Annotated in this window: 80 protein-coding genes and 2 pseudogenes (1 of these 82 only partly in view); 58 read left to right on the top strand and 24 right to left on the bottom strand. The window is 41.0% G+C overall.

Translation table 11 applies throughout. The features are described from left to right. Positions 1–55, top strand: partial view of a TonB-dependent receptor plug domain-containing protein gene (locus AB6T38_RS12325; RefSeq protein ID WP_372547604.1) — the 3' end only. Its footprint begins 1,820 nt before the window's first position; only the last 55 of its 1,875 coding nucleotides appear in the window; its start codon lies beyond the left edge, outside the window; the stop codon is at positions 53–55. Positions 56–67: 12 nt separating this feature from the next. Then, a pseudogene (locus AB6T38_RS12330) lies at positions 68–1,183 on the top strand (TonB-dependent receptor domain-containing protein); the annotation flags it as partial. A 530-nt stretch (positions 1,184–1,713) separates the two neighbouring features. Here the strand turns inward: AB6T38_RS12330 and AB6T38_RS12335 are convergent. The 5 genes and pseudogenes from AB6T38_RS12335 to AB6T38_RS12355 all read right to left on the bottom strand — a co-directional run bounded on the left by AB6T38_RS12335 (position 1,714) and on the right by AB6T38_RS12355 (position 8,611). Further along, entirely contained in the window at positions 1,714–3,522 is a 1,809-nt protein-coding gene (locus AB6T38_RS12335) for a DUF885 family protein (protein ID WP_372547605.1), read from the bottom strand. A gap of 99 nt (positions 3,523–3,621) precedes the next feature. Continuing rightward, positions 3,622–4,467 (bottom strand): hypothetical protein, encoded by an 846-nt coding sequence (locus AB6T38_RS12340; RefSeq protein ID WP_372547606.1) that lies wholly within the window; start codon positions 4,465–4,467, stop codon positions 3,622–3,624. Positions 4,468–4,515: 48 nt separating this feature from the next. Then, a complete protein-coding gene (locus tag AB6T38_RS12345; RefSeq protein ID WP_372547607.1) occupies positions 4,516–6,279 on the bottom strand; it encodes a transporter in 1,764 nt (587 codons plus the stop codon). A gap of 11 nt (positions 6,280–6,290) precedes the next feature. After that, positions 6,291–7,430, bottom strand: coding sequence for a Gfo/Idh/MocA family protein (locus AB6T38_RS12350; RefSeq protein ID WP_372547608.1), 1,140 nt, complete (start codon positions 7,428–7,430; stop codon positions 6,291–6,293). Positions 7,431–7,479: 49 nt separating this feature from the next. Continuing rightward, positions 7,480–8,611: pseudogene (locus AB6T38_RS12355) on the bottom strand (enolase C-terminal domain-like protein). A gap of 113 nt (positions 8,612–8,724) precedes the next feature. Between AB6T38_RS12355 and AB6T38_RS12360 the strand changes: the two are divergent. From AB6T38_RS12360 to AB6T38_RS12380, 5 genes are all read left to right on the top strand, one after another. Continuing rightward, positions 8,725–9,729 carry a LacI family DNA-binding transcriptional regulator gene (locus AB6T38_RS12360; protein WP_372547609.1) on the top strand — a complete coding sequence of 335 codons (1,005 nt, stop codon included), beginning with the start codon at positions 8,725–8,727 and terminating at the stop codon, positions 9,727–9,729. Between the two features lie 242 nt (positions 9,730–9,971). Next, complete coding sequence (locus AB6T38_RS12365) at positions 9,972–10,850, top strand: aminotransferase class IV (protein ID WP_372547610.1); 879 nt, start codon at positions 9,972–9,974, stop codon at positions 10,848–10,850. A gap of 65 nt (positions 10,851–10,915) precedes the next feature. Then, positions 10,916–12,004 carry a hypothetical protein gene (locus tag AB6T38_RS12370; protein WP_372547611.1) on the top strand — a complete coding sequence of 363 codons (1,089 nt, stop codon included), beginning with the start codon at positions 10,916–10,918 and terminating at the stop codon, positions 12,002–12,004. 218 nt (positions 12,005–12,222) lie between these two features. Then, the gene (locus AB6T38_RS12375; RefSeq protein ID WP_372547612.1) at positions 12,223–13,713 is read left to right on the top strand and encodes a SulP family inorganic anion transporter; all 1,491 of its coding nucleotides are present in this window, start codon (positions 12,223–12,225) and stop codon (positions 13,711–13,713) included. 10 nt (positions 13,714–13,723) lie between these two features. Further along, a complete protein-coding gene (locus tag AB6T38_RS12380) occupies positions 13,724–14,575 on the top strand; it encodes a universal stress protein (protein WP_372547671.1) in 852 nt (283 codons plus the stop codon). Positions 14,576–14,739: 164 nt separating this feature from the next. On the opposite strand, the gene AB6T38_RS12385 is transcribed toward AB6T38_RS12380, so the two are convergent. Next, positions 14,740–15,108, bottom strand: coding sequence for an aldehyde dehydrogenase family protein (locus tag AB6T38_RS12385; protein ID WP_372547613.1), 369 nt, complete (start codon positions 15,106–15,108; stop codon positions 14,740–14,742). Positions 15,109–15,240: 132 nt separating this feature from the next. Further along, positions 15,241–15,801 carry a hypothetical protein gene (locus AB6T38_RS12390; protein WP_372547614.1) on the bottom strand — a complete coding sequence of 187 codons (561 nt, stop codon included), beginning with the start codon at positions 15,799–15,801 and terminating at the stop codon, positions 15,241–15,243. 457 nt (positions 15,802–16,258) lie between these two features. Here AB6T38_RS12390 and AB6T38_RS12395 point away from each other — a divergent pair, with 457 nt between their 5' ends. From AB6T38_RS12395 to AB6T38_RS12410, 4 genes are all read left to right on the top strand, one after another. After that, positions 16,259–18,397, top strand: coding sequence for a S8 family peptidase (locus AB6T38_RS12395; protein WP_372547615.1), 2,139 nt, complete (start codon positions 16,259–16,261; stop codon positions 18,395–18,397). A 175-nt stretch (positions 18,398–18,572) separates the two neighbouring features. Continuing rightward, positions 18,573–23,135, top strand: a complete 4,563-nt coding sequence (locus tag AB6T38_RS12400; protein WP_372547616.1) for a two-component regulator propeller domain-containing protein — start codon at positions 18,573–18,575, stop codon at positions 23,133–23,135. Then, on the top strand, positions 23,125–24,894 hold the full coding sequence (locus tag AB6T38_RS12405) for an EAL domain-containing protein (protein WP_372547617.1): 1,770 nt from the start codon (positions 23,125–23,127) through the stop codon (positions 24,892–24,894). The genes AB6T38_RS12400 and AB6T38_RS12405 overlap by 11 nt, the downstream gene beginning before the upstream one ends. 11 nt (positions 24,895–24,905) lie before the next feature. Then, a complete protein-coding gene (locus AB6T38_RS12410) occupies positions 24,906–27,929 on the top strand; it encodes a sigma 54-interacting transcriptional regulator (RefSeq protein WP_372547618.1) in 3,024 nt (1,007 codons plus the stop codon). 4 nt (positions 27,930–27,933) lie between these two features. Here AB6T38_RS12410 and AB6T38_RS12415 read toward each other — a convergent pair whose 3' ends face one another. Beyond that, the gene (locus AB6T38_RS12415; RefSeq protein ID WP_372547619.1) at positions 27,934–30,003 is read right to left on the bottom strand and encodes a response regulator; all 2,070 of its coding nucleotides are present in this window, start codon (positions 30,001–30,003) and stop codon (positions 27,934–27,936) included. Between the two features lie 650 nt (positions 30,004–30,653). Between AB6T38_RS12415 and AB6T38_RS12420 the strand changes: the two genes are divergently transcribed. The 5 genes from AB6T38_RS12420 to AB6T38_RS12440 all read left to right on the top strand — a co-directional run bounded on the left by AB6T38_RS12420 (position 30,654) and on the right by AB6T38_RS12440 (position 39,258). Then, entirely contained in the window at positions 30,654–31,550 is an 897-nt protein-coding gene (locus tag AB6T38_RS12420) for a VacJ family lipoprotein (protein WP_372547620.1), read from the top strand. A 2-nt stretch (positions 31,551–31,552) separates the two neighbouring features. Beyond that, entirely contained in the window at positions 31,553–33,994 is a 2,442-nt protein-coding gene (locus tag AB6T38_RS12425; RefSeq protein WP_372547621.1) for an RND family transporter, read from the top strand. A 978-nt stretch (positions 33,995–34,972) separates the two neighbouring features. Beyond that, positions 34,973–36,694, top strand: a complete 1,722-nt coding sequence (locus AB6T38_RS12430) for a cytosine permease (protein WP_372547622.1) — start codon at positions 34,973–34,975, stop codon at positions 36,692–36,694. A 14-nt stretch (positions 36,695–36,708) separates the two neighbouring features. After that, positions 36,709–38,223: a mannitol dehydrogenase family protein gene (locus tag AB6T38_RS12435; RefSeq protein ID WP_372547623.1), complete on the top strand. Its 1,515-nt coding sequence runs from the start codon at positions 36,709–36,711 to the stop codon at positions 38,221–38,223. A gap of 87 nt (positions 38,224–38,310) precedes the next feature. After that, the gene (locus tag AB6T38_RS12440; RefSeq protein WP_372547624.1) at positions 38,311–39,258 is read left to right on the top strand and encodes a carbohydrate kinase; all 948 of its coding nucleotides are present in this window, start codon (positions 38,311–38,313) and stop codon (positions 39,256–39,258) included. Positions 39,259–39,347: 89 nt separating this feature from the next. Here AB6T38_RS12440 and AB6T38_RS12445 read toward each other — a convergent pair whose 3' ends face one another. Further along, a complete protein-coding gene (locus AB6T38_RS12445) occupies positions 39,348–40,277 on the bottom strand; it encodes a histone deacetylase family protein (protein ID WP_372547625.1) in 930 nt (309 codons plus the stop codon). Between the two features lie 69 nt (positions 40,278–40,346). Between AB6T38_RS12445 and AB6T38_RS12450 the strand changes: the two genes are divergently transcribed. Further along, positions 40,347–43,022, top strand: a complete 2,676-nt coding sequence (locus tag AB6T38_RS12450; RefSeq protein ID WP_372547626.1) for a GNAT family N-acetyltransferase — start codon at positions 40,347–40,349, stop codon at positions 43,020–43,022. A gap of 863 nt (positions 43,023–43,885) precedes the next feature. Beyond that, a complete protein-coding gene (locus AB6T38_RS12455) occupies positions 43,886–45,517 on the top strand; it encodes a putative bifunctional diguanylate cyclase/phosphodiesterase (protein WP_372547627.1) in 1,632 nt (543 codons plus the stop codon). A gap of 229 nt (positions 45,518–45,746) precedes the next feature. On the opposite strand, the gene AB6T38_RS12460 is transcribed toward AB6T38_RS12455, so the two are convergent. Beyond that, positions 45,747–47,651, bottom strand: coding sequence for a propionyl-CoA synthetase (locus AB6T38_RS12460; RefSeq protein WP_372547628.1), 1,905 nt, complete (start codon positions 47,649–47,651; stop codon positions 45,747–45,749). A 456-nt stretch (positions 47,652–48,107) separates the two neighbouring features. On the opposite strand from AB6T38_RS12460, the gene AB6T38_RS12465 reads away from it, so the two are divergent. The 4 genes from AB6T38_RS12465 (at position 48,108) to AB6T38_RS12480 (ending at position 51,877) form a co-directional block, all read left to right on the top strand. After that, positions 48,108–48,704, top strand: coding sequence for a YigZ family protein (locus AB6T38_RS12465; RefSeq protein WP_372547629.1), 597 nt, complete (start codon positions 48,108–48,110; stop codon positions 48,702–48,704). Between the two features lie 304 nt (positions 48,705–49,008). Next, positions 49,009–50,172 carry an NAD(P) transhydrogenase subunit alpha gene (locus tag AB6T38_RS12470; protein WP_372547630.1) on the top strand — a complete coding sequence of 388 codons (1,164 nt, stop codon included), beginning with the start codon at positions 49,009–49,011 and terminating at the stop codon, positions 50,170–50,172. Further along, a complete protein-coding gene (locus AB6T38_RS12475; protein WP_348491624.1) occupies positions 50,172–50,453 on the top strand; it encodes an NAD(P) transhydrogenase subunit alpha in 282 nt (93 codons plus the stop codon). Before AB6T38_RS12470 ends, AB6T38_RS12475 begins: the two co-directional genes overlap by 1 nt. Positions 50,454–50,482: 29 nt before the next feature. After that, positions 50,483–51,877 carry an NAD(P)(+) transhydrogenase (Re/Si-specific) subunit beta gene (locus tag AB6T38_RS12480; RefSeq protein ID WP_372547631.1) on the top strand — a complete coding sequence of 465 codons (1,395 nt, stop codon included), beginning with the start codon at positions 50,483–50,485 and terminating at the stop codon, positions 51,875–51,877. Positions 51,878–52,101: 224 nt separating this feature from the next. On the opposite strand, the gene AB6T38_RS12485 is transcribed toward AB6T38_RS12480, so the two are convergent. From AB6T38_RS12485 to AB6T38_RS12505, 5 genes are all read right to left on the bottom strand, one after another. Next, complete coding sequence (locus AB6T38_RS12485; RefSeq protein WP_372547632.1) at positions 52,102–53,559, bottom strand: NADPH cytochrome P450 oxidoreductase family protein; 1,458 nt, start codon at positions 53,557–53,559, stop codon at positions 52,102–52,104. A 21-nt stretch (positions 53,560–53,580) separates the two neighbouring features. Continuing rightward, the gene (locus AB6T38_RS12490) at positions 53,581–54,414 is read right to left on the bottom strand and encodes a DUF4198 domain-containing protein (RefSeq protein ID WP_372547633.1); all 834 of its coding nucleotides are present in this window, start codon (positions 54,412–54,414) and stop codon (positions 53,581–53,583) included. 21 nt (positions 54,415–54,435) lie between these two features. Beyond that, entirely contained in the window at positions 54,436–54,966 is a 531-nt protein-coding gene (locus tag AB6T38_RS12495) for a DUF2271 domain-containing protein (protein ID WP_372547634.1), read from the bottom strand. A gap of 12 nt (positions 54,967–54,978) precedes the next feature. Beyond that, entirely contained in the window at positions 54,979–55,578 is a 600-nt protein-coding gene (locus tag AB6T38_RS12500; RefSeq protein WP_372547635.1) for a PepSY-associated TM helix domain-containing protein, read from the bottom strand. A 416-nt stretch (positions 55,579–55,994) separates the two neighbouring features. Further along, positions 55,995–56,999, bottom strand: coding sequence for a purine phosphorylase (locus tag AB6T38_RS12505; protein WP_372547636.1), 1,005 nt, complete (start codon positions 56,997–56,999; stop codon positions 55,995–55,997). Between the two features lie 307 nt (positions 57,000–57,306). Between AB6T38_RS12505 and AB6T38_RS12510 the strand changes: the two genes are divergently transcribed. The 5 genes from AB6T38_RS12510 (at position 57,307) to AB6T38_RS12530 (ending at position 62,593) form a co-directional block, all read left to right on the top strand. Continuing rightward, entirely contained in the window at positions 57,307–58,032 is a 726-nt protein-coding gene (locus AB6T38_RS12510; protein ID WP_372547637.1) for a hypothetical protein, read from the top strand. Between the two features lie 445 nt (positions 58,033–58,477). After that, a complete protein-coding gene (locus AB6T38_RS12515; RefSeq protein WP_372547638.1) occupies positions 58,478–59,311 on the top strand; it encodes a nitrate- and nitrite sensing domain-containing protein in 834 nt (277 codons plus the stop codon). Between the two features lie 106 nt (positions 59,312–59,417). After that, a complete protein-coding gene (locus AB6T38_RS12520) occupies positions 59,418–59,744 on the top strand; it encodes a DUF2845 domain-containing protein (RefSeq protein ID WP_372547639.1) in 327 nt (108 codons plus the stop codon). A 425-nt stretch (positions 59,745–60,169) separates the two neighbouring features. After that, the gene (locus tag AB6T38_RS12525; protein WP_372547640.1) at positions 60,170–61,969 is read left to right on the top strand and encodes an MHYT domain-containing protein; all 1,800 of its coding nucleotides are present in this window, start codon (positions 60,170–60,172) and stop codon (positions 61,967–61,969) included. A gap of 78 nt (positions 61,970–62,047) precedes the next feature. Next, on the top strand, positions 62,048–62,593 hold the full coding sequence (locus AB6T38_RS12530) for an ATP-binding protein (protein ID WP_372547641.1): 546 nt from the start codon (positions 62,048–62,050) through the stop codon (positions 62,591–62,593). 37 nt (positions 62,594–62,630) lie between these two features. Here the strand turns inward: AB6T38_RS12530 and AB6T38_RS12535 are convergent, their stop codons facing one another. Next, a complete protein-coding gene (locus AB6T38_RS12535) occupies positions 62,631–64,421 on the bottom strand; it encodes a hypothetical protein (RefSeq protein ID WP_372547642.1) in 1,791 nt (596 codons plus the stop codon). A 797-nt stretch (positions 64,422–65,218) separates the two neighbouring features. Between AB6T38_RS12535 and AB6T38_RS12540 the strand changes: the two genes are divergently transcribed. Both AB6T38_RS12540 and AB6T38_RS12545 read left to right on the top strand, forming a co-directional pair. Continuing rightward, entirely contained in the window at positions 65,219–66,259 is a 1,041-nt protein-coding gene (locus tag AB6T38_RS12540; protein WP_372547643.1) for an efflux RND transporter periplasmic adaptor subunit, read from the top strand. Further along, positions 66,259–69,363 (top strand): efflux RND transporter permease subunit, encoded by a 3,105-nt coding sequence (locus tag AB6T38_RS12545; RefSeq protein ID WP_372547644.1) that lies wholly within the window; start codon positions 66,259–66,261, stop codon positions 69,361–69,363. The genes AB6T38_RS12540 and AB6T38_RS12545 overlap by 1 nt, the downstream gene beginning before the upstream one ends. 81 nt (positions 69,364–69,444) lie before the next feature. On the opposite strand, the gene AB6T38_RS12550 is transcribed toward AB6T38_RS12545, so the two are convergent. Then, on the bottom strand, positions 69,445–70,284 hold the full coding sequence (locus tag AB6T38_RS12550) for a DUF2797 domain-containing protein (RefSeq protein WP_372547645.1): 840 nt from the start codon (positions 70,282–70,284) through the stop codon (positions 69,445–69,447). Positions 70,285–70,530: 246 nt separating this feature from the next. On the opposite strand from AB6T38_RS12550, the gene AB6T38_RS12555 reads away from it, so the two are divergent. From AB6T38_RS12555 to AB6T38_RS12565, 3 genes are all read left to right on the top strand, one after another. Then, the gene (locus AB6T38_RS12555) at positions 70,531–71,004 is read left to right on the top strand and encodes a histidine phosphatase family protein (RefSeq protein WP_372547646.1); all 474 of its coding nucleotides are present in this window, start codon (positions 70,531–70,533) and stop codon (positions 71,002–71,004) included. A gap of 125 nt (positions 71,005–71,129) precedes the next feature. Then, entirely contained in the window at positions 71,130–73,037 is a 1,908-nt protein-coding gene (locus AB6T38_RS12560; RefSeq protein ID WP_372547647.1) for a diguanylate cyclase, read from the top strand. Positions 73,038–73,163: 126 nt separating this feature from the next. After that, positions 73,164–75,539 carry a DNA polymerase II gene (locus AB6T38_RS12565; RefSeq protein WP_372547648.1) on the top strand — a complete coding sequence of 792 codons (2,376 nt, stop codon included), beginning with the start codon at positions 73,164–73,166 and terminating at the stop codon, positions 75,537–75,539. Here AB6T38_RS12565 and AB6T38_RS12570 read toward each other — a convergent pair whose 3' ends face one another. After that, entirely contained in the window at positions 75,540–75,767 is a 228-nt protein-coding gene (locus AB6T38_RS12570; RefSeq protein ID WP_372547649.1) for a DUF2892 domain-containing protein, read from the bottom strand. A gap of 224 nt (positions 75,768–75,991) precedes the next feature. Between AB6T38_RS12570 and AB6T38_RS12575 the strand changes: the two genes are divergently transcribed. Continuing rightward, entirely contained in the window at positions 75,992–76,360 is a 369-nt protein-coding gene (locus AB6T38_RS12575; protein ID WP_372547650.1) for a response regulator, read from the top strand. Between the two features lie 63 nt (positions 76,361–76,423). Beyond that, positions 76,424–77,551, top strand: a complete 1,128-nt coding sequence (locus AB6T38_RS12580; protein ID WP_372547651.1) for a MalY/PatB family protein — start codon at positions 76,424–76,426, stop codon at positions 77,549–77,551. A 26-nt stretch (positions 77,552–77,577) separates the two neighbouring features. On the opposite strand, the gene AB6T38_RS12585 is transcribed toward AB6T38_RS12580, so the two are convergent. Both AB6T38_RS12585 and AB6T38_RS12590 read right to left on the bottom strand, forming a co-directional pair. Further along, positions 77,578–78,774, bottom strand: a complete 1,197-nt coding sequence (locus AB6T38_RS12585; RefSeq protein WP_372547652.1) for an Nramp family divalent metal transporter — start codon at positions 78,772–78,774, stop codon at positions 77,578–77,580. A gap of 316 nt (positions 78,775–79,090) precedes the next feature. Beyond that, positions 79,091–81,343, bottom strand: coding sequence for a TonB-dependent receptor (locus AB6T38_RS12590; RefSeq protein WP_372547653.1), 2,253 nt, complete (start codon positions 81,341–81,343; stop codon positions 79,091–79,093). A gap of 154 nt (positions 81,344–81,497) precedes the next feature. Here AB6T38_RS12590 and AB6T38_RS12595 point away from each other — a divergent pair, with 154 nt between their 5' ends. Next, positions 81,498–82,160: a UPF0149 family protein gene (locus AB6T38_RS12595; protein ID WP_372547654.1), complete on the top strand. Its 663-nt coding sequence runs from the start codon at positions 81,498–81,500 to the stop codon at positions 82,158–82,160. Here the strand turns inward: AB6T38_RS12595 and AB6T38_RS12600 are convergent. From AB6T38_RS12600 to AB6T38_RS12610, 3 genes are all read right to left on the bottom strand, one after another. Further along, on the bottom strand, positions 82,157–82,786 hold the full coding sequence (locus AB6T38_RS12600) for a tetratricopeptide repeat protein (protein WP_372547655.1): 630 nt from the start codon (positions 82,784–82,786) through the stop codon (positions 82,157–82,159). The two genes, AB6T38_RS12595 and AB6T38_RS12600, sit on opposite strands and share 4 nt — an antisense overlap. A 172-nt stretch (positions 82,787–82,958) precedes the next feature. Further along, a complete protein-coding gene (locus AB6T38_RS12605) occupies positions 82,959–83,195 on the bottom strand; it encodes a TIGR02647 family protein (protein ID WP_372547656.1) in 237 nt (78 codons plus the stop codon). A gap of 37 nt (positions 83,196–83,232) precedes the next feature. Beyond that, a complete protein-coding gene (locus tag AB6T38_RS12610) occupies positions 83,233–83,742 on the bottom strand; it encodes a hypothetical protein (protein WP_372547657.1) in 510 nt (169 codons plus the stop codon). Between the two features lie 160 nt (positions 83,743–83,902). On the opposite strand from AB6T38_RS12610, the gene ubiD reads away from it, so the two are divergent. From ubiD to rplQ, 23 genes are all read left to right on the top strand, one after another. After that, positions 83,903–85,381 (top strand): 4-hydroxy-3-polyprenylbenzoate decarboxylase, encoded by a 1,479-nt coding sequence (gene ubiD / locus AB6T38_RS12615; protein WP_372547658.1) that lies wholly within the window; start codon positions 83,903–83,905, stop codon positions 85,379–85,381. A gap of 20 nt (positions 85,382–85,401) precedes the next feature. Then, on the top strand, positions 85,402–86,100 hold the full coding sequence (fre, locus tag AB6T38_RS12620) for an NAD(P)H-flavin reductase (protein ID WP_372547659.1): 699 nt from the start codon (positions 85,402–85,404) through the stop codon (positions 86,098–86,100). Positions 86,101–86,210: 110 nt separating this feature from the next. Then, complete coding sequence (gene rnr, locus AB6T38_RS12625; protein WP_372547660.1) at positions 86,211–88,616, top strand: ribonuclease R; 2,406 nt, start codon at positions 86,211–86,213, stop codon at positions 88,614–88,616. A gap of 2 nt (positions 88,617–88,618) precedes the next feature. Further along, a complete protein-coding gene (gene rlmB, locus AB6T38_RS12630; RefSeq protein WP_372547661.1) occupies positions 88,619–89,359 on the top strand; it encodes a 23S rRNA (guanosine(2251)-2'-O)-methyltransferase RlmB in 741 nt (246 codons plus the stop codon). Between the two features lie 306 nt (positions 89,360–89,665). Next, the gene (locus AB6T38_RS12635; protein ID WP_372547662.1) at positions 89,666–91,306 is read left to right on the top strand and encodes an AMP-binding protein; all 1,641 of its coding nucleotides are present in this window, start codon (positions 89,666–89,668) and stop codon (positions 91,304–91,306) included. Positions 91,307–91,586: 280 nt separating this feature from the next. Continuing rightward, positions 91,587–92,957 carry a DUF4397 domain-containing protein gene (locus tag AB6T38_RS12640; protein WP_372547663.1) on the top strand — a complete coding sequence of 457 codons (1,371 nt, stop codon included), beginning with the start codon at positions 91,587–91,589 and terminating at the stop codon, positions 92,955–92,957. A 307-nt stretch (positions 92,958–93,264) separates the two neighbouring features. Then, positions 93,265–93,633, top strand: coding sequence for a 50S ribosomal protein L14 (rplN, locus tag AB6T38_RS12645; protein ID WP_008846203.1), 369 nt, complete (start codon positions 93,265–93,267; stop codon positions 93,631–93,633). Positions 93,634–93,645: 12 nt separating this feature from the next. Further along, positions 93,646–93,960, top strand: a complete 315-nt coding sequence (gene rplX / locus AB6T38_RS12650) for a 50S ribosomal protein L24 (RefSeq protein WP_348491659.1) — start codon at positions 93,646–93,648, stop codon at positions 93,958–93,960. Between the two features lie 16 nt (positions 93,961–93,976). Then, positions 93,977–94,516, top strand: coding sequence for a 50S ribosomal protein L5 (rplE, locus tag AB6T38_RS12655; protein WP_216049649.1), 540 nt, complete (start codon positions 93,977–93,979; stop codon positions 94,514–94,516). 11 nt (positions 94,517–94,527) lie between these two features. Beyond that, positions 94,528–94,833, top strand: a complete 306-nt coding sequence (gene rpsN / locus AB6T38_RS12660; RefSeq protein ID WP_216049650.1) for a 30S ribosomal protein S14 — start codon at positions 94,528–94,530, stop codon at positions 94,831–94,833. 12 nt (positions 94,834–94,845) lie between these two features. Then, entirely contained in the window at positions 94,846–95,238 is a 393-nt protein-coding gene (rpsH, locus tag AB6T38_RS12665; protein WP_303474477.1) for a 30S ribosomal protein S8, read from the top strand. Positions 95,239–95,251: 13 nt separating this feature from the next. After that, entirely contained in the window at positions 95,252–95,785 is a 534-nt protein-coding gene (gene rplF / locus AB6T38_RS12670; protein ID WP_372547664.1) for a 50S ribosomal protein L6, read from the top strand. 12 nt (positions 95,786–95,797) lie between these two features. Continuing rightward, the gene (gene rplR, locus AB6T38_RS12675; RefSeq protein WP_303474475.1) at positions 95,798–96,151 is read left to right on the top strand and encodes a 50S ribosomal protein L18; all 354 of its coding nucleotides are present in this window, start codon (positions 95,798–95,800) and stop codon (positions 96,149–96,151) included. Positions 96,152–96,160: 9 nt separating this feature from the next. Then, positions 96,161–96,664 (top strand): 30S ribosomal protein S5, encoded by a 504-nt coding sequence (gene rpsE / locus AB6T38_RS12680; protein ID WP_216049654.1) that lies wholly within the window; start codon positions 96,161–96,163, stop codon positions 96,662–96,664. A gap of 6 nt (positions 96,665–96,670) precedes the next feature. Next, on the top strand, positions 96,671–96,853 hold the full coding sequence (gene rpmD, locus AB6T38_RS12685) for a 50S ribosomal protein L30 (protein WP_008846195.1): 183 nt from the start codon (positions 96,671–96,673) through the stop codon (positions 96,851–96,853). A gap of 3 nt (positions 96,854–96,856) precedes the next feature. Further along, positions 96,857–97,291, top strand: coding sequence for a 50S ribosomal protein L15 (gene rplO / locus AB6T38_RS12690; RefSeq protein WP_348491661.1), 435 nt, complete (start codon positions 96,857–96,859; stop codon positions 97,289–97,291). Positions 97,292–97,296: 5 nt separating this feature from the next. Continuing rightward, complete coding sequence (gene secY / locus AB6T38_RS12695) at positions 97,297–98,616, top strand: preprotein translocase subunit SecY (protein ID WP_348491662.1); 1,320 nt, start codon at positions 97,297–97,299, stop codon at positions 98,614–98,616. A 24-nt stretch (positions 98,617–98,640) separates the two neighbouring features. Then, positions 98,641–98,757 (top strand): 50S ribosomal protein L36, encoded by a 117-nt coding sequence (gene rpmJ / locus AB6T38_RS12700; protein ID WP_216049658.1) that lies wholly within the window; start codon positions 98,641–98,643, stop codon positions 98,755–98,757. 133 nt (positions 98,758–98,890) lie between these two features. Further along, entirely contained in the window at positions 98,891–99,247 is a 357-nt protein-coding gene (gene rpsM, locus AB6T38_RS12705) for a 30S ribosomal protein S13 (RefSeq protein WP_008846192.1), read from the top strand. A 12-nt stretch (positions 99,248–99,259) separates the two neighbouring features. Further along, entirely contained in the window at positions 99,260–99,652 is a 393-nt protein-coding gene (gene rpsK / locus AB6T38_RS12710) for a 30S ribosomal protein S11 (RefSeq protein WP_216049659.1), read from the top strand. Between the two features lie 24 nt (positions 99,653–99,676). Continuing rightward, positions 99,677–100,297 carry a 30S ribosomal protein S4 gene (gene rpsD, locus AB6T38_RS12715; RefSeq protein WP_303474472.1) on the top strand — a complete coding sequence of 207 codons (621 nt, stop codon included), beginning with the start codon at positions 99,677–99,679 and terminating at the stop codon, positions 100,295–100,297. 22 nt (positions 100,298–100,319) lie between these two features. Further along, positions 100,320–101,309 (top strand): DNA-directed RNA polymerase subunit alpha, encoded by a 990-nt coding sequence (rpoA, locus tag AB6T38_RS12720; protein ID WP_303474471.1) that lies wholly within the window; start codon positions 100,320–100,322, stop codon positions 101,307–101,309. 42 nt (positions 101,310–101,351) lie between these two features. Further along, positions 101,352–101,753 (top strand): 50S ribosomal protein L17, encoded by a 402-nt coding sequence (gene rplQ / locus AB6T38_RS12725; RefSeq protein WP_348491663.1) that lies wholly within the window; start codon positions 101,352–101,354, stop codon positions 101,751–101,753. Between the two features lie 87 nt (positions 101,754–101,840). Here the strand turns inward: rplQ and AB6T38_RS12730 are convergent, their stop codons facing one another. Next, positions 101,841–102,602, bottom strand: coding sequence for a hypothetical protein (locus AB6T38_RS12730; protein WP_372547665.1), 762 nt, complete (start codon positions 102,600–102,602; stop codon positions 101,841–101,843). Positions 102,603–102,967: the final 365 nt, after the last annotated feature.

Consider the following 102,967-nt stretch of genomic DNA (forward strand, 5'->3'; position numbering starts at 1 on the left):
TACTTCTAGCTCAGCTGCCTTCTTCGATATTGAAGAAAAGACAACTGCTTTATAAGCTCAGGGTAATTTCTCTTACGAAATGTTCCGTGGTAACTTCGGTTTACGCTATTTAAAAACTGATGTGACTTCAAGAGGTAACTCTGTAACTAACGATGTGGTTACTGCTGTAACTACAGAAAGCGATTACGACTTCGTGTTACCACGTATTAACGTAGTAGCTGATGTCCACGATGATGTTGTTGTTCGTATGGGGTGGGGTAAGGATATTAGACGTCCTGATTTCGATGACCTTTCAACATCTTACACTTTCTCTACCAGTCCAAACCCAGCTGTACAGTTAGGCAACCCAGGATTGGTTCCAGAAGAAGTAACTTCATTTGACCTATCTGCAGAATGGTATTTTGCTGAAGCAAGTATGGTTAGCCTTGGTATTTTCCATAAAAAACGTTCTGACTTGCACGTAACTCAACAAGAAGACCCGTATGAAGATCCAGAAACTGGTTTCCGTGATATTACCGATCCTTGTGAACAAGGTGGTATCTTCAACCCTATTGCTGATATCAATGTATTCGGTCCAATAGGTACAGGTGTTTGTGTACCTACGTCACAGAAAATTAATGATAGTGGTGAAACGACTCAGAAAGGTATTGAGTTTGCTGTTCAGTACGATTTAGCGAGCTTTGAAGACGACCTAGGTTGGGCTTCTGGCTTTGGTGTGATTTTCAACTACACTATTCAAGAGTTCTCAGGTGGTGAAGCTGAAGATTCTGCTACAAGTCGTGCAAATGCAGTGTTTGCTCTATCCACTGGTGTTGAAGATATTGATGTGTCAGCAGTTCAAGGACTACTTGACTTGTCTGAAAACTCTTATAACTTTACTTTGTACTATGAAAAGTATGGTTTGTCAGCTCGTATGCGTTACACATGGCGTGAAGGCTACCGTTCAACTGACTTCGGTAGTACGTCTAGCTTGCCTTGGGGTTTCCCAGTGGTTCAAGAAGACAGAGGTCAACTTAACGCTAGCGTAAATTACGATATTAATGAGCAATTCAACGTAGGTATTGAAGCCGTGAACTTAACGGAATCAGAAGTTGAACAATCTTGTATCAATGAAGGTGCGTTGCTTTGTTACCAAGGTTTAACAGACCGCAGAATTACCCTTGGAGCTAGCTACCGCTTCTAAGGTAAGTAAAATCTACTCTAGGTTGCCGTTAATAAACGGCAATCGTTAGATAAATATATGATGATAAAAGCAAGCCTGATGGCTTGCTTTTTTAGTTTCTAGCCTTAGCAATCCGGCTTAGGTTTTATATCCGCAAGTGCAGGGCCATTGCATTTATCCCATGCGCTCTACTCCATGATCTTTAAGGGGTTCACTCTAGGTTCGCTATTGTTTCGCGGAAGTGTTAGTAGGGAACAATTGCTGGATAGCTTCTTGCAAAGTTGGCAGCTATAGAGATAACTCTGGCTTTCCTATATTCGACGTACTTAAATTTTATGACTACCTTTTTAAAGAGCAGTATTACACTTTGCTAACCAGTGATAAATTGCTGTAAGGGGAATCTATCCAAATAAGTGAACGGCAGTAAATGAGACGGGGTCTTGATTCGATTGAAATTTACTGTGTGATTATGGAAATATCAACAACGGGGGGGAATCGTTGTTGATATTTACATTTTTAAGATGTTTGTAGCAGCTGCTTTCTTGTAAGGGTTATTTAGAGGATTTTACCGACTCTATCCAATTTTCGATATTCGCCTCTAATACCGATAGAGGTATTGAACCGCTGCCTAACAAAGTATCGTGAAAAGCCTTTATATTGAATTTATCACCTAACTCATTTTGGGCTCGTTCGCGCAGCTCCAGCATTTTTAACTGGCCAATTTTGTAAGCAAGAGCTTGGCCTGGCCAGGAAATGTAGCGATCGATTTCGTTGATAATATCAGCTTCACTTTTAGCGGCATTGGCTTTGAAATAATCGATGGCTTGTTGTCGTGTCCAACCTTTGTAATGTATGCCCGTATCTACCACTAAACGAATGGAGCGCCACATGTCATAGGTTAGTTGACCAAACCGAGAATAGGGGTCTTTATACAAACCTAAATCATAGCCTAGGCGTTCGCTGTAAAGGCCCCATCCTTCCACAAACACCGTGAAGTTTAGAAAGCGGCGGAATGCTGGCATTTCATCCATTTCCATTTGTAACGCCAGTTGCAGATGATGTCCTGGTACAGCTTCGTGTACGCTCAGTACTTCCATTTCATATTTGGGACGGGTTTCTGGTTGATATAAGTTCACATAATAATAACCTGCACGGGAACCATCTGCGGCGGGCGGGTTGTAATATGCAGTAGTCGAATCAGGGGCAACCGCATCAGGGATAGCTTTTAAGCCATAGGGCATGCGAGGAAGTTTACCAAATAATTTGACTATCTCTGGGTCGATACGTTTGCTGATTGCAAGGTAAGCCTCAAACAGATCCTCAGGCGTTTCATAATAAAATTGTGGATCTGTACGTAAAAAGTTAACAAACTCATCAAAAGTGCCGTCAAAACCGGTTTCTTCCATCACCTTGTCCATCTCAGCATGGTTACGGGCAACTTCATCTAAGCCTATCTGATGGATTTCATCTGGGGTGAGCTCTGTGGTGGTAAAATAACGTACTTTTTGTTCGTAAGAAGCCTTTCCGTTGGGGGTATCCCATAGGCCGTGGCTCGCACGGGTGGCTGGTAAATATTGTTCAACAAAAAATTCATAAAATGCCCCATAAGCAGGCACGATTTGATCAGTAATAATGCTCTTGGCTTGTTGTTGCAGTCGTGCTTTTTCATTTTCGGCTATGCTGTCATTGATATTGGCAAATGGCTTATAAAAAAGACTCTGTTCCGGCTGTTCTACAAGCTGCTTTTTAATTTGCGCAGGGATACGTAGCATAGTATCGCGGGAAGGCATTATGCCCTGGGAAATACCGGTTTCCATTAAGGTTTGATTTTGCTCTAGTAGCTTGGGGATTTTTTCCAGTCTTGTTAGCCAATTTTCATAGTCTTTGACCGAACTTAGCGACACGAAGTTGGCCATGTCGTCCAAGGTTTGCACCCCTTGATTTTGGTCTATCGGCATAAGATACGACTTATATTTGTGCTCTTCAATGGACATTTCCAGCTGCCATTTAAACAGCTGATAATTGGTTTTGTCCCCTGCCGACAGCTGATTCGGATCAATAGCGTTGATTTGTTTTAAGGTATCTTGGTAATGCAGGTTAGTCTGATGGAGAGCTTCTAGGCTCATATCTCGCCAGCGACTGTTAAGCTCATCATTCCCCAAACCCAGATAGCTGGCAAAGTCTGGGTATGTCTCCATGGTGTATTGCCAGTCATCTTCCATTAGCTGTTTAAATTGTTGGTCAACATTTGATGAGACTGGTGCTGGTGCAACGGATTGCACATTGATTTGGGTGTGGCCGGCGCAACCACCCATTAGTATTACAAGTAATCCTGTTTTTAATAATTGTTTTGTCGACATCCCTGCATTCCTTTTTGGTTGGTTTTTAACCATCCTAGAGGAATGACAGGGGATAATCAACTTGCTCGCTAAGTCATATACAATAGCGTTTTTATGAAATTACTGAAGTATGGCTTTAACTTCGGACTCCACCTTGTCATATGTTGATGACTCGATAAACCCAATGGAAAATGTTGATGGTGTGGATAGGAATTTATCTTTTTCATGTCGACCAAATCCTAGCACTGTCATATAAGGTCGGCTGACGTAATCATCCGGATGTGCATCATCTTGGTGGTGTAATAAATACAACACTCTAGAGGTACTCACATCGCCAAAAGCAAACCATTCTGGCGAGGGAAGATCACCAATAAAAGCTTCATTGATGGGATGTTGTAGCTCATCGACAGAGGCATACCAGAAATCAGTTTCGTCCATCTCTCCACCGGGTACGCCTTCATATTGCACCCAATATTTATAGCCTTCACTGACTTTTTTCATGCTAAAGTCACAACGGTCGGGGTAAAAATCCCACTGACCTTGCCATTGCCCATTTTCTGAAGTAAATGTGATACGAACATGTTTATCACTTTCGATCTCTACCACTGATGTGGCTGGATCTGTTCCTGCATTCATAGCATGAAAGTAATTACCATCCTGTTTATGGATGGCATTGGGAAAACCACGATACTCGCCTTTCCAGCCTGAACCTTTTTCATCATGGAAGCCAATCCAATCTACACCATCTTTATCAAGCATACTGGATAGGCCACCACCTTGTTTTTCTAGATAAAAAGTAGCATTTTCAATTTTGACTATATAGGCTTCTAGTCCACCTGCAGACTCATCCACACCATGGCTTAGGGTGACTGGCTTTTCTTCATGCTTTTCTTCAATAGCTGGTTTGCAAGCGGCGAGTAGCAGAAGACCACTGGCAATAAAAACAAATTTTAATTTTGAAAACATAGAGTTTGCTCGTGTAATAATTCGTTAAAATAGAAGCAATAGCACCGCTTATGCGGTGCTTACTACTTTTTTAGAGCTAGCGCTTCTTTTCAATAAAAAGCCGACAGTAAGAATGGTTAGTGCACAACAGACAAACACCAAACGTCCCCACATTGGATTCGGAATCAACATCATTGCAAAGACGCCAACTCCCATATACATCACCATGGAACCGAGCTTGCTCCGCTGTTGACGGTCAAATTCGTCTTGTTCAAAGTCAGCAATAAAGGGCATTTCAAGATCTTCAAAAAACAATTCTCTTTCACTGATATGTTGATCCTTTTTCTCTGAATAAAACAGGCTGGATAAACAGAAGAAGCTAGCAGTGATAAGTAGGTGTCCACCAATAGTGATCATCAAGTTTATATCGATGGATTCACGGCGAGTAAACTCTTGTTCCATGCCAAGCAAATCAGCCAGCACTTGTGGTGTGAATATATTTGCAGCAAACCATGATACGAACAAACCCACGACCACTGTTGCCCATGGGGCCCACTGAGGAGTCTTTTTGATAAACAAACCAAAAATAAGTGGGATCAGCAAGGGAACTTGGATCATAGTTGACACATTCATCATCAAATCGAACAAGCTAAGTTCTTTTAAGGATTTAAAGAATAAGGCCACGGCGATTACCAAAATACCACTGATAAAGCTGACAATTTGACTGATGGTAAGCATGTGCTTATCGCTGACATCTTTGTTTCTTTTGGTCAAAAAGGGCTGATATATACTGCGCACAAATATGCCCGAATTTTTATTCAAGGCAGAGTCCATGGAAGACATAGTGGCGGCAAACAAACCGGCCAACAAGAGTCCAACTGTGCCCACCGGCATAGCATTGCGGGTAAACACTAAATACACGGCATCAGCGGCTTTGTTACCTAATTCAGGATAAGCAGCAGCTGCATCAGGGTATAAGGTGGCAGACGCCCAAGGGGGTATAAACCAAATAATACTGCCTACGCCCATCAGTACCATGGCCAGCAGTGCCGCTTTACGGGCATTGTCAGAATCTTTCGCATTCAAAAAGCGAAATGAATCATGCATGTTCATGATGGTGATCATTTGTTTGGCGAGGAAAAATACAAAGGTGGCCACTAAAATTAGGCCGTAGTTCATATCTGGGCCCATCACAAAGTCTACCGGGAAGTTTTCTATCATCGCAGTGGGGCCGCCCACGTTAATCAGGGCAATAATGGCACAGGCAACAGAAATGACGGCAACCACGAGGGTTTGTACAAAGTCAGAGGCAACCACTCCCCATGCACCAGATAATACCGATACGAATAATACCGTTAGGCCGGTGGCGATAATGGTGGTGCTCACATCAGCGTCAAACACCACGCTGGTGAACACGCCTAGCGCATTGAGCCAAACGCCAGCATTGATAAAGCTAAAAGCAATCAATGCCCAAGAGAAAAACTGTTCGTTTTGATGGCCAAAACGTCGCTTAATTCCTTCGGTAGGGGTGTCAACGCGCATTTGACGAAAGCGCGCTGCAAAAAACGCCCAGCCGCAAAAATATGCAAAGGTATTAGCAAAAAATACTAAGCTGATGGAAAAGCCATCAGTGAAGGCTTTTCCAGCTCCACCAGTAAATGTCCAAGCAGAGAACTGCGCCATAAACGCAGTTGAACCTACCATCCACCAGAGCATACGACCGCCGCCGCGAAAATAATCACTGGTGGAGTTGGCCGCCATTTTTTTAAACGTAAAGCCAATGCCGATGACTAAGGTAAAATATCCGGCAATAACGATATATTCATATAACATGAGTAAGCCTTTTATTGCAGATGACTAACGTCAACCCAATTGTCATTTTTACGGATTAAATCGATTAGTTGCTGATATTGGCTACCTTCTTTGAATGTTTGGTAAGGGGCAACCTCTTCACCTTTAATGTCGCTTAACAACTCTCTGATGAGGTAACGCCAATTCTTCTCAGTGTCGCCTTCAGCATCAGGTACGTTATTAGCAATGTCTTCTGGTAACGCAAGTTCTTGCCACCCATTGGCTTTGTCATGGACGTACAAGGGACCGCTTGCATAGTGACCTTTAATATAGATAGCGCCTTCACTACCATAAATAACAACATGATCTTCGTTGAAGCGAGGGTGTAACCCACCGTGTTTAAATAATACGGATACTGGATTTTTAGCCATGTCACTTTCGATTTTCGCCAACACGGTATAAGTCCATTCCACATTGGATTCGCCCCACTTGAGCTCTGGGTCATTTAAATCGCTGGGGATGAAATCGCGACGTTTTTTGAAGTTATGCACACCTTCAACGATAGGCGCTTTACCTAAATCGTCCCGTACTTCGCCCATAATCGAAAGGATTTTTTCACCGACGATAGAGGTCACAATAGAAAGTTTATGGGTGAAGTTGTTGTTTAATCGACCGCCGCCATGTTCTTTGCGATGTGACCAACCAAAGGGAATATCTCGTTCTAAATTGAAGTGGGATATACATTCAACTTCCAAAGGCTCACCGATAGCGCCGGCTTCAACCAAGCGTTTGGCGTGGATCACATCAGGCATATAACGGAAGCTTGCCGCAAAGGCAGTTTTAACATTTTTGGCAACGGCTAAGTCGTATAGTTGTTTGGAGGTTTCACCACTTTCAGTTAACGGTTTATCACAGAATACGTGGCAGCCATATTCAATGGCAGCGGTAATGGCTTCAACGTGAGCGCCTCCTGGGGTGGCAATAGAGACCACATCGGGTTGACAATCTTGTAAGGCTTTTTGCCAATCTGTGCCCGCATATGGGATGTTCATGTCTTTGGCTACTTGCTCAACGACACTTTGTGTTCTACCTACGATCCCTACAACTTCGGCACCCATATCTCGAAATGCTTCTGCATGCCCTTGGCCCGCAAATCCGGTGCCGAATACTAATACGCTTATCTTTTTGCTCATGTTGTGTCTCCAACTTAACAACGTTTAAATTCAAAAAAGTAGAACTGGATTACCAATTCCAAATGGTTCCATCTTCTAATCTACTAACGGGAAGATAAGAACGTTTATAGGGATATTTACTCGCTTCTTCTTCATCAAACTCAATCCCTAGACCTGGGGCGTCACTTACATACGCCATACCTTGTTCTACTTTAATTTGATGTTTAAAAATTTGTTTTAATTGCTCGTTACCTAGGCCGACGAACTCTTGAATACCAAAGTTAGGTGCCCAAATATTAAGGTGCATGTGGGCAGCAAAACAAACTGGCGACAAATCAGGGGCTCCATGGGGGGCCGTTTTGACGTTGTAAATACTGGCAAAGTCAGCCATGCGTCTCAACGCGGTAATGCCGCCTGCATGGGTAGCCGCAGCTCGAAGGTAATCAATTAACTGGTTTTGAATTAAATCCTTACAATCCCAAATAGTATTGTAGGTTTCACCAATCGCCAGTGGCGTAGTGGTGTGCTGTCTGATGACTTTATAACTGTCTTGATTCTCAGCAATGGATGCATCTTCCAAGAACATCATTGCCAAAACGTTCTCTGGCTTGGGCAAAAAGATCGACAATCATATTAAAATATTTTTGCGTAGACCAAGCTTCTTCAGGAGGTAAAGGACGATTACCCTGTAATTCATAGTAATCTTTTTTATCGCCCAACACACCGTAGGTGACATTTAAGCCAGGCACTGCAGATTGCAATCTAACCGCTTTAAAACCTTGGTTAATCAACTCTTCGGTTTTATCTAGGGTATCTTCAATGTCTTCACCACTGGCGTGGGCATAAAGTGTTACCCCTTGTCTGCTCTTGCCACCTAATAACTGATAAACCGGAAAGCCTGCAGCTTTTCCTTTTATGTCCCAAAGCGCCATATCTATAGCTGCTACAGCTGCCATGTTCACTGGCCCTTTACGCCAATAAACACCTTTATATAAATACTGCCAAATATCTTCGATATCATGGGCATTACGACCAATCAAACAAGGTGCAACATGCTCTTCTAAATAACTAACCACTGCCATTTCGCGACCATTGAGGGTAGCATCGCCGATGCCATGTATGCCTGCATCAGTAATGATTTTCACCGTGACAAAATTTCTGCCGGGGCTACAAACAAATACTTTGATTTCTTTAATTTTCAACTGATATTCTCTCTTTGCAGATAAGTTTACTAAACCGGTTTAGTTGATTGATTTAGCATAGTGCTGCAGTATGTCAACTTTCCATTAACAAAATAAAAAACAGTGATACCAAGATGGCAAAAGTGAAATTAATTGATGTGGCCCGTTTTGCTGGTGTCTCAAAAAGTACCGCTTCTCAATACCTAAATGGACGCTTCGACTATATGTCGAAAGAAACTCAAGAACGAATTCGAGCCGCGGTAGCTGAATTGGATTATGTACCGAATCCCATTGCGAGAAACCTAAAAGCAACGAAGACTAAAACCATAGGGGTAGTGGTTAGAGATATCACTGGTTTTTATTCCAGTCGGGTTATACGAGGGGTAGATGACTATTGTAAAGAAAACTCTTATAACGCATTGATTTACAACACAGATTTTGACCCAGAGATAGAAGCGAAATCAATAGAAGCGCTGTATCAATTACGTGTTGATGGAATTATCATTGCCTCTTCAGGTAATAATACGCAACTTATTTCAGAGTACATTGGTAAAGGTATGCCTATTGTTCATTTTCAAATTGAAAATGATGGTAGTGAACAAAATATTATTTTATCCGATTATAAAAAAGCTGCTTTTGATGCCACTGAATACCTAATTAACTTAGGTCACGAACGTATTTGTTTTGTTACTCAAGACATTAAAAATGTGAATTCCAGAATAGAAAGATACCAAGGTTATGCAGACGCACTGAGCAAACATGATATTCCATTAGACGATAATTTAGTGCAGCAATGGGATCGTGAAACGGGTTTTCAGACCGCGCCCACAGAAATAGTCGAATCCTATGCACCCACTGCATTTTTCACTCAACATTTGCCAATTACCATTGAGTTATTACGAGGGTTAAATCGCGCGAATATTTCTGTTCCAGATGATGTTTCATTACTTGGCTTTGATGAAGTGCCAATGGCTGAATTCTTTAAAGTACCTATTACCGTGGTGAAGCAAGAGCCATACAGTATAGGGGTTGAAGCCGCAAAATTGTTGCTCAATAATATTGCGGAAGAAACTAATATATCTCACAAAATCTTGATCCCTTGTTCGTTGGAGATACGGGATTCCTGCAAAGCAGTTTGATTTTAGCCATTGCTTCCGCTGTTATTGCCGTTAGATGCAATGCTAACTGAGATTTAAGATAAATCGGTTTATTTGAAGTGTAGCCCAAACTGAATGGTTGCAATATCTAAGCTAAGCAAAAAGCAGTTAGCTAGTGGTTGCTCAGTGCTAGCCAGATGAAAAAAGCTACACACATGGAAAATTTACAGTAGAGTATATTTTTAAATTTAGGCGAAAGAAAAACTTAGTGGACGGATTCTTAAATGGCTGATAATGAAACGGCTAATAATACAATGGATAACAACGATTGCGCAGCATATTTTAATGGCCAATACCTGCCCTTGAGCCAAGTTTCCATTTCCCCTTTGGATCGTGGCTTTTTATTCGGCGATGGGATTTATGAGTTCGTGCCTGTTTTTAATGGCAAAGCTTTAGGCGGTGAACAGCACTGGCAACGTTTGCTAGAAGGGCTAAAGTCTGTGGATATCCCACTTACTTATAGTGTGCAAGATTTAAAGGATATTGCCCAACCTTTGCTGTCAGATGATGAACACACACAAATACTCTACGTACAAATAACCCGTGGCGTTGAAGCCGTGCGCAAACATCGGTTTCCGGTCGACGCTAAACCCACAGTGTTAATGTTTAGTACGCCATTTACCTCTCCTTTTGACATTACCTATTCAGGTTGTGATGCCTACTTTCAAGAAGATTTACGCTGGCAGCGCTGCTCCATAAAGTCCATTAGCTTGATGGGGAACGTGATGTCCTATCTACAACTGGCGAAAGATGGTGTGGCCAACAGTGAGGCGTTACTGATTAGAGGCGAGCATGTGGTAGAAGCCCCTAGTAGCAATGTGTTTATGGCGAAAGATGGAGTGGTTTTTACCCCGCCTGTGGATAACATTTTAGCTGGTGTCACCCGTCAACTCATTATCGATATTGCCGAAAACCAGGGCATAGAAGTCCGGCAAGTTTTTCCCACTGCCAGTGAGGTAAAACAAGCGGATGAGGTTTGGGTGAGTAATTCTTATGAAGAATTAAAGCCGATTATCAGTATTGACGGTGAAAAGGTGGGAGACGGAAAACCTGGCCCCATCTGGCAGCGTTTGTTTTCCAGTTATCAATTGCTCAAACAATAAATATCTATTGTTTGAATGAGTTAAAAACCGCAAATTAATTGCTCATAGGTAAATACGAGATAACCATGCAAACAAGCTTCTTCCAACGAGTTTTACTGCCAGGCTTTATCCTACAATCGGTGTTGATTGGCGGCGGTTATGCCACAGGCCGAGAGTTAGTCCAGTTTTTTCTCAATTCAGGTCCGTTAGGCGGTTTTTTAGGTATTTTAGTGGCAACGGCTGCCTTTAGTTTAATCAGTATGCTGAGTTTTGAATTTGCCCGATTAACCCAAAGTTATACCTACAGGGGCTTTTTCAAAAAGTTGTTGGGAAAAGCTTGGTTTGTGTATGAGTTGGCCTACTTTGCCTTGGGCATTTTAGTCTTAGCGGTGATTGGCTCTGCAGCCGGTGAAGTGGTTGCTGAGCATTTGGATATTTCCAGTACTTTAGGCACTGTGGTGCTAATGGTCTGCATTTGTGTCTTAGTCGCCTGGGGCACTATGCTGATTGAGAAGGTATTAGCGGGTTGGTCGTTTTTGTTATACCTAGTGTATGGGGCGTTTGTTTATTTGTACTTAACTGAATATGGTGAAAATGTAACTGAGCAACTATTTTACGGCGAAATTAAAGGTAGTTGGTTTATCAGTGCGATTCAGTACGTGGGTTACAATGTTGCTGCTTTGCCGCTTATCTTGTTTTGTGTGCGTCATATGCAGGGGCGCAAAGATTCATTTTTAGCTGGGGCCATGGCTGGTCCTTTAGCAATGCTACCGGCTCTGTTTTTCTTTGTGGCTATGGTGGCAAATTCGACTCAAATCACACAGGCAAAAGTGCCATCAGATTTTATGATGCAGCAATTGAATATGCCTTGGTTGCAGGCCATTTTTTACGTAGTGTTATTCGGCACTTTTATCGAGACAGGCACAGCCTTTATCCACGGTATGAATGAACGAATTGCTGAAGTGTATGGGGAAAAACAACAAATCATGCCCAAATTAATGCGCCCAACAATTGCCGCTATTGTTCTGATACTGTCAATTTATTTAGCCTCATCCGTGGGGCTGGTGGGTTTAATTGGTAGTGGTTACGGCACCCTAACTTGGGTTTTTGTGGTGGTCTTTGTTTTGCCTTTACTCAGTGTGAGTAGTTATCGAATTTTTTGGGATGGTAAATAAAGGTACTTGTATCAATATTTCTAAAGTTATATTGTTGCTACATGTTGATTAGTGTTCAAAGGATTTCAAACTTGAAATTTACGCCACCCTAGGGTGTCCTTCCTCTATTATTTCGTTACTGCTTAACGGGCAAATATTCCACTTATCCGCGGATTTATTTGCATTAAAAAGTTTACTTTCCTAAGGATTTAGGAAAGCTTCAAATTTAGGTTATTTACATGCTCGAAAACATGAAAAGAGAATGGTTCTCTAATATTCGTGGTGATGTGCTTGCTGGTATTGTGGTGGCTTTAGCCTTGATACCCGAAGCCATTGCTTTTTCTATTATTGCCGGAGTAGACCCTAAAGTGGGACTTTACGCGTCGTTTTGTATTGCGGTTATTATTGCATTTGTTGGTGGTCGACCAGGAATGATTTCTGCTGCTACTGGGGCGATGGCATTGCTGATGGTAACCTTAGTCAAGGAGCACGGCTTAGAATACTTGCTTGCTGCGACTTTGTTGACCGGTGTGCTACAAATTATTTTCGGCTTCCTTAAGCTCGGCAGTTTAATGCGCTTTGTTTCGCGCTCTGTGGTCACCGGCTTTGTGAATGCCTTGGCGATTCTGATTTTTATGGCTCAATTGCCAGAATTAACCAATGTGACTTGGCATGTTTACGCCATGACGGCTGCCGGTTTGGGGATTATTTATCTGCTGCCTTATGTACCTACTATTGGAAAAGTTGTGCCATCACCTTTGGTATGTATTGTCAGTCTTACCATAGTATCCATTGTCTTAGGTCTGGATATTCGAACCGTTGGCGATATGGGAGAGTTACCCGATACCTTACCGTTATTTTTATGGCCGGAAGTGCCTCTTAACTTAACCACCCTTGAAATTATATTACCTTACTCTTTGGGCTTGGCGGTGGTCGGTTTACTTGAGTCGTTAATGACCGCCACCATAGTCGATGATCTGACCGATACTAGCAGTGATAAGAATAAAGAATGTAAAGGCCAGGGCATGGCAAATATTGGTGCAGGTTTATTCGGTGGAATGGCTGGCTGTGCGATGATCGGTCAATCTATTATTAATGTTAAGTCAGGGGGGCGAGGGCGATTATCAACCTTTATAGCCGGTCTGTTTTTGATCATTATGGTGGTATTCCTTGATGACTGGGTAGGGCAAATTCCAATGGCTGCGCTGGTGGCGGTAATGATTATGGTATCCATAGGTACGTTTTCGTGGTCGTCTATTACCGATCTAGGCAAACATCCTAAGTCGTCAAATATTGTGATGATAAGTACGGTTATTGTGGTTGTCGCGACCCACAACTTAGCCATAGGGGTGTTTGTAGGTGTGCTGTTAGCAACCTTGTTCTTCTCCAATAAGATTGGACGTTATATGGCGGTTAGGTCTTATTTCAATGAGCAGGAAAAAGTGCGAACCTATGAAGTCGTTGGTCAGGTATTTTTTGCCTCAGCAGAACAGTTTGTCAACGAGTTCGACTTCAAAGAAGCGGTAGAATCCGTAGTGATTGATCTTACTCATGCGCATTTTTGGGATATTACCTCGGTGTCATCGTTAGATAAAGTGGTGATTAAATTTCGTCGAGAAGGCGCAACAGTGAGCCTTGTTGGGATGAATGACGCAACAGCAACAGTGGTCGATAAATTTGGGGTACACAACGACCCTAAAGAAGTTGAAAAACTGTTTGGCGGACATTAAGGAGATAATGATGACTAAAATTGTGACCTGTGTAGATGGTTCTGCAATCACCTCGGCCGTGACAGCTGCTGCTGTCTGGGCATCAACAAAACTAAACAAACCTATACTGTTCTTGCATGCATTAGAAAAAGAACAGCAGCATGGCGCCGATGACTACACTGGCGCCATTGGTCTAGGTGCGCGCTCGGCTTTGCTAGAAGAAATGACTAGGCTTGATGAACAACGTGCCAAAGTGGCATTGCAACTTGGACGAGAGTTACTTGATGACGCAGTACAACATGCGCAAGATTCAGGGGTTGCTGACATTGAATCGATGCAAAGGCATGGTGAGGTGGTAGACTCGGTAGGCGATTTAGAGGAGCAAACTAGACTCATCGTTATCGGTCGAAATGGTAAAGGCCATGATAATAGTTTTAACGCTTTGGGTTCTAATATTGAAACCCTTTTGCGCAAAGCGGCACACCCAGTGTTGCTCATTCCAGATAATTTCAAGCAACCCTCTTCCTTTATGATTGCCTATGATGGCAGAGAAACTGCCGACAAAGCGCTGCAGCGAGTGATTGATGGTGGTTTATTGCATGGCCTACATTGTCATTTAGTGTCGGTTAAAAATAACGAAAAAAACCTACATGATAAATTCGAGTCGGCCCAGCAAAGATTGCAAGAAAAAGGATTTCAAGTTACCGCTTCATACATTGAAGGGGATATTTTTGAATCACTTATGGCTTACAAAAAGTCTAATGATATTGAGCTGATTGTGATGGGGGCGTTTGCCCATTCCAAGCTTAGGCAATTTTTTGTGGGCAGTAACACCCTGAAAATGCTTGAACGCAGTGATATACCTTTGATCGTGTTGCGTTAATGCCGATGCAATGGTTCACATCCTCGAGCATGTTTCTGGTTCCCAACACCCTAAAAACTAAAAAGCCCTTTGGAACCAGGGCTTTTTAGTTGGTTAATGAAGTCTCTTCAATTTAAGCGTAATCAAGTTGCTCAAAAAGAGGTTCAGCTCAATGATTAGGTGTTTTACAACCTACCTGAACAATAGCCATCTAATTCGCAGCGAGAACTTTCTCTGCCATTACCCGACTGTTTCATACCACCAAAAGGAGCAGCGGCATTTGATATCGCTCCTTCATTAATTCCGACCATGCCAAACTCTAGGGCTCTAGCAACACGGAATATACGACCTACATCGCGACTATAAAAATAGGCCGCTAAGCCGTATTCAGTAGTATTGGTTAATTCTATTACTTGTCTTTCATCTTCAAATTGAATGATGGGTGATACAGGACAAAAGATTTCATTGCTCGCGATAGGCATATCATTGCTAACATTGGTTAGTACTGTCGGTAGGTAATAATTCGGTCCTTGTGAGGTAACAGTTTCACCCATTTTTTATACAGCACCTTGATCAATGGATTGTTGCACTAAATCATCTACGTCAACGGCGGCTTTAGGATTGTTCATAGACTCCTTGCTGTACCAAAAAACGATTTGTGTAGATACTGGTGATTACATAGCTGCTTAATTTACAGCGTTATGGCTTTTATCGAAGATATTCATCCTCACAGTACAATTTTCGTTGTGTAAGTAACTGTCGATATCCGCGTCAAAACAATCAGTCAGATCTTCGTCATCATTTACCCCATCCACTTTTGCAAAATGTGCTGTACCGTCATCTTCCATAATTAACAAATCGGTTAAATAGTAGTCGGATAAAACAGCTATTGCCTTTGGCCGTTGTTCACTTTGCAAAAAAGCGCTGGTCTCGTAAACCAGAAAATAAGGGTGTCCTTCTTCTGTAAAACCCATCACAGAATACTTTCCGTGTTGTGAAAACCCCCAAAACCAACTGACAGCAACATCTCCTTTTATCACTTCTAAAAGCACAGGAAAGTGGCCCTTATCGCGTTTATACAAAACAAGATCATTAACAGGAAAGTGTTCAGAGTGGGTCGACATTACACAAATTTCTGTCTTTTTCTGAGGGTGGTTTTGACACGTCAACGTCAAAGGGTCTGAGCCTGCGACCCCATCATTACAAGTAAGCAGGGCGATAATGAAAAAGCTGCAACGTTTTAGCATAGGTGTCGTTAGTCCAACTCTCTAAGTAATGGGGTTAGTTAAGTAAATGATTTTATCCAATAATAATCAATAGATAACAAATAATAACTGACACAAATCTAGGCTTTTTGTTTAACGGTTTTGCTAGGGACTTAATAACTTAACACTAGCCTCAAGCCGCCCAAGCCCAGCTTAACTAGTTAATATTGGAACTCATCTTTGTTGGTTAAACCTGAACGATAAATTCTAGTAAAATGATGTTGAAAAAAATGAATGAAAATATTGAATTATAACTTCGTTTTTTACACTCGGTATTTTCCTTTTGGTTGCATTCATTTTTTTCATACTAGACTAAAGACTAATGAATTTGGCGTTCTAGGTATTGGCACGAGGATTGCTTTGAAGGGATTAGGTGAGGGAGCCTGCATCCGATGTACTACAACATTTGATGCAAGGACATAAAAAAGAGATAAATAACATGAAACTGAACAAAAGAAGTACTTTCGCAGTTTTAGTCAGCGGTTTGTTAAGCTGCTCAGCAATGAATGCGAGTGCGGCCAGTAGTAGCCTTTTAGGGTTAGATCTTAATAGCGTGACTGATTTAACTAACGTTTCAAATCTGACAACATCTTTGGAATTGCCGGAATTACCTGTCGTTGACAGTATCTTATCGATGGATAATGAGATTTTAATTCAAGGTGGAGATATTGCTGCAATTAACGACTTAGTTAACTTAGTGGGTGGGGTAGTTACACACGAGTTGCCTTTAGTCGGTGGAATCGGCGTGCGCGTTTCAGATCTGCAGTTGGAATTACTCAAAAGCTTTCCCGCTTTGATAACGATTACTGAAAACCAACCACTGTTCACTGCAGGTGCTCTTGATAATTGTCAGGTTTACGGAAGTCATGTTGTTGACTTAGAAAAAAGAAAGGTTACTTGGAATCTTTACAACGCCCGTGACATGAAAACCAATGTAGATGAAATGAAATTTACCTGGCCGTCGAGATTAGGCAATGTAACGTCGGTTAAATTTAATGGTTCCACTGTCTTTTGGAGTTTGTTTGGCTCACAAAAAGGTGAATTGACACTGGATTCTTCTTGGTTGAGTCGTTATGCAAAAATGAATGCCTATGATGATGCTAAAGTTGAATTAACTTTTTCTCGAAGTGGCGCTGAAAACTATCAGCAAAATGACTTCTCGATGAATGTTTCCTTTACTCAAAATTGTAGTCGAGAGTTGGTTAAAGGTTATGATACCCAAGCCAATGAAGGGGATAGTAATAGTTATTACGTCAACACTGTAGGTGCGGATGAGCTGCATGATAATGGTATTACCGGTAAAGATATCACCGTAGCCGTTATTGATAGTGGAGCTTGGGCAGGTCATAAAGCGTTAAAAAATGACACTAACAATAATCCTCGAATTACAGCGGCATTTGACGCAATTGAAAACCAAGAAATGCAAGCACGAGACATGACTGACGAAAATAGTCATGGTACTCACATCTCAGGCATCATTGCTAACAGTGACCGTGCAGTAGTTGATGGTCAAATGCGTAGCTATTACCAAGGTGTAGCTCCTGATGCTAATTTAGTGGTAATTAAAGCCTTTTACGAAGATGGTCATAGTACTTATTTGGATGCACTTCGTGCGATTCAATATGTTTCCGACCACCATGAAGAATTAAATATTCGTGTTGTAAACTTGTCGTTTGGTGCGCCACCTCGCTCGAATTACTGGGCAGACCCAATTAACCAAGCCATCATGAAATTATGGGAAAAAGACATCGTTGTTGTCACCTCAGCTGGTAATACTGGACCTGCAGCGATGACTATTGGTGTGCCAGCGAATGTTCCTTATGTAATTAGTGTTGGTGCGATAACAGATAATTACACGCAAGATAACCCTAACGATGATGAGTTGCTTTCATTCTCTTCACAAGGTCCAACTCATGAAGCTTTTGTTAAGCCTGATTTAGTTGCTCCAGGCGGTCATATATTCAGCTTAGCGAATGAAGACATGTATATGCCTAACAAGTTTCCACAATATATGGTTGGAAATGATCGATTTATCATGTCTGGTACTTCGCAAGCGTCAGGTGTGGTAAGTGGAATTGTCGCGTTAATGTTACAAAATGATCCCAGCTTGAGCGCTAATGATGTGAAGTGTCGTTTGATGAGCAGCACAACAATGGCTCAACTATCGAATGGCAAACTTGCTTACAGTCCTTTCCAACAAGGATCGGGTAGTGTTAATGCCGTTAAAGCAGTTGAATCAAGCGCTACAGGTTGTGCCAACAATGGTATGGATATCGCTGCAGACTTGAGTGGTGAGCAACATTACATGGGGGCAGCTCGAAAAGACGATAACGGCAACTACTACATCGAAGGGTTCGAGTTTGAGCTTTGGGAAGAAGCGTTTATCTGGGAAGAGGCCTTCATTTGGGAAGAAGCGTTTATCTGGGAAGAGGCCTTCATTTGGGAAGAAGCGTTTATCTGGGAAGAAGCGTTTATCTGGGAAGAGGCCTTCATCTGGGAGGAAGCGTTTATCTGGGAAGAAGCCTTCATTTGGGAAGAAGCCTATGTAAATCAAGAAAACTTCTTAATGCAAGAATAAGTCTTTCAACTCAATTTACTCAGCCCCTCAAAATTTAACTTTGCAGGGGGTGAGTCGTTTTTTAACCGCTGAAATTGGGCTAAATAGTGACTTTTAGCAGCTATTTTTACCATTTTATTGGCATAGTTATTTCATTAGGTTAATCTAGGTTAAAAACGATGAGCCGTGAAGAAGTATGTTCAGCAAAGGAATATTGTATTCTCTATTTTTCCTCCTAATAAGCAGCAACGCTAATGCTGACGACTCTCCTAATTTCTACTTTTCATCTGCAGATTTAACAACACAGTTAACGCAAAAAACAGTGCGCCAGATATACCATGATAGTACTGGTTATTTATGGATTGTTACCCAAGAGGGAATTAATCGATACGATGGTTATCAAATGCTGCACTTCGTGCACGAGCCCCGCAATGATGACTCCCTAAGCAATAGCAATGTTTTTGCGGTACTTGAAGATCACCAGCAACGATTATGGATAGCTACTGATGGTGGCGGTCTTAATTTATTTAACGCGGCCACGCAAACGTTTACGGCATGGAAAGAAGCCGATAATTCAGATACGGCACCCTCCTCCAATCGAATCCTGAGCTTATTCTTAGACTCTCAAAACTATATTTGGATTGGTTATCGTAACGGTAATTTCAGTCGATTTAATCCCGATGACAAAACCTTCGAGCACTTTAATATGCGCGAATTGGTTCCTGAATTGAAAAAAGATGCGGGTATTGTATCTATTGTCGAAGATGAAAACTTTCTATGGCTAGCGTCCAATGCAAATGGTTTATTTAAATTCGATAAAGAAAACCATTCTATGGAGCGACTTTACTCAGGGGCTAAATCACCATTTTTTAGTGACTCTTTGAAACATTTGCTTATTGATACACAACAGCGTTTATGGGTCGCTAGCGCAGATGCAGGAGTGAGTGTTACTGACCCGCAGAAACTGCAGTTTACCAACTGGCAATATGAAGTTAATCAAGTAGATAGTCTGCCATCGAATCTTGCACAAACAATATATCAGGATCGTCAACAACGTATTTGGATTGGCACCGATGCGGGCGTCGCGGTTTGGGACGGTAAAAATAGTTTTACTAGTTTCACCACAACAGAAGGGTTAGCAGATAATAACACCTTATCGATTCAACAAGATTCTACCGGTTTAATTTGGTTGGGTACCTTAAATGGAATTACTAAAAGTATTGAGGTGCCGTTTGAACATATTGTTAAAGGCTTAAGCAACAATGTGGTGTTAGGGTTTGCTGAAACCTATTCAAGTGCAGGTGAATCATCTATTTGGATCGCTAGTTATACCGGTTTAACCCAGTTGGATAGCAATGGAGATGTATTACAAATTATCAATAAAGAAACGCAAACTTCATTACGTGATGCCAGAGTTACTGCTGTGCTTGGTAAAGATAATGAACTTTGGTTCGGTACACGGCGTGCCGGACTTGGCCGTCTAAATGTAGATAACAACAACATTCAATTTTTTTCTCATGATCCAGAAAACCCTAGCAGCTTGAGTTTCAATGGTGTCACCAGCGTTTTTTCAGATAATGGTGGCAATTTATGGGTTGCAACCTTTGGTGGTGGTTTGAATTATTTACCCACAGGAAGCGATCAATTTATACATTATCGGTATGACGAAAATGACCCTAATAGCTTGAATAGCGATAGAGTTTTAGCTGTTTATCAACTTGCTGATGGCACTATTGTGGTGGGTACCGTGTCTGGGTTTAATTTACTTGACCAAACTAATGGTCATTTTCGCCGGATTGAACATAACCCCGATGTCATTGATAGTTTATCTGCTTCTATGGCTTGGGCATTTCATCAAGACTCTAAAGAGCAATTATGGATTGGTACCCAAGGTGGTGGATTAAATAAATGGTTGCCTGAAGATATGCAGGCATTCAATAATAAGTTCACTCAATATGACAGTTTTAGCGGCCTTCCTAGTAGTCATATTTATGCCATTTTAGAGGATGACTCAGGAAACTTATGGCTTGGTAGCCCTGCAGGTCTAACTCGGTTAAATACAGAAAACGGTAAAATTAGGCATTTTGACCGTTCTCAAGGATTTAAAGAAAGTGAAGTGAATTGGGGAGCTAGTTTTAAAGATAGCCAAGGGTATATGTATTTTGGCGGGCCAACGGGCGCGATACGTTTCCATCCTGATAACATTAAAGATAGCGAAATAGTGCCTCCAGTGGTGGTTGTGAGGATAAAAAAACTAAATGAACAAGTATGGTTTGATGTGCCTTATCAGCAACTGCAAGAACTTGAGCTTGGCTACAAAGATTATTTTATTTCCTTTGAGTTTGCTTCACTAGATTTTAACGCCCCAGGGCTTAACGAGTACCGATATAAATTGGAAGGATTGGATTCCGATTGGATTGAATTGGAAAACCGTCGTTTAGCGACCTTTACCAACTTACCTGCTGGTAACTACACATTACGTGTGCAGGCTAGTAATAACCAAGGCTTGTGGAACACTGAAGGAGTTGTGTTACCAATCAATGTGCTGCCGCCACCATGGAAAACGGTTTGGGCATACAGTCTTTATTCACTTATTGTGGTGTTGATTGTACTCAATACAATTTGGAGATATCGTCGTAAACGTTTAGCTGAGATGCAACAACTAATTGATTTAGAAGAAAAAGTAGAAGAGCGTACTAAAGAGTTACGGCATGCTAATGCACAGCTTGAAACCAGTATGCAAGAAACTGAAAAAGCGCGTAAATTAGCAGAGCAAGCAAGTAAAGAAAAAAGTGATTTCTTAGCTATCATGAGTCATGAAATTCGTACTCCTATGAACGGAGTATTGGGTATGACAGAAGTCTTATTAAGTTCTGAGTTAAAGCCAAAACAACAACACTTTGCGCAATTGGTTTATCGTTCTGGTCGCCTATTGTTAGACTTACTTAACAATATTCTAGACTTCTCAAAACTCGAAGCAGGTAAAGCGACCCTTGAATCAGTTCCCGTTGATCTAGAGGCTTTAGTCGAAGAAGTCTGTGACTTGTTTAGTGAATCGGCATATAACAAAGGGCTTTATGTTAACGCGATTTTGTCTCCGGATCCGCTTCCTGAAGTGTATGCTGACCCTGCAAGGTTGCGACAGATCATTGCTAACTTAACCAGCAATGCGATTAAGTTCACTGAGCAAGGTGAAGTGAATGTGAGTATCAGGCGAGTGCCTTGTTATCACGCGCATAATAACTCGTCAGAGCAAGCAAGCCCATCCAGTGGTTTTGAAATCAGAATTCAAGACACGGGTATTGGTATGGCACCAGATAGACAGCAAAAAGTGTTTGAAATGTTTACCCAAGCTGATGCTTCAACCACCAGAAAGTATGGAGGCACGGGGTTAGGTTTAGCGATTTGTCGTCAGTTGACAACATTGATGGGCGGTAACATTGATGTGCAATCTAAACTAGGGGAGGGGAGTTCGTTTACTTTAGAAGTTGATTTGCCTCTGACTCAAAAACCGATAATTGAAACCCTTCTGTCATCGTCAGCTCCAACTGTACATTTGGTTAACCTGAAAGGTGGTTTGGGATTGGCATTAACTAATATGTTGAGCAAATTAGGTTTCACAGCGGTACATATTCAAAGAGTTAACGGACAATTAGCATCAGCTAAAAATGGTTTATGGATCAGTCTTAGTGAATATGAATCAGCAATAATAAACGCGCAAATTCCAATGCAAAAATGGATATGCCTATTGCCGTCTTCCCAGTGGCAGGAACATGATAAGCGCAATATTTTACCTTTGCCTATTCACCTTAAAGATTTGCAAGATAGCTTAAATAAAGCTTTAGGGGTTAAAACACTCGATCGTCAATTAAGTAATAACGAATATCCCAATCACCAGAAATTTAACGCTAATATTTTAGTGGCAGAAGATAGTTTAACCAACCAAGAAGTCGCCAAAAGCATGTTAGCCATACTGGGATGTGAAGCATGGTTAGCGGATAATGGTACTGAAGCAGTTGAGCAAATTAATATCAATCAGCCCGATTTAGTTTTGATGGATTGCCAGATGCCAATTATGGATGGATATCAGGCAACAACCGAGATTAGAAAGAAATGGCCGAATATCCCAATAGTCGCTTTGACGGCTGGAATGGGGGATGACCTACGTCAACAGTGTTTGGGTGTAGGCATGAATGAAGTTATGACCAAGCCTTTTTCTCTGCGCGAACTGGAGCAAACGTTGATGCGTTTTTTAGGTGCTCCTTCACAACCACCGAAGAACGAGCAAGGTGAAAATGATCCGCTAGAATTCGGCAGCCAAAACGGTCACGCGCAAAATAACCATAGCCGTGACAACTTAGTGGCACAAAATAGCGAAGCGACTGATGATGAGTTGGCGTCACAGTTAATTGATATGGTCACTGTAGAGACACTGTTAAAAATCAGTCGAGACACCGGAAATCCAGTGTTTGTTAGAGTGTTAGATGCTTTTATTCAAGAAGCAGAGAAATTAATTACTCAATTATTTGAACAAGTAAACAGCCCAAAATTGAATTTGCATGAAGTCGCAGAAATTGCCCATGCGCTAAAATCTATGTCTGGGAACTCTGGCGCTAAGGCATTGTACGAAATATGTCGAGAGTTAGAGAGCAAGTCAAAACAGCAGCAATCGGAAGGAGTCGATACTTTAGCCCAAAATATACAAGCCACTTTTATACTAAGTTGCGAGAAGTTGGAGACGTTTAGAAATGTTGGTTGAATCGAAAATTAAAGTTCTGGTAAGTGACGATGATCTCACCGCAAGAATTTTAATGAAAGAAACACTAACCAGTGACAGTATCGAAGTGTTAGAAGCAGAAAATGGCAAACGGGCTCTAGAGCACTTTCAGAAACACTCGCCATCACTGGTTTTATTAGACGTTTCTATGCCTGAAATGAATGGTTTCGAAGTGTGCGAACGTATTCGTAGTCAAGAAAATGGCAAACATGTTCCAATTATAATGGTGACCGGCTCAGACGATCTTGACTCCATCCATCGGTCATATGCGGTTGGGGCTACAGACTTTATAGCGAAACCTATTAGATGGCCGATTTTAGGCGAACGAGTTAAGTATATCCTGCGGGCGAGTCAAGCCTTTGCTGATTTAGTTGTACAACAAAAAGAACTCCATCAACTGGCGTTTTATGATTCTCTTACGGGTTTACCAAACCGGCAATACTTGATGCAAGACGTGCAACGCTTTTTGGCACTCGCTAGGCGTAAACAAAATCAAGCTGCAATGTTATTCATTGATCTAGACAGATTCAAACGCATTAACGATACCATGGGCCACAGTAATGGTGATAAATTGCTTCGTAAAGTGGCTCATCGATTACAAGCTAACTTACGTGACAGTGATGTATTTGTGCGAGTTGGTGAAAGTATTTCGGCAAATAAAGCCCAACTTTCAAGTTTTGGTGGTGATGAATTTACGATATTTTTGAATCAATTAAATACCGCTAATGAAGCCACTTTAGTTGCCGAAAGAGTGATTCGTAGCTTTGATCAACCATTCCAACTCGAGCCGTTTGAGGTGGTAATTACGCCAAGTATTGGTATCTCAATGTTTCCTAATGACGGGGAAGATGCAGAAACCTTGCTTAAAAATGCAGACACCGCAATGTATTCAGCAAAACAAGCTGGCCGCTGCTGTTATAAATTTTACCGCGACTCAATGAACGCCAAGGCTGCTGCTCGATTGCAGCTTGAGCAGGACTTACGCCAGGCCCTCGATAGTAATGAAATTGTGCCTTTTTACCAGCCACAGGTTTGTGCTCAAACGGGACAGATTGTAGGCGTTGAGGCACTTGTAAGGTGGTTACCAGCACAAGGCGGTATGATCCCACCGGATGAATTTATTGCGATTGCTGAAGAAACTGGACTGATCAATATCTTAGGGCAACTAGTGCTCGAACAAAGCTGCCAACAAGCTAAACAATGGTTAACTCAAGATACCCCCGTTAGAGTCGCAGTGAATGTATCAGGACATCAATTTAAACAACATAACTTCACAGAGATCGTAGCTGAAGCCCTCCGCAGTAGTGGCTTACCTGCCGAATTACTTGAATTGGAAATAACCGAATCGGTGATAATGAGCGATGCTGAAGAAAATATCGCAAGACTAATTGAATTAAAATCCCTTGGTGTTACTTTGGCGGTGGATGATTTTGGTACTGGTTATTCTTCTTTGAGTTATTTGAAAAAATTCCCTATTGATATCCTAAAAATTGATCGCTCATTCATGTGCGACTCGGATTCAGCTCCTGATGACGTGGCAATAGTTGAGGCCATTTTGGCCCTTGCGGAGAGTTTAAACCTAGGGGTTATAGCCGAAGGGATTGAGGATGCTGGTCAAATAGAAATACTGAAAAATAGTAAACATTTACTGCTGCAAGGCTACCTATTCTCTAGGCCTTTGGCCGCTGAATATATAGGGCCATTGTTAACCCAGAACTTTACTCACTTGATGCGTCAATAAGAACAATAATAATGAAATCGTCTTTGCGAGTTGAAACTGTCCCAGAAAATAAAAGCATCATCACCCTTTTTGTGGATGATGATTTGGCCGAAGATTTGGCGTACCAAGGCGCAGTTGTATCAATTCGACAGAGGTATGGGTCTCACTACACTCTAATTACCTCAGGTTTATCGAGTCAAAATCTACGCTCTTCAATATTAGTTCTTTGTCAGAATCAAAGCCATGCTGAGTCTCTGACTAAACGCTTCAAATTAGATAATCTGCACGTTTTCTGGTTATCCCAAGATGCCCCTCATGTTCCACCAAAAACTAACGCTGCAGAGCATTGGTATTTGGATTGGACACAAGTAGACGCCATATTACCGATATTGTCATTATTGAAACAACATCGTCAGGTAAGCAAGGATTTAGAGCGTAGTAAGCACAAACTTTCAATGTTATCCGAGTGTCTTGGTGAAATGTCCATGACCTTAAACGCGGACGGTCGTATAGTGGAGGTAAATGCACCTTTATTAGAAGAGATGGTAGACACTGGCGATAGTGTTATTGGTCAAGATTTACTATCTTGTTTAAATATTCCATCACCTATTGCCAAACGCCGAATGTTGCAAATATTGGCTGACATGAGCCGAACCCATGCAATGACGAGGCTGCCGCCATTTCCGGTTAAATTAAAGCACTCAGTGGTGATGCTGGACGGCTTTGCAGGTCCATTAAATCAAAATGAAACGCTGTTAATTTTTCGTCAAGTTGCTAGTTGGCAAACTCAGGAGTGGCAGGAACAAAGCGCGGCAAACGGTGCGCCTGTTACACTGCTGTTGGTTAATCCTGATGATTTTGCAGCATTTAATCAACGCTATGGTCGCGAAATGGGCGATCAGGCTTTAGCTGAAGTTATTCAGTGCATGTCGGATTTATTGCGAACTGACGATTTTGCCAGCCGCTTCAGTGGTGCTGTTTTTGCTGCACATTTGCCTGACACCAATGAGCAGCAGGGGCAGGTTTTAGCGTCTAGAATGCGCGAAATGTTGAGGCAAAAACGCTTCTCAGATAAAAAAGTTAGTTTAGATTTTAGCTTTGGATTAGCCACTATTGAGTCGCAAGAACAACTTAATGAACAGTCTCCACTTGAGCTTTTCCGCAGGGCCAATGCAGCACTACAGGCGGCAAGAAGTATCGGTGGCGGTACCTTAGTGTGCTGGCAACCTAAATTCGATGCCAACATACTCGCTAATATGGACCGTATGAGTGGTAAATTCTCAGATGCCGCAGACGCAGACTTTAAACTCATAACATTGCAGTGGGATGTCATTCGTATCATCGGCAATACCCACGACTTACAGAGCTTTTCAAAGCAGGTTTGCCATTTGCTTTTTGCTGGGATGTTACCTGTTTACGCAGGGCTTTATATCAACAGAGGTGGCGGTTTAACTAATCTGTCCTATGAAACTAATGGACCTGCAGTCGATGTCAATGATGTAGATCAGTGGGTAACATCTAAGGTTAACATTGATAATTTAGTAAGTGACGGGAATAGCACAGCGTATTCTAAGGTACAAAAACTAAACGCCACTAGTGTGCAAAGTATCGTTCCCCTCGTTACTCGTGATAGTTGTCAGGGAGCTGTTGTATTACGTTGGCCAGTGAAAGATCAGTCTGTAGCACAAAAGTACACCGAGTTGCTTCAGCAAGTTTCTGCGAACCTAGGTACTGCAATTGAACGAATTCTATTGTTGGATCAAAGTCAAAAGCCGGTGGAAAATAAAACTGCAGATGAATCTAGTGAGCACGAGTTTTTATTTGAATCGGCGGCAATGCAAACCTTAATGCAGCAGGTGCAATTAGTCGCCCCTACGGATGCTTCCGTGTTGCTTATCGGTGAATCGGGGACCGGTAAGGAAGTCATTGCTAAACAAGTTCATACTCAGGGTATACAACCCGATAAACCTTTTATAACTGTAGATTGCAGTACTATCGTTACTCATCTTATGGAAAGCGAACTTTTTGGTCATAGAAAAGGCGCGTTTACCAGCGCTATTAGTGATCAACCTGGTAAAATTTCTCAGGCCGATGGCGGCACTCTATTTCTTGATGAAGTCGGAGAGTTACCCCTCGATATACAGTCAAAGCTATTACGTTTCGTTCAAGAGAAAACCTTTGTTGCTGTGGGTGATCAAAGAGTTAGAAAAGTGGATGTAAGGTTGATATTAGCAACCAATCGAAATTTAGCTGATGAGGTGGCAGCAGGGCGTTTCCGTGCAGACCTCTACTATCGAATCAACGTATTTACGCTACACCTGCCGCCGTTGAACCAGCGTGGTAATGATGCTTTGCTTTTAGCACGGCACTTTTTGAAAAAGTTTAGTCATCAATACAATAAACAAATTACTGACCTGTCTGCATTAGCTATAGATAAAATTAGTCAATACAACTGGCCGGGTAATATTAGAGAACTTAAAAATTGCATTATGCGTGCAGTTATCACTTGTTCTGGTGCTTACCTAGAGCCTGAGCATTTGAGTCTACAAGAACAATCTATTTCTTTACCTCAGCCGACACCGGTTTCACAACAAAACCAATCTAGCCACATCACTCAAGATAGTGATGAAGAATTGATGCAAGCTTTATCAGGCCTCGTCGATAAAGTCGTGTCAGTAGCTATTCAGCAGTCTGTGCCATTTGCAATCAGTACTTGGTTAGAAAAACAGTGGATAGAGTTGTGTTTACAAAAGTGGGGAACCCTCTATCAAATAGCGCTTAACCTGGATCAGTCAGAGTCAACTCTAAGGAGACGTTCAACAAAGTTGAAAGACGTGAATATAGCTCACCCCCAATTAGATAGCCTGAGTGCAGAATACAATGAGTTACTTCAGCGCTTTCTTGAGCGAGATACTATTCCTAAATTTTGGCCTATATTAGAGTCCATCATGCAGTCAATTGTCGTCCGTCAACAAATAACACAGCAACGTAAAGCCAAACTATTGGATGTTACTCAACCGACCTTGCGTAAAATAACCCAACAGTATCAAGGATAAAAAGTTAATCTTTTAAGTATTTCTGGATCATAGCAATCAACGACACTTTATCTATGGGTTTGGATAAAAAGTCAGTCATTCCTGCGTTCTTACATTTTTCTCGATCCTCCACATAAGCGTTAGCGGTCAGGGCGATAATAGGTTTCTTAAAGTTTATATCAGTTTTCAACTTGGCCGTTGCGGTTAAGCCATCCATAACCGGCATTTGTAAGTCCATCAAAATCAAATCAAACTCTTCGAATATGCACGCGTTAATGGCTTTTTCTCCATCACCGACTATAGAAACATCGTAACCAGAGGTTTCAAGCATCGCTTTCACTACCTCAGCATTAATTTCATTATCTTCAGCGACTAAAATTTTGAACTTCGTTTGCGGCTGCACAATATTTGAGTCTTGGCGCACATAAATTTTTTGCAATTGTCGCAAATCAACTTCTAGTTCCTGTCTCAGAATAGGTTTAGCGTGAGTACGCCATATGACTCTTCTCACTTCATCAGAACATTCTAAATGTTCAATCATTGCGGATACCAAAATAATGTAAGGTAATCGGGCTGCATTGCTATTAACGATTTCCTCAATCAAGTCGACACCTGTCAGCTCAGGCATGGATAAATCGACGATTAAAATGTCATATTCAGAATAATCAGTTGCTAAAAATTCTTTAGCTGATTCAAAGGTAGATGTCACCATACCTTGAAGCTCAGCAATGTGCTGAATATATTCCCTACTGGTGATCAAGTCATCGACAATTGCGCATTTCAATTGGACTTCAGGGTTAATGTTCTCAATTTTTTCATTGTCTATTTCAATGGGAATTGAGAGAGTAAAACAACTTCCAGTGTGTAATTCACTGGTTACTTCAAGTTCGCCTTTCATTAAATCAGCTAACTGTTTGCTAATGGCTAATCCCAATCCTGAACCACCAAATAATCTTGTGGTTGATTGTTCTGCTTGTTCAAACTTGTTAAAAATAGAGGCCAATTTCTGGCTCTCAATACCTATCCCAGTATCTTTGACGTTAATAGTTAACCAGTATTTCTTATCTCTAACCTTGACACCTGCTGAGAGTGTTACCCCCCCAGTTTGAGTAAACTTAATGGCATTATTTAATAAATTTTGCATGATTTGAGATAGACGTGTGGGATCACTGATGATTCGAGTTGGTAAGCTAGTTGTCTTTTGAAAATCAAAGGTTAAGTTCTTTATTCGACAATTGGCCGATTGTACAGAGGACACGTCATCCAATAATTGGATTAGATCAAAAGGTGTTCTTTCAATACGCAGCTTGCCAGCTTCAATTTTAGATAGATCTAATACATCGTTAATCAGAACTAATAGTTGTTTTCCAGCACTCTTGGCTTTTTTCAAGTAATCGTTACTTTTGCTCGGGTTATCAATGGCCAATTCAATCATGCCAAAAAGCCCATTCATTGGAGTGCGCAGCTCATGACTCATGCTGGCTAGAAATTCAGATTTTGCTTTATTGGCTTCGTTTGCTTGTTGTTCTGCATCTTTAGATTTACGTAAAGCTTTGCGTAAAGAGGCTAAGGAGGTTTTGATTTTCTTTTCCATGGGGTGAAAGATTAACAATGCTTCAAGTACTAACAATAAGAGCGTAAACAACCACAACGCCAATTCAATGCTTTCAACGCGCTCTACCCGATCACGAGCATCTAATTCAAATTCTTGCACAACTTTGTCTAGGTAAAAAAGCAGTTCGTTAGTTTCTTTAGCATTGAAGTCGGAGGGGAGCGATCCGCAGCTCTCGTTATTTTCACTAAATTGTTGAGCTGCTTTTACATAGTTTTGAGTTTTGGAGTCTAGTGCGGGCTTGCCAAAATATATTTCTTGTATGCTGCTAGGAAGCTTCGGTAGTTGAGTTAAATATTCTCGGTTCCCTACAAATTTTTCAATGGTAGTTTTTAGGGTCTCATTGAGTTCTTTGTAGTTTGCTGGGCAGGTGGATATACGAGTGACAAAAAGAGCAATGCGCTGGGATAACATGCGTTGTTGACCAGCAACATTAACAACATAAGCATCGTTGATTTGGGCTTTAAAGATATAACGGAGCATTAAGGCGGATGTTGATACCGTCGCGCCTACCAGGCAAAGCGCCAGTATGTAGCGAATTCTAATAGAGAGATGTTTACTAAATAGGTTAACTAACAAAGATTTTGCTTGTCTGAAAAAGCGTTATGGTTAGATTAAAGAGACTAGCGGTAAATGCAATAGCTGAGGAAAAATTTTAGGCATACAATTTACGTTAGTGTGTCGTTGAATGTACTTATATGTGTTTAGTTAAATGTTGAGTTGCACTTTTTAAAATAAATGGAGGGCAATTAACAAACTGTAGCAATTTCTATTGTTGAGTAAGTTTTACAATTTTTTTTGATAATTTATCCCATATTTTTTAGGCGGCTTTTGCTTTTATTCGAAAAGCATCTCGTCTGTTTTTCGAATAATGTTTTTAACTCAGCACCTTTATTAAGTCTTTTAGCTACTAATTTCCTTGCTTAACAAGGATTTGATCCTTTCGTTGTTGTTTCAGCGTAATCCCTTAGAACCGTAATTTTATCATTCATTTTAAGCATCCCTGCGTTTGGCAAGTAAATTGCTAATTAATGAATGAATGAATGAATGAATGACTGACTGACAGGTCGCGTTCAGGAAACTGCCTGATGCGAAATTGAAATTCATAGCTACAATAAAAATGAGAACAAACTATGTTGGATTCTAAAATACTAAATCCATTCACCGCATATATTAAATCTGTGTGCTTGATCAGTATTCTGATTATCAGTGGATGTAGTTCCAACCAAGTTGATCAGGTCTCTGCAAAACCGCCTAGTAATCAAGAGATTGTCATCAATACTTCCCAAGGCGAGCAGGTCTTAACCCCAACAGTTGTCACCTATGATCCTGTAACCTTCGATGATCCTTTAGAGTCCATTAATCGGCCTATTTTTGCGTTTAATGATGTTGTATATCGCTATTTTCTGATTCCGGTAGGCAAAGGCTACGATGCGGTAGTGCCGGATCCGGTACAAACGGGTATAGGCAATTTTTTCAGTAATTTGCGCGAGCCTCTCAATCTATTAAACAATTTGGCGCAAGGTGAAGGTAAAAAATCAGGCACCAATTTAGGTCGATTTTTAATTAATTCAACGGTGGGGCTTTTGGGGTTATTTGATCCTGCTGATGCATGGTTTGATATGCCTGAGGAGACCACTACAATTGGTGATACTTTGGCCTCCTATGATGTCGGCTATGGTAATTATCTAGTCTTACCCATACTTGGCCAGTCAGATTTCAGAAATGCCTTTTCTACCCTAGGTGAAAGCCTACTTAGTCCGGTTCATGTTATTTCTGATACCCCCGAATCTACTTACCTTCAGGGGCTTGATGGATTTAATGATTTTGTACCCACAGCTCCTTCCTATGAAGAGTTACGCGCTCAATCTGATGATCCCTACACATTTTTTCGAAACTTGTATCTACAAAGCGTCGAAAGAGACGAGCAATTTGATGGTGGCGTTCAACAATTTTCCCCCTCACCTGCAAACAGTGAAAAAAATCGTATTAAACACAAAAATGCAGACTCACCTGAAAAGGAAGAGTAACAGTGAAATCTAATTTGGCTCAGTTGTTGATCCGTCAGAGCAAATGGATATTGCTTACCTTTATTGTTTTGGGAATTGTGTCTGCCTATTTTGCTCAGCGATTTAGGATTGATGCCTCAGCGGAAACACTGCTAGTAAAAGACAACCAACTTTATATTCAATCACAGGTGATGAATCAAAAGTTTTCACCTGATGAATTTATTTTGGTGGCCTACCAACCAAAAGATCACGAAGTGTTTTCAGATAAAACCTTCCAGCAACTTGAACAACTAAGTGATGCCTTCGCAGCGTTGCCTAGAGTGAAGTCGGTGACCAATATACTTAACGTTCCGCTGTTGAGTAATGCCACTTCCCTAAGTGCCGATTTAAACCCCGAACAATATAGTTGGCAATCTCAAAAATATTCAGCGCAACAAATGCAACAGGTGTTCAATGCGCATCCTTTGTTTACCGACTTATTAGTCAACCAGGCACAAACCGCGACAGCCATTCAAATTGTTTTTAAAAAGAATTCACAACTAGTCGACATTCAAAATCAGATTATTGATATCCAGAAGAATGCCCTAGAGAGTGAGTTATCGGAACAGCAGCAGAAAAAAATAAGCCAACTAAAAGCTCAAGCTGATCCCATTGAGCAAGAGCTTAAAACCCAGCGCAAACAAGAGATAGATAGGATTTACGAGATAACCGAAGAATACCAACAAGATGCAGACTTCTATTTAGGTGGCGCCTATGTGTTAGGTCAGCAGATGATTGATATTATTAAGCGGGATCTGCTGTTATTTGGCAGTGCAATCGGCAGCGCTATTGTGGTGATGTTGTTTATTTTATTTCGTCGGATTCGCTGGGTGGTGTTGCCGGTAGTTTCTTGTGGGTTGAGTGTGTTATTAACTGTGGGAATTTTTGGTTTATTAGATTTGCGAACCACGGTTATATCCTCAAATTTCATAGCGCTGCAATTGATCCTGACGCTAGCCGTGATGATTCATTTGATTGTGGAGTATCGGCAACTTGCTGTTAAGAATAAACAAGACAGTCAATCTCAGTTATTAGAAAAGACCCTAAAAAACAAGTTTAAACCTTGTCTTTATGCGGGCTTAACGACTTCTGTCGGTTTTGGTTCGTTACTTTTCAGTGGTATTCAACCTGTTGTCAGTTTCGGCTGGATGATGATAGTTGCTATGGTTATTTCTATTCTAGTTAGCTTGTTACTTTTTCCAGCATTTTTATCGGTGTTATCTCATAAGGATGAAAGTGGTGAAAATCGTTTTACCCAATTGATTATTAACGGGTTCACGGCCCTGAGTCTTAATTATACAAAATCAATAGGCGTGTTAAGTGTGGTGTTGGTGGTTGTATCTATTGTAGGGATAACACGTTTGGATGTGGAAAATAGTTTTTTAAACTATTTCAAAGAGTCTACCCAAGTGCGTCAGGAACTAACTTTCATCGACCAAGAATTTGGTGGGTCTACGCCTATGGACGTGGTTTATACCATTCCCACTGAGCAACGGGACAAAGACTTAGTACTGACTGCTGAGGCAATTCAAAGCTTACAAAAAGTCCAAGCGGTACTAACAAGTTTTGAGGCCATGGGGAATGTTACCTCAGTATATAATTTTACTGAGTTGGCAATGGCAATAAATGAAAATAAACCTCTTACCGAGTATGAGTTAACAGCAATCTATACCTTGGTTGATAAATCTTTAAAAGATAAGTTGTTAGGTGCGTATTTTGATCCTGAAACTAATCAACTTAGAATAAGCACGCGAATTAAAGACAGCACAGCAGAGTTTAACCGAGCTGAATTCTTAGATGATCTTAATGCAGATATGCAAGCAATTGGTGTCGACAAACAAGATTACCTGGTTACTAACCTTTTTGTACTTTATCAGGATATATTGCAGCGTCTGTTCAAGTCGCAAATTATGACTTTGGGTTTAGTTTTTGTCGCTTTATTTTTAGTGTTATTGGCAATATTTCGCTCAATAAGAATCGCGTTAATCGCGGTTATTCCTAACATCCTCACCACCCTTACTATTTTAGGTGTGATGGGATTGCTGGGGATCCCTTTAGATTTAATGACCATCACCATTTCGGCCATTGCCATGGGGATAGCCGTGGATGATACCATTCACTTTATCCACCGCTATCTTGAAGCGAGCAGAAACACTGATACTGGAAACAGCCTTGGTGCCAAAAACAGCCTCGGTGCCAAACACGCCACTGGAGCAGAACAAGCAATCAAAAACACCTTTAATAGTGTCGGTTATGCGCTGTTATTTACTACTACCATCATCACAATCGGTTTTGCATTATTGAGCTTTTCTGATTTTGTACCGAGTATTCTATTCGGGCTACTAACAGGTCTAGCAATGTTAATGGCGCTGCTGACCGACTCTACCTTATTGCCAGTGCTTTTAAGATGTTTTGTTAAACACTAAATTGCGATAATCGATTATAGGGCAAGAGTGCAGCTGTCTTTAGCTGCCACTTCAATATTCCAACTGCCACTATTGTCCCCAAGGCTACAAGCATTGTCGGGTATGCCGTTGGCAGTTAAGTTGCGATAGGTGCCATGGCAAGTCCAATCTGCATAATTACTTGGCGAGACGGATTCTGATTCATTCTGCTCATTCTAAAAATAGCTACAAAGTACACCATCGGTGGAGTCCGTTGTATAAGCGGTTCCATTGTCATTACTGAATGTATCTTGGTCGGAATTCGCTGCTGTTATGTTTATGCTATCACCATTACATGCCGCTACTAATGTCCCCACCATCATAAGGAATTATATATTTGTAGAGCTCGACAAACATCTTCGTATGTTTCTCATGCGCTAACTTCTTAGCCCTTGATGAACCCTAAAAATAGTGAGTTAAGAGGTGTGTAAGGGCATAAGTTTAAAGATTAAATGTGCAGAAATAACGCAAAAACCGTGGTTTTGGATGGGGGTTTTCAGGCCATCTGTTTGTTTTTCTATGGCGTTAGTGAGCTTCGGTACTAAGTTTTTAACATTTACTTTGTCAAACTTAATTAACATCTACGTATTTAAGTTAAATATTAAATAATGGCGATATGAAACTCCTTAAACAATATCTATCATTTTGATTTTTATGTTTTTTTATCTAAATTCAAAAAGACAAACGAAACTTTTCTCAACGTCATTACTTTAACAAATTATTCAATTATCGAACTTTTTAAGAATATTTAATTAACAATATATTGACCTTTAGAGTTAATGTGTGGGAATATGCCCATATATTGAGCATATGCGCATTATTGGTGTTTTCAACAGAAGCCAAAATGATAGCTAAAGCGAATCGGTGCATAGTAATGGTGAGTTTAATTATTATGTTGATTCAATTATTTTTATTGGGAATTACTCGCCCACAACGACAACTTAATGACAGGTAATAATGATGACACCTGATAAATATGAAATTAATCTAGATACAGTAGATGAAGAGCAATTACCCATCCCCAAACATAAGTTAAAGGGATGGACGCATTTTTTAGGTTTATATGCAGGTGAGCATGTTGCAGCTACTGAATTTGTTATTGGTGCTACTTTCGTTGCCTTAGGTGCAACCATGTCAGATATTCTACTTGGTTTGCTAATAGGTAATATTCTTGCTGTATTGAGTTGGACGTTAATAACCACGCCCATTGCTATTGAAACGCGGTTAAGTTTGTACACCTATTTGCAAAAAATAGCCGGTAACTCTATGACAACCCTGTATAACTGGGTAAACGTTGTTATTTTTACGGTTATTTCCGCCGCCATGATAACGGTATCGGCCACTGCTGTGCGTTTTGCTTTGAATATTCCTGCGCAACTGGACTGGTACCCTACTAATTTATGGTTTGTGTGTGTGGTCTTGGCGGTAGGAACTATCGTGGTTTTAGTGGCTATGTACGGTTTTACCGCAGTTTCAAATTTCTCTCGAATATGTGCACCTTGGTTGTTCGTGATGTTTGTGTGTGGTCCTCTAGTACTGTTGCCTGCTCTGTCACAACATGTTTTGGGAGAAACAAGCTTGAATGGCTGGGCCGACTTTATGGAAATTGGTAGCTTGTCGGTTTGGACCGGGTTAAACGCAAATGGTGAACCTGGTATTGGTTTGCTAGAAGTGATTGGTTTTTCTTGGGCTGCTAATACTATAACTCATGTGGGTTTGATTGATATGGCGCTGTTACGTTATGCGAAAAAACGCGCATACGGATTGTGTACATCAGCAGGTATGTTATTTGGACATTATATTGCTTGGATCTCAGCCGGTATTATGGGAGCAGGTACAGCGGTCATTGTTAAAAAATCTATTATTGAATTGGATCCAGGTGACGTTGCGTTTCAGGCTTTAGGGTTGTCGGGACTGGTTATCGTTATCGTTGCTGGCTGGACTACTGCAAATGCAAACCTGTATCGCTCAGGTTTGGCTGCCCAAGCCATTTTCAAAAACCAATCGAGAAATAAAATGACCCTAGTGGTCGGGATTGTCGCCGTTCTTATTGCCTGTTTCCCATTCGTTTTTAATAAAATGCAACCACTGTTAACTTACGCTGGGCTCTTAGTTGTGCCGGTTGGTGCAATTGTGTTTGCTGAACACTTTATATTTCCACGTATTGGTTTTACTCGTTACTGGGTAACCTTTAAAAATCTTACACACAGTGTTCCAGCTGTTGCATCTTGGGGACTTGGACTGACATTTGGGTTTGGACTAAACGCACTCGATATTTTGTCTTTTTACTATTTATTCATCCCTACTTGGTTCTTTACAACTGTGTGTTATGTGGTGTTGGCTAAATTCTATGGTGCTTCGGAGGAATACCCTCACGAGCAGCAGAAAATGGAAGCTTTTGAGCAGCGTGTAGAAGAGTATCAAACCCAACAAGCTCACCTCGAGCCAGAAGAAAGTATTGACACCAGCTTATTCTCTAAAGTGCTTCAGTTTGTATCCATTGGTAGTTTATTGATCACTACTTTGTTTGCAATAAACACCATGTTTTACAGTGCCGGGATACCTGCTTATGAAGCCAATCGCGATTTGTTCCAAACGGTCGGCTTTGTTTGCACTATCATTTATTTCATAACTGCATATTGGAATATGCAGCGTAAAAAACAATTAGCTACGCAATCGTAGTAGGGGGAAGGTTAATGAATACTCAATCTAAATTTCGTCTTAATGACACTAACCTTCAACAATTACCGAGCAGTTTTTCGGTGCCTAACTATGATCGTAAAAAAGTTGAAGCAGGAATCGTCCACGTTGGAGTGGGTGGGTTTCATCGCTCTCACGAAGCTTATTATACAGACGCTTACATGAATCAAACAGGTGATCTTAATTGGGGAATTTGCGGTGTTGGATTAAGAGATGCCGATCGCAAAATGAAGTCGATTTTAGAGCAGCAAGACTATCTTTATACGCTGATCGTCAAGCATCCTAATGGGTCTATTGAAAATCAAGTGATAGGGTGTATGACCGATTTCTTGCTAGGCTGTGATGAACCCAACGCGGTTATTCAGAAAATGGCTGATGCCAGTACAAAGATTGTTTCCCTGACGATTACTGAAGGTGGTTACAACTTCAACCCTGCGACTAATGAGTTTGACTTCGATAACCCTGATGTTATTCATGATTTAGCTAATCCATATGCGCCTCGGTTAGTGTTTGGATTCTTAACTACGGCATTGAAACTGCGCATGGAGAGAGGCTTACCGCCGTTTACTGTCCAGTCTTGCGATAATATTCAACATAACGGTGATGTAGCCCGTAAAATGTTGTTAGCCTACAGCCAAAAAGTGGATTTTGATTTGGCAAAATGGATTGAACAAGAAGTGCCTTTTCCAAATGCAATGGTTGACCGTATAACACCTGTCACCACCGCAGCAGATATGGAATATTTAGGGGGAGAGTTCAATCTGCAAGATGAATGGCCTGTAACTTGCGAACCTTTTCATCAATGGATAATTGAAGATAAATTTAGTGCAGGTAGACCCCAGTGGCAAAAGGTGGGCGCGCAATTTGTGCCGGATGTTACACCCTATGAAAACATGAAAATAAGATTGTTGAATGCGGGGCACTCGGTACTAGGTATTTTGGGCTCGATACATGGTTTTGAAACCATTGACGAAAGTGTTCAAGATCCAATTTTTAGCCAGTTCTTACAACTGTTTATGGATTCTGAAGTTACGCCTATTTTGCCTGCCGTTAGTGGCATCGATTTAGATGATTACAAGCAAACCTTACTGGAGCGTTTTGCTAATCCAAATATAAAAGATCATTTAACTCGAATTTGTTCTGAAAGCGCCTCTAAGTTAGCCACGTTTTTGATCCCAACGATTAACGACAATCTGCAAAATAACGGGGATATACAGTGTGCTACGTTGGTTTTGGCAGCATGGTGTTACTACAGTGATAAACAAACAGATCGTCACAATAAAGTGATCACTATTATTGATGTCATGGCTGATGAGCTACACGTTGCAGCGGCTAAATATTCTCTCAATCCTGACTCATTTTTAGAGCTCACTTCAATTTTTGGTGATTTAAGTAAAAATCAAGAGTTTTTGGATATCTACAGAAAGCAGACTAGAGCAATTTATGCTGATCCTAATATCAAAAAACACATGCAGCTAATTCTCAATAGAACAAGTTTAGCTGTGTCTTAACGGTATTTAAGTTATTATTTGTACTATTTTGTCGAAGCTCGTCTAGCTTTAGTCGACTTGGTTTATTTTTAGCATTTTGGAGTGATTATGGCGAATCCTAAAGTTGCTGTATTTGGTGAAGCGTTGTTTGACATGATTCAACAACAAGACGGCAGTTATCAACCTTTCATTGGAGGGTCACCTTTCAATGTTGCTCGAAGTTTTGTGAAGCAAGATATTGACTGTTCTTATTTATCCCCAATTTCTACGGATTATTTGGGTGAGAAAATTTTCAGTTCAGTGAAGAGTGACGGTATTCAAGTTCCTGAAAATAATCGCTCAGAAAAGAACACGTCACTGGCATTGGTCTATAAAGCCGAGGATGGTAAACCTAGCTATCGGTTGTATCGAAAGTGTGTTGCAGATCTGGATATCACGTCGGAAAAACTATTATCAATGTTACCCGATGATTTAGAGCTTTTTCATACGGGCTCCCTTGCAATAGTGCCTGAAATGTTAGAAGTGCTAATCCCTGTTATTACAACGCTCAAATCACGCGGGGTAAAAATCAGTATTGACGTTAACGTGCGTAAAGGTGTGGAAGTAAACCACCATCAATATGTCGCCTCCATATGGCGGTTTGTTGAGTTTGCCGATATCGTTAAAGTGAGTGATGAGGATCTTGAACTAAAAGGTCTTTATGGCAAACCAGAGTTTCACGCTAAATCCATGTTAGATCGAATGGAAAATGGCATGGTGGTGTTAACTTTAGGTGAAGGTGGCTCTCATTTAATCACTGATAAATATAATCTATTTCAAGCTGTCCACAAACCAGCTGTATTTGGTGATACTGTGGGTGCCGGCGACACATTTTTCTCTGCTATGCTGGCTAGGTTATTGAAAAATAACGCACTTAGCCCATCCGCTGAAGAAAGCATCTTAAAAGATGGTCTCAGGTTTGGTGCCGTCGCTGCAGGTCTAAATGTTGAAAAAGTTGGCTGTAATCCGCCCACTTTTGCGGAAGTTGAAACCCTAATAAATAGTCTTCAAGAATAACTAGCGCAACCAACATAATAAATAAGGCAGTCACAACAATGCTCAGGTTTTTGTGGCTGCTAAATTTAACTGATTACGTCTTCTCACCTTTAAATTTTCATTAAAGCTTTAATATGTGCAATTGCCCCTGTTCTAAGTGCTGGCAAACTGTACCCACCTTCTAAAAATGACACTATTCTGCCTTCGCAATGGCTCTCAGCGATGTCCACAAGCTGTTGGCTTAACCAAGTATAATCAGAGTCTAATAAATCCCAATCTGCCATAGGGTCGCTATGATGGCCGTCGAATCCAGCGGACACTAAAATTAATTCTGGTTCGAACTTTATCAATTCGGGGAGCACTCGTTCAGCGTAACATTGTCGAAATGCAGTGGAATCCGTGCCCGCAGGTAATGGGTAATGCAAGCAATTATCAGCGGCTTTTTCAGGTATGGTGAACGGATAAAAAGGATATTGATAGGACGATAAAAATAGAATGCTGGGGTCGTCTTTCAAAATGTCTTCGGTGCCATTTCCGTGATGTACATCAAAGTCTAAAATAGCAATTCGTGTAAGATTATATTGCTTTTTCGCGTAGGTAGCAGCTACTGCAATATTATTGAAAAAACAGAAACCCATGGCTTTATCTTTCTCGGCATGGTGACCTGGAGGTCTTACTGCACAAAATGCATTTTTAAATTGATGGTTGAATAAACCATCAATTGCAACTATACCTGCACCAGCAGAATATAAAGCGGCCTCGAATGATACGTGATTCATACTGGTTTCATCATCTATCGGAAAGTACTGGCCTTTTACCGGTGAAAATTGTTCAATCTGTTCAACGTGTTTTGGAGTATGAGTTTGTTTTAACAGATCTTTAGAGACTTTTTGGGAAGGGATATTAAGTATGAAATCAGCTAATCCAAATTGAATTAAACCGTCTTGAATTGCATGCAGACGAGCGGGACTTTCAGGATGATCATCTCCCATTTCATGGAGCAAACAATTAGGATGTGTAATAAAAGCCGTAGAAGACATAAAATAACCCTATAAGTAGTATGGGATAATAGTAACAAAACAATCGCGCCGACATCTAAGAGATTTTAAATGAAACATTATTTACATTCGTTTTTTTCCCCAAGTTCAATCGCCTTGTTCGGTGCAAGCGAGCGTGAATCAACCATCGGAAAGACGGTTTCCCTAAATTTAACCTCAAGTGCCTTTAAAGGGCCTATTTATTTCATTAATCCTCGCCATCCAGAAGTACTTGGTCGACATTGTTATAGTCATATTTCTGAGATCCATAAACCCATTGAGTTGGCTGTGATTGCCGCTCCAGCCTCGGTAACCAATGAAATTTTAGAAGAGTGCGGAAAGCATGGTGTGAAAGCTGCGATTATTTTGTCAGCGGGCTTTGGGGAAGCCAATGAAGAAGGTAAGAAACTTGAAGAAGCAGTACAGCACACCGCTAAACAACACAAAATTCGACTCATTGGTCCCAATTGCTTAGGTGTCGCGCGTCCAATAACGGGTCTTAATGCTACTTTCCATAGTGGTGACATTAATCAAGGTAGTTTGGCGGTTGTCTCTCAATCAGGAGCCTTATGCACATCTATCCTTGATTGGGCAAAGTCCCGTAAGTTAGGCTTTTCTGCGGTGGTATCCATTGGTTGTGCTGCTGATGTACAGTTCGGTGAATTACTTGATTACCTCACCTACGATTCACAAACTAAGAGCATTCTTTTGTACATCGAAGGTATCAACCACGCTCGTTCGTTTATTAGTGAATTAAAACGAGCATCTCGGGTTAAGCCAGTGTTGGTATTAAAAGTTGGACGCCACAACAAAGGCACCATGGCTGCACAAATGCACACAGGAGTGATTTCTGGTGAAGACGACGTATTTAATGCGGTATTACGACAAGCTGGGGCGGTTAGAGGGTATCGTGTTTTCGACCTTTTTGTGGGTGCCACAGTATTGTCTACTAACAAACGTTTAGAAGGCGAAAACCTAGCGATTATTACCAATGGTGGAGGGCCCGGTGCCATTGCCGCAGACCGTGCTACTGATTTGAACTTGAATTTAATTTCGTTAAGTAAGGATACACAAGAACAATTAAATGAAGTGCTTCCCGCCAATTGGTCTAAAGATAATCCAATCGACATTATCGGCGATGCACCGCCACAACGTTATCAACAAGTATTGTCGCTATGTTTAAACGACAAAACTATGCACGGAATTGTACTCATTTTGTCACCACAATCTATGACTCAGCCTTTGCAAGTTGCTAAGGAAATAGTTGAAGCATCGAAGAAGTCTTCAAAAGTGATTATTTGCTGCTTGATGGGCGGCGAAATGGTGACGCAAGGGAGGACCTATTTAGAAGATAATAAAGTGCCCACTTTCACTACCCCAGAGGCAGCGATTGAAGCATTTTCTTATCTACGTAACTTTACTCGAAATCAACGGCTGTTATTGCAGGCACCAGAGCCTTTGCAAAAAGAGGAAAAGGTTAATACTGAAGGGGCTAAGTTAATCATTGATAAGGCGTTGAGCGAGGGGCGCACCGTCTTAACTGACCTTGAATCAATGGCTGTCCTTGATTCGTATAATATCTCTACGACACACGCTAGTTTGGCTCACGATATTGATGAAGCCATCGCAATCGCTAAAAACGTCGGTTATCCCGTTGTCATGAAGGTTTATAGTAAAACCATTTCTCATAAGTCGGATGTGGGTGGCGTGAGATTAGGTATTTCAAACGCTGAGGCGGTTAAAAATGCTTATAACGATATTATTGATTCAGTTTCCACATACTTCCCCGAAGCCGAAATAAGTGGTGTAACCGTTGAAGCCATGTACATTAAAAAACGTAGCAGGGAGGTATTGGTTGGTATATCCAATGATACCGTTTTTGGTCCGATAATCACCTTTGGTGCTGGTGGTATTGCTACCGAAATTATGGGGGATAGAGAGGTAGCAATCCCTCCACTGAATAAAACCCTAGCCCGTGAATTAATGAACAATACACGAATTGCCAAGATGTTGGGGCCCTTTAGACAACTACCAGGATGTAATATGGGGGCCATTGAACACGTATTATTACGTTTATCTGAAATGGCCTGTGAGCTGCCATGGATTAAAGAGTTGGACATTAATCCACTGGTAGTAGATGAATATGACGCCATTGCTTTAGATGCGAAAATCTCAATCGCTGCGCACTCACAAGCTGGGCGCTATGATCATATGGCAATTCATCCTTACCCTATGGAGTTGGCGACAACAGAAGTGCTAAGTTCTGGTGTGGTGCTAGAGATTCGTCCCATTCGACCTGAAGATGCTAATTTAGAGCGTCAATTTGTCAGTTCTTTGTCACCCACAGCTAAGTATTTTCGTTTTATGCAAAGCATTAAAGAATTACCGCAAAGCATGTTGGTCCGCTTTACTCAGATAGATTATGACTTGGAAATGGCCTTACTCGCAGTCATTAGCAGTGGTGATATGGACCGTGAAATAGGTGTGGCTCGGTATATTACCAATATTGATAAAGTAAGCTGTGAATTTGCTGTAGTGGTAGCAGATGACTGGCATCGTAAGGGTATTGCTGTGCGTTTAATGAATGCGTTAATTGAAAGTGCAAGACAAAAAGGGTTAGAACGCATGGAAGGAATGGTTTTAGCGGAAAATACGGGCATGTTAGGCTTTTGTGAAAGCCTAGGCTTTGAAATCAAGCGCGATGTAGAAGACCGCTCAATTTTCAATGTGGTGAAGTATCTTCAGTAGAAAATAACTGGGAATACCATAGGCTGAAATTTAACTTTAAAAGGTGATAACGTTTCAAGAAAACGTTTTACTGAGTAAAATCCACCTATGCCTCTAGGCAGTGTTCAGGAAATAGAGTGTATTGTTGTAACACCTTAAGATTTGTATCACTTTTTTATATCTCAACTGTCAATGCTACGTAACACTTCTTCCCCTAAAGTAGACTGAAGCCGTGTTTCCGGACAAACGTGCGTAAAATGGTGTCCTGTAACTCCCTCGTTGGAGAAGATGCACAACCTCTACAGACCGAAATGCAACGGTCAATCGGGATGAGAATCGCCAGTAAATTCAGAATTGAATAAAGCTATCTAACTTATTTTTTTATAAATACAGTTTTTATAGTTGTATTTTATAACGCAAAAAACAAGTAGGGATGATTAATTTATTATCGATATTTAACATCGCGATTTAATTAACTGTGCTATATATAAGTTTAAATACTAATTGGAATCAAACAGGAGCTATTTTTGTTTGATTCCAATTACGGATGTCAGATGGTAGTAAATTGCAGAGCACATTAATTGATGGTTATTGATAATAGCAGGGTTAAAAAGGCTCTCACCTTCCTCACGATCATTATTTTCTTATTTTCAGTTGTATTGATATGGGGCTTTTTTAAGGTCGACAAAACGAGTTATTTCCATCAGCTTAATATTCGCCATTTTAAACATACAGCCGAATTAAGTGCTTTAATTTTCGCACCTAAACCTATAGCTCCGAGACATAGTATCTATTCTATTGATGATGTTCGCGAGGTTATACTGAAAATTCGTGAACAACCTCAAACATGCTTAGACATGGTCGGTTTTTTCGAACGATTTTTCATGAAAGCAATTAATACTGAAGCAATCATTACCTTGTGCAAGAAGGATTTAGCTATTGCAGATAAGACTTTACGGTTAATAGCGCAATACGAAAGTCAAGAAATAACCTTACTAGAATTACAAAATGAGTTAATCTCAGCCTTAAGTCAATTTAAACAAAATTCCATTTTGTTCGAAGCCCCAGTTCAAAAAACTGTTGAATTAGTGACTCTTATTACTATCTTAATAACAATAGCCATGTCCATTTCAGTGCTGTTTTTTACTCACAAAATTGGAAATGCAGTGACTACGGTTCTGAACAAAAGAACTGAAGCAATCAAGGCTCTTGCGAAAAGTGAAGAGCGCATTAAACAGTTAGCCTACAAAGACTCATTAACCGGTTTACCCAACAGAAATTTGTTAGACCATACCATTGAGGCCGCTATTGCTAAAGCAGATCGGCAGGCTGCCCAATTCGCGGTGATGTTTGTTGATTTAGATCGTTTCAAAGATATCAACGATACCTTAGGGCATTCAGTAGGGGACAAATTGTTAGTTGAGATGGCTAAACGCATAGCCCATACTGTTCGTGATAGTGATTCAGTGCTGCGTTTCGGCGGTGATGAATTTGTTGCGGTGACTGATTGTTTTGACTCTATTGAAACAATTGACAATATTGCCCATCGAATTATAGAAGCCGTGAGAAAACCAATCGAATTAGAAAGTATCCAGTCCTATGTCACTGCCAGTATTGGCATCGCTTGTTATCCGCAAAATGGTAAAGATTGTAACTCTCTTTTAAAACATGCCGACGCAGCCATGTACCAGGCAAAAAATGCCGGTAAGAATCAATTTCAATCTTACGATATGCAGTCTGGCAGCAAACTTAATCGAAGACTCACTTTGGCAGCTCAACTGCATCGAGCAATTGAGTGCGATGAACTTAGCCTCGTTTATCAACCAATCGTACATTTACCTGATAACCAAACTATAGGTAGCGAAGCGCTTTTACGATGGACAAACTCTCAAAATGGAGTTATCGGACCGGATGAGTTTATTCCTATTGCTGAAAATGCCGGGCTTATTGTAGATATTGGTAATTGGGTTTTAGAGCAGGCATGCAAACAATGCAAAGTTTGGCTCGACGCAGGTGCAAAAAATCACGCTATGGCAATCAATGTATCCACCTATCAACTAAAAGATAAGCATTTTGCTAAACGATTAGCGAATACCTTAAATAGACATGCATTATCTGCTGAGAGTATACATATTGAAATCACTGAAAATATTGCCATTACTGAAGATAAAGTGAGTGTTCAGACCTTACATGAGTTATCAGAGTTAGGTGCAAAACTACTACTTGATGATTTTGGTACAGGTTATTCATGTTTGAGCTACTTGCAAAACTTGCCTTTCGATGTGTTGAAAATAGATAAAAGTTTTATGCCGGCAAATAACACTATTGCATCAACAATAATTGCCATGGGTCATGAATTAAATATGGAAATAATTGCCGAAGGCATAGAAACCTATCAATGTTATCAACTCTTGAAAAACTTAGAGTGTCAGTATGGACAAGGCTACTTTTTCCAAAAACCAGTTCCGGCTGAGCAATTTGATATTTTCAAAAAGTTTATTGCGACAAGCCTGTGAGTTTGGACTTAGTTCTTCTTACCGTTTTTGCTAATCCACTATCTCTTTCCAGTTAAACCTAAATACAGAGATTAAATTTATGCTTGTCGAATTTGAAATGATCGTAAAAAAGCCCACTTGACGTGAGCAAAGGTGTGTTGGGAATTACACCAAAACATATCAAACTGCGGTCATAGAAATGATTAATAAGCATATCTTTGACCGCAGTTACATTATGGTTATTTCGTATTTATGACGCCTTATTAATATTAATTAAACCTTGTTTATCCATCATATAGGCTATTTCTGTGACACTCTCAGGGTCTTCAATAGTTGAAGGAATATTATATGATTCACCAGCTGATATTTGGCGTAATAATTTACGCAATATTTTACCAGAACGAGTCTTAGGCAAGCGTTTAACAACAATAGCGCGGTTAAAACATGCGATAGGGCCAATCTCGTGTCTTACATTGGCAATCAACTCAGCTTGAAGTTTGCTTTCATCGATATCGACTCCGTCTTTAAGAAGTACCATTCCAATAGGAACCTGACCTTTTAAACTATCGTGAACACCTATAACGCTACACTCCGCTACAGCAGGGTGGGCAGCCAAAATCTCTTCCATTTCTCCGGTAGAAAGTCGGTGGCCTGCAACGTTAATAACATCGTCTGTTCGACCCATGATGAAAACGTATCCGTCTTCATCTTTGTATCCGCCATCACCTGAGCAATAGTACCCTGTATATTGAGTAAGGTAACCGGCAACGAAACGTTCTTGGTTTCCCCAGATTGTTGGTAAACAGCCCGGTGGCATGGGGAGTTTAATAGCAATAGAACCTTGTTTCGAGGGTGGCACCTGGTTCCCTTCATCATCTAAAATTTGCACATCAAAGCCTGGCACAGGTAGAGTTGCGGAGCCAGGTTTAGTCGGTCTTTCTTCTATCCCCAGCAAGTTTGCACAAATTGCCCAGCCTGTTTCGGTTTGCCACCAATGGTCGATAACCGGTTTTCCGGTCTTTTCACAGGTCCATTGATATGTGGGGGGATCGAGCCGTTCTCCCGCCATAAAAATGGTTTGTAAGTTTTGCAATGGGAAGTCTGCTAATAATTTGGCCTCTGGGTCTTCTTTACGAATTGCTCGAAAAGCAGTTGGTGCAGCAAATAAGGTTTTGACATTATATTCTTGAGCCACGCGCCAAAAAGCGCTGGCATCTGGCGTTCTAATTGGTTTGCCTTCATAGACAATGGTAGTGCAACCCTTAAGAAGTGGCCCGTAAACGATATATGAATGGCCTACTACCCAACCAACATCTGATGCCGCCCAGAACACGTCACCCTGTTTCATGTTATACACGGCTTCCATTGAGTAGTGTAATGCTACGGCGTGGCCGCCATTATCTCTTACTACACCTTTAGGTTTGCCTGTAGTACCTGAGGTGTACAGAATATACAACGGGTCTGTGCCTTTTACTGGCTGGCAGTCTGCGGGCGTAGCTGACTTCATTGCACTGTGCCAATCTATATCACGACCAGCTATTAGTTCTGCTTTGCACTGTTCTCGTTGTAAAACAATACAGTGCTCAACTTTATGGCTAGCTTGCTGAATGGCTTCATCCACATAAGGTTTATATTCAATTATCTTAGACACTTCGATTCCGCAGGAAGCCGTAACTAGCACTTTAGGTTCTGCATCGTCAATTCGCACGGCAAGTTCATGAGGTGCAAATCCGCCAAATACAACGGAATGAATCGCCCCTAAACGCGCCACCGCTAGCATGGCAATCACCGCTTCTGCCACCATGGGCATATAAATTACGACTCGGTCGCCTTTGCCTACGCCTTGTTTGGCAAGAGCGCCTGCAAAAAGAGCGACTTCTTGTTGCAGTTGACTATAGGTATAGCTGGCTTTTGTGTTGGTAACCGGGGAGTCATAAATCATTGCTGTTTGCTCCCCCAGGCCTTGCTCAACGTGATAATCCACCGCCATATAACAGGTATTCATTAAACCATCTTCGAACCAACGATGAATACCGTTTAGATCCTTGCTCAAAATGTTTTTTGGTTCACTGTACCAAGGTAACTTAGTGGCTTTTTCCATCCAGAATTTTTCTGGTTGCTTAATAGACTGCTCATATTCAGTTTTGTAAGACATTTTGTTTCTCGCATGTGTAAGTTAACTTGATCTGTAAGTTATCTTGTAAGTTTTTAGTTGCGCGATCATACTAGAAAACAATAATAAAGTGGATAAGACCTTGGGCTTATATAGGCAGAATTTGTCACTGTGATGTTTTAGCCAAAAAAATAATGCCTTTAAATTTCAAGGTTTTCCTATTGTAGGCCCCGTTGGGTATGGGGTTTCTTTATCTGTGTCAGTCGTTTCAATAAATAAGGAGAGGTTGTCGGAGGGGGGATGTAAAATAATCGTTAGGCTGTCATTAAGGGATGTTAGGGGCTAAATATCTGTATCTTCTTTGTTATTTTTGTAGTTGTGGTTGAAAGTTTACAAGGTTACTTTTTAATTGTTAGCAAATGCGGGTTTATCAGGCTATTTGAAATAATTAGGTTCTATTAGAACCTTTTCTGCAGAATTAGGTATAATACCAAGTCTATGTCGTATCCTATTCCTGCACAAAACACTGAATTGAGCTATGAGGTCAAAAAGAGCAAGTTCATCGCTTGCGCGAGTTTTGCCGATAGCCGAGAGCAAGCTATGGCTCAACTTGCGTCCATAAAACAGCAATATCCCGATGCCAGACATCATTGCTGGGCTTACTTATTGGGAAATCCCAAGGCACCGGTTAGCGCCGCAATGTCGGATGATGGAGAGCCAAGTGGTACAGCTGGAAAACCAATTTTAAATGTGCTGCAACACAAAGATGTCGGTGATATTATGCTGATCGTCACCCGTTATTTTGGTGGTATTAAACTTGGCGCAGGTGGTTTAGTGAGGGCTTACTCAAATTCCGCACAACAAGTGATAGAGGTTTTACCTGTAAAACAACAAGTAAGGTTAGAGCCACTAAATTTGCACACAGATTTTAAACACGAACAGTTCATTCGGCACCTTACTAATGAGCATTTAGGTGTCATTGATAAGTGTGAATACGCGGAGAGGGTGCACATTCAAGTGTCTCTTCCAGAGTCAAGAAAAGCCGCTTTTATTGCAACTTGTAACAACGTCGGCATACAAGTCGTTCAATTATAAGAATTATTTATCCCAGTCTATTTATAAATATGTTCTTATAGCGTACTAAAATCTAAATATTTCTTTCACTTTCTCTCCATAAATTTAGGCATTTAAGCCGTTAAATGTACCCTTGTAATTGGCTGGAACCCTTACTATTACTGCCCTTGAAAGCCATTTGTCGTATTAATTGTGAGTTTCATTTCAGCTATTTGTTAAGCGTAACTTATTAATTTGATATTCCATATAAACAATATGAATATCTATTTGGTAACATATACGGGCATAGTACCCACATTAAATTACTGAAATTAGGAGAAGGTATATGCCTGTTATTGCTTTTCCAGCTGAATCTAAGCCTGGTGAGAAGCGTTGTTCATTAATGCCTGTCAATGTTAAAGCTTACAAATTGTTAGGTGCTGATGTATGTATTCAGTCTGGTATTGGTGCAGCGATTAACATTCAGGATGGTGATTATCAAGCATCAGGAGCTGAAGTTATCGCCAGTCGAGACGAGCTTTTAAAAAAGGCTGATATTGTACTGAGCTTACATAAATTAACCGCTGATGAGATCAGTTTGCTTAAACCTGAAGCACTCATTGTTAGTTATTTGGATCCTTTCAACGAACCCGCTTTTGTCGATCAATTGTGTGCTGCCAATATTACTGCTATCAGTATGGAAATGATCCCCAGAATTAGTCGCTGCCAAAAAATGGATGCATTAAGCTCTCAGGCAAGTTTGGCAGGTTATGTAATGATCATGCAGGCAGTTAATACTCTTGATTCTGTGCTGCCTATGATGATGACTCCGGCAGGTACTTTGAAACCCGCTAAAGTCTTCGTAATAGGGGCTGGAGTGGCAGGTTTACAAGCTATCGCGACCGCCAAACGTTTAGGCGCGAGTGTTACCGCATTTGATACCCGCTCTGTCGTTGCCGAACAGGTTCAATCTTTAGGGGCTAAATTCCTTGATATCGATTTAGGACAAACCGGTGAGACTGGCCAAGGCTATGCTCAAGCGTTAACGCCTGAACAAATGCAAATTCAACAGCGTGAACAAGCTAAATGTATCGCCGACTCAGACATCGTGATCACTACTGCACAATTGTTTGGTCGTAAACCCCCTCAACTTATTGATGATGCCACCATTGCAATGATGAAGCCGGGAAGTGTGATTGTTGATATGGCAGCCGAGACGGGCGGAAATGTCGCAGGTTCAGTTCCAGGAGAAACGGTGATCAAACATGGGGTTAGTTTAGTTGGAACGGGTAATTGGGCAAATGGCGTGGCCAAACATGCAACGCAAATGTATGCCAGTAACTTATATAATTTAATTAGCGAGTTTTGGTCAAAAGACAATAACCGTTTTGAGTTAGATATTGAAGATGAAGTGCAATCTGGTTGCATCATTACTCACCAAGGTAAAGTGGTTAATAAGATGATTAAGTCCTTTTACGAACAAGCCAATAATCAGCAGGAGAAAGCATAATGGAAGCTATATATTTATTATTTATTTTGTTGCTATCGATTTTTGTTGGTTTTGAACTTATACAAAAAGTTCCTGCTACTTTACATACGCCTTTAATGTCTGGTGCTAATGCGATTTCAGGTATTACCTTAGTGGGGGCTTTAGCTTTAGCTGGAGACGATAGCCTAGGGCAGTACGCTGAGATTCTGGGTGCATTCGCGGTTTTTCTTGCCACGATTAACGTGGTAGGTGGTTACTTAGTTACCGATCGTATGCTTGCCATGTTTAAGAAAAAGAACTAATCCAAACTGAAGATTAAGAGGAACTTAAAATGATAGAAACTACTTCGACTTCAGCATTGGTAATTAATCTTACTTATGTGCTGGCAGCCGCGTTATTTATTTTCGGATTGAAATTGTTAGGACACCCATCTTCGGCAAGAAAAGGTAATTTATTATCTGCTGTGGGTATGCTTCTAGCAATTGTGGTCACCATGTTTGATAAAAATATTGTGAGTTTTGAATGGATAGCCATTGCTATTCTAGCCGGTAGTATTGTTGGCTTTTTTGCCGCTCGGTTAGTTGCCATGACATCAATGCCTGAACTGGTTTCACTACTAAATGGTGTTGGTGGTCTTGCCAGTGTATTTGTGGCTTGGTCAACCGTAGAATCAAACGGCCAATTTTCAGGCTTTATAATGTTTGTGACCTTTTTAGCGCTGCTTATTGGTGCTGTAACGTTTTCAGGCAGTTTGGTCGCTTGGGCAAAACTAAGCGAAAGAATTACTGGAAGAGCAGTTACCTTTAAAGGTCAGGTGATTTTTAACGTGTTATTAGTTGCAACCATTTTATTTGGCGGTTACTTGTTTATTGCGCAGCCAGAATTTTCTCCTGGTTTTAGTATTGTACTCTATAGCTTGATGGGCTTAGCGTTACTGTTTGGAATTATGCTGGTTTTACCTATCGGCGGAGCCGATATGCCAGTGGTTATTTCCCTATTAAACAGTTATTCAGGACTCGCTGCTTGTGCTGCTGGTTTTGCTTTACAAAACAATATTCTTATTGTGGCAGGCTCCTTGGTTGGTGCCAGTGGTATTATTCTGACGAGTATTATGTGTAAAGCCATGAACCGTTCGTTATCTAACGTACTATTTAGTGGGTTTATGCCGGTTGTCGAGTCGAATATGGTTATTGAAGGCGAAGTGAAACCCTTGTCTGCCGATGATGCCTATTACGTGTTAGAAGCTGCACAATCAGTGGTAGTTATCCCTGGATATGGTATGGCAGTGGCTCAGGCCCAACATGCGATGAAAGAACTACAGGTGTTACTTGAAGAAAATGGTGCAGAAGTGGCTTATGCCATTCATCCGGTTGCTGGGCGCATGCCTGGACACATGAACGTTCTTCTAGCGGAAGCTGATGTTTCCTATGAACAATTGTTTGAAATGGATGAAATTAACAAACGTATTGAAAACTTTGATGTGGCCATGGTTATTGGAGCCAATGACGTAGTTAACCCAGCAGCTCGTGAAATGAAAGGTAGTCCCATTTATGGTATGCCAGTAATTAACGCTGATTTGGCGAAAAATGTCTTTGTACTTAAACGAGGCATGGCTTCCGGTTTCGCGGGGGTGGATAACCCACTATTCTTTAAACCTAATTGCCGCATGGTATTTGGGGATGCAAAAGAAACCTTAGGATCAATCATTAGGCAGTTTGCAGATTAATTTCTCGATCTATATTGTCTACCTACTAAGTGCACTTTTCATTTGAAAAGTGCACTTTATCAATTGCCTTATTATTCGTTTCCATTTACCTAATATTCTGCTCGTAGATTTAGATTAAAAAACTTAATGGCGAATCTGTTGAGTTCCTCTAAAGCCCCTAATTCAGCTTTCTTTAATTGCGAGTTACTATTCACCACTAGTGTTATTAAAGAACAACTTTTAACTTAATATAAGTCTCGACGATAACGTCCAGAGGTTAATAAAGCGGATACATTTTCTAGGCCCAAGTACTCTGTTAAAATTCGATGGACTCCATCACCCATTCCCGCTTTATTACCACATACATAAATATCAGCCCCTTTATGCACCATGGCTTTCAATTTCTCTGAATTAATATGCAAAATATCTTGTACATAAGTATTTTTGTTTGGGTCTCTTGAGTAAGCAAAATGTAGCTCTGAGATTAAGCCCTTTTGTTGCCAACTTTCGAGTTCCGCATTTATCATGGTGTCATGTTTTGGATCGCGTTCACCATAAATCAACCATACAGGTGCACTTTTGGTGTGCTGTGATCTTTGAGCTAATTGGGCCCGCAAGCCGGCAACTCCACTGCCAGCCCCAATTAATATTAGTGGTCGTGCTGCATTTTCAATATGGCAACGAATATTACTGCGAATGATACCTTGAGTTATATCACCGATTTTACTGAATTGAGTCAGCCAACCAGAGCCAATTCCAAGTTTACCATCTGTGTGGGTCTGTAATCGTACAATTAACTTTAACACCCCTTCATAGTGGGCAGACGCTACCGAGTACTCTCTATTTGGTAAAGGTTTGAATGAAGTTAGCCAAATCTCAGGATCAGTCTTTGCAGAGTTAAAGTGCTCTGGTAATACACACCTTGTTAAATGGTTTTTTAGCGGTTGCTTGATACCATCTTTTGAGACAACCATACTGCCGTCTAGCTGATATTTTTGTAACCAAGCATCAACACTTTTTTGATCATTACAAGGCAGAATTGAGATTACATCACCAGCTTGCCAATTTGGGAGTTCAGAGTTCACCTGAAAAGTAAGCAAATATAGAGGAGGATTATCACTTTTAGGGTTGAGACATTGTCGCGCGGTTAGTTGCCAATCGCAAAGGTGAGGAGATTGCTCTTCAGATGCCATTTGCTGCATGCTTTGACTATCAAGCTCAATCACATCAGCTTTTGATTTTGCGCCTAAATTGGCTAAAACACTATGTAAATTATGGCCAAATGCACAGAAGTGTTCATAAGAGCTATCACCTAAAGCCGTTACACTGTAGTGCAAATGTGACAGATCAACAGCCGACCTTTTTGACAACATGTCTTGATAAAAACGTTGTCCATTATCTGGAGGCTCGCCGTTACCGTAGGTACTTACTACAAAATGAGCTTGTTTAGTGGCCTGCAAGGTTTGCGAGTCAACGCGGTCAAGAGGCAGCAAGTTTACTGCCTCTTGAGTACCGATTTGCTGTGCTTTTTTCACAGCTAGTGCAGCAGCAGCTCCGCTTTGGCTGGCATAAGCAATTAAGGTTGATGCCGTTAAGTTGATTTTAGGTTGCGCGCGTTTGTGACGCACATATAAGCCAACACACCAAGTCAACCATGCTAGCGTTAAAATAACCGCTACACTAATCCGTAATGTTTCATTCAATTGCGTATCTTTCCAGTTACGTTACATGGGTAATACTTCTAAAGTCGCAGCATAACTTCCAGTACGCTTAGTTGCAGGTAAGGCAACCTTGTTATCTTCATATTCTGCTTCTAAAAAATAACGTCCTGCTGCTGGCCAAGTTACTTCAAACTCACCTTTTTCATTTGCGGTTAGCTTGATTTCATTTTGCTGATTACGGTAACGCACACCGTCAGGAATAATTTCAATGGTAGCTCCTTTGGCTGGCTCCCCTTCAATTAAAAGCGTAAAAGTTGCCGCTTCACTGGCATACAAATCATTAGGGTGAGTTTGTGGAATCATTTCAATACCTTGATTCGTTGGTGTAAACACTTTATCGCTCGGTGCTCCCAAGGTAACAAATGTTTCAACTCGGCGGTAACCGCGACTTACTTGTAGTTTTTTCGCATCCTTAGGAACTGCAGTGTCAAACTCTGATTCTTGAGCCGTTTGTCCACGTCTTGGCCACATTTTACGTTTGCCATCTTCATCTTCCCATCTGGCACGTAAACCGCCACCGCTGGTGGCAATTTTGTATGTACCTTCGTCGTTTAGCTGAATATCAAACGTGCTGCGGTATTTACCTTTGGCAGCGTTTAAAAGTTCTACGGCATTACCTTGTGGACCATAGGCTTTCACTGTTGCAAGATTCATGGCTACGTGATCTGGGAAGAACAAGGTGTTGGAAATTGCTGCATCAAAGGTGACGTAAGGGGCATCACCTGATAATACTGTTGAGCTAGGAAGCATCCATGCTCTATGAGCTTGGGCTTGCATCGCAACTGAAGCAGTAAGAATACCTGCGGTGATAACTTTTAATAAATTTGAGGTGTTCATATAATTTACTCCGGTAAATAATTAATTGTTAGTTTGTAAACTCAGGCTAATTTTGCCCAGCTCTGATTTACCACTTTTAGAAATAGGTAGAGCAGATTTATCTAGTGGCAAAGTGAGAGGTATCTCAATTAACTCTCTGCCACCTACTTCTCGAGCTGCCTCAATTCGCAATTTGTAATCACCAGCATCGAGATCTTTTAATTCTGCTTTGTTTAAATTGATTATAATTTGATGACTTCCTGGACCTTTAGTGGCTGAGGTTAGACCATCATAAGGCAGATCTAAACTGCGACCGCCTCGACGCCACCATTGACGTATATCTTTGAGCCATTCTTGCCCTTCATTGTCAGCCATTTTGATGTCATACCAGAGAGCTATTTGCGTCGACTTTCGAGATTTGCTTTCTAACCAAACTGCGACATAAGGACTGTGATACTCAGCGACATTTAATTGCGGGATTTCAACATTAAGAGTCAGTGTTTCGCTATTCGCAGCCGCTGAAAACATACTAAAGATAGCGCTCACAACTATTAATATTTTGGGTGTATTCATATCGTTACTCTTTTAGTGAATAAATAACAGCATAAGGACTAGCGGAATTAAAACGCCTAACGCCGCTAATGGAGCTGTTGCCTGTCTATGGGAAGATTGACGCCATAATAAAATTAAGCCAGTAACACTAAAAATAATGCAACCTCCGGCAAATATATCGATAAACCAACGCCAAACGGTGCCGCTATCGCGACCCTTATGTAGATCATTAAAATATGCTAACCAACCCCTATCTGTATCTTCGTAAATAAAATCTCCTGTTTCTGTATCAATGGCTAACCAAGCGTCTCCGCCGGGACGCGCTAAAGGAAGGTAAAACTCAGCCCCATCCCATTCGCTGTTGTATTGTCTAGGCAGGGCAATTTTATGGTTAGCATAAAGCCAATCATTAATTTTGCTTGAAAGCCTTTCCGGAGACGAACTTGCACTCAACCATTGTTGCAATAGAGGAGTTGGCAATTGTTCTTCAACACTAATAAATGTCGGTTCTGCGGGAATGTCAGCAGCATGGTTGAGGGTAATGCCAGTTACTGCGAAAAGAAGCATACCTGCCATGCAAATAGAGGCACTAATCCAGTGCCATTGCCTAATTGTGCCCAATGAAAAGCCCATTTTTCTACCTTATACTCTACTGCTAAGTTAACGTTCTTATCATTTACTCACGCCGTCTAAACCATCGGGGTTGTATAGTTTTGATTCAGACTCATGCTTCACTTTAATGCTCCTGGACAAGTCTATGAAGTGAGTTTTGAAGCTACTATTATTGGCATAAATTTGTAATCTTAGTCTAAATTCTAATATTTCTTTAAGGGCTAAAATTGACCGCAGAAATACTACATAAAAATAATTGGAATGTAAATATTAATAAGAACCATTCTCAAAAAGGGGTGATTAGAAGTTACAACGTTTAGAAGGTTAGAAAGGTTTGAATATTTGCGAGGTCAGGCTTTGGTTAGTAATGTGATGAAATAGCCCTTCAGTTGAAGGGCAACTATACAATATTATGGTTTAAACAATGTAGAGGAGGATTACTGCGCCTGAAGTTTTACAATTTGCTCCAATAATCCTACCAATAGCTGAGCCCCGGTCCCTGAGGCAATAGCGTCGAATACATTTTCAACATTTTTACCTTGTTGCCCACCAGCTAAGTCACTAATGGAGCGGATAACGATCCAATCTACTTCGTTAACAAAACACACTTGACCAACCGCTGCAGATTCCATTTCAGCCACCTGCGCATCGTAAACTCTCTGAAGCCAATTTCGATATTCAGCATTGTCCAAAAATACGGAACCCGTTACTCCATTGCCACCAATTTTTATGTCGATAGGTTGTCCCGATGGCATTTTAATCGTCGCCATTGATGTAAGCGCTTTTTGGGTTAAGTCTAGAAGCTCTGGAGTGACAGTAAAATAGGGCATTTGTTGAGGTTTAGACCAGCCTTGTTTAATGACTGACATCTCTTCAGGGTGGATAAAACCGAAGCTTTCATATTTTGGGGCATTGGGATCAGTTTCTTCACGTTTCTGATATTGCTCTAACGCGTTTTCATAGTAGTCAGGAAGTATATAAGCGTCTTTTTTGCCTGCTTTAGGATTGGCGTAAACGGATTCATCGTGAAAATACCAGCGTTCCGGAATTGCAATATCTCCAGGTTGAAATTCAGGATTTACACCACCTGCTATACCCATCATCACAACTCTATCAATTGGAAAGTAGTCGAGTGCCATTTGCATAGTCATTGCTGCGTTAGGAACACTGATACCTGTTGTGAAAATCACTATAGGCTCACCTTTAAAATGTCCTAGTTGGTACTTCACTCCTTTAATTGTCAGTGTTTGTTCAATTTGCGCATCACTGATTTGTGAAAAAGCCGCATCGATGGCTTTAATTTCTGGAGAGTAGGCTGCTACAATTGCAGTCCACTTTTCTTCACTAGGGAAGGTTTTCGGCCCGTATTTTCCTGTGTTTTGCGAAGATGCAAAGCAACTAATACTGAATATCAAAGTAAATATTGTGGTGGTTTTTATCATTTTTTTTCCTGTAAACGAGATAATGTTCTGCAACTTTGAATAACGATAACAAGCAGTTAGAGTGGCGTTATTCGGTTTTTGTTAACGCAGGAAACAGTTGCAGAAAATGATTTAACCGGAAAACGTTTAGCCGCAAAAGAACAATGTTAACAACCTTAATAACATATTTAATTAGGTTTCCAGCAAAAATTACACCAAGTTGAAGTTGTTAATCAAAAGTCTAGAAAACAACAGGACGTGAGCAAATTGTAGTTACACAAAGAGTATTTCTGCTAAACTCAGCTTAATCTAAATGAATTGGTAGATTATGAAATTACTATTGATTTTAGCCCTCCTGTCCATCGCATTTTCAGGTAGAGCTGACAATTTTACCGTCAATATTGTGGGGGTATTAAAAGATGATAAAGATGCTCCGAACGTAATTCAATATTATACAGATATCTACCAAGCTGTTGATATAAAACCCTCGTTCACATTTTATCCGTCTCTGCGTGGCTTAAAGATGGTCGATGCAGGGGTGTTAGATGCCGAAGCATTTAGGCTCAACGTAGTGGGCGAACACTTCAGTGAATTAGTTAAAATTGATGAAGCTATTGGTCATATACAAATTGGTTTCATCTGTTTAGATAAAAGTGATTGTGTCGTTGATGAGACCTCCGTCATTGGGGTGTTATCAAGTTTTCGTGGTGCCATTGATTTTTGCGCAGAATCTAATATTAACTGTCATTTTATTGAAAGTATTAATTCCATCGCGAAAAAATTAGACACTGAATTAGTGGATGTGATTTTTGCAACCGACATTGAGGCTGAACGGATTGTTTGCGCGTCTAAAATGGACTCGTTTCAATTTATCCCCAGCCTTGAGCATAAGTTACCTCTTTATCATTACGTGAATAAGAGACATCTAGGTTTAAAAGTCAAATTAGAAAAGTCGATACGTGATGCAAAAAATAGTGGCAAAGTAGCTGTTCAATCGTCCGAAGCTACATTAACAAATCTCAGCTGTGGAAAGCGTGTTACTGTTATTAGGTGATAATCAACATTAGCGCCTTTGGTTAGCGATGTAGCGTGACCTTTAAAGTTGCAAATACACAAGATAGTAGGATTTTAAACTGCTTAATGGGTTTCGATTCAATTCGCCTACGCGAACAATGAGCATAATAGATGCACCATTAAAGGGCGCGTGTACTGGTTGTGTGCACAAAACAGAGCTGATTGGTAACAGCGCAGATATCAAAGTGGGAGATTTAGCCTGCTAATAAGCAATAGATTAATAATTGTTTGTGCATCGTCTCTATAAGGCATTCTTTTTCGCATCTCCTTTCTTAAAATTCTGTAGTGGCTCAATAATTGCTTTTTATACATTATTACCGGTTTAATAATCATTATAATCGCGAGCCAGGCTAACCACTTTATATCAGTGGCTGTATGGCTCACTTTATAAGCTGCTATACTTTGATACCTCGATTAGGAGATACATGTTAGAGACATTTACCATCATATTAACCATTTTAATATTTTCATTAGTTTCCGTAAGAGCCTACACGAGACTTACTGACCGTATTAGGTTAATCCGTGCCCTCGAGGTTATTAGTCAACTTAAAGTTCTAATTGGCAACTTGCAAAGGCACAGAGGGTTATCTGCTGGCTATATAAATGGCAACCTTAGGGTTGAACCATTGATTGTTGAGTTGCGTCAAAAGATCAATATTGGCATCGTAGATTTAAATAAAGATGATGTGTTTAACAAACAAGCAAGATGGTTGAGTTTTATTGACCATTGGCCTCGCCTTGAAAAAAAGTGTTTTACGTTATCTTCTACAGATAGCTTTACACAACATACTAACTTGATTGAAAATCTACTAAGACTAATGGAAGTTGCTGCCGATGATTGGAAGAAAACCCATAAGTTACCAAGAGAAATATTAGACCTTCAATGTATTTGGAAAGAGTTACCTATGGCGGTGGAATTTATTGGCCAAGCGCGGTCAATTGGGATGGCAGTGGCCACATCTGGTGAGATAACTAACAAAGATAAAAATAAGCTGAAATATTTAGAACAAAAAATTCAAGAGTACTCCCTGACCTCATTTAGTTTACTGGCTGGCCTTTCAAACGAAGAAAGTAAGAATTTAATTATTGAAGCGCGAAACGCATGCAAAATATTTACGAATACAATTAAAAAAGAGTTTATTGCGCCACAAAGTATTAGCGTTGATAGTGATAATTATTTTATTATGGCCAGCAATACAATGGAAACGATGAATAGCCTACTAGACAACGAAATTAAACGAATCAAAGCCTACACCTAACCCCATATTGGTTGTTATTTATTTATCATCGATTTGATATTCTCATATGACTCGCTTAAGGTCACTGATGTTGCCTTCTATAATCTCAAAGCATGGGAAAGTCACAATGTTTATGTACTGTTACAAATTTAGCATTGGATTGTTGTTCTGCACGAGCTTGATCAGTCATTCTGTTTATGCAGATACGCTGCGTTGCGGTTCTAAGTTAATTAAAATTGGTGATTCAACCCTGAATGTAATGTTGACCTGCGGTGAACCCACTTACAAAGAAGACTTAAGTTCTCATCAAGAAAAGCACCACAGTGTGAAAGTAGAGCGCTTTTTATATATGCAACCTAAAGGTAAATTTCACAAAATTCTAGAATTCCATGATGGGGTGCTAATCACAATAGAAAATGGACCAAGAAGTAAAAGGACTGATTGGGCCAATTGAAATTCAACACGGATAGCAGAAGAATAAAACTGCATTAGCAATGCAGTTAGACTTTATCTGTCTGTTTGCTCCCACTACACCTCAATTATGCTGGTTATTTGTATTCGTATTAACTTTTATTAGAGCATGCAGATATACTCTGCTTATGCTACTAAAGTTGATAGTTTAGATATGTCAATTTACCTTTTTTACCTGTAAATTAAGCGGGCAAGGGGTTAGTTACCTCCAGATAGGCACTTCAATAAATATATTTATTAAAACATAAACTAGATTTCATGTTCGTTACCACTGAGACGTTTGCTTTAGTTTTGATTGAGCTGACAATTTTCGATAGCCGTATTTTAAGACTACAGGGCCGAAATTAATGCTTACAAAGCAATCTATCTAGTAGTAGCGAAATGTTTTAACCACAAGGCTCTATTTGGATGATTAACTCTATAAAAACTGTTTTTGAAGAAGTACCTAACAATTTATTAGTCATCGGTGATTATAATTTTTGGTTAGTCTTACTTTCAGTCATTATTGCCATTTCCGCCTCTTTCATGGCATTTCAAGTAAGTTATCAAGCCTCTAAAACCTTATCGGTAAAACGGCGACATTTGGCCTCAATGGTTAGCAGCATTGCCCTGGGAGGCGGTGTTTGGTCTATGCATTTTATTGGTATGTTAGCTTTTGACCTTTGCACTGATGTTTCTTTCGGCATGACGCTCACTGTGGTTTCTTTAGTGCCTGCCATAGCCGCATCATGGGTCGCCCAAAACCTTCTTATTAAAGATAATTTAAGTGCTTTTCAACTTATCTTTGGTGGCGTATTGGTGGGGGCAGGAATAGGTTCCATGCATTATATCGGCATGGCCTCGATGGAAATGGCTCCGCTGCTACGTTATGACCTTTCCATGTTTATGCTTTCCATTCTAGTCGCCGTTGCTTTAGCTATCCTAGCCCTTTATTTTCGATTCGGCTTAGACAACCTTACCCTAATTAAGCTTAATCGCACCTCTAAAATATGTATCGCTAGTGTGGTCATGGGCATCGCCATTTCTGGAATGCACTACACCGGAATGGCCGCAGCGCGATTTGTCTTACCCGAAGGAGTGGCGTTATCCCAACAATCTGATCATATATCACTGTTTTTGGCTTTAGCCATTGCGGTTGTTACCTTTGTGATTATAGCGCTTGTTATTGCCCTTAATTTTGTCTTCAAATATAAAGATATTTCAGCGCACTCCTTAGAGAATGAAAAGCGTTTAGTTGCAACTATGGATACCGCTTTAGACGCAATTATTACCATTAACGAATGGGGTAAAGTGATCAGTGTAAATCGCTCGGTTGAAAAACTACTGGGCTGGTCAGCCGAGGATTTAGTTGGGAATAATGTTAATAAGGTTGTTCCTGCTCCCCACCATGACGCGCACGATAGTTATATCAGTAATTATCTTCGAACCAAAGAAGCAAAAATTATTGGTGCGAGCAGAGATGTTGAGGCACTTACTAAGCAGGGCCAGACTATTCCAGTGAGGTTGCGTATTGGTCATGTTGAAATGGAAAATCAGCATCTTTTTGTGGCTTTTTTATGTGATCTGCGTGGGCGTTTGCAAATGGAGTTGGAGATGCGCGAAAGCGAAGCTCGCTTTCGTTCCCTGTTAGGAAATTTACCAGGGATTGCCTATCGTTGTATCAACGAGAAGGATTGGCCACTTTTGTTTATTAGTGATGAAGTGGAAAATATTTTAGGCTATCCAGCCAACGACTTTATTGCACCTAATAACAAGTTTAACTTCTCTGACTTTATTCATCCTGATGATTTAAACCACGTAGTCGAAACCGATTTTAATCACCCTGATGGTTATGTAATTGACTATCGCATTATTGATAGGTTTGGTGAAATCAAATGGATGCTTGGATACGGCCGAGCAGTTAAAAGCGAAGATGGTAGAGAATGTTATTTAGATGGTTTCATTATGGACATCACACAAAGGAAAACTATAGAGCAAGAGTTAATTCAAGCTAAAAACAAGGCTGAGCAAGCTAGTTCTGCCCGTGCCGCTTTTCTTGCCAATATGAGTCATGAAATTCGGACACCCATGAATGCCGTTGTTGGGTTTAGCGATATCCTCCTTGACAGTGAGCTGTCATCAACCCAGAAAAAATATGTCTCATCGATCAATCAATCGGCTAAATCCTTAATGCATATATTGAATGATATTTTGGATAGTGCCAAGTAGGATAAAGGTAAATTTCAACTTGAGTACCGTAACTTTTCAATAGTTGAAGAGATTGAAGCTCTTGTATCTACACTTTGTTTGCAAGCTCAAACAAAAGCGCTGTCGATAGATCTCGAAATCGCCAATGAAATTAAAGCTAATTACCATGGTGTAGCGGATAGGATTCGACAAATTTTAACGAATCTCTTGGGCGATGCAGTCACGTTTACCGAGAATGGAAATATAACGATTAAATTGTCTAAACATGCGGATGAGACCATGAGCCGCCGGTCTGGTGGCACTGGCTTAGGTACCATAATAAGTAAACAGTTAGTTGAGTTAATAGGCGGCAGTATTTATGCAACCAGTCAACTCTATGTTGGATCAACTTTTTGTTTCATTCTTCCCCCTAAAAAGTGCAGAGAAAAAGTTAAACTCGAAAAATTCGCACCCACTAAACTTCCAAAATTACGCATATTAGTGGTTGATGATTTGCAACATAATATTGATTTAATGTTTGTTCTTCTAACCCGAGCGGAACATACTGCATTTGCTGCTCGAGATGCCAAACAAGTGCTGTTTAGAAAGCGTAATGATCTGCCAGATGTTGTGTTGCTGGATTCTCTGGCAATACTCCCTAGATAGATTTATCGGTTAATCAACCTAGGGCCCTGTTTCTTGTTTACTGACCTTTAGACGCCCCTTGATGTAGCGCTTCTTTTTCTTCCTCTTTTTCATCTTCAGCTTTCAGGGCGGTTAATAAACTCTCGTATTCCCCTTGCATAGCTGCAATATCCATTGCTACGTCAGTATTCCAAGTTTGACCAAAATCATGGGTACTGACGATTTGCCCCTGATCGCATAAGAAGTATATGCGTTGTCCATGAGTTAATTTGGGCAGTGCTATTTCGCAATCGGCCTTAGCTGTACCACGCATAACCCAATCTTTTCTGGAAACATCTTCACCATTGCTAGTAGTACTGATAATTTGTAGTTGTTTAACCGTTTTATCGGGTCGTCCAAGGGTGATTAGGGTTTTGTTATCTAGTACAAAAGGTAACGAGCGATCTGTCCCATTGTCTCCAAAGGTCTTTAAGCTGCGGCTAAGTGATATCCAGTTTTGTCCATAGTCAAAGCTAACGGCTTGATCGCCAACTCCGTCCCACTGACTAACCTCTAAACCAACTAAAACGCCATTCTCAAGTTGTGCCACCTGTACCATTGGCAAGGACTTCACACTACTCCATTGATTGGTATTGGCGTCAAAATCATAAAGCTTATTATCGTTGAGTACTCTTAGTTGGCCCTCGGCAGTTAATATTGGAAATAACCCACCGTTTTGAACCCAAAAATCATTGGGATTTTTGCGCTCAAAATCACCGATGTGGTGCCAACTTAAGTCCTCTTTATTGATACTGTAAAAGAAGTGCTTTTTCGCCGAAGCGGTCACTGCGAATAGGGTATCTTTGGCTTTGCCAAACCAAATAATCGATTCAGTTGCGGAAACTGGTTGAGTTGCTGTCCAACTTCCCTGCAAACTATCACTGACAAATACTTGTCCGCGCTCAGAGCCAACTAATATTTTGCCGTTTAATTCGATAACACTGGTAAGTTGTCCATTTGTTGGTAGGTTAATCTGACTCCAGCTATTGTCATTATTGACAACGTGCAACTGTCCAAACTTTGAAGCTACAGCCCGCTGTCTATGTTCTTGTAAAATAAGGGCCTGACTGCCATAGGCATTATTTCGGGAGAGACGGCTTAATTTGTCGCGGAATTGGGCGAATTTATCTTCTTCCCAACCTAAAGGTTGCGCAAAATTGACGCTGCTGGCCAAATTTGGAAAGTGTTCAATAATAAAGTTTTCAAGGTTTTCTGTGTCACTAAGGCGAGTGACATAAGCTTTACTTGATGAACGGTTGCTCCAAAATGATGTTTCTTTGATGTTCAACAAAGGTTGAAACACCAAACTTCCTAAATTGGTAAACTCACCAGCCTTTACGTTAAAAGTACCCGCAGAAGCATACACTGGCATACTTAGCCAAGAACTCATATTGCCATCTGAATAAAAACTATAAAGGGAAGCAATTAAGTATTGTCCTTCAGGCATGCTGCCCGCGAATAACTGACTATCTACCACACCTTGAGAGTTAGGTGAAAAAGTATAAGCATCAGGATCCCACTCCACCTCATCGGCATTGAATGGCTTGTTTTTAGCTGCCGCTTTTTCTTTTGCCTCATCAATCGCAGCCTGTTTAATTTGCTCATGATTGTCCATTCTAATGGCAATTACTTCGGTCCACCCAGCATGCAGTGGTGCTAAACGGCCCGTATTATTTATCACTTGAAGTGCAACGACACCGTGATTATGTGCAAGAGGCTGACTACTATCTAAACGTGTTGATTTGATTTCATAGGTGGCACATCCACTTAGGAAAATGCCAAACACAAACATGACAATCAATTTTTTCATTAAATTTTCCATTATAAAATTAACAATTTATGTAACCACTCCCGTGGTTAGCTTAGTTATATTGACCAAATACGCGAGGAAATGGATTTTTATAAGCGTCAATCTCCATTTTCACTACTTATATTAGAGAGGGGCCTTAGGAGGGGGAGTAAACTCTAATTGTTTCGCAAGTTCTGAAAAAAGCGGATTGATTCCAGCATCTATGCTTGTTCATATTCTTTTGACGTTGACAATTTTTGTTGGGCTTCCCATTTTTTATGCCTGTATATATGCTTTATCACTTTCAATTGAAGTCGTATTTGCACAACCTTAAAGTGCAATCGTTAATAACATTAAAATAACCAGCTTCATCGTCATTCCTTGTGGTAATACACTTAATTCATAGCTTTTAAGCTGAATTTATATACGCTCAAACAAATTACACTAAAACAATTGAATTGAAAACTAAAGCAAAAAATTCCCCTATGGTTTTCACGGGGAAAAGGCGGAAATATCGTTAAACAGCAGGCTTAATCGCTCATTTTAGTCTTTCTATGATTCGCCAAACTTCGCTTATTGTTAACTATTTCGACCAGTGCCTTCTTTTTGCGTTATGCTCGGTTGAAATTAACAACTTGTAATGGTTTCATGACATTCCAATAATGACTAATGGTTTCTATACATCGACGGTTAAACGAGGCTGGATTAACACGCTTATAAGTACAGCATCCAACGTGATTTCTATTTTTTTATGGAAATAAAATCAAAATAGTCGTTGGTTTCGTAACACTTCAAAACATTACATGGTGAATAAACGGATGAAATACATCACTACATTACTGTTGCCTGCTATTTTATTGATGGCATTGTTGCTTAGTTGTTCTGCCAGTGCCCAGCAATACGGAGCAAAAGGGCCAACAGAGGTTATTGTTGAGCGTGTTCACTTGGATACACAAAATTCTTCTGTGGAAGCTGTGGGCTCAGCAGAGGCGGTGAAATCAGTTGATATCTTTCCTGCAACTGCAGATAAAGTGGTGTCGGTCAATTTTGTGCCCGGTCAAAAGGTAACTAATGGTCAGGTATTGTTAGAGTTGGATTCCCGTCGACAAAAAGCGGCTTTGCAACGGGCTAAAATTCAACTTGCTGATGCCACGCGGAATTTAACACGGTTGCAGCAAAGCCGCAGTAAAGGTGCGGTTACCGAAAGTGCCTTAGATGTTGCTTCAACCGCGAAAGAACTGGCTAAAATGGATGTAATTGACGCAGAAATTGAATTACAAGATAGACGGGTTATTGCTCCTTTTACTGGGTACGTGGGGCTCACTGATGTTGAGGTGGGCGACCGTATTACTGAACAAACTCTGATCACGACCTTAGATGACAGAAGTCAGTTATTTATTAATTTCCGTGCCCCTGAATCTGCCGCCAATACCTTGGGACAAAACAGCTTAGTCACAGTGCAGCCGTGGACCAATCGTGACGCTACACTTGAGGCCGAAATCGCTCAGTTAGATTCTAGAATTAATGATAACGATCGTACTATTTTGGCTCGTGCTATTTTAGACAACCAAGAAGATTATTACCGTCCCGGAATGAGTTTTCGGGTCAATATTAGTGTGCAAGGACAAGCGTATCCGATCATTCCTGAGTCTGGACTATCTTGGGGCGCAACCGGCGCCTATATATGGAAGATGGTGGAAGGCAAAGCTCACAAAGTTGAAGTGCAAATTAAGCAACGAATGCGCGGATATCTTTTGGTCGAAGGAGATGTTAACGAAGGGGAGCAATTGATAGTGGAGGGCATTCAGCGCTTACGACCTGGACAGGCAGTTGAAGTTCGAGCAGTGGAGACAGAGTAATGACTACGCCTAACCATCACCAACAAGATCTGCCTTCTTTGTCTGTTCGCAGACCTGTGCTTATTGTGGTCATCAATTTACTTATTATCATCGCAGGTATTGCTGCGCTTAGTGGTCTTGAAGTGCGCGAATTACCTGATGTTGATCGCCCCAGATTAACAGTATCAGCAAGCTATCCAGGGGGCTCACCAGAAACTGTTGATAGGGAAGTTACCAGCCGATTAGAAGGGGCAATAGCAAGGGTGAGCGGCGTTGACTCTATCCGAGCCCAAAGTGAAGAAGGAGGCTCCCGTACCGTTGTGGAGTTCCGTCCAGGGATCAATTTAGAAGATGCCGCCAATGAAACCCGGGAGGCCATTAGTCGGGTACAACGTGAATTGCCTGATGAAGTTGAGCGACTTTCTATTATTAAAGCGGATAATGATGCTCAAGCGGTAGTAAGTTTAGCCGTGTCCAGTGACAACATGAGTATGGAAGCGATGACCGAGATGGTGGAAACCGACTTGGCACCTATGTTTCTCAGCATTCCAGGTGTGGCAGATGTGCGGCTCAATGGCGATAGAGAACGGGTCCTGCGAGTCACCATAGATCCATTACGCTTAACCAGTTTTGGCCTATCCGTTACTGATGTTGCCGATGCCTTGCGGTTAGCCCCGTTCGACGTTCCTGCTGGTAGTCTTAGATCAACCGACCAAACCCTAATAGTTCGGGCTGATGCAACGTCGGTAACTACCGATCAAGTGGAAAATATCGTTATTCGGGGGGATACCCGAGTCGCAGATGTGGCGAGTGTATACTTTGGACCGGCGGATGCCCAAAGTTTAGTGCGTCTTGACGGTACGCCCGTGATTGGTTTGGGGGTATTACGTCAAGCTAGTTCCAACACCATCGAAATTTCCAATGAAGTGCTCAATATGGTGAAGCAACAGCAGTTGCGATTCCCTGAGCTAACTATCGTGGTTACCTCCGATGATGCGGAATTTATTCGGGGCTCTGTGGAAGAAGTTATTACCTCATTAACATTTACAATCGCCTTGGTGGTGTTGACTTTGTGGGTGTTTATTGGCTCAGGTCGCGCCACCATAGTACCGGCATTGGCGATACCGGTTTCCTTAGTTGGGGGCTTGGCGGTGATGTGGATGTTGGGGTTCTCCATCAATATTCTTACCCTGCTAGCCTTGGTTTTGGCTACGGGGTTGATCGTGGATGATGCCATAGTGGTGTCTGAAAATATCCAACGCCGGCGCTCTTTAGGGTTGGGAGCTAGGGCGGCAGCGGTAATTGGCAGTCGTGAAGTATTTTTTGCCGTAGTCGCCACAACAGCCGTATTGGCAGCTGTATTTATCCCTATCGCTTTTTTACCATCAACGGCAGGGCGTTTGTTTCGCGAATTTGGTGGTGTGTTAGCTAGTTCGGTGATTATTTCATCCTTTGTGGCTCTGTCCCTTGTGCCTGCATTAACAGCAAGACTGCCAATTAAACAAAATACTAAGCACTTTTTGGGGGGCTTTGGCCAGTGGTGCGGGCGAGGTTATGAGCGCAGCCTAGCCTGGAGCCTACGTTTCGGTTGGTTAATCGTATTGCTTTCATTGGCCGCTGCAGCATATGCCAGCTATTTATATCAATCTTTAGATAATGAGCTGCTGCCTAGTGAAGATCGCGGCAACATTCGTATTTTTGCCCGAGGTCCTGATGGGGTTGGGGTAAACTTTATGGATCGTCAAGCCATGAAAATGGAAAATGCCTTGATGCCCTATGTTGAAGAAGGGGAAGTAAAATCAATTTATACAGTAGTTGGACAGTGGGATCCGAATATTGTGTTTATTACAGCTCCGTTAGTCCCCTGGGATCAACGTAGTCAGTCTCAACAACAAATTATTAAACAGCTACAGGCTGAGGTTGGAACAATTCCTGGCGCTCCTGGTCGTGCTTTTGGTTCAAACAGCCTTAACTTACGGGGCCAAGGTGGTGGTTTAGAACTTGCTTTGACCGGCGAAGAATATGCTGAAATTTATCAGGCCGCGCTAGATTTTAAAGAGAAAATCGAGCAACAGCTTGCAGGCTTTGGTGATATACAAATTTCCTATCAACCTACTCAACCACAATTGCGAGTGAATATAGATAGACGTCGAGCAGAAGAGCTAGGGGTGTCATTTTCAGATATATCCACCACCTTAAGAGCGGCGATCAATGGTGATGACATCGCCGATTTAAATGTGGGTGATCAAGCCATTCCCATCATTTTGCAGGCATCTAATGCGAATTTAGCCAATCCTTCAGATCTTACTAATCTCTACGTATCTTCAAACAATGGTGGGTTAGTGCCACTATCTAGCCTCGCCTATATTACCGAAGAAGGAGTGGCATCTGAACTTGAACGTCATGCTCAACGGCGTTCGATTAAATTGGAATTAGAATTAATTGATGATTCGTCAATGCAAACATCAGTGGATAGTATTCGTCAACTCGCTCAAGAATCTCTGCCTCCAGGAATAGGTTTAGTGTTTCTTGGTGAAGCCAAAACATTCGAAGAGACTTCTCAACAAGTCCTAATGACCTATGTATTGGCCTTCATCATCGTACTTCTGGTGCTGGCCGCACAGTTTGAAAGTGTGAATAGCGCAGTAGTGGTTATTTTAACCGTGCCTTTTGGTATTGCAGCAGCCTTATTCGCCTTATACATCACAGGAATTTCCATCAATATATATTCGCAAATTGGCTTGGTTATGTTGATTGGTTTATTGGCTAAAAATAGTATTTTGCTGGTGGAGTTTGCTGATCAAATGCGTGACCAAGGGTACAGTGTGTATCAAGCCATTATCGAAGCGGGCAAAGTTCGACTAAGGCCGATTATGATGACACTGGTGTCTACTATTTTAGGTGGGTTGCCACTGATTTTATCCACAGGGGCAGGGGCTGAAGCGCGAAATGCTATTGGTTGGGTTGTATTTGGTGGTCTTGGCATTGCCGTCGTATTCACCTTGTATCTGACGCCTGTATTGTATTTAGGTCTGGCGAGGTTTACTAAACCCAGAGCAGATGAAGCCAAACGACTAGATGAAGAGTTAGATAAAGCCAGTGAGGCCGGTCTCGCTGTAGATTAATTGTTCACTGTTGATGGCAGATGCACAGTATAAGCTGTGGTCTGCCACTGCTAACTGTATTGTTAGCTATTTTGAGATAGATTAATTCGTAGCAATCTCTAAATGGTAACCAGAGTATTTGCGCATATTAATCACGCGGTCATTATCCAATAGCCAGTATTGACCCTTAATGCCATTTAAGACCCCTTCAAATTCCAACTCTTTATCCAAATTAATTGACTTTATTTTACTCGGATATTCACTTACGGGGTATTGAATATCAATGGCAGGCATATCGATTAAGCTGATTGCTTGGATACCATATTGAGAGCCAATATCGTCTAACTCCATCTCTACCAAACCAAATAGGTGCTCGCGCATGGCGATTAAGTCAGCTTGCTCTGGTTCGCCTTTTAACATTGTGCGCCAATTGGTTTTATCAGCAATATGTTGCTTAATAACCGTTTCCACTAAACCACTGAGTAATCGGTTTTTAACCCGTAAAATCGGGATGGCTTGGGTGGCACCTTGATCAATCCAGCGGCTTGAAACTCCGTCGCTAACATGCCTAGTGATGCCCACTTTTAACGTACCTGTATTGGCTAGATACACAAAGTGGTCGCTCATGCAGTTATCTTCACCCCATCGCGGCTCCCGACAGGTACCTTGATCGTAATGGCAGGTTTCCGGCTTAATTATACAAGTATCACATTGGGCTAGTTTCATTAAACAGCGATAACAATAGCCTTGATTGAAGCTCTTTTTGGTTTTGTTATTGCAGTGAATACAATTAATCACTCCTGTATGGGTGACTTTCACAGAGGATCCAATCAACGAATTCATGCTGATATGTGAATCACCAATGGGTAATCTATACTCAACCGTTGAGCCAATCTCAGCTTCACCGTGCATTTTGCGAATATTTCCAGAATAAATGGGCATTAACGTTACTTCTTAGTTTATTGGGCGCAATTAATCGCCGTCAGAATAATGAGTCTATTGGTGAACCAACCAGAATCGGCTCACTCTATAAAGTGACGCATGCTAATAGAATCTTAACTTGATATCAAAAAGCAAATGCGATTGTTATACAAAGATACAGCTTTAGTGTGTTGTTCGGTTAAATTTCAGGTTAACTTAGTGTTTAAAATAATAGTCTATCGGTAAACAATAGGCGTGGAGATAACTATGATTAAATTGATTTTTGCAGCGTTAATGTTATTACCTATAAATGGCTATTGTTATGACCTATATCTTATCCGACATTTTGAAAAGCTATCAGGTGGTACTGATCCGGGACTAACCCAACAAGGTCAAGCCCGTGCCAATGCACTTACTGATTATTTACTGTCGAAAAATATTCAACATATTTACTCAACGAAATATCACCGAACTAAACAAACCGCACAGCCTTTCGCACAGGCTTCTGGGTTAGAAATACAATTCTACTCGCCTAAACAATTAGCCACTTTTGCAGAGACTATTCAATCTCTTCAACGTAATGTGCTTATTGTCGGTCACAGTAATACCACTCCCTCATTAGTTTCACTATTGGGTGGAGCTTCGAAAAAAATTGATGAAAGTGAGTACGGTGAGTTGTTTATTTTGAAAATTTCTGAAGACAATGTAGAAACTAACAGTGTCATGATCCCGTCTAACTAAATTCTTTTAAAGTATGTTTAACAGTCAATAAATACGGGTTAGAAAAAAAATAGTATACTATTTTGCATAAAAATTGTTCTACAATGAAAACCCTATTTTTATCTAGCTTTATTTAAGGAACACATTTGTACCATGTTAGATGGCTTCAAGTTGCCTTGTTCTCTATTTTGCTGACAACTTTCTTTAGCAGCTTCAAAGCGGAAGCTGAGCCTATTTATATGTGGCAATCGCCTTACAAAGAGTTGATACTTCAAACCGCAAAAGCCCCTACAGAAGTGTTGCAAAAGTTACTTAAACAAACTCCAACTCAAGAGCAAAGCTATCTACAGCATGGCCAATATCATTCTGTATTAAGTATAGTTTACTATTCCCTTACCTACCCTAAAGAAGCTTTGCAACATGCTAGAACTGCTCTGACGTTCATTGACTCAAGTACACAACCTTGGTTATTTCATATGACTATGCTCAACGAAGCACGCGCATTGGACCTCTCAGGAAAACCTAAAGAGGGGTTAGCAGGTAGCAATGCCGCGTTAGTTTGGGCGGAGCTAAACAAGGATATCAATTTACGAGTTAGCGCTTTATATGTCAGAGGGCTAATTGCCATTTCTCTGGTAGATTACCAAAGTGCCTTAAGTGATCTGCAATTGGCCTATGAGTTGGCTCCTCAAACTGAGCTACATAGTCAAGGAGATGTTGCTGGTGTCTTGGCTTTGGTTTATGAATATAGAAGGGAAGATGCCCTTGCCATTCCGTTTTTTCAGGAGGCTGTGCGCTTTCATGAGCAAAATCAAAACTATTTAGAATTGAGTATTGCGCTATACGGTTTAGGAAGGGCACATAAAAACATTGGAAATATCGAAATTGGACGTGCGCAACTCCAACAGTCGCAAGATTTAGCTGAGCAAGTAGGGGATGAACAAGGTGTTGCTTATGCTTTGAAAGAGTTAGCTGGGATATTGCTATCAGAAAAAAGATTTATAGAGGCCAAATCAAAGTTACAACAGGCTTCTAGTATTTTTCAAAAAAGCCAGAATGTATATATGCTTCTCGATACCAATTTGTCGTTACTACGTTTGGCTATCGCAGAAAAGAATATTGAACTTGGCAAGCAATATTTAGCTGCCGCTCAGGCTAACGTCGACCCAGAACAAATGCCACTACAAAAAATTTCACTTGAAGAAATGAATGCAAAATTATTAGCGTTGGAGGGTAAGCATCGTCAGGCATTCGAACTGCTAGATTCGACCGTTTCTTTAAAACAACGCATTTTAAGCCAACAAAGTACGCAACAATTGCACAGTTTGCGCGCCAAATACGAAATTGAAATTAAAGATCGTGAAAATAAACTGTTGGAGCAAAAAAACGCGTCACAACAAATCAGTATTAACGATGTAGAAACTAAAAACTTGCAACTACTCATGCTGTTTGGAGCCACGTTGATTATTTGCGGACTGTTAGTTGTGATGGTTTATCGCACGATACAAAATCGAACCAAATTAGAGGAGCTAGCAAATGTTGATGGTTTAACTGGACTGGCCAACCGTCGAAATGCTCTGGAATTACTCCAAAAGCAGATTGATTTAGCTCATCGCCATAAATTTCAGTTGTCAGTTGCCATTATAGATATCGATTTATTCAAAAAAATAAATGATACCTTTGGTCATGCTTCAGGTGATGAGGTGTTAACCCAGTTTGGGAAATTATGCCAAGATACTTTTCGTCAGACGGATGTGATGGGGCGAATTGGCGGCGAGGAATTTGTTATAGTTTTCCCCCACACGTCACTAAATGATGCTGAACAGACACTAAAGTTACTGTCACATAACGTCAAAAAGTTACCCATATCGTTTGACTTGAATGGCCTCACACTATCTATCTCCATTGGCTTAACAGAGTATGTTTCGGGAATGACATTAGAAAATTTGATGTTGCAATGTGATAGTGCGCTGTATCAGGCTAAAGGAAGTGGTCGAGATCAGATAGTGCTCTTCGATAATCAAAATCCTTCTTCTATGCAACTAGCCCTATAAAGTTAATTGTTTGCTTTAGAAACTTTTCCAAAATACCAATTAGGCAAAAATCTTTAGTCTGGATTGAAATCCGCCTAGGCTGTACAATTTGACCTTTCAGAGCCGTCCTTGGGAGCCTTTCCACTTTTGCAACAAGTCCCGCAGCAAGGGTTTATTCTCACCCGCAAAGTGATAGAACGAAGTGGATGTTCATATATCGAGTTTTGGTTGAGTACCGAGCAAGGGCCGGTTAAGCTAATCACTGAGCAACAAAAGCCGGTGATGTTTTTAGCAAATCAAGATGTATCTACAGCTAAGAAACTAATAAACCAAGCAGGGCTGATTGCTCAGTTCAAACCTGTTGAGCTAAAAACCTTTGAACAAGTGCCTGTTAATGCTGTTTATTTCTCAACAACAGCATCTTTTTATCGTGCCAGAGATGTACTGAATGTTGCCCAGATTCCGTCTTTTGAAAATGATATACGAGCATCAGATAGGTATATGATGGAACGGTTTATTTGTGCGGGAGCTTTTTTTACCGGCGACATGCAAAGCAACCAAGTAACGATTAAGAGTGGTTATCTTTCCTTAAAAAATGCGCGCCTTAAACCAGCTGATTATATTCCTACATTAAAAGTGTTATCACTCGATATTGAATGCAGTATGGAGGGGGAACTATACTCTATCGGGCTTTCTAGCGGTGACTTTCAGAACGTGATTATGATCGGTGAACCTGAAGGTACGCAAGATTGGATAACTTGGGTCACAGATGAAAAACAACTGATGGAGCAGTTAAATATCGCCATTGCTGATTTCGATCCTGATCTTATTATTGGTTGGAATGTGATTAACTTTGACTTTAAGGTGTTGACCCAAAGAGCCAAAAAATTAAATGTGAGATTACGCCTTGGTCGAGATGGAAGCGATGTTTACTGGCGCGAGTCACGTAATGACAGTAACTTAGCCTTCATGAATATTGCTGGTAGAGTGGTAATAGATGGTATTGATAGCTTAAAAACCGCTACATACCATTTTGATAGTTTCAGTTTAGAGAATGTCGCCCAAGCACTTTTAGGAGAAGGCAAAGACACCACTGACGTAGACAATCGGGTTGCCGCGATTACTCATGACTTCCACCACAATAAAATAAAACTCGCAAAATATAACCTGCAAGATTGTGTGCTGGCGGAGAACGTCTTTGCCCACACTAACTTAGTGAGCTATTTGGTGCTACGTAGTCAATTAACGGGACTAGAACTAGATAAAATGGGTGGTTCTGTCGCTGCATTCATTAATCTTTATTTACCAAAACTTCATCGAGCTGGTTATGTATCTCCCAACCGACCTGTAAATGGCGGGTTAGCAAGTCCCGGTGGCTATGTGATGGATTCACACCCAGGCTTATATAAGAATGTACTGGTACTTGATTTTAAGAGTCTTTATCCTTCAATTATCCGTACCTTCAAAATTGATCCCCTAGGACTTGTGGAGGGGTTATTAGAGCCTGACAACGCCATCCCTGGGTTTCGTGGCGGAATGTTTGCCAGAGAAAAGCACTTTCTCCCCGATATTATTACCAGCTTATGGCAACAACGAGATGAGGCTAAGCGGCAACAAGATTCTGCTCGTTCCCAAGCCATTAAAATTATAATGAATTCGTTTTACGGTGTTTTAGGATCTGGAGGCTGTCCATTTTATGACACTCGCTTAGCCAGTTCGATAACAATGCGCGGTCATGAAATAATGCAAACTACCGCTGCCTGGATAGAAGATAAAGGTTATAAAGTTATTTATGGCGATACTGACTCGACCTTTGTGTGGCTAGAGAATATTAAGCAAACAGAACAAGCGCTAGAAATTGGCAAAGCTTTGGAACAAGAAATTAATCAAATGTGGCATCATAAAATTCAAGATGAACTCGATTTGCCGTGCTATCTAGAAATAGAGTTCGAAACCTTGTTTTCAACCTTTTTGATGCCCACCATTCGTGGTGCCGAAACGGGCAGTAAGAAACGCTATGCGGGTTTAAAACACCTTTCCAACAAACCACCGGAGTTAATATTTAAAGGCTTAGAAACGGTTCGTTCTGACTGGACGAAGCTGGCTAAAGGGTTTCAACCTACACTTTATAAAATGGTATTTGCCAATCAGGATGTGAGTGCTTACTTGCTAGATATTATGGGTAGTATAAGGTCTGGTAAATGTGATGAACAATTAGTATACCGAAAGCGCCTACGTCAACCATTGGCTCAATACACTAAAAATGTACCGCCACACGTTAAAGCTGCCCGCATTGCCGATGAACAAAACAAGCAGCTTAATAAACCATTACGCTATCAAAATAAAGGCTGGATAAGTTACGTGATTACTATAGATGGTCCACAACCTGTGGATTACATCAGTTCGCCCTTAGACTATGAACACTATATTGATAAGCAAATCAGACCCATCGCTGAAGGGATCTTACCTTTCATAAATGTTTCGTTTGAAGACATCACCAGTAATCAATTAGGGCTATTTTGACTATTGTGGGTGATAAGAATCGTCTTTGAAGTCAGGGTATGTATCAATTCCCAACAACTTATAAATTAGGCAAAAACCAAAACTGCTGGTGTAAAACAATGCCGCTCCCATTACACCGAGTACAATACTAATTGTGGGGCCAAACAAACCTTCAACGGCAATCGCTAAAAGTGCAAGTGCTAAGACTGAACGAATTGTAGTATCTAATATGCCAACATTTTGTTTCATTTTTTTATCTCCTAAATCCTATGCATCTATCTTAGCTTTATAGCGTTAATTGATGTTGATCTGAATCAACATATAGACTTTTTAAGGAAGAATTAATGCATAATTCATGGCGTAAACATTTTAGAAATAATTAAAGTTATAGTATTAGACTTTTTTACAATATGAATATTTGTCATTAAGAGTATATTATGCACTGAATGTTTTTATGCTGTTAGGTTGAGTTGATGCACAGAATACTTGTAATTGATGATGATCAAATTACCTTAGAATTAATACAGCTGATTTTAGAAGAATTTGTTGAAGGCGAAGTCATTGCCTTAAATAATGCCACTGATGCTGTAAGCTATATTGATAAAAATGACATGAATAAAATCGATTTGGTTATTTGTGATTGGCAAATGCCTGAATACGATGGAATTGACATGTTGAAGACTGTCCGATCTAAACGGCTAGATTTACCTTTCTTGATGGTCACGGGAACAGCGACTAGAGATCTGGTGATGTCAGCTAAAAAAGCAGGTGCTTCAGAATTTATTGCTAAACCCTTCAAAAACCACGATTTAACCGATAGAGTTGCCAAGTTATTGAAATAACTAAGTTTATTCTTATCGTGTGCTATACCGTCTTTATTAAGTAAATTTTTAAAAGGAGCAACTATGCAATTTGATGATGTCATCGATAGAACCGCTACACATGCATTAAAATGGGAAAAGTACAAAGGCAAAGATATTATTCCAATGTGGATTGCAGATACTGAATTTGCTAGCCCAAAAGCAATACAATCCGCTCTGGAAGAACGTGTGGAACATGGTTTGTTTGGTTATACTTTTCCGTCACAATACACCCCTGCAAACCAAGCCGTGGTTCGCTGGTTAAACGACAAACACGATTGGCAAATTGATCCATCTTGGATTGTGTGGACGCCAGGTGTGGTCCCTGCTTTTAACGTAGCTTGCAAAGCTTATTGTGAAGTGGGTGACTCAGTAATGATTCAAACGCCCAATTATCCACCGCTACTAGCAGCTCCTAGTTTAAGCGGTCTTAATAGCATCGAAATTGATACTGTTGAAGTTGACGGTCGATGGACTTTAGATTTTGTCCAATTGGAAGAGCAGGCAAGAGATCCTAAGTGCAAGTTATTTATTCTTTGCAACCCTATGAATCCAGTCGGTTCTGTATTAACTGAAGCAGAACTGACAAAAATTTCGCAAATTTGTAGTAACCATAATGTCACCTTATGTTCAGATGAAATTCATTGTGACCTCGTTCTCGATGAAACCAAAAAACATCTACCTGCAGGCAACTTCAAAGGTCTTGAGCATAATTCGGTTACCTTAATGGCGGCGAGTAAAACCTTTAACGTTGCTGGCTTAGGTACCGCTTTTGCGATTATTCCTGATAGCAAGTTGCGTGATGCATTTATTGCCGGCTCACTGGGCTTTATGTCTTGGGCGAATGTGATGGGATTAGTTGCTACTGAGGCGGCTTTTACTTTATGTGACCAATGGCACGCGGACCTACTCGATTATTTACGTGGCAATTTAGCCTATATTGAGCAGCAAGTAGAGCAAATGGAAGGCCTTAAATTATTGCACGTTGAGGCAACTTTTTTAGCATGGGTAGACGCTAGTGGTTTAGGGTTAGATGACCCACAATCTTACTTCGAAAGTAAAGGAGTAGGGCCATCAGCAGGCGTTGATTTTGGTAATAAACAATTTGTTAGAATTAATTTTGGTTGTCCTACAAGTATGCTTGAAGAAGCGTTCAAGCGACTCAACGCCTAGTTCAACGGTTGTGGGGCTGTAATGAGTTAAATAAATGCGCTAACTACTTTATACAGTCCCAAAATCGATACGAATGCGACAATTATTCCCCCCACTAAATTCGCTAAAAGCCCATTTTTATGGCGACCCATGAGGGGTTTGTCATTCAATGTCCAGATCAAGAAAATAGCGATAATGGGTAGCAATAAACCGTTTGTTGCTTGTGCAAATAAAATAGCGGCTAAGGGTTTAATGCCACTACTGGCAAAAAGTACCCCCACAAGCATTACCGAAATCCACACACATTTAAAGCGAATATCAGTTAATTCTGTTTTCCAACCTAATGCGCCAGTCACAGCATAAGCGGCGGCTAGAGGGGCTGTAATTGCACTTGTTAGCCCAGCAGCGAACAGACCAATAGCAAAAAATATATTCGCATATTCGCCTAATAGAGGTGCCAGTTGCTGGCCAATATTGGCAGCGTCTACTTGGGTTTGAGTGACGAAAAAAGTACTTGCCGCGCAGGACAATATAGATAATGTAATCAAACCGCCTAAGCTAATAGACAAACTACTGTCGATGCGATTGTTTTTTAACGCAGTATCAAGATTGTTTTCATTTGGCGCGTTCTTCGCGACAATACTGGCATGTAAGAACAAGTTATAAGGGACAACCGTCGTACCTATTAAAGCCATTATCATTAAACTACTGCCGTTAGGTAAATCAAAGGTCAAAGCACCTTGAATGACATCCAGTAAACTAGGTCCAGCTAAGACCATGGTGGCGATAAACACGGTAGACATAATTAAAACCAGAGCGATAAGGGATTTTTCAACCCACTTATACTGACCGGTAAGTAATAAGCCAGTAGCGACAGCGGCTAATAACCAGACCCAATGAGTTAATTCGCCGCCAGAGAAACCTGCTAACCCCATAGCTGCGCCAGTTAAATTACCACCTTGGTATGCGGCGTTGCCAACACCGATAGCACTGACCACTAACAAAATAGCCAGTGCCCTATTAATTCCCGAAAATTGCTGACTAATTGCTTCAGCCAATCCGTTACCCGTTACTAACCCCAAACGAGACGCCATCTCTTGCAATACAAAGGTAGCGATAACGGAAAATACCAGCGCCCATAACAAGGTAAAACCAAAATTACCTCCTGCTAAGGTAGCCGTTGTCACAGTGCCAGGACCGATAAATGCTGCGGTGACTAAAAGCGCGGGACCGAATTTTCTCATAAATATACCAAGTTGATTAAAATCCTTTCTAGATTCACTTTTATGTGTAAATTAGTCTGGGCCAATTAATAACATTTAGCTTAACTTAGCCAGGGATCGTTGTCACTTACGCACTGTCTTAAGGATGTTGTAACGTGCTTCTACGCGATTGACTTATATGGGAATTATCAAATGTAATAGGCAGGAGGTGTGTATTTTTTGCAGCCGAAAAATCTGCTCGTCTAAGGGAGTTACGATGTTGATAAAAAAGAACCTGTCCCAGAACCCTACACCACTGTAGGGTTGCCAATTTAAAGGCTTAGGGACAAAGTCATAATTAGAAGTTTAATCTTGCTCCTAAGACAACAGAGCGACCAGGTAAAGGTGCCACATCTTTGATAAACGAAGCATGAACTCGCGCTTCTTTATCTAATAAGTTATTGCCTCTAACAAACAGCACTAACTCATTGTCAGCTACATCGGTGTAATAGTTGAAAGCGGCATTAACTAACGTATAGCCTGCTGTTTCTGTTTCATAATCAGCGATATCCGTTTGTTTAGCGTTATAGGTCGCGCCTACTTCAGCATGCCAATAATCACTTTCAAAGTGTAAACCGAAACCAATTCTTGCAGGTGGAATACGAGGTAGGTTTTCACCACTAGTTAGTTCAGCTTTGGTTATATCAGCGAAGGTCTCTAAACGAATTTGGTCATTGAAATGCCAGTCTATTTCAGCTTCAAAGCCGTATATATCTGCGTCTTGTTGACGGAATAGGTAGATTGCTAACTCTTCATGTTCGTGATCGTGCTCTTCTCCTAGCTCTTCCTCACCTTCCTCTTCACTATGAATATGACCATCTTCATAAGCAAAGCCGGTGTTTTGCTGGAATAGATAGTTATCGATTTGGTTGTAGAAAATACTAAAAGTCGCTTCCACGTTTTCACCTGTAAGGTGATAGGTAAGATCCAGGTTGTTTGATACTTCTTTTTCAACAGCTTGTTGATTTTGCACTATGTGATATTCACCTTCTTCGTCATCGAGTTCAATATCAAAACCAGCGCCAAGCTCGTATGTGCCTGTGGCTATATGCAAACCGTTTGAATAAATTTCAGCGGCAGAAGGTGCTCTTTCAGAGCGGGCATAATTAAATGACAGCGTTGCGTTGTCTTGAATGCTCCAAACTACCCCTGCTGACAAACTTAGAGCTGAATAGCTTTCATCATCAAAGAAAATTTCTTCGTCATGATCATCTTCTCCATGCTCTTCTTCGTGTTCGTCTGCGAAAGATTCGAAAAAGCTATTATCCACCGAGATATCGCTTTTTTCATAGCGGAAGCCCATTTGGAACAACAGATCATCTACGTGTTTTTCTTCAAGTACAAACAGAGCGAATGAGTCACTTTCAGACGCTGGTGTAAAGGCTTCTTCTCCTAAAGCAGAGAAGTCACTGTTTGTGTAATTAAAACCTATAACACCTTCCCAGCCATTAATACTGCGATGTTTACCCCATAAACGAGATTCAACTGATTCATTACTGAAGGTTGTGCCAACAGCACCGTCTTCAATTTCACTGTGACTATAATCTGTGTAAGCACTGCGGAACTTAATTTCGCTGAAAAAACCGTCCAAATCGTGGAAATCAACTAAAAATTGGTAACGGTCTTGGTCTAATCTTGCGAAGACTTCCTCTTCATGCTCTTCTTCTTCATGTTCGTCTTCATCATGCTCATCTTCGTCATGATGGTCTTCATCGTGTTCATCTTCTTCGTGTTCATGAGAATGACCCGGAATACCATATTCGCTCTCTAATTGACCGAACGAAAACGCTACGTTAGCGTTGTCTGATGCCCAGCCTAAACCTGCGGTAAATCCGTTTGAATCAATAAATGAGTTGTCTAGTTTTCCACTGTCTTCTGTACCGTCAATCTCTGCGGAACCTGGAATCGAATAGTTTTCAGTTTCTCTATCAAAAGTGTCAAAATGCCACATAACAGTGTCATTTCCGCCATCTACATTTAGATTAAATAAATCTTCACTGGAAACTGAGTCATGCAAATAACTCACTTTGCCTTCAATTTCATCGCGTTTTTGCACCGGCAAACGATTATCAACTATATTGACAACACCACCGATGGCTCCACTACCGTATAATAAAGTTGCAGGTCCTCGTAGAACTTCTATTTGAGTTGCATTGGCTGACTCTGTTGAAACTGTGTGATCTGGGCCGACTCTGGAAGCATCTGACGCATCTAAGCTATTTTGTAAGATCTTGACTCTGGGACCGTCGAGGCCTCTAATAATAGGACTACTTGAAACCGGACCAAAATAGGTACTATGTACACCTGGTACGTTTTTTAAGGTTTCGCCTAAAGTAGGTGCAATTCTCGATTCTAAGTTTTCACCTGCAATAATTGAAACTGGGGTCGTGGATTCAAGAATTGTGGGGTTGAGTGGATTTGAAGTAATAATTAATTTTTCGATTTCCTGCTCGTCTTTTTGAATCGGTTTGGTTTGAGCGTTTACAATAGATGAAAAACCCAAAGCGATTATAGTAGCACTGGCAAGTTTAGAATAATGGTGCGAAAGCAAGACGATCCCCTTGTTGTGTATATATGTTAAAGCGATGTTATACTGTATCAATTGATATATTATAACGTTGGTAATGGCTTTTTTGTCAATGATTTTTTCAGTAAACTTCAATATTGTTCGAAGTTATTATCTTTAGTATCAATAGGAATTAGTATTGCCTTTCGCAAAACCTGAAGCTTTACAACAACTTGAAAAAATTTGTATGCAGTATCCCAAGCTATTGCATATTCCAGAGTATGTGACGGGGTTAGTCTTTGCAGTTTGTGCTGCTCCAGAAATACCCATGCCTGATGTTTGGCTTAGTTGGGCGTTCAAGCAAGGTGGTGCAGAAATTTCCCAATCAGAAGTAGATCATATTGCTGAAGTGCTTATGGGCTCATTGCAACATGAATTAGCGAACATGCGAGAGAATCACATTGATTACCCAGATAAAGGACTGCCTTTACCCGATGACTTAAATGAAAATATTGCGGTGAGCCAATGGCTGCAAGGTGTTTTAACTGGGCATAAACATTTAGAGCCAGTGTGGCAAGGGTGTTGGCAGCAAGTTGAAGAACAGAAACCAGAAAAGTTAAACGACTTTCAACGTGATCTAAAACATTGTTTATTGATGTTTAGTTCATTTGCTAATATACCCATGGCGTTAGAACAAGCCAAACGAGTGAATAATCGTAAACTACTGGAAAACCTACCTAAAATTTACGCGTCTTTACCGGCAGCATTGAAAACCTATGTGGATTTGTCGGGTCAACTTGCGAAGTTCCTGCCCGATCAATTTGAAACTTTCAGCCAGTCTAAGCCGCCATCGTCAAACTAACTATCTAGCGGGCGTTTTGCTTTTCTAACAGCCTTGGGGTGCATCAGCTTCTCTAAGTCTTGCATAGAGTTTGCAATTTTTGAGTGGATCTTTTTATCATTGGTCACGGCGTTGTATAACCAGTGGTAAACATCTTCATAATCATAAGGACTGCCGTAGCCATTGATAAATAAATCGGCAAGCTGTATTTGCGCGTTTAAGTTGCCTAGGGCTGCAGCTTCTCTTAAGTAAACAACCGCACGTTGCTTATCTTCTTGCACCAATCTGCCCATTGAATAGTATCGACCCAATTGTTCTAAGGCAGCAGCTAAACCCTGATCGGCAGCTTCTTGCATATAACTGATGCCTCGTGTTGGCTCAGCATCAACACAGACTCCCCAGGCTAACATATCTCCCCACAAGAATTGAAAAGAGGGGATTTTTAAGGTTTCTGCGCGCGCTTCAATATCTTGCACAAGTTGACATCTATCTAGTACCACACGGTCAAGATGTTCATTGCGATTTATCAATCCAATCAGTTCATCTTGACTATATAACTCAACGGCTTTGATTGGCTCAGCACTGTGCAAATTAAATGACAGTAAGGTCAACAGTGAAATAAATGGAGTAAACTTATAAAGGCGCATATCAAGGTTCCGTAGAGTCAAAAAATAACCAGCTATGATGATTGTATCGACATTTTTGCTAAATACTAAATATAAAACCTTATTTGCCAACCCTGTTGTGCAGGGTTGACCTCAATACCTAGCAGGGTGACAAAGACAACAGCCGATAAAACCGTTGTCCATGTTTTAGCGACTATCTGTTAGTTAATGCAGACTGAATGACTTGCGCATGTTCTGCCAAGTCATGGCCTAAATCCGTTAGGTAACCTCCATCTGGCTGGCTAACCACGCCTTTATCAAATAACCGTTTTGCCGCATCGACCATGGATTGTTCAGCATCGTGGTGGATCTTTAATCCTTGCATAAGGCTTTTATTGGGGAACTTTAAAATGAGGTTTAGTTCTTCGGTAAGTTCGTTATTGAAAGGCATAATTTACTCTTCTTTTAAGTTAACTAGTTTAAATTGACTATGATTTTCGTCTTACATATTTTCCATCAAACAAGGTGGTCCATATCTCACCATTATCTTGGCTGGACTGCCAATGTTGACGCACGCTCTGTTGAGCTTTATTTGTAGTAGGTGTCCAGGTAATTCTGTGCATAACTTTTACTCCTTTTGCTGATAGGCCCTGACCCTCAAGTACCATTGACTGACCGTCAAATTTACCGTTGAGAAGTAACAGTAAACCGTTATTATCTACCCAGGTTTGATGCCATTTCTGGCTTTGGGAGTCGTACATATTGATGCTTTGCCCTCGGTAACCCGCAGGGGTTTGATATTCTTCTTTTATACTGCATCCATTTAGTTGTGAGGTGATTTTATTGACACCAATAATTTTGCCTTGGGTGGAATATACGTCCCAAGTTCCCAGCCAGAAATCAAATTGCCGATGAATCGGGCCATTACATGCAGCCGAAGAGCAAAAACTCACTAGGGTTAAAATGAATAATAAGCCGAGTTTCAATTTTGGTTGCATAGCTTTTGTACAATGGTCAATCACCTGTTGTTAGATTATCCTTGAATTCAAAAAATTACAAAATTTTAACAATTTATTTTTACAACTATATTCTTACTTCTCTCGTATAAAGTGCTTCGCGGGTTTATACTAATTGGCACTAAAGAGATAGCGGTTCAACATGAAATACAAAGACTTACGAGATTTTATTGCGCAATTAGAAAGTCGCGGAGAATTAAAGCGGATTTCGCTAGAGGTTGATCCTGACTTGGAAATGACCGAGATCGCCGATCGGACGTTGCGTGCCGGAGGCCCAGCGATATTATTTGAAAACCCCAAAGGGCATAATATTCCAGTGTTGGCGAATCTTTTTGGCACACCAGAACGTGTCGCGTTAGGTATGGGCCAAGAGAGTGTTAGCGCCCTTCGCGAAGTAGGAAAGTTACTCGCTTATCTCAAAGAGCCAGAACCACCCAAAGGGTTAAGAGACCTGTGGGAAAAGTTACCGGTATTTAAGCAAGTGCTGAATATGCCCACCAAAGAAGTGCGTAAAGCCCTTTGCCAGCAGGTTGTTATTAGCGGTGATGATGTCGATTTGTCTTCACTGCCCATTCAACGCTGTTGGCCAGGTGATGTTGCGCCATTAATTACTTGGGGTTTAACCGTTACTCGAGGCCCAAATAAAAAACGCCAGAACTTAGGTATTTACCGACAACAGGTAATCGCTAAAAACAAAGTCATTATGCGTTGGTTATCCCATCGTGGCGGCGCCCTCGACTTTAGAGAATTCTGTCAGCAAAACCCAGGTGAAAACTACCCCGTTTCAGTGGCCTTAGGCGCTGATCCTGCGACCATTCTTGGAGCTGTAACCCCGGTTCCTGATAGCTTGTCAGAATATGCCTTTGCGGGTTTGTTACGTGGTGATAAAACCGAAGTGGTTAAATCCATTAGTAACGATCTTCAGGTTCCCGCTAATGCTGAAATTGTGTTGGAAGGTTACATTGCGCCCGGTGAAACCGCACCTGAAGGGCCTTACGGCGACCATACTGGCTACTATAATGAAGTAGATGAGTTTCCTGTTTTTACCATTACCCACATTACTCATCGCAAAGATCCCATATATCATTCAACTTATACCGGCAGACCACCGGATGAGCCTGCAATTTTAGGGGTAGCGTTAAACGAAGTTTTTGTGCCTATTTTACAAAAGCAATTTCCCGAAATTGTAGATTTTTACCTTCCACCAGAGGGTTGTAGCTATCGTTTAGCAATAGTAACCATGAAAAAGCAGTACCCAGGTCATGCTAAAAGAGTCATGATGGGAGTGTGGTCATTCTTACGTCAGTTCATGTACACTAAGTTTGTGATTGTCTGTGATGACGATGTGAATGCCAGAGATTGGAATGATGTCATTTGGGCAATTACTACACGAATGGATCCCTCAAGAGATACAACATTAATCGAGAGTACTCCCATTGATTATCTAGATTTTGCATCCCCTGTCTCTGGACTGGGGTCTAAAATGGGAATGGACGCCACCAACAAAATGCCCGGTGAAACTGATCGAGAGTGGGGCGAGCCGATTGAAATGGATGCCTCAGTGAAATCCTATGTAGACGAAATTTGGGATAGCTTAGGGCTGTCACCGAAAACTGAATAATTAAGAGAAGCTAGCGTTTTATGTCATCAATAAGTTGTAAAGTAGAATCAATCGAGCCCTTAACTGATGTTGTTAGTCGAGTAAAATTGACGGCCTCCAGTGCAATGTCATTCAAAGCCGGGCAATACGTAAAAGTTATTATGGGTGAAAACGACTCCCGCCCTTTCTCCATTGCCAACGCCCCAGATGGTAGCAATCAGATCGAGTTACATATTGGTGCTGGTGCTGGAAATGACTATGCTGGACAAGTATTAGAAAAAATGAAGACCCGCGGTGAAATTGACATCGCTGGTGGTCATGGTGAAGCATATTTTCGAGACGCAGATATTAAGCCTACTATTTTATTAGCCGGCGGAACTGGATTTTCTTATACCTATTCTATTCTCCAACAACGATTAAAAATTGCTGATACACAACCTGTCTTTTTATACTGGGGTACCCAAACGTTAGCAGATATGTATGAGTATGAAGCGCTCATTGAATTAGAAAAACAGCATAAACACTTTCGATTTATTCCAGTGGTCGATGCCCCTGATGAGCATTGGCAAGGTAAATCGGGGTGGGTACACCAAGCGATATTGGCGGATTTTGTCAGCTTAGAGCCATATCAAGTGTATGTTGCAGGTCGATTTGAAATGGCAGGTGTGGCTCGAGATGATTTTCAAAAACAAGGTTTATTGTTGGAAAATCTCTATGGTGATGCGTATCAGTTCATTTAAACTTTTTCTCTGATGACATATTTGTAGAGGGTTTTGGCTTTTTTGAATAAAAATTGGCCAAAATTTCAAAAAAACATAGTTTAGTAACAATCAATGTTTATAATGCGAGTATGAATATAAAAAATAAACAAAATTTAGAAAAGAACGATCCTCATTTCCTTCGCGAAAAAGACAAATATGAAAACCCTGTAGCAAGCAGAGAGTATTTGCTACAGGTGATGGTAGAACAAAAAACACCCCTAACTTTTTTAGAAATTTGCCAATTAGTTAAAGCCTCAGACGAAGATAGCCGAATAGGTGTCCAGCGACGCCTAAGAGCCATGGAGCGAGAAGGCCAAATTGTCTTCAATCGCCAGAAAAAGTATGGCGTGGCAGATAAGATGGAATTAATCAAAGGCCGTGTTATCGGTCATCGAGATGGCTTTGGATTCCTGAAACGGGATGATGGTGAAAAAGACTTATTTATCCATCAAGCTCAAATGCAAGCGTTGCTCCATGATGATGTGGTGTTAGTTAAAGAAAGTGGCACTGATAACCGTGGCCGCAGAGAAGCTAGAATCGCGAGAATTATCGAACCACGTACAGAGCCCATTGTTGGACGTTACTTTGTTGAACATGGCGTCAGCATGGTAATTCCCGATGATAGCCGTATTAATCATGAAATTATGATCCCAGCTGAGCATGTAAATGGTGCTCGGCAGGGTAATGTAGTAGTGGTTGAAGTGGTACAGCGTCCTCGTAAACGGGTAAATCCCATTGGTAAGATTTTGGAAGTCCTTGGAGAGCACATGGCGCCTGGGATGGAAATCGAAATGGCATTGCGTACTTTTGATATCCCCCATGACTGGCCTAAAGCTGTGGCTAAACAAGTGGCTAACTTAAAAGAGCAAGTGCCTGAAGAAGCCAAACAAAATCGCATGGACTTACGTCAATTACCTCTGGTAACTATTGATGGTGAAGATGCTCGTGACTTTGATGATGCTGTATTCTGTGAGCCCCTAGATGGGGGAGGCTGGCAACTCTGGGTTGCTATTGCTGATGTCAGTTATTATGTGAAAACTGGCACGGCTTTAGATGATGAAGCTCAACAACGTGGTAACTCTGTGTATTTTCCAGAACAAGTTGTACCTATGTTGCCAGAAGTTTTGAGTAACGGCCTATGTTCCTTAAATCCTGAAGTCGACCGCTTGTGTATGGTGTGTGAAATGACTATCAGTGCCCAAGGAACACTACAAGATTATCAATTTTATGAAGCGGTAATGAATTCTAAGGCACGTCTTACCTACACCAAAGTGGGAGAGATCTTGGACGGTAATCCAGAATTACATAAACGCTACGCCGAACATGTACCGCATTTGCGTAATTTGCACGATATGTATCGTGTACTGAAGAAAGCCCGTAATAAACGTGGGGCGATAGAATTCGAAACCCAAGAAAGTAAATTTGTGTTCAATGCCCAACGCAAAATCGACCACATTGTTCCCGTTGTGCGCAACGATGCTCATAAGCTAATTGAAGAATGTATGATTTTGGCGAATGTATCAGCAGCGCAATTTTTAGAGAAGAATAAAGCACCGGCATTGTACCGTATTCACGATGAACCCAATGAAGACCGTTTAACCTCTTTCACCTCGTATTTAAAAGAGGTAGGGATTGAGCATCGCATCGGCAAAGAAGCAAAACCTGAAGATTTCACCAACTTAGTTGGCAAGATACAAGGCCGCCCGGATCAAGAATTAATCCAAACCATGTTATTGCGCTCAATGAAACAAGCCGTATATGACTGTAACAACATAGGTCATTTTGGTTTAGCGTTAGAAGCATATGCTCACTTTACTTCACCCATTCGGCGCTATCCAGATTTGGTGGTTCATCGAGCCATTAAAGCGGTGTTAGACAAACAAGCTAGTCGTAAAAGTAAAACCGGTGGCAAGTCATATAGTGAAGAAGAAGTAGAAGCATTGGGCGAACAATGTTCGATGACCGAGCGACGCGCCGATGATGCAACCCGTGATGTTGCAGATTGGCTAAAATGTGAATTCATGTTGGATCATGTAGGTGATGTCTTTGAAGGGGTGATTGCATCTGTCACTGGCTTTGGCTTTTTTGTACGACTTAGTAAGTTCCACATCGATGGCTTGGTGCACATCTCATCATTAGAAAATGACTATTATCATTTTGATGAAGTGCAACAAAGTTTGGTTGGCGAGGCCATGGGTAAACGATATCGATTAGGTGATCCCCTTAAAGTTAAAGTAGCCGCAGTTAATCTGGACGAACGAAAAATTGATTTCATTCTGGATGAACCCAAAGGCCGTGGAGCTAGGAAAAACGCTGCAAAAAAGTCGACAGATAAAGCAACCACAAAAGGGCAAGCGAATAAATCGGCCACAGAAGGCGCTTCTGTAAAGGGCGCTCCTAAAAAAGGCGCTGGCAAACCGAGAGGTAAAAGCGCAGATAAATCATCGACAAAGACACCAAGGTCCAAACGTCGTTCAGCAAAGAGGAATAAGTAAGCATGGCTCAGCAAGAGTGGTTATATGGGATCCACGCATTAGAAGCAGTTATTCAGCGGGAACCCGAAAGACTCATTGAGTTGTATGTACTCAAAGGACGTGAAGATGCTCGTTTGTTTAACATCATAAATCAAGCTCGTCGGTTCGGCATCGCTGTGCAGTTTTGCCAACGCAAAGCCTTAGACGACAAGGTTAATGGTGAGCAACATCAAGGTGTTGTTGCACGGGCTAAGCCTGGTAAGCAGTACAGTGAAAACGACTTGATGTCGATTGTTGATGAAAATGATAAACCTTTTTTACTTATCCTTGATGGCGTTACCGATCCCCACAATTTAGGTGCTTGTTTACGCACTGCCGAAGCGGCAGGTGTTCACGCTTTAGTCGTACCTAAAGATAAGTCTGCAGCTTTAACTCCAACCGTTCGTAAAGTAGCAAGTGGTGCTGCAGATGTGATTCCGCTGGTACAAGTCACAAACTTAGCAAGAACCTTAAGGGAACTTCAAAAATCTGGGGTGTGGATAGTCGGTACTGCTGGAGAAGCCAAACAAAGTCTCTACGAATGCAAGTTTACAGGGCCTACTGCCCTTGTGATGGGCGCTGAAGGTAAGGGAATGCGACGATTAACCCGTGAACATTGTGATGAGCTCATTAAATTACCAATGGCCGGTACAGTTACTAGTTTAAACGTTTCAGTTGCAACCGGCGTGTGCTTGTTTGAAATTGTGCGACAAAGACTTTCATAACTATCAAATTTGGTTTATTCGTCACTACTTCAATAGTCGCGAATAAACCTCACTTTCCTCATGTATGTATTATTTGCTTCTGATTATCAACATATCCTACTAATCCTATAGCACTCCTGTACTTCAAAAATAAAACGAATAGTTTTCTATCAGCAAAAATGATTATTGATTCATCGAAAATAAGGTTCATTCAGCCGCAAGCAGTGTTCTAATAGTGTTATCTTTTTGTTAATTTAAAGATTAGGCGTATATTCTTATTAATTGATAGATCAATTTCAGTCTAATCGGAAAGAATTAGGTATCCAAATGACCATTAAAACTCCCTTAGAATCGTTTTACGAAAAAGTAAAGTCTCACCCTAATAAAATATTTTTAACTCAACCTCACAATGGTGAAGTGACAGACTACAGTTGGCAACAAGTCGATCGGGAAGTTCGTCAAGTGGCGCAGGGATTAACAAACTTAGGTTTACCTAAAGGCAGTCACATAGGTCTTATTTCAAAGAATTGTGCTGAATGGTTTATTGCCGATTTAGCCATTATGTTGGCGGGACATATTTCCGTCCCCATTTTCCCAACTGCTGGAGCAGATACTATATCTTACGTATTGGGGCATGCTAAATGTCCGGCCGTTTTTGTGGGCAAATTGGAACATGCTGCCCAGCAAATCGAGGCGATCCCCGATAATATTAAAAGTATTGCCTTTCCCCATGTGAAGGGAATGTGTGATGTTGATTGGGAGTCTTTTAAAACAGGTGGAGAGTTTGAGGGAAGCCCTGTACCCGATAAAAATGATGTGATGACAATTATTTATACCTCTGGCAGTACTGGGAATCCTAAGGGAGTGGTGCAAACTTACGAATCTGTTAGCTGGACCGCAAAATCTTCACTATCAGCACTCAGTGTTAATGACCAAGACCGAATTTTAAGTTACTTACCATTAGCCCATATAACGGAACGGATTTTAGTCGAAATGGCCAGCTTGTACTCAGGCCTACATATTTATTTCATTGAATCCTTAGATACATTTAAAACCGATATCCAACGCTGTCAACCAACGTTGTTTATCTCTGTCCCTCGTCTTTGGACACGATTCCAAATGGGCGTGTTAGGACAAATGCCACAGAAAAAACTCGACCGATTATTAAGCATTCCAATCATTAAAGGCATAGTTGCCAAGAAAATACGTAAAGGTTTAGGCTTAGATAATGCCCGTCTTTGCGCAAGTGGGTCAGCTCCTATTCCTCCAGCGACTATCCATTGGTTTAATCGCATTGGTGTAGAAATCTCGGAAGGTTGGGGTATGACCGAAAACTGTGCCTACGGTACCAGTAGTGTTCCTTTTCGCAGTGACAAAATAGGCTGTATTGGAAAGGCCTACGAGGGAGTGGATATTCGCATTGCTGACGATGGCGAAATTCAAGTAAAAGGCCCTTGTAATATGCGCGAGTACTACTTAGAAGCTGAGAAAACCGCAGAAGTATTCACCGAAGACGGTTACTTGCGTACCGGTGATAAAGGCGAGTTAGATAACGAAGGGTATATTCGTATTACGGGGCGTTTAAAAGATATTTTTAAGACAGCTAAAGGCAAATATGTAACGCCAGTACCCATCGAATCCCTCATTATGGAAAATGAAATCGTTGAGCAAGTTTGTGTAACCGGCAGTGATCTTAAACAGCCAATTGCATTGTTAATTGTTTCTGACTTAGCTAAAAAGCACAGCAAAGAAAAAGTGATTGATTCCCTAGAGCAAACAATTCATAAAGTTAATGCTAAATTAGAAAGTCACCAAGTTTTAGACAGATTAGTTGTTGTTAGTGACGATTGGACGATAGAAAATGATTTATTAACTCCCACTTTGAAAATAAAACGCCATGTTTTAGAGAAAAAATACAAAGATGTGATTAATGCACCTTACAAAGAAAAGGTGGTTTGGTTATCATAGGCGAATATTTCCTTCTCGATTAATCAGATTTGGATATAAACTACTTGCAAAATGGTGGGCAGTAATAAGCAGTATTCATTTTGAGTAGGGGTAGTCGAATTAGATAATTGCATCTTCTTTGTGTATCTAAGTCCACTGCCCATTGTTTTTTATTGGTGTTTACGGATTTTTTTAAAAGTTTATCGAAAGGTTTGAACTTTTATTTAGTGTATGAATCGTAACTTCGGTATAGAATCCCCTGCAATTAGATTTTGCGCTTGTTTTTAAGGAAAGTGTTTTAATGCGAAGTAAAGTTAGTTTTGCCCTGATGGGTGTGTTTTTGGCCTCAGGGTTAACAGCCTGCAGCAGCTCGGATGATAATGATACAGAATTCAGTTCTTCTGGTTATGTTCAATTCTACAACGGATCAGCAAATAGTGCGGTGACGACGATACGAGGCACTGAAGAAACGCAAGTGTTAGCGTCTGCGTCATACGGTGATGTTACTAGTATGATCCAAACCAATACTGGGTTTACTGAAATCGAATTTTATCGTACAGATTCAGATGACCAAGAAGTAATTTTGGAATCTCGTGAGATCGATTTACCAGACGGTCAGAAAACCTTGATAATGTTGACCGGAGATTTCGAGTCCCCCACTTTTAATGAATATCGTTTTGAACGTGAAGAATTAGACGACCATTTTCGCCTTTTCGGCATTTCAGTAGTAACTGATCAAAGCAGTTATGACGTGTATATGAGTGATTCAGGTTCACCCTTTAGTGAAGCGAACTTACTATCTACAATTAATTACGAAAGCTTAGATGAGATGGAATACTGGGCTCCTGATGACGATGACGAAAACTTTGATGAAGGTAGCTATACTATTTACTTAACTGAACCGGGTTCAACAGATGTTATCTTTGAATCTAATACAGTTTCTTTCCAGTTTGCCAGTGAATACGTATTGGTTATCCGTAGCAGTAGCGGTGCAATCCAAGACGACATTGAAATTGATTTAGTGCTTAATTCTTCTGCGGTTTCAAACCTTGATGATGTTAACGCTAGCGCTCAGTATCGTTTATATAACAGTCTTGATAATGGTACTTTAGAGTTTACCCTTGAAGGTAACGAAGATACCGCCCCTTCTGTAGTGAATGCTAACGATAAAACAGATTTTAATGAAATTGCATTCGGTGATTACCGTTTATCAGCTGAACTAACATCCGATAGTGATGTAAACTTTAATAACCGCTTAGTGACCTTAAACCAAGGTGAGAGTAAGGCGATAATTGTTTATCAAGATGCTGACGAGAATTTAACCTCACTATCTTTTGATGAAAGTAATCAACCCCAGGTTTATGATAAAGAAGTGGTTGCTGCTAACTTAGTATCTGATTTTATCGATGTTGATTTATATTTTGTACGTAAAGATGAAACCATTGAGTCTGCGGAGTACTTAATATCGAGTATCGATTTTGGTGAATCTAAATCAGTTACATTACCAAGTGATTTTTACGAACTAGTAGCTGTATTTGATGACAATGAAGATACTCAAATCTTATTGGACAGAACTGAACTACTTGGTTTAAATGAAGAAGCAAATTACATCATTACCATTGAAGAGTCTGCAGATTCTCCAACTGGCTATAAGATTTCACTTCTTTATTAATCGATAAGTTAGTATAAATTGAATCCTTAAAAATCGGCTCATAAGAGCCGATTTTTTATCTACCATAAAAATTTACCCGCCGGTTGAACTTTCCTGTAAACCAAAATTGACTGAATACTATTTATTCTATAATTATTTTCAAATTGAGCTATCACACAGCTTTATTTTCTGTTATAGTTTCGCGCCCTTTTTATAGGGGTATGTATGAATTTTCTGCAGGCAAAAATGCCAATTGGTATTGGTTTGCAAGAATTTTTGTAGCTTTAACGGCCCGTAAGGGTCTTAATTTAAACAGCGGAGCACTAACATGATCCAAATGCAAACTAACCTGGATGTTGCCGACAACTCCGGCGCTCGCAGGGTTCAGTGTATTAAGGTTCTTGGTGGCTCGCATCGCCGTTATGCACATATCGGTGACATCATCAAAGTTACTGTCAAGGAAGCAATTCCTCGTGGCAAAGTAAAAAAAGGTGACGTTCTGAATGCAGTGGTGGTGCGTACTAGGAAAGGCGTTCGTCGAGCAGATGGTTCTACTATCCGTTTTGATAATAATGCAGCTGTTTTGCTTAATGCAAACAAGCAACCTATTGGTACGCGTATCTTTGGCCCGGTCACTCGTGAGCTTCGTGGAGATTCTTTCATGAAGATCATTTCATTGGCCCCAGAGGTACTATAAGGAGTCACGATAATGGCTAGAAAAATTCGTCGTGATGATGAAGTAGTCGTATTAGCAGGCAAAGACAAAGGAAAACAAGGCAAAGTCCTTAAAGTACTAGCGTCTGAAGACAAGCTAATAATAGAAGGTGTGAATTTGGTGAAGAAACACCAGAAGCCTAATCCTCAAATGAATGTCCCTGGTGGCATCGTTGAAAAGGAAGCAGCAATTCACGTATCAAATGTAGCGGTTGTTAACCCAGCGACGGGTAAAGCAGATCGCGTTGGTTTCCGTTTCGAAGATGAGAAGAAAGTACGTTTCTTCAAATCTAACGGCGAACTAGTTTAATTAATTGGAGAGTACGATGGCGAAACTGCATGATTTCTATAAAGAAACAGTAGTGGGAGAACTTGCGAAGCAGTTCAACTACAAAAGCGTCATGCAAGTCCCTCGGATCGAAAAAATCACCTTAAACATGGGTTTAGGTGAAGCGATAGCGGACAAGAAAGTTTTGGAAAACGCGCAGGCTGATATGGCTGCGATTGCTGGACAAAAACCAATTGTAACTGTTGCTCGTAAGTCTGTAGCGGGTTTTAAAATCCGTGAAGGTTATCCGATTGGCTGTAAAGTAACCTTACGTGGTGAGCGTATGTGGGAATTCTTGGAACGTTTGATTTCAATTGCAATTCCTCGTATCCGTGACTTCCGTGGCTTGAATGCGAAATCATTCGACGGCCGTGGTAACTACAGCATGGGTGTGCGTGAGCAAATTATCTTCCCTGAGATCGACTTTGATAAAGTTGATAAAATTCGCGGTATGGATATTACTATCACTACTAGCGCAAACTCAGACGATGAAGCAAAAGCGCTTTTAACCGCTTTTAACTTCCCGTTTAGAAAATAAGGTGTAGGGTTATGGCAAAAGAATCAATGAAAGCGCGCGAAGTAAAACGCGCCAAGCTAGCAGCAAAGTACGGTACTAAACGTGCTGAGCTAAAAGCGATTATCAGCGATGTTAACGTTACTGATGAAGAACGTTGGGATGCTGTTCTTAAGCTACAACAACTTCCACGTGACTCTAGTTTATCACGCAAGCAAAACCGCTGCCGTGTAACTGGACGTCCACATGGGTTCCTACGCAAATTTGGTCTTAGCCGTATTAAGTTGCGTGAAGCAGCAATGCGCGGTGAAGTCCCTGGCCTTAAAAAAGCCAGCTGGTAAGGAGTAGCCAATATGAGCATGCAAGATCCTATCGCGGATATGTTTACCCGCATTCGTAACGGCCAATTAGCAAGCAAAGTAACAGTTGCTATGCCTTCTTCTAAACTTCGCGTTTCTATCGCGAAAGTTTTAAAAGACGAAGGTTATATCACTGACTTCGCTGTTTCTGGTGACGTTAAGCCTGTAATTGAAGTAGCACTTAAATACTTCGAAGGCAAAAAAGTAATTGAGAGCATTGAACGAGTCAGCCGTCCAGGTCTGCGCATCTACAAGAAAAAAGATGAGCTACCTAAAGTGATGGGTGGTTTGGGCATTGCTATCGTGTCTACCTCAAAAGGTGTGATGACTGACCGTGCAGCGCGTAAAGCTGGCATGGGCGGTGAGATCATCGGTTATGTAGCGTAACGGGAGATAGAATATGTCACGTATAGCAAAAGCTCCTGTCGATATCAAATCTGGTGTAGAAGTAACTATCGCTGGTCAAGATGTCACAGTTAAAGGAAAAAACGGTACTCTGAACCGTGTATTCAACGATGCAGTTGAAGTAGTACAAGAAGAAAACCAATTGAAAGCACTTCCTCGTGAAGGTTTCGCTAACAATTGGGCACAAGCTGGTACTGCTCGCTCAATCTTGAACGCAATGATTGCAGGTGTATCTGAAGGGTTCGAAAAGAAATTACAACTTAATGGTGTTGGTTACCGTGCTCAAGCACAAGGTAGCAAACTAAACCTTACGTTGGGCTTCTCTCACCCAGTAGTTTATGAAATGCCTGCTGGTATTTCGGTTGAAACACCTACCCAAACTGAAATCGTCGTAAAAGGCGCTGATAAGCAAGTGGTAGGTCAGGTTGCAGCTAATATTCGTGCTTACCGTCCACCAGAGCCTTATAAAGGTAAAGGTGTTCGTTATGCTGATGAAGTTGTGCGTCGTAAAGAAGCTAAGAAAAAGTAGGTAGGTGATACGATGGATAAGAAATCAGCTCGCTTGCGCCGCGCTACCCGCGCCCGCAAAAAAATCAGTGAACTGGCCGCGCATCGCTTGGTTATTAACCGCACACCTCGCCACATATACGCGCAATTAATTGCGCCAAGTGGGTCAGAAGTGTTAGCGGCGGCTTCTACTGTAGAATCAGAACTTCGTAATTCCCTTAAGTCTACGGGAAATTCTGAAGCAGCTGCTGCAGTAGGCAAAGCGATTGCAGAACGCGCTATAGAAAAAGGCATCAAAGAAATTGCTTTTGACCGTAGTGGTTTCAAATATCACGGTCGAGTTAAAGCATTAGCTGACGCTGCTCGTGAAGCAGGCCTTCAGTTCTAGGAGTTAATTATGGCTAAAGTAGAAGTTCAACAACAGGGTGACCTGTTAGAAAAGTTGATCGCTGTAAACCGTGTATCAAAAGTAGTTAAAGGTGGTCGTATCTTTAGCTTTACTGCTTTGACAGTAGTTGGTGACGGTAATGGTCGTGTTGGCTTTGGTTACGGTAAGGCACGTGAAGTACCTGCTGCAATCCAAAAAGCAATGGAAAAGGCGCGTCGCAATCTTGTGAACGTAGACCTTAACGGCAACACGTTACAGCATCCTATTAAAGGACGTCACTCAGGCTCCAAGGTTTACATGCAACCAGCATCAGAAGGTACTGGTATCATTGCCGGTGGTGCAATGCGTGCAGTTCTTGAAGTTGCTGGTGTACAAAACGTACTTTCAAAATGCTACGGCTCAACAAACCCAATCAACGTTGTTCGTGCAACAATCAATGCTTTAGTAGAGATGAACTCTCCTGAAGGGATTGCTGCTAAACGTGGATTGCCTGTTGACGAAATTTTGGGGTAATTGAACATGGCTAAGATGATTAAAGTAAAGCAAACTAAAAGCTCTATTGGTCGTCTACCTAAACACAGAGCTACATTGACTGGTTTAGGTTTGCGTCGCATCGGGCATGTTCGTGAGTTGGAAGACACCCCAGCCGTTCGTGGCATGATCAACCGTGTATATTACATGGTTGAAGTAGTGGAGGAGTAAGATATGAAATTAAATACTATTGCTCCTGCACCTGGAGCTAAAAATTCTGGTAAGCGCGTAGGTCGCGGTATCGGTTCAGGTCTTGGAAAAACTGGTGGCCGCGGTCACAAAGGTCAAAAGAGTCGCTCTGGCGGTTCTGTTAAGCCTGGTTTTGAAGGCGGACAAATGCCAATTCAACGCCGTCTACCTAAATTCGGTTTCACTTCTCGTGTATCTTTCGTCTCTGACCAAGTTACATTGAGTGAAATTGCTAAAGTAGAAGGTGATGAGGTTTCACTAGCAACTTTGAAAGCAGCAGGTCTTGTTAAAAAAGAAATGCTAAACGTCAAAGTAATGAAAAGTGGCGAAATCTCTCGTGCAGTTACTGTAAAAGGTTTAAAGGTATCTAAAGGCGCACTTGAAGCAATTCAAGCAGCTGGCGGTAAAGTAGAGGAATAAGCTAGATGGCAAAACCAGGACAGGACTCAAGCGCTAAAGGCGGCTTGAGCGAGCTTAAATCAAGATTGTTGTTCGTACTAGGTGCGATCATTGTATTTAGACTCGGTTCATATGTACCTATTCCTGGTATTGATGCCAATGTGTTAGCTCAATTATTTGAGCAGCAAAAGGGTACTATCGTGGAAATGTTTAATATGTTTTCAGGTGGTGCACTTGAGCGCGCATCGGTTCTTGCCCTAGGTATTATGCCATATATTTCGGCTTCAATTATTATGCAGTTGCTTACAGTTGTGCATCCGCCAATGATTGAGTTGAAAAAAGAAGGCGAAGCCGGTCGTCGTAAAATTAGTCAATACACTCGTTATTTTACGTTGGTGTTGGCTACGTTCCAAGCAATTGGTATTGCGACTAACTTACCCAACCTAATTTCAGGTTTGGTAATTGCACCTGGTTTCGGTTTTTACTTTACAGCGGTAGTCAGTTTGGTTACTGGAACCATGTTTTTGATGTGGTTAGGTGAGCAAATTACCGAAAGAGGTATCGGTAACGGTATCTCCATTTTGATCTTTACTGGTATAGTTGCCGGTCTACCTACAGCGATTGGTCAGACTGCGGAACAAGCCAGACAGGGCGACCTGAATGTACTATTGTTATTGTTGATTGGTGTAATCATTATTGCCATCACTTACTTTGTAGTGTTTGTTGAACGTGGTCAACGACGTATTGTTGTAAACTACGCGAAGAAACAGCAGGGCCGTAAGGTTTTTGCAGCACAGAGTACGCATTTACCTCTTAAGGTAAATATGGCTGGTGTTATTCCACCTATCTTCGCCTCTAGTATTATTTTGTTCCCTGGAACTATCGCAAGTTGGTTTGGTCAAAATGAGTCATTCTCTTGGTTACAGGATGTGGCTTTGATGTTGTCCCCAGGGCAACCTTTGTACGTAATGTTATACGCTGCGGCGATTATCTTTTTCTGTTTCTTCTATACTGCGCTGGTATTTAACCCTCGCGAAACGGCAGACAACTTGAAAAAGTCTGGTGCTTTTGTACCTGGTATTCGTCCTGGTGAGCAAACGTCTCGCTACATAGATAAAGTAATGACACGCCTTACTTTGGCAGGCGCACTTTACATAACCTTTATTTGTTTAGTGCCTGAGTTCATGTTAATCGCCTGGAACGTTCAGTTCTATTTTGGCGGTACATCACTACTTATTATTGTAGTGGTAATCATGGATTTCATGGCGCAGGTGCAGACTCATTTGATGTCACATCAATATGAATCTGTTCTTAAGAAAGCGAATCTTAAAGGCTACGGTCGTTAAGATAAGCGTTTACGGAGTGGTGATATGAAAGTTCGTGCATCCGTTAAAAAGATTTGCCGTAGCTGCAAAGTCGTAAAACGCAATGGCGTTGTACGTATAATTTGTAGTTCTGACCCTAAGCATAAGCAAAGGCAAGGCTAAATCGAAATGTGGTATTTGGGTGAAATCGGTCATACTACCGACTCACCCAAGCTTAATTTGCAATTTGGTCATCGGGTAAGTATCCTATCGGGCTTTTTAGGCTGATGACAATAATTTAAGAGGAGTGCTGTTAATGGCCCGTATCGCTGGCATTAACATCCCTGAACACAAGCACGCTGTGATTGCTATTCAATCAATCTATGGTGTAGGCGCGACACGTGCGAAAAGCATTTGTGAAGCTGCTGGTGTTACAGAGTCAACCAAGATTAAAGATCTTGATGAAACAACGATTGACAAGCTTCGTGACGAAGTCGCGAAATTCATGGTAGAAGGTGATCTTCGCCGTGAAGTGTCAATGAACATCAAACGTTTGATGGACCTAGGTTGCTTCCGTGGTATACGCCACCGTCGTAGCTTACCTCTACGTGGTCAGCGCACTAAAACTAATGCGCGTACCCGTAAAGGTCCTCGTAAGCCAATTAAAAAGTAAGCGAGGTTAGTTATGGCTAAAGCACCTACAAAGAGCACGCGTAAGCGCGCAAAACGTCAAGTTGCAGACGGTATGGCTCATATCCATGCGTCTTTCAACAACACAATAGTGACAATTACTGACCGTCAAGGTAACGCCTTGTCTTGGGCAACGTCAGGTGGTTCAGGTTTCCGTGGTTCACGTAAATCTACACCTTTTGCTGCACAGGTTGCTGCTGAGCGCGCAGGTATTGCTGCTCAGGATTACGGTTTGAAAAACTTAGAAGTATTCGTTAAAGGTCCAGGTCCAGGTCGTGAATCTGCAATCCGTGCTTTGAATGCAACTGGTTATAAAATCACTAATATTACCGATGTGACACCTATTCCTCACAACGGTTGTCGTCCACCGAAAAAACGTCGCGTTTAATCGACGGACAGTTGGAGAAAGATCATGGCTAGATATTTGGGTCCAAAACTCAAACTTAGTCGTCGCGAAGGAACAGATTTGTTCCTTAAAAGTGGCGTTCGAGCAATTGACTCGAAATGTAAGATAGATACTGCCCCAGGTCAGCATGGAGCCCGTCGTGGCCGTTTGTCTGATTACGGTGTGCAGTTACGTGAAAAGCAAAAAGTACGTCGTATGTATGGCGTATTGGAAAAGCAGTTCCGTAACTACTATAAAGAAGCAGCGCGTTTAAAAGGCAACACAGGTGAAAACTTGCTTCAGCTTTTAGAACAGCGTCTTGACAATGTTGTTTACCGTATGGGTTTTGCTAGTACACGTGCTGAAGCTCGTCAGCTAGTAAGTCATAAAGCTATTATGGTTAACGGTAAGGTTGTTAATATACCTTCTTTTAACGTTTCTGCTGAAGACGTTGTTTCCGTTCGTGAAAAATCTAAAAAGCAAGCACGTATTGTTGCTGCATTAGAATTGGCGGACCAACGTGAGAAACCAACTTGGATTGAAGTAGACAGCAAAAAGATGGAAGGCGTTTTCAAACGTATTCCTGAAAGAACTGATTTGTCTGCTGAAATTAACGAACAGTTGATCGTCGAACTTTACTCTAAGTAAAGCATAATCAAGAGAGGAAACAATGCCGGGTTCTGTAACTGAATTCCTAAAACCAAGGTTAGTGGAAATAGAAAACTTATCACCAACACGCGCTAAAGTGACACTTGAGCCATTAGAGCGTGGTTTTGGTCATACTCTTGGTAACGCGCTACGTCGCATCCTTTTGTCATCGATGCCTGGTTGCGCCGTGACAGAAGTAGAGATCGATGGTGTATTACATGAGTACAGCACTAAAGAGGGTGTTCAAGAAGATGTCATCGAAATTTTGCTTAACCTTAAAGGTTTAGCTGTTAAAATCGAAGGCAAAACTGAAGCTACTCTTACTTTAGTCAAGTCTGGTGCAGGCCCTGTTACTGCTGGTGATATTCAGCATGATGGAGATGTAGAGATTTTTAATCCTGACCACGTTATTTGTACGTTAACTGGCGATGCCGAGTTAAACATGCGTATCAAAGTCGAAATGGGTCGTGGATATGTTCCTGCGTCAACTCGCCGTTCCTCTGAAGAAGATGATCGACCTATCGGTCGTTTGTTAGTTGATGCTTCATACAGTCCTGTAGAGCGTATAGCTTACAATGTTGAATCTGCCCGTGTTGAACAACGCACAGATTTAGACAAATTAATCATCGATATGGAAACCAATGGAACTTTGGATCCGGAAGAAGCGATTCGTCGTTCAGCTACTATATTAGCTGAGCAATTAGATGCATTCGTTGAACTTCGTGATATCTCAGAGCCTGTTGCTAAAGAAGAGAAGCCGGAATTCGATCCGATTCTTCTTCGTCCAGTCGATGATTTAGAGCTTACTGTACGTTCAGCTAACTGTTTGAAAGCTGAAGCTATCCAGTACATTGGTGACCTGGTGCAACGCACTGAAGTTGAGTTGTTAAAAACGCCTAACTTAGGTAAGAAATCTCTTACTGAGATTAAAGACGTGTTGGCATCTCGTGGTCTTTCTTTGGGAATGCGCCTAGAAAATTGGCCCCCAGAGAGTATCGCAGAAAAAGATTAATCAGGTCGCAAGATAAACTGATTTGTAAAGAAGGATAGAGCTATGCGCCATCGTAACAGTGGTCGTCAGTTAAATCGTAACAGCAGTCATCGTCAAGCAATGTTTAAAAACATGGCTGGCTCATTGGTTAAGCACGAAGTGATCAAAACTACGTTGCCTAAAGCCAAAGAACTGCGTCGCGTAATCGAGCCTCTTATCACGCTTGCTAAGCAAGACAGTGTAGCTAATCGTCGTTTGGCGATGGCACGTACTGGTGATAAAGAAGTTGTTGGTAAATTATTCAGTGAACTTGGTCCGCGCTATGAAGCTCGCCCAGGCGGATACCTTCGCATTTTAAAATGTGGTTTCCGTGCAGGTGACAACGCGCCAATGGCTTTCGTTGAACTAGTTGACCGTCCAGTTATTGAAGAAGCTGAAGAAGCGGAAGTAGTAACTGAGGAGTAATTACTCCAACCCAATTAAAAAAGCCGAGCTATTGCTCGGCTTTTTTGTATCTATAACTTTTCAAATACTACTTTAGTAAAGGTTCGTTTATTGATTTTTGATAAAGGTGAGTTGTTCTTCATGAGCGCCGGCGTTTTTGGCGTACTTTAAAAGTTCTTCTGGGGTAACTCCGGCATTAATTGCGGTTTGTAAGATTCTGCGCACACTTTCTTGTTCTTTTGATGACTCACGTAATGCTGTAGTAACTACCTGTTCCGCTTCATCAGGGAAGGAGGCTAAAAGTGCATCCACGACATATTCACCAACAAAGGGCATGGCTGAAACAGCTGTCTTGATAATCTCGACCATTTCGTTTGGATGAGAACGAGATAACGTCTGTACTATATTATCTGCAGAGTCAGGTTCTGTTTCTACCGCTATTCTAACTATCTCGTCCATATCTTCAGGCGTTGAGAACGCAGCTGCCCGCACTATAAAGTCAACGTAACTTGGTTCAGCATTAATTGCAGTCTCAACTATACTAGAACAACTGCTTATACCTTTTTCTATAGCAAGGGAAACGACCTCGCCAGTTAAGGCTGGCTCAGCTGAAATGGCTGCATGGATAATTTCTTTATACTTTTCTGGATATAAATCGAGTGCGGTACTAACTACACCTAATGCTTCTCTAGGGTAATTACCGACAATGCTTTTGATTGCACGGCCAATGGACATTGACTGATCAACCTGCTTTTTGACAAAGTCTGCGGTCAAGCGACTATTATCCTCACTCACTGTATTTATTGGTATTGCAAATGCGTGAGTTGTAAAAACGCCCAGTGCTAACACTATTGGGGTAATATTTTTCATAATAAACACCTACTTAGACCTAGTAATCCAACTTAAGACAACAAAAACCCTTAAGAGTTTAAAAGTATCAACAATTTGTTAAAAAATAATACTTCAATCCTCATTTGTTCGATAAATAAACGGATTTGAATATTATTACATTAATTTTAGTTTTATTTAGAAATTAGGCTTGACCTAAGGTAATAAATCACTACAATGCGCTCAGCTTTTGCAGCACACCATTAGTTTGGTTTAACAAGCTTAAGGCAAGCTGAAGAAGCCGAAAAAAAGATTAAATAATTTACGAATTAAATTATTGACATCAAATACCGGAAGTGTAGAATACGCCTCCCGCTTGAGAGAGACCTAACGGACTCACTCAGCAA

The organism is Aliiglaciecola sp. SL4 (genome assembly GCF_041538045.1).
Taxonomy (GTDB): Bacteria; Pseudomonadota; Gammaproteobacteria; order Enterobacterales; family Alteromonadaceae; genus Aliiglaciecola.

Coding starts and splice junctions, on each gene's coding strand:
- AB6T38_RS12335 (WP_372547605.1), bottom strand. CDS start 3,522: ATGTCGACAAAACAATTATTAAAAACAGGATTACTTGTAATACTAATG.
- AB6T38_RS12340 (WP_372547606.1), bottom strand. CDS start 4,467: ATGTTTTCAAAATTAAAATTTGTTTTTATTGCCAGTGGTCTTCTGCTA.
- AB6T38_RS12345 (WP_372547607.1), bottom strand. CDS start 6,279: ATGTTATATGAATATATCGTTATTGCCGGATATTTTACCTTAGTCATC.
- AB6T38_RS12350 (WP_372547608.1), bottom strand. CDS start 7,430: ATGAGCAAAAAGATAAGCGTATTAGTATTCGGCACCGGATTTGCGGGC.
- AB6T38_RS12360 (WP_372547609.1), top strand. CDS start 8,725: ATGGCAAAAGTGAAATTAATTGATGTGGCCCGTTTTGCTGGTGTCTCA.
- AB6T38_RS12365 (WP_372547610.1), top strand. CDS start 9,972: ATGGCTGATAATGAAACGGCTAATAATACAATGGATAACAACGATTGC.
- AB6T38_RS12370 (WP_372547611.1), top strand. CDS start 10,916: ATGCAAACAAGCTTCTTCCAACGAGTTTTACTGCCAGGCTTTATCCTA.
- AB6T38_RS12375 (WP_372547612.1), top strand. CDS start 12,223: ATGCTCGAAAACATGAAAAGAGAATGGTTCTCTAATATTCGTGGTGAT.
- AB6T38_RS12380 (WP_372547671.1), top strand. CDS start 13,724: ATGACTAAAATTGTGACCTGTGTAGATGGTTCTGCAATCACCTCGGCC.
- AB6T38_RS12385 (WP_372547613.1), bottom strand. CDS start 15,108: ATGGGTGAAACTGTTACCTCACAAGGACCGAATTATTACCTACCGACA.
- AB6T38_RS12390 (WP_372547614.1), bottom strand. CDS start 15,801: ATGCTAAAACGTTGCAGCTTTTTCATTATCGCCCTGCTTACTTGTAAT.
- AB6T38_RS12395 (WP_372547615.1), top strand. CDS start 16,259: ATGAAACTGAACAAAAGAAGTACTTTCGCAGTTTTAGTCAGCGGTTTG.
- AB6T38_RS12400 (WP_372547616.1), top strand. CDS start 18,573: ATGTTCAGCAAAGGAATATTGTATTCTCTATTTTTCCTCCTAATAAGC.
- AB6T38_RS12405 (WP_372547617.1), top strand. CDS start 23,125: ATGTTGGTTGAATCGAAAATTAAAGTTCTGGTAAGTGACGATGATCTC.
- AB6T38_RS12410 (WP_372547618.1), top strand. CDS start 24,906: ATGAAATCGTCTTTGCGAGTTGAAACTGTCCCAGAAAATAAAAGCATC.
- AB6T38_RS12415 (WP_372547619.1), bottom strand. CDS start 30,003: ATGCTCCGTTATATCTTTAAAGCCCAAATCAACGATGCTTATGTTGTT.
- AB6T38_RS12420 (WP_372547620.1), top strand. CDS start 30,654: ATGTTGGATTCTAAAATACTAAATCCATTCACCGCATATATTAAATCT.
- AB6T38_RS12430 (WP_372547622.1), top strand. CDS start 34,973: ATGACACCTGATAAATATGAAATTAATCTAGATACAGTAGATGAAGAG.
- AB6T38_RS12435 (WP_372547623.1), top strand. CDS start 36,709: ATGAATACTCAATCTAAATTTCGTCTTAATGACACTAACCTTCAACAA.
- AB6T38_RS12440 (WP_372547624.1), top strand. CDS start 38,311: ATGGCGAATCCTAAAGTTGCTGTATTTGGTGAAGCGTTGTTTGACATG.
- AB6T38_RS12445 (WP_372547625.1), bottom strand. CDS start 40,277: ATGTCTTCTACGGCTTTTATTACACATCCTAATTGTTTGCTCCATGAA.
- AB6T38_RS12450 (WP_372547626.1), top strand. CDS start 40,347: ATGAAACATTATTTACATTCGTTTTTTTCCCCAAGTTCAATCGCCTTG.
- AB6T38_RS12455 (WP_372547627.1), top strand. CDS start 43,886: ATGAAAGCAATTAATACTGAAGCAATCATTACCTTGTGCAAGAAGGAT.
- AB6T38_RS12460 (WP_372547628.1), bottom strand. CDS start 47,651: ATGTCTTACAAAACTGAATATGAGCAGTCTATTAAGCAACCAGAAAAA.
- AB6T38_RS12465 (WP_372547629.1), top strand. CDS start 48,108: ATGTCGTATCCTATTCCTGCACAAAACACTGAATTGAGCTATGAGGTC.
- AB6T38_RS12470 (WP_372547630.1), top strand. CDS start 49,009: ATGCCTGTTATTGCTTTTCCAGCTGAATCTAAGCCTGGTGAGAAGCGT.
- AB6T38_RS12475 (WP_348491624.1), top strand. CDS start 50,172: ATGGAAGCTATATATTTATTATTTATTTTGTTGCTATCGATTTTTGTT.
- AB6T38_RS12480 (WP_372547631.1), top strand. CDS start 50,483: ATGATAGAAACTACTTCGACTTCAGCATTGGTAATTAATCTTACTTAT.
- AB6T38_RS12490 (WP_372547633.1), bottom strand. CDS start 54,414: ATGAACACCTCAAATTTATTAAAAGTTATCACCGCAGGTATTCTTACT.
- AB6T38_RS12495 (WP_372547634.1), bottom strand. CDS start 54,966: ATGAATACACCCAAAATATTAATAGTTGTGAGCGCTATCTTTAGTATG.
- AB6T38_RS12500 (WP_372547635.1), bottom strand. CDS start 55,578: ATGGGCTTTTCATTGGGCACAATTAGGCAATGGCACTGGATTAGTGCC.
- AB6T38_RS12505 (WP_372547636.1), bottom strand. CDS start 56,999: ATGATAAAAACCACCACAATATTTACTTTGATATTCAGTATTAGTTGC.
- AB6T38_RS12510 (WP_372547637.1), top strand. CDS start 57,307: ATGAAATTACTATTGATTTTAGCCCTCCTGTCCATCGCATTTTCAGGT.
- AB6T38_RS12515 (WP_372547638.1), top strand. CDS start 58,478: ATGTTAGAGACATTTACCATCATATTAACCATTTTAATATTTTCATTA.
- AB6T38_RS12520 (WP_372547639.1), top strand. CDS start 59,418: ATGTTTATGTACTGTTACAAATTTAGCATTGGATTGTTGTTCTGCACG.
- AB6T38_RS12525 (WP_372547640.1), top strand. CDS start 60,170: ATGATTAACTCTATAAAAACTGTTTTTGAAGAAGTACCTAACAATTTA.
- AB6T38_RS12535 (WP_372547642.1), bottom strand. CDS start 64,421: ATGAAAAAATTGATTGTCATGTTTGTGTTTGGCATTTTCCTAAGTGGA.
- AB6T38_RS12540 (WP_372547643.1), top strand. CDS start 65,219: ATGAAATACATCACTACATTACTGTTGCCTGCTATTTTATTGATGGCA.
- AB6T38_RS12545 (WP_372547644.1), top strand. CDS start 66,259: ATGACTACGCCTAACCATCACCAACAAGATCTGCCTTCTTTGTCTGTT.
- AB6T38_RS12550 (WP_372547645.1), bottom strand. CDS start 70,284: ATGCCCATTTATTCTGGAAATATTCGCAAAATGCACGGTGAAGCTGAG.
- AB6T38_RS12555 (WP_372547646.1), top strand. CDS start 70,531: ATGATTAAATTGATTTTTGCAGCGTTAATGTTATTACCTATAAATGGC.
- AB6T38_RS12570 (WP_372547649.1), bottom strand. CDS start 75,767: ATGAAACAAAATGTTGGCATATTAGATACTACAATTCGTTCAGTCTTA.
- AB6T38_RS12575 (WP_372547650.1), top strand. CDS start 75,992: ATGCACAGAATACTTGTAATTGATGATGATCAAATTACCTTAGAATTA.
- AB6T38_RS12580 (WP_372547651.1), top strand. CDS start 76,424: ATGCAATTTGATGATGTCATCGATAGAACCGCTACACATGCATTAAAA.
- AB6T38_RS12585 (WP_372547652.1), bottom strand. CDS start 78,774: ATGAGAAAATTCGGTCCCGCGCTTTTAGTCACCGCAGCATTTATCGGT.
- AB6T38_RS12600 (WP_372547655.1), bottom strand. CDS start 82,786: ATGCGCCTTTATAAGTTTACTCCATTTATTTCACTGTTGACCTTACTG.
- AB6T38_RS12605 (WP_372547656.1), bottom strand. CDS start 83,195: ATGCCTTTCAATAACGAACTTACCGAAGAACTAAACCTCATTTTAAAG.
- AB6T38_RS12610 (WP_372547657.1), bottom strand. CDS start 83,742: ATGCAACCAAAATTGAAACTCGGCTTATTATTCATTTTAACCCTAGTG.
- ubiD (WP_372547658.1), top strand. CDS start 83,903: ATGAAATACAAAGACTTACGAGATTTTATTGCGCAATTAGAAAGTCGC.
- fre (WP_372547659.1), top strand. CDS start 85,402: ATGTCATCAATAAGTTGTAAAGTAGAATCAATCGAGCCCTTAACTGAT.
- rnr (WP_372547660.1), top strand. CDS start 86,211: ATGAATATAAAAAATAAACAAAATTTAGAAAAGAACGATCCTCATTTC.
- rlmB (WP_372547661.1), top strand. CDS start 88,619: ATGGCTCAGCAAGAGTGGTTATATGGGATCCACGCATTAGAAGCAGTT.
- AB6T38_RS12635 (WP_372547662.1), top strand. CDS start 89,666: ATGACCATTAAAACTCCCTTAGAATCGTTTTACGAAAAAGTAAAGTCT.
- AB6T38_RS12640 (WP_372547663.1), top strand. CDS start 91,587: ATGCGAAGTAAAGTTAGTTTTGCCCTGATGGGTGTGTTTTTGGCCTCA.
- rplN (WP_008846203.1), top strand. CDS start 93,265: ATGATCCAAATGCAAACTAACCTGGATGTTGCCGACAACTCCGGCGCT.
- rplX (WP_348491659.1), top strand. CDS start 93,646: ATGGCTAGAAAAATTCGTCGTGATGATGAAGTAGTCGTATTAGCAGGC.
- rplE (WP_216049649.1), top strand. CDS start 93,977: ATGGCGAAACTGCATGATTTCTATAAAGAAACAGTAGTGGGAGAACTT.
- rpsN (WP_216049650.1), top strand. CDS start 94,528: ATGGCAAAAGAATCAATGAAAGCGCGCGAAGTAAAACGCGCCAAGCTA.
- rpsH (WP_303474477.1), top strand. CDS start 94,846: ATGAGCATGCAAGATCCTATCGCGGATATGTTTACCCGCATTCGTAAC.
- rplF (WP_372547664.1), top strand. CDS start 95,252: ATGTCACGTATAGCAAAAGCTCCTGTCGATATCAAATCTGGTGTAGAA.
- rplR (WP_303474475.1), top strand. CDS start 95,798: ATGGATAAGAAATCAGCTCGCTTGCGCCGCGCTACCCGCGCCCGCAAA.
- rpsE (WP_216049654.1), top strand. CDS start 96,161: ATGGCTAAAGTAGAAGTTCAACAACAGGGTGACCTGTTAGAAAAGTTG.
- rpmD (WP_008846195.1), top strand. CDS start 96,671: ATGGCTAAGATGATTAAAGTAAAGCAAACTAAAAGCTCTATTGGTCGT.
- rplO (WP_348491661.1), top strand. CDS start 96,857: ATGAAATTAAATACTATTGCTCCTGCACCTGGAGCTAAAAATTCTGGT.
- secY (WP_348491662.1), top strand. CDS start 97,297: ATGGCAAAACCAGGACAGGACTCAAGCGCTAAAGGCGGCTTGAGCGAG.
- rpmJ (WP_216049658.1), top strand. CDS start 98,641: ATGAAAGTTCGTGCATCCGTTAAAAAGATTTGCCGTAGCTGCAAAGTC.
- rpsM (WP_008846192.1), top strand. CDS start 98,891: ATGGCCCGTATCGCTGGCATTAACATCCCTGAACACAAGCACGCTGTG.
- rpsK (WP_216049659.1), top strand. CDS start 99,260: ATGGCTAAAGCACCTACAAAGAGCACGCGTAAGCGCGCAAAACGTCAA.
- rpsD (WP_303474472.1), top strand. CDS start 99,677: ATGGCTAGATATTTGGGTCCAAAACTCAAACTTAGTCGTCGCGAAGGA.
- rpoA (WP_303474471.1), top strand. CDS start 100,320: ATGCCGGGTTCTGTAACTGAATTCCTAAAACCAAGGTTAGTGGAAATA.
- rplQ (WP_348491663.1), top strand. CDS start 101,352: ATGCGCCATCGTAACAGTGGTCGTCAGTTAAATCGTAACAGCAGTCAT.
- AB6T38_RS12730 (WP_372547665.1), bottom strand. CDS start 102,602: ATGAAAAATATTACCCCAATAGTGTTAGCACTGGGCGTTTTTACAACT.